The following is a 115,343-nucleotide window of genomic DNA, read 5'->3' as shown; positions in this document are numbered from 1 at the left end:
CCGTCTGAAGGGCGAGTGGAGTGGGGGAACCAGATCAGATCTGTTGGCTTCCATAACCAATTAGAAAGTGAATCAGACTTGTCTCAAAGTATTGCTCAACTATTAGGTGTGGAAAAAAAGTTGCTCGCCCTTGAGCACATTCAGCAAGGTGATAGCTCTTGTCATTGGTTTGACATGATTGCCGATGATGAATGGGATCTTGCTGAACAATTAGCAAGGCTACTCACGCAACTGCGTTTGCCTACCGATCTCAATATCAAACTCGCGCAATTAAGTGGTGGGCAACGTGCGGTATTAAGGCTTTATGTACTACTGCAGCAAGATTATGACGCATTAGTTCTTGATGAGCCTACTAACCATTTAGATTCTGAGCATGTTGATTGGTTAGTGAAGCAATTGAAAACAATAGACAGACCGGTGCTGGTAGTAAGCCACAATATTGCGTTCCTCAATCACGTTGACAAAATACTCGAGCTGAACTCGTTAGGTATTACCTGTTATGGAGGCAACTACCAAACATTCGTAGCTCACAAAAATGAGCATCTGCAAGCGTTGCAGGACAAAGCAAAATCACTGATTAAGGAGAGAAAGGTAAAAGCAGAGAAAGCACACCAACGGCTAATCACAGCTCAAAAACTCGCGACAAGAGGTAAAGCGCAAAGGACGAGTGGTAGCCAGCCAAAAATACTGATGGATGGTAAAAAGCAAGGCGCACAGAATGCTAACGCCGCGATTGCCGCTCAAAGTGAACGCCAGTTCGCGGTTTTGGATCAAAAACTTCAGCAAGTGACGGATCAAATAGAACAGAATAAAGCGCAGAAATGGTACACCGGAGTGGTTCAAACGAAGGGTAAGACAGCCATCGCGTTTGACGCATTTCAGCATGCTAATGTGCTTGGTGTACCGATTCGTGCGACGGTGCTTACCAGCGAGCATGCGTGGCTAAAAGGTCGTAATGGCTCGGGTAAGTCGACCATTTTAAAGCGAGTACTCGCTGTTAGCCAAAACTCAAGTGATGTGACTGATGGGCTTCGAGTCAATACGCAGTGTTTTTACTTAGATCAACACTTTTCTATACTTAACGGTGATTTAGCGCTGATTGACGCTGTGTGTGAAGGGTGTAATGAGATGACAATTCCTGTTGCTCGTACTCTATTAGCTGGCATCGGTTTTAGGCGAGACAAAGTCTATGACAAAGTCGAGCAACTCAGTGGTGGCGAGAAAATGAAGCTAGCCATGTTGATTGCTTCGCACCAAAAACAGGTGGCTACCCTGTTATTGGATGAACCGGATAATCACTTGGATCTCGAAGCAAAACAACAGTTGATTGTTGCTATTAACGGCTACGCAGGGACTGTGTTAGTTGTCAGTCATGATATGGGATTCATAGAGCAGTTAAGGATAGACAAAGTCATTGCCCTAACTGACTGACGAAAAAGAGAGGCTCAATCGAGCCTCTCTTTTTTAGTTGTAACCTTGATTGTCGAGCACCCTAACGAGTCCTTTCACACAGCGATAGATGACCCAAACGGATGTCCCGACAAGTATTAAGTAGCCAATGCCAAACAGCGGCATGGAGAAGATACCCACGACCGTCAAAATAATGGAGACCCAAAATGTCTGTACTGCGTTTTCGAGGTGATCAGCCAACGGACTACCTGCTGAGGAACTGCGCTTAAGCATGGCCCAGATACCGCCAACGAGATAGAAAATGCCAGTGAAACTTCCTAAAAGTAAACAGGCGTAAGCGACAATGGCGTTAGTTTTAGTTTGTTGATCTTGTTCGGATAGCATAATCGTTCCCCTGTAATGACTTGATTTAACTATAGTACTTAAAACATGAACCAGAGATGAAACTGAAGGTTTCAAAGTAACAAAGCGGCCTTGAAAGCCGCTTTGTTGTTTACGCTGTACATGAACTTAAAGTGTGATGTTACTCGCCAGCCACCAAGTGTTTCTTGGTACGAATACTGGCAATGAACATATAGATAGCGGTTGCCATCATGGTTGCAAGTAAATAAGCCATCAAACCTTGTGTACCGTCCATAAACCAATCCGCAAGTACCGGACCAGCGACTGAGCCGATGCTGTAGCAAAACAGCATAACTTGCGTTGCAGAGACAATAAAACTCTCGTCCAATTTGTCACAGCCTAAGTTAATAGCAATCGGGTACAGGGCGAACGTCGCCATCCCAATTAAGAATAAGCTGATCGCCAGTACACTCAGGTCATCGCTGAGAATAACTAGGCCGACACCAAATACACCCAATAAACAGAACATGCCCATTAGAGGAGTGCGACCCGCTATTTTAAGTAGTGGAGGTACTAGTGTTTGTACTGCCATACCGCCAAGGATCACTAAGGCCATTAATGCACTTAAACTGCTTTGTGACACGTCGCGGTGCGTTAACTCTACAGGCATCAGACCATAGATAGATCCAAGGGTTAAGCCTGAAACAATGCAGCCGATGATTGCAGCATGGTTCAGTTTTGCAATTTGTTTGAACGATAGTGTCGCCGAGTGAGCACTCTGTGGTTGCTGTGTTGGAACGAACATCAGAACCAGAATAGCTGCACTTAGCATAGAGAGAATCGCCACAAATGGCAGACTACCCTGAACACCGATAAAACCAATCCCAAGCTGACCTAGTGCTGAGCCGCCATAGAGCGAACCCATATAGAGGCCAAGACGTTTGGCACGGCTTGATTCATCACCTACTAGCAGCCACGACTCAACGATAACGAAGACGCCCGCGACAGCAATACCTGCAACAAAGCGTGCAATCAGCCAAGCCCATGCGACAGGCATCAGTGGCAACGCAACGATCGTAGCGATAAATAGCGCTAGACAGGCAATAAATGCGATACGGTGACCGATATGCTTTACCGCCGGTTCAATAACAACAGCACCAACTAAAAGACCCGCGTAGAACACACTTGCTAGCCAACTTGCGTTGCTTGCATCAATACCGTATTCACCCAGCATAAGCGGGATCAAGCTCATCAAATAACCTGATGCGACGGCATAAAGTGATAGCGCAATAACAGGTACTTTAAAGCCAGTTTTTACTGCGAAATCAGGTGTGTTTTCCACTAGCAGAGCCTCCTAAATAGTCGTTGGAAAATCGAAACAGAATTGAGAAATTGATTAGGTTTTCGCCGCGACTATGAGGCTTGAAAGAGGAGGAGTAAAACTAAAAAAAATGACCATAACGACAACAAATATTTATCGATGTATTGGCATTAGTTATCGTTGAAGCGAAGTATAAATGTAGCTAATGTTTAATAAGCTAACATACTGTTTTTATTGAGTAGTCTAGGAAAATCTCGTTGTGAATGTTTGGCGGAAATATCAGTGCTTTATCAAAAAATTAAATCATGGAATATTATTTTCCGACACTAAAAGAGCTGTTTGGGGGTGATCCCCATATGTTGTTTAAAGAAAGCGATAAAAGCACTGTCACTTGAAAATTCCAAAGTATAAGAAACATCTAGAACACTTTGCCCCAGTGCCAATAGCTCTGTGGCTCGCTGCAACCGCCATTGTTGTCGCCAAGCTTGAAAGCTCATACCGGTTTCTTTAGCGAAAATTCGACTGACGGTTTTGCTGCTGGCCCCCACATGACGGGAAAATTCCTCTAGTGAAGGGAGGCTTTGCTCTCCGGTCAAAAAATGATTCAAGATGCCCGTGACTCTCGGATCGCTGGGGATAGGTAAGAGGTGCACCTCTGCTAACGCTAATTGAAACTCTTCCCAAAACAGCGCTGTGGTGTTGCGGGTTTGTTCGATACTAATGTCCCAAGACCAAAAGCTCATTCTATCAATCAAGGCTTTCAACAGCTCGTTTACGGTAAGGTACTGTATGGTGTCTGGGGCACTAATAAACAGGTTGGTATCAAAGTATAGCGAGCGATACTCGACGACATTATTCATGCTCGCTCGATGTTCTGTGTTTGGTGGTATCCAAGCGGCTTGAGTTGGCGGCAAAACCGAACGACATCCTTGAAGTTCGATAGTCATGCAACCTTGAGGTGCGTAGAGCAGTTGTCCTTTCTGATGCTGGTGCATGCCTGAATCATGTTTGCCCACTCTTGCTGCAATACCAATAACAGGTGCACTCAATGCGTCAGCATCGAAACGTGTCTGGTGATCAATTAGTGCCATTTGTCTTATTTTCGATGTTTTTTGTTCTTATGATGATATTAGTACAAAATCCATTAAGGCTAAACTCCTCAACATCAAATTAAGAGGAGGAATCACAATGATTCAACAAACGAAATATGGGGAAACAGCGAAACCCGCTTTGTGGTTAATGGTACTACTTATTATGTTTCCTCAAATTGTTGAAACTATCTACAGCCCGGCGCTAGGAGATATTGGGCAACATTTTGGGGTGAGTGATAGTCTCGCGGCAGCAACCATTGCAACGTATTTTTATGCATTTGCAATAGGAGTTGTAGCTTGGGGTATTCTGTCTGATGTATTAGGACGTCGAGCAAGTATGCTATTGGGTTTAACAACCTACGCTATCGGTGTTTTTACGGCCGTATTTGTGACATCGTTCGAGATGCTGTTGGTCGCTCGTGCTATTAGTGCTTTTGGCGCAGCAGCAGGCTCAGTGGTCACACAAACCATGCTGCGTGATAAATTCTCCGGTGAGGAATTAGGGAAAGTATTTTCTTTAATGGGGATGGGCATCGCCATTAGTCCGGTTGTTGGCATGTTCGTAGGCGGACAGCTCACCCAGTTAGGCGGACACACCTACGTATTTTGGGCGCTATGCCTACTGGCGGTGATACTGCTTGGTAAAAGTGCGTTACGATTGCCAGAAACAGGCTGCCAAGAGTCGCGCAAAACGTCCTTAACCCAGACTGCTAAACAGATGCTGCTTGATAAACATATCTGGGTGTCGGCACTATTGGTCGCTGGTTTTAATATCGTAGTATTCAACTATTACCAGATTGGCCCGTTTTTATTTCGTGAACTGGGTTTTGACGCTCAACAGTTCGGATACTCAGGTGTGGTATTGGCACTTGGAACGTTTTTAGGCAGCTCTATAAACAAACGGCTTCTCACCAAAGGTAGAACCTCGGCATCGTTAATCAAATTGGCTGTTACTTTATCTGCCTTGGGCTCTTTAGGTGTTTACATGACGCAAGACAGCCTATGGTTCTTACTGCCTATGATGGTCGTGGTTATGGCGTTTGGTGTTGGTATTCCTAACGTACTAAGTCAAGCGTTAGTGAACTACAAACAAGCGGTTGGTAGTGCGAGTGCGATTTTAGGTCTGCTGTACTACATACTGATTGCTGTTGGATTATCGGCATCAAGTGCAGTGGCTAACTTAGGGTTATCACTTGTTGCGGTCTCAATGCTTATGATCGTCACTCTATGCTTCAAAGTCCATCGTCAACTTTAATCTAGAATAAGGCCGTTTTCTTTCAACATATCGAGAAAGCGGTCTTTTACCGGATTGATAACATCGGGGTTCCAAATAACGCCAATATCCCAATGATTATCTGTCGAGGGGATCGGGAGGAAACGTATCGTGTCATCAACCAATGAGCGTGCACTTTCTGGAACAATGACAAATCCTATATTGGCTTTAACCAATGACAGCAGGGTCAAGATATCATCGGCAAATTGGCTTGGTGTGAACTGCCAATTTAGCTCTCCAGCAACCTTTGAGATCTGTTGGTGTAACCCCATTCCTCGCTCTGGTCTCAATGCTAAGTAGGGAAGAGAAGTAAGTATAGACGTCAGTGACGACTCACTATGGCTGCGGTTGACCGCTACGCAAAGTCGATCACTGGAGAGTGTGATTGAAGATAGACTGCTTTCACATGGGAGGCGTGAGTAGGCGATATGCAACTCGCCTGACAGGAGTTGCTCTGTCTGTGTCTGAGATGGGAGATCGTTAAGCGTGACATGGACATCGCTGAAACGCTGCTTGAACTCGGAGATATGTCGAGGCGCAATGTCAAAACTCGAAATACCGAAGCCAACATTAAGATAACCGGATTGCCCAGCTGCAACTTGGTTGGATAACTGATCAAACTTCTCAGCGCTCGCAATGACGCGCTTCGCTTCGGGGAGCAGGCACTCTCCAACAATGGATAATTTCGTCCCGCCTCGATTACGGTCAAATAAGGTCGCGCCAATATCACTCTCTAGCCGATATATTTTTTTCGTCAATGCTGACTGAGTGATAAACAGTGCCTCAGCAGCACTGCGATAGGTATCGCTGCGAGCCAAGGTCACGAACGCTTTTAGAAGGTCGATATTCATGATTCCAAATGGTAATCAAATTGTGGATTTAAATTCATTATACGGAATCAACAGTATTTTTTACACTGTGACTTCACTGTTAAGCTCTCATAAGGAGAAAGTATGAAGTCGGTAAAAATAGCCTCAGTTCAGTTCAATCATAAGTCGGGAGATAAATCTGCCAATTTAGCGATAATAGAGCAATTTGTGACTCGAGCCGCTGCTAACAAGGTAGATATCATCAGCTTTCCCGAAATGTGCGTTACTGGTTACTGGCATGTTTCAGCGCTTACTCGTGATGAGATTTCTGAACTCTCAGAACCTGTGCCATCGGGCGACACGAGCCAAGCACTGTTGGCACTCTCACAACGTCATAATATGAGTATTGGCGCGGGGCTGATTGAAGAGGGTGAGTGCGGTCAGTTATACAACACCTACGTGTTTGTGATGCCGAACGGTGTGGTTCAAAAGCACAGAAAGCTGCATACATTTGTCAGCCCCCATATGAGTAGTGGCGATGAGTATACGGTGTTTGACACCCCTCACGGCTGTAAGGTTGGAATCCTGATTTGTTGGGATAACAACTTGGTTGAAAACGTGAGAATCACGGCGTTAAAAGGAGCGGATATCTTAATTGCGCCCCATCAAACAGGCGGTTGCGACTCTCGAAGCCCAAATGCTATGGGGCTGATTGATCCTCAGCTTTGGCATAATCGACATCAAGATCCACAGACTATCTACAATGAAATGCAAGGTAGGAAAGGCCGTGCTTGGTTAATGCGCTGGTTGCCTGCTAGAGCTCATGATAATGGACTATTTGTAGTATTTAGTAATGGGGTTGGTGTGGACATGAATGAAGTGCGCACGGGACACGCGATGATTCTTAACCCTTATGGTGAAGTGATTACTGAGTCAAAGAGTCTTGATGACGACATGGTTGTCGCTGTACTGGACGGTCAGGAATTAGAAATGTGTACTGGCCGTCGCTGGATTCGCGGTCGCAGGCCAGAGCTATACCAAGAGCTAACCGAAAAGCAGGGAAATGAGCTCGACCCTTATCATGCGAGATTCTCGCGAGATAAGATCTGAACTTGTTCTAAACACTAAATTGAATAATATTTCGAGAATTGGTCGTCTTTTTTGATTTTGCTTCGTCTTATTAAGAGAGTTAAAACAGAACAGTTGAGAAATATGTTTCAGATTAAACCTGCCACCTTGGCTATTGATGGTCAAACGACAGTTATTGGTGCTTCAGAAAAGAACTTAGTCGAATTAGCGAGCAGAGTAGGGGTAAGGATCCCCGCTCCATGTTTGAAAAATAAACGCAAGCATGGTTGCTGTAAAGCGTGTTTGGTTGAAGTGGATGGCCAGCAAACTTATGCTTGTTCAAGTAAGCCTAAGTCGAATACAGAAGTGATAGTTAAGCGTCGAGACCTCGACCAAATCCGAAAAGCGTCGCTGCAAAATTTCAAGCAGCAAGTGAAGTCGGGTGATACGTCATCATGCGGTTGTAGCTGTTAGTCAGCTACAATCTCAGTTAATTGTTAAGAAGCGGCGGCTTTAAGTTTGCCGATTACGCTAAATACAGCCACAACAATGAGGCCTGCGATGATACCGATAACGCCGTTGAGCAGAGCTGGGATAATGGCTTGAGCAACGGATAGGTTGGGAATATCCATGATGATAGGTTCAATAAGATGGTGAATGGCGGGTACGTTATGGACAACAATACCTCCGCCCACTAAGAACATAGCCGCAGTACCAACGATAGTGAGCGTGCGCATCAGTTTAGGGGCAAAGGCAATCAATCCTCTACCAATGCTGGATAATAGTCCTTTTCCTTGAGACTTTCGTTCTAAGTAAAAACCTAAATCGTCGAGTTTAACAATACCCGCAACCAGTCCATATACTCCAATAGTCATTACAACGGCAATCAGACTAACCACCATGATTTGGATACTGGTGGACTGTCCTTGGACCGTCCCTAAAGCAATAACTATAATCTCCGCTGATAGGATAAAGTCAGTGCGAATCGCGCCGGCAATTTTCTTTTTCTCGTATTCCTCAACGGAGTCACCACCAAGATCCGGTGTGGTTTGATCATCAGTGTGTTCTTTGCTGTGGAACAGCTTTTCCAGAATCTTCTCAGCACCTTCGTAGCAGAGAAACAGCCCCCCAAGCAGCAATAATGGATTGATCAGCCAAGGAGCAATAAAACTGATAATGAGCGCGGCGGGTACAAGAATGCATTTGTTCTTAAAGGATCCTTTCGCGACGGACCACACAACAGGGATTTCACGTTCGGCGGAAACGCCAGAAACTTGATGGGCATTAAGGGCGAGATCGTCACCCAATACCCCAGCGGTTTTCTTTGCTGCTACTTTTGAGAGCAGCGCAACATCGTCCAATACCGCAGTAATATCATCGAGAAGAGTTAATAGACTCAAACCAGCCATAAGCGTTACCTGTTTGCGAAAAAGTCGTCATGCCTGTAAGCAAATGTAACACTAATTAGGACTTTAACAAGCTAGCAAGCAAATGTCGGTGTTCAACCAGATAAGTCTTACAGTTTCACAAAGTTAGTGGCGAACTTGTAACCTTCCCATCGATGCTTCACATTGGAGTACTCGAAAATTTCGCCATTATCGAGGTAAACAATCTGTTCTACATTGACTAAAGGTTCGCCTAGTTTTATGTCTAACTCAGTGGCATAAAACTCATTCGCTTTGACGACCGTGATTTCCATCGTTGAACTGTGGATCTTGAGACCTAGTGTGTCTGTGATATAGCTATAAATAGAATCTTGGGCATGTTCACGCTTTAAACCTTGAATGACATTAATAGGCATATAAGTCTCCTCAACCGCACCCGGTATGTCATCAATGATGCGTACCCGCGTTGTTTTGTACAACATATCTTCAATGTCGCAGTTCAATCTCTCTGCTAAGAAGGTGTCTGCAGGGACGACGGAGAACTCCAGTACTTTTGTGGTTAGGGTTTGACCACTGTCTTGCACATTGGCTTTGGTGCCGTAAAGATGCTTATAACCGGAGTTACCAAGAGGACGTTTCACATACGAGCCAGACCCTCGTTTTCTCACCACTAAACCGTCGGTGACAAGAATATCGAGTGCTTTCTTTATGGTGAGCTCGCTGCATCCGAATTCTACTGCTAACTCACTACCACCAGGTAATTTTTGGTTAGTTGTGTACTGTCCAGAGAGAATCCTCTCCTTGATCGCCTGATAGATATCAGAATACTTAGCTTTGGTGGTGGACATAGTGAATAGATTCTCGCAACATGATAAACATTCTTCATACTAAGCCAAAAAAACCACCAGTTAAAACAATATGGTTATATTTATTAAATTATATTGTTATTGATCGAGTTTTCTTCTTGCCTCTTATTTGTTTGTCTTTCCGCCAATGATTATCACTGGTTACACCATTGAGCTAAAAATCCGTATTTCTTTGCGTTATAACAATAAAAATGCAATTAGCTATGAAAATGATATTGATTCCCATTTGATCGTAAGTGATAATGATTCTGTTTAATATAACCATAAAATATATAAGGAAAACGGAATGAGTCAGTCTATGAGTTTCATCAAGCGTGTCGCGCTGACACTAACGGCCAGCTTCGCCATGGTTGCGAACGCAAGTGCAGTAACTATTCAGCACTTCAAAGGCACAGCAGAGTTTGATGAAACCCCTAAGCGAGTAGTGGTGTTAGGTAATGGTAGCTTAGATGTTCTAGACCGTTTAGGTGTACAACCAGTTGGTGCTCCACATTCATTGCTTCCAGACTATTTAGCGCAGTACAAAGCGTCGACGGGGAATACAGGTTCAGTAAGCGAGCCTGATTTTGAAGCTATCTTCACGTTGAAACCTGATGTGATTATCGCTGAAAACCGCATGCTTCGCGTTTACGATGACTTAAATAAAATTGCGCCAACAGTGATGTTTTATGTTGATAACGGTGAGTATTGGCAAGATACGCAAGCAAACTGGCGTATGCTTGGCAAACTGTTTGATAAAGAAGCGGAAGCAGAAAAGTTAATCGCAGAGACTCAAGCTCAATTTGATAAAGCAGCTGAGGCGGTTTCCAAGCAAGATTTGGACGCACTTATGTTGATGAACAATGGCAACAACGTAGCGATGTTCAACAAAGGTAGCCGTTTTTCTATCGTATTTGATGATTTTGGTTTTGGTGAATCGACTAGTCAAAATGTAGCGCCGATCCAAGGGTCTCACGGTAACTTGATCTCATTTGAATATGTGGCTGATGCAAAGCCTGAAGTTATTTTCATTTTAGACCGTGAACAAGCCATTGGTCGCAGTGTGGGTAAAGCGAAAGAGTTATTTAACAACCCTCTAGTGAACTCAACGCCTGCGGCGCAAAATAAAAAAATCGTCTATATCAATCCAAATGCTTGGTATATCTCAGGTGGTGGTGTAACCGCTACACAGACCATGATTGCTGATATCGATAAAGCTCTGAACTAATTAAAGTATTCAAAAAGTCTCTCTTAGTTCTCTAGGAGAGACTTTTCTAATTCTTGTTGTTAATTACTGGCCATCACATTCTCAATGACCATCCATAAATACATTCTTGCATGCACATTACTGGTCGCATTAGCGGTTAGTTCCCTCGTACTCGGTGCTGCTCACGTGTCCATTGCGGACTTGTTCCGTGGCGATGAACATGCTTATTCCATCTATGTTGTCAGTCGAGTTCCGCGACTACTAGCAATAATTCTGGCTGGTGCTGGTCTTAGCGTTGCGGGTCTTATCATGCAACAGATCGTGCAAAACCGTTTCGCTTCTCCATCAACGACAGGCACTATCGATTGCGCTCTTTTAGGCTACGTTGCTGGGCTCATCTTTTTGGGTGGTGCCAGTCAGTGGATGCATCTTGGTGTTATCTTCTTTTTTGCCGTTGCAGGCACATTGATCTTTGTGAAATTCTTGCAACGATTGCAATTCAAGAATGCGGTTCTTGTACCTCTTATCGGAATTATGTATGGCAATGTGATATCCGCACTGACAACCTTTATTGCCTATAAGCACGACCTAGTGCAGACCATGTCTTCTTGGACGGTGGCTAACTTTGCGAGTGTGCTGCAAGGGAATTACGAAATCCTGTATCTTGCGGTTCCAGCATGCGTACTTGCGTATTTATATGCACGTCAGTTTAGCGCGGCTAGTGTCGGTGAGAGCTTCGCTAAGAATATAGGTCTCGATTACCAAAAAATCGTTTTCATTGGCGTTATTTTGGTGGCGGTGAGCTCATCAACAGTGGTAATGATTGTTGGTGTGATTCCATTCTTAGGGCTGATCGTACCGAACATTGTCTCTCTATTTATGGGGGACAATATGAAGCGCATTCTACCATGGACGGCGTATTGGGGCGTTATTCTGGTTCTCGCCTGTGACATCTTAGGTCGCTTAATTATTTTCCCTTATGAAATGCCAATCTCGATGATCATCAGTATTTTCGGTGGTGCTGTGTTTATTTATCTGGTGTTGAGAGATAAAGCCAATGCGTGATTCGTTGAAAGTAACTCTACTTATCGCAGGTTGTTTGGCGATCATTGCGTGGTTTATTGGACAGGGGCTGACAGCGGATAACTACCAGTTTTTCTTGTCTCGTCGTATTCCTAAAGTATTGGCCATTATTCTGGCGGCCGTTGCGATTTCAGCATCGTCTTTGGTATTCCAAACCATTACCAATAACCGCATTTTAACGCCATCCATACTCGGGTTTGATAGCTTGTATCTTATGGTACAGGTGCTAATGGTGGTTATTCTAGGCAGTACAAGCTTTTGGGTTATCCATGCGATGAGCAACTTTATGTTGTCCACTGCAGTGATGATTGGTTTTTCACTGTTGTTGTTCCATTTCTATTTCAAACGCCAGGATAGCAATGTGTTTACCTTATTGCTCATTGGTATTGTCTGCGGAAGTTTGTTCAGCAGCGTCACAGGTTTCTTGACGATGTTGGTTGATCCAAATGAGTTTGCTTCCATCCAGAGTTCTATGTTCGCGAGCTTTAATAACGTCAACGCTAAGCTGGTGTACTGGAGTTTGATTCCACTGTCTCTCTGTTTGGCGATTCTGTTCTACTATGCTCCGAAATTGGATGTGTTGTGGTTAGGCATTGATAATGCGACCAGTTTGGGTGTTAACACCAAACAGCTTACTCAGCGGATTATGATCTTGATTACTATTATGATCGCGATTTCAACGGCGCTGGTGGGTCCTGTCCTGTTCTTCGGACTTATTACAGTGAGTCTGACCCGAGAAATGTTCAATCACTATCAGCATCGCTTTCTTATTATCGCGAGCAGTTTACTCGCGGTATTACTGTTAGTTAGCGGTCAATGGTTCGTAGAAAAAGTTCTCGCATTCGAAACCACGATCAGCGTGATTATTAACCTCGTAGGTGGTTCTTACTTCCTGTTCTTACTACTAAGAAACAGAATTAATTAAGGGTAATGAAGTGATTAAGTTAACAGGTCTAAGTAAAAAGTACGGGAAGACATTTGTTGTTAAGGATGCCGATGCACTATTTCCTAAAGGTGAAGTGACGTCAATTATTGGCCCAAATGGTGCCGGTAAAAGTACTCTATTGTCTATGGCAAGTCGCCTCACGGAGAGTGATGCGGGTGAAGTTGTGATTGGAAACAAGTTGCTCGCTCAGTGGGACACCAAAGAACTGGCTAAACACTTAGCGGTACTGCGCCAATCAAACAACATCAACATGCGCTTCACGATCCGAGAGTTGGTCTCTTTTGGTCGCTTTCCACATTCTCAAGGTCGACTAACCGATGAAGATAATAAAATTATCGATAAAGCACTAGGGCATCTAGGTATTGAAGAGATCCAAAATAAATACCTCGACCAACTCAGTGGCGGTCAGCGTCAAATGGCGTTTATCGCTATGGTTGTCGCTCAGGACACAGACTACGTGTTCCTTGATGAACCGTTAAACAATTTAGATATTAAACACTCTGTAGAGATCATGCATACGCTGCGCAGACTGGCTCATGAATTCAACAAAGCTGTAGTTATTGTGATTCATGATATCAACTTTGCATCCTGTTACTCGGACAACATTGTGGCGATGAAAAAAGGGCAGGTGGTTAAATCGGGTAAAGTCGAAGAAGTAGTGCAGCAAGAGATCATGGAATCCATCTACGAGATCCCATTTGATATCCGCGACGTAGATGGTCGTCGAGTGTGTTTGTACTTCAATAGTTGATCGAGCACGATGTAAAATCTTACCGTGTTAACGAAATACAAGAATTCAAAGCGTCCCATTTGGGGCGCTTTTTAGTATTCACAATATGGACTGCCTAGTGCATTGACGCGGAATTATGCAGCGCTCACAAAATTACCACGATGATAGCAATTAAATTAACTAGGTTAATTTAATTGCTATAGAATGTGTCAATAGAAACAATTTGGAGAGAACCCTATGAATTATGCTCCGTCTGTCGGTGTCAAATTTAATGAGGACGGCACCGTTCGCCGATTCCCCGGCAACACCTTCCTTTGTCACGTTGATAAAACCAGCCCGGTATACCAAGAAGTGTTATGGGCACAGCAGCAGTTAAAAGCGATGAAGTGCGCGACTAACTATGCCTTCTTGCCAGAAGCTAGTATGCATATGACGGTTATTGAAGGTCTGTGCGATCAGATTCGAGAGACGACACACTGGAGCTCAAAGTTGGCCGAAGATGTGAATATTGAATCGGCAACAGAAAGTTTCCAAGCTTGGTTACAAGAGGCTGCTGCGACACCTAACTTCCAAATGAAGTTTGATTACGTGTACAACAGTCGCGCGGGCGGAACTGTATTAAGGCTTAAGCCTGCGAACGACGAAACTAAGTCTGCACTTAAAGTATGTCGTGATAATTTGAGTGAACTGACAGGTATTCGTCACCCAACGCATGATGAGTACCACTTCCATATTACGCTAAGTTACAAGGTTATTAATCTTGACGAAAAGCAACAAGCCGAATTGGAGCAAACTTGCCAGCGTATTGAAGAAAGGCTCAATCAGTCTTTTGGAGTGCTTACTCATGGCGCGGTGGAGTTCTGTGTCTTTGAGGACATGTTTGAGTTCAAACCAGTAAAACTGTTGTCGTTGGAAAAGTAACTTACTGACATATAATAAAAAACGGAGTCTATCGACTCCGTTTTTTCATCCCACCTTAACTCAATTAAAGACCTTGCCTAGAATTTCGCCAAGTGCTCGATAAGACAAATGCGTTTGCCCAATAACAAAGTTGTCATTCATCGCTTCCTGGCGGTACTCTGCATCAAATAGATATTGTTTGGTTTGCTCAGCAGCCAGTGACAATTGTTCATCAGATATCGTGGCTAAGCCTTGTGAATCCCACGAATGGTTCTCTCCAAGATCGATGATATTGAAGTTGAACTGCGCAATATCGGTTTCATAAACAGGATAGCGATAAACGACTTGTGGTACTTTAGCCACTAACCCTTCTAAGAACTGATTACCCCAACCTTCAAGCCAGCTCGGGTAGGTAACAATATCCGCATGAACATAAGCGTCCCAGAGGGAATAGCATTTTTCGCCATTTATTTCACAGCGACTGTGTTCGATATAATCATTGATAAACAGCATCTGCACATTGTTTTGATCTGCTTTTTGCTTCAGCTTATCAAAGTACTCTTGTTCTTCGTTCATACCTGCTAGAACAAGGACAATTCGACTCTCTTTAGTGATGGTTTTGTCGTTGTAAAGTGCTTGTCCAACCCAGTTTGGCAGTTGCCGATTGAGCTTCGCAATAAGGTCAATCGCCAGTTCAATACCTTTGCGTGCAACGATTCGAGTGGCTTGTAGAAAGACGATGTCGTTATCGGTTAGTCCGATTTTCTGTTTCAAGTCTCGGTTATAGTCGTCAAGGCACCAATGACTGTTGTCGAAATCAAACACATTGGGGACGACGGTGGCATGCTTGCCAGTTTTGTTCTTGAGTGACTCAAAAGCAATCTGATTGATTACGCAGTGTTGGTCGGCGTCGCGACGTGGAGGAAAGTATTCGTCTAATATGTCTTGGATTTCTGGGTACACGGGTTTAGCGAATTTCTCGCGTTCCCAGTGGAAATCGTGATGGTGATTGACAACTTTAACATGAGTGTTGCGAATGGCTTTCTCCAATCCAATTGCGGCAGCGAGGCTGTGCCCGACTGCGAAGATATTATTAGGAACGATAATATCTATTTCAAGGTCTCGAATGATAGCTGTTACTGCGTGCTCAATATCATCAGCTTGAGTGTAAATAGCAGTGAGTAGGTCATCTGAGCTAGTGAAAAACTTAGGCTCAATAAAAGCGTCGTGAGTAATTTTAGCGTTCAATTCATCTTCATAACGAAGTGCTTCGACACAAGAAGCATTAACATTTCCAGCACTGCCTGCCAGATAGAAAACCTGGTGACCCTGCTGCTCTAATGCCCACTTCCATTTATCCATTTCTAGCGAAACACCGTCGGTTTCGCCAACACGATAGTGCGTTAGTAGTATTCTCATGCGTTATTGAGTTCCAAGATGACCGTTGAATACAAGTTGAGGCCTTGAGGATCGTTTCCTGGAGCGTTCCTACCTCCGGCCGCAACGCGGTTAAGTAAATCCATTGTTGGTGCTTCAGTGGTGCTTGTTTTTGCGGCGTATACCTTCATCGCTGAGCCACCGTCGATGGAAATCGCGTTAATGACAGATTCACCATCGAAGAAGTCGATATCGGGTTGTGATAAACGCTGAACAAGGTTGGCAACGTCAACAATGTTGGCGCCAATACTCATCTCGTGTCGACCATCAAACAGCAGGTAACCGATGTGGTTTTCAGTTTCGATAAATAGACCAGAAGGTTCTCGGATGAGCGCATCAAAATTGTTGGTTTCTTTTCCTGAACGCGATAGAGGAGAATCGGTGTTGGCGACAGCATCTAGTGCGGCTTCTGCTTGCATTGCGGATACTGTAGGACCAGTTGGAACCAACGATTGTCCGTTAATAACAGAAGGAACTAGACCACCTAAAATCTGTTTATAGTCGCAAAGGTCAATCTCGTTTGCGACAGGGATAACCTTAACCGCTTGTCCGACTTGAGGTGTCTCAGAGAACAGCGATTCAAAATATCCCTCCTCAATGGATATTAGCGTTCCGAAAGAAGGAAGAGGGCATGTGCCATTCCATATCGCGACAACCTCTTCGAATGGCTTAACGCCGTCGCCTTGATTAGCTAGAAACAGGTTCACTCTTCCTTCTAATTCAAGCATTGGAGAGAACTCAACTAGGTCGCCTTGGTGCTTCATCGGAAACTTCACATTAAACAGAGCGACATCGTGCTGTGAAAGTGACTCTAGCGACGGGTTAAAGCAATCAACATCAAAGTTTGTTCCGCCAATAGTGACGTTAAATTGGCGAAAAGTCAGAGATGGAACGATCTGCACATTGCCTGCACGATCTATGGCAACAGCTGCATCATGGGCGCTTGGGAAACCGGCAGTTTCAACCTTGCCATTTTCATCTGAGAAATAGTAGAAACCTAGGTATGACAGCACTTCTGGCAGTTGATGGTCTGGGTTTGGAAAGCGGCGTCTGTGTGACCAAATATGGTCTCCGATATTAAGCTCTTTGGTCATAAAGTAGCCAAGGTTACCAATCAACCCATCCAGATTGTTTTCTGATTCAAGTCGATCTCTCAGGTCCTCTAGCTTATTGCCCTTGAAGTGATAGCCAATGCGCGCTTTATCGATGTCTGCTTGTGGTGCTAACACTATAGAAACGGATGTAGAACACAGTGAACGAGGCTCGCTAATTAGCTCGTAATCCGAGGCGCTAGGAAGTTGCGCAGCGTCAAGCTGCGGCATTGCAAAATGCGCTCTTTTTACCTTTAAAGATGGCTTTTCATGTTTCAACTGTTGGTATCGTTGTGCCAGTCCTTGTTCAAAGGCGGGCTCAACACAACCATGTAAAGGGTTGCCTTTCGGGCCATGTTTAATTTCGTAGCCAGGCACCACTGATGGGTTGAAGTAACGATTTGGCTCGATATCAATAGGCTCCCAACATTGGGAATTCATGCTTGTGACGTTGTTAGAGACTCGCTCTGGAAAACATTTGGTGTTCATGGTTGTTGTTCTTATTTCGTGCTAGTTGTTTTAGTAAGCGAGGTTGTATAGAGGTAGCATAGCCGCACCTGTGGCTGCAATTTTGTCACCGGAAATGGCCGCCGGAACAATGTTAGGCATGGCTTCATCAGGTTCGAGATACTGTTGAATGGATGCAATGGCAGCAAGGTGTAGTTCTTCGACTAATTGTGGTGGTAACAAACCGCCAATGATGATCTCGTTTGGATCGCAAATAGAGCGAATAGCTTGCAGCGCAGACGTTAGTTGCAACTGAGCATTACTTTTCCATTCGACCACTTTTTCCGGTTTCTTTTCTAACAAAGTCGCAAGCGTATCGGCTCGGTGAGCGCTAGGCTCCGATAGCCCTAGTTTTTCATACAGACAAGACAGAGAAGGACGATTGTCACGCTCAGGAAACAGCTTACCAATGCGACCCGCATTGCCTCGTGCACCGCGATATACTTCGCCTTCAAAGAAGTGGCCGCCACCAATACCATAACCAAGATATAGATAGAAAAAGTTCGCACCAGTACTTCGGCGGGAGCGCACAGATTCACCCAATGCTGCGGCTATACCGTCGTTCTCAATCCAGCATGGCAAATTGAATTTAGCTTCTACCGCGGCTTTGATGTCGATTTGCTCCCAGGCTTTTAAGTGAGGAGGCATGGTGAGGGTGTTAGACTCTTTGTTGAAGTTGCAACTGGTCGTAACGCCAACTCCAATTAGCTTAGAAAACTCGCTACCAAAGGCAACAGAAGTGACATCGATAAGACTAGATAGTTCTTCAAGTGCGCTTTGAGGGTCTGAATAGATGCCTTGAATGGCTTTAGAGAAAATAGCTTCTCCTTCAAGGTCTACCAATTCAATGCTGATTTTTTCCAGCTCTATGTTTACCCCTAAGCTATAGGCTGCTTGAGGGTTAATACCTAGCTCAATACCAGGTTGACCTCTGCCCCCCTGTTGCTTACCAGTGACGACAATAAGACCTTCATCAAGCATCTTCTTGGTGATCTTTGTAATGGCCGCAGGCGTTAAACCACTGGTCTCAGCAAGGGCTGCTCGTGTGGTTGGTGCTTGTTGACGGATCAATGCAAGAATTGAACGCTGTGTGTCTGTTCCGAAATCTATCAATGGTGTTTCCTTAACTGAAAATCTCTTTCTATTTGATTTGAAAGCTAAATCAATGACATACATTGACACATTTAACCTTCAAACCAAATAGGCCCGGCCAAAGACCGGGCAAAAATGTTACATAAGTACGTTTTGAACAAATGCTTTCTTGGCTTCCGTTGCGTACTCTGATGTAAAGAACTCAGAGCTGTACTTACGCTGTGCGTTGTCGATAAGTGCGTTGGAGTCATCAGCATCTGGGTGCTGCGGTGCTGCACCAAACGTTGCGTTTAAGCTCGTTTGTGCTTGTGCCGACGTAATCCAGTGGATGAATACCGCAGCCGCTGCTTTGTTCTTAGCATTTTTCGGCATTAGGATGATGTTACCGCCACCTGGCATACCAAACTCTGGAATATAGAACTTGATACGTTTAGTGATCGCCCCTTTTTTCTGTAGACCTGCTAGATGATCTTCCCAAGCTGGTGCCATAGAGATTTCGCCATCATTGATGCGCGTTAAGCTGTCCGCATTTGAAGCGGTAATAACGATGTTGTCTTGATTACCTTCAAACCACTCCCACGTTTTTGACCAAGTAGGAATTACAGACTTGTCCATTTCATTTTGGAAGTAGACATCGTTGTTGCCTGATGCGTAGTAAATTGCACGTTGAATGAAGGCATTACCTGCACCGCCTTTGTTTGGATCGTTCACACCAAACTGTTGTTTGTGTTCTTTGATCCAAGTTGTCAGGTCATCAAAAGACTGAGGCAGGTTGTTTTCATCGACTCGAGTTGGGTCATAAGCAAAACCTGTTTGGTTGCCCCAGAACGCATAGGCATAACCTTGAGTGTCGACGCCAACAAGATTAGTTCTTAACTTTTCGCTACCCGGAATAATATCGGTCAGTGGACCATAAACGACGTTGCTTTGCAGTAGCATCGGCAGTTTCACAGTATCGAGTGCCATCACATCGATGCTGCCTTGGTCGCGGCGTGCTTCAGCAAGTAGCTTATTGCGGTTACCTGATTCATTACCTTCTGGCACGCGAACTTTAATGCCGTACTCTTTCTCAAATTCTTTAAAGAATTTTCTGAATTCAGGCTGTAGATACCAGATGTAAGCGTTCACCATTTTTTCTTGTTTCGCTTGCTCGACAATTTCATCCCATGTCATGTCGTTTAGGTCATAAGCCAATGCATTGGTAGAAAGACCTGCAAGTGCAGTCATGGCTGCGGTTAGAACTAATTTTTTCATAAATCCATTCTCTTAATATCTTTATAGTTGTAGGTACAGTTAGGCTTTACCGGTAGAGTCCGCCAGATAGTTGCCTTTAAGCAAACGCTCGATAATGAGCATCAAAATTACGTTTGGAATCACAAGGATGAGTGATACCACCGCCGCGTTTGGACGGATGAAAGAGTAACCTAAGTAGGAATACAGGATGGTCGGTACGGTGACATAATCCGGTGATCCAAGAACAAAGGCGATGTTGAATTCTTCAATACTGATCACCAGACAGAAGATCAACGATGCCAATAAGCCAGGTTTTAGCATTGGCAGATACGCGTGTTTAAATGTTGTCCAAGGGCTGCCACCTAAGTCACGGCTTGCCTCAATAAGATCTTGAGGAACGCTTTTGAAACTGGCTGACAAAATACGGATAGCATAAGGCAAAGCCAGTACCGTATGGCCAATCACAATGCCAAGGTAGGCGTTAGACAAATTAAGGTTGATCAGCATCGAGCTAAAGAAGACACCGATGATCATACCCGGCATAACAAGCGGTAGAAGTGTGACAACTTCGGCCACTTTCTTGCCCGGAAAATCCTTGCGGCCTAGTGCGTAAGCCGTTGGAAGTGCGAGCAATACTGTCAAAAGAGCGACTGCTGGAGCAATCGAGTAACTGTTAGTTAGTGCTTCCACTAGACCTGAGTTTTCCCACATGTCTGTCCAACGTCCGAATGACATCACCGGTGGAAGAACATCTGGATAGCTCCATGGGTGTTCCGGGTCTACGAGTGACCAGATGAGCGCCATAATAAATGGCACACCTAACCAGAAGAAGTTGACCGCAAGAAACAGTCCAATAGCGATTTTGTTGATCAGTTTGCCATTTGCCGTTCTTATTTTCGGCAGTTTGCGGCGTGGTGCTTTTGCTGTTGAGGCGAGTGCAGTCATTATTTCAGCTTCCCTTTCTTAGTGGCTAGTGGGGCAGTCAGTAGAGAGATAGCCAGTGAGGCGATTACAGCGGTCACCATGATGATGACGGCCACAACAGCACCTTTGTTCCATTCCATAAACTCTGTTGAGGTAATGTGCATTAACATAGATAGCGAGTAAGTGTTCTTAGGACCCGCAATCGAGTAGAACGAGTAGTCACCTAGAGCACCGATGAAAATTAGAATCAAAGATACTTGCAGGGCTGGTATAGATAGTGGGAACACGATGCCAGTGAAGCGACGCCATGCGTTTGCGCCAAGATCTGAGGCGGCATCGAGAACATCATTTCGAATTGAGTTCACCGCACCCGCAAGTAGAATCATTGCAAACGGCAGCTGTTTCCAGATTTGAAGAATAATAACTCCCCAACCGAAGTTGTCGTTTTGCATACGAATCGGTTTTTCAGTAATGCCAAGCCACATCAAGCCTTGGTTAACCACACCATGGTACGAAATCACGTTAACCAACAAGAAAGCGGCAACCAAGCCTGGAATGAACATAGGAGCGCGCAATAGACCTGTAATCGTGGTTGAACCGGTAAAGGGCTTACGTAGCCAGAGCACAAGCGGGTAGGCCAGAGACACCGCGCCAAGAGCGCCAATGACTGATACTTTAATAGAGTAAATCAGTGACTTGTGAAGTGTTGGGTCAGCAAGTGCATCACGCCAAAATTCAGTGGAGAAGCCACTCTCTCCCATCATGTTATGAAAACCAAAGCTCTGGGCAACCACCATGTAAAACGTTGAACCCATCAAAAGTAAGATGGTGCCTACGCCAGGCAATAGCATGAGCCAGGTTTTCCAGTGGGTGCGTAGACTAGTCATGCGGCACCTCTTCAAGGAACCTAATACCAGTTTTAGGCAAACTGAATGTTAACTGGTTATCTTGGAACTTAGGCTGTTTTGGTAATTGAATACGCATTTCTAGTGGAACTTCATTAAGTGATTCCACTAGAAGGTCGGTGACATTACCCATGAAAGCCATTTGATTGACGCGCACTTGGAAGCGGTTGATATCGCTATCTTCAGCTAAGCGAGCGTCTTCTGGTCGCCAACAAACAAAAATATTGTCTGACTTTGGTGGTTCATCAGATTCAACGATGAAATCACCAATTTCTGTTGTGACCGAGTAAGTGTTGGCTTGCTCTGTCTTGTTTACTTGTGCAGGTAGAATGTTAGCGGCACCAATAAAGTCAGCAACAAAGCGATTTGCTGGACGATAGTAGATGTCTTCCGGGGTACCAATCTGTTCGATACGGCCACGATTAAGCACAACGATCTTGTCTGACATGGCTAGTGCTTCTGCCTGATCGTGTGTCACGTAGATAGCAGTAAGATTGTAGCGTTTTTGAAGTTCGCGGATCTCAAAACGAACCGACTCTCTTAATTTCGCATCTAGGTTAGATAATGGCTCGTCGAATAGGATTACAGCAGGTCGAGTCACCATCGCGCGAGCAAGTGCGACGCGTTGTTGTTGTCCACCTGACAATTCGCTTGGCATTTTATGAGAATGTTCACCCAGATCGACCTGTGCGACGGCTTCTTGAACGCGCTCAATCTGTTCTGCTTTTGCTACGCCTTTTTGGTTCAAACCGAAGGCAATGTTGTGCTCAACGCTCAAGTGAGGGAAAAGCGCGTAAGATTGAAAACACATAGAGGTATTGCGCTTTTCTGGAGAAACATTAGTGATGTTTTCATCGCCAATTAGAATCTCACCAGAATCGGGAGTGTGGAAACCACCGATCATTTTTAACAACGTTGTTTTGCCGCAGCCAGAAGGCCCAAGAAGAGTAACCATCTCTCCCTCTTCCGCCACAAAGCTAATGTCTTTAGATGCGACAAAATCATCAAAATTTTTACAGATATTTTTTAGTTCTAATCGGGACATTGAGTTGCATTCCGTTTCAGTAGAAGTTTGCACAGATTTGGAGTCTAGCGCTTCATTATTGCAATTATATTAACTAAGTTAATTTAATTGATCTGTGAAAGTGGTCACGTGATAAGCGTTATTGACGGATTTACTGATGAAAAAGGTTGGATAGTGTGATCTGACGCATGTAAATAGTCAGCTTATATTAATCTAGTTAATTTAATTGAGATTTTTTTGAGGAAGAGAAAAGAGAGAGGGAGTGGTCACTCCCTCTCTGAAGGCTAGCTAAGCAGATCGAGAATCTGCTGAGTTTTTGAGGACATTAATTCGGTATTGTGTCGTGACTCTACGTTCAGTCGCACCACTGGTTCAGTATTAGAGGTACGTAAGTTGAATCGCCAGTCATTAAACTCCATGCTGAGACCATCGGTATAATCGACAACAAGGGCATCGTGTTCAAAAGTTTGTTGAACGCGCTTGATGGCAGCTTTTGGATCTTGCAGTTTGGCGTTGATTTCGCCCGAAGATGGGAACGCGACAATACGATCGGCAACCAACTTAGAGAGCGGCTGCTGCTTCACACAAAGAAGCTCACTGACAAGCAGCCAAGGAATCATTCCACTGTCACAGTAGGCAAAGTCTTTGAAGTAATGGTGCGCACTCATTTCGCCGCCATACACTGCATCTTCCAAACGCATACGCTCTTTGATGAAAGCATGTCCCGTTTTAGACATTATCGGAGTACCGCGATTCTCTGTGACGATGTCGATGGTATTCCAAGTTAAACGAGGATCGTGGATGATTCGAGCATTTGGATTCTTCTGCAAGAACGCTTCTGCTAATAGACCCACAATGTAGTAGCCCTCAATGAACTCACCTTGCTCGTCAAACAAGAAGCAACGGTCAAAGTCACCATCCCATGCAATACCCATATCAGCACCGTTTTTTACAACTGCTTCAGAAGTGGCGGCACGGTTTTCCGGTAGTAGTGGATTAGGAATACCATTTGGGAAACTAGAGTCAGGTTGGTGATGAACTTTGATAAATTCGATGGCAATGCCCAACTTGGCGAATTTTGCTTCCAGATCGTCAATAACATGACCTGCAGCACCATTGCCTGAATTTACTACCAGCTTAAGTGGCTTGATGTTGTTCGGCGTAATGTAGCTAAGCAAATGCTCGGTGTATTCATCAAGGTTAGACAGTTTTTTGTATTGTCCAACTTGAGCAATTGACTCAAAGTCATTTTGTTCAGCGAGCTGTTTAATGTCGTTCAAACCAGTATCACCACTGATTGGCTTACCGTTATCTCGAACCAGTTTCATCCCATTGTAGTTAATAGGATTGTGGCTTGCGGTGACTTCGATTCCGCCATCTACGTCCAGTGACTGGGTCGCAAAGTAAATCTCTTCTGTACCTGTCATACCGATATCAACAACATCGGAACCTGCATCCATAATGCCACGCGCCAAGGCAAGTTTAAGACTTTCTGATGTCTCACGAACATCGCCACCCACAACTACGGTTTTAGGTTTTAGAAATTGCGCATATGCTCTGCCAATGCGGTAGGCGATATCCTCGTTGAGTTCGTCTCCCAACTTGCCGCGAATGTCATAAGCTTTAAAACAGCTAAGTGCTTTCATGACTAGACCTTATCCTTGAAAAATGTCCGAAAGCATCGCTTTTAATGCGCCATAAGACAAGTGCTTTTCGCCAATGTCATAGTTTTGTTGCATACCGGATGATCTCAATTCAGCATCAAACAGATACTCAAGTGTTGAATTGACGGCGCCGTTTAACGTTTCTGGAGCGATGACAGCGAGTCCAGATTCATCCACTTGATGGTCATTGCCAAGGTCGATAATGTTAAATTGGTAATCGGCGATATCTAAGTCAAATACAGGATAGCGATACACTACCATAGGGACTTTAGCGACAAGTCCTTCTAGAAATTGATTTCCCCAACCTTCTAGCAAACTAGGGTAGGTGATGATGTCTGCGTGTGAGTAGACGTCCCACAAAGAATAGACTTTTTGCCCTTCTTTCTCACCGCGAGAATGACCTACCCAATCATTGATAAACAGTAATTCCACGTTGCAGGCCTTGGCTTTATTCTTCAATAAGTCAAGATAACTGTCTTCTTCACACATTCCTGCAAACATAAGGATTAAGTGACTGTCTGCACTAAATATTTCTCCGTTATAGAGCGTTTTTCCAACGAGCTCTTCACGCTGTCTGCTCATTGCATCAATCAAGTCAATTGCCAGTTCGATGCCTTTTCTTGCAACAATACGTGTTGCTTGCAGAAACAGGATATCATTTGCGCCGACACCGAATCGTGCTCGCAGATCTTGATTGTATTCATCAACTTTCCAATCACTGCCCTGAAAATCGAACACATTGGGTACCACCGTAGATTCGATGTCGCGGCGTTTTTGAAGTTCTGTTTGCGCGATACGGTTGATCACACAGTGCTCAACCAGTGGGTGTTTAGGAGGAAACAGGGTGTTGAGCAGTTGCTGAATGCCTGGAGACGTTGGGTTTGAGTATTTAACACGTTCCCAATGAAAATCGTGATGATGGCAAATAACACGAGTCTGCGTGGCTTCGACCGCTTTCATAATACCGAGTGCGGCTGGTAGGTGATAGCCAAGTGACAGCATGTTATTTGGGACAATAATGTCAATATCTCGTTGGTCGATAACCTTGATGATACCTGCGGCAATGTCATTGGCTCGATGTTCAATGGCGTCTAACAAAACCGATTCTGATGCGTAATCATCGCGGCTCACATAAGCGTTGTGAATGATTTTTTCGTTGAATGGCTCTAAATAATGTAACTCTGGCACGAGATCAGCGTCTGTACTGCCTGAACTCCCTGCTAGATAGAAAACCTTATGTCCCAAGCTCTCCAGAGCCCATTTCCATTTGTCCATCTCAAGAGATACGCCATCAGTTTCGCCTACACGAAAGTGGGCAAGGAGGATATTCATGTTTCACTTTCCCTATAATTTCTGAATGTGGTTGGACGTAATTTAGAGGATTATATAAACGGATATAATGATAGTTTTACAAATTAGTGATCGAATTCACGATAATCCAAAACCGGTTTTGGTTATTTAAAAAAATGAGACTTGGCTCAATTAATAATCAATAAAGCCTGTTTAGACTAGGTGTAAGTCGCAATTATCAAGTGGTTAATTTAAAAGCCACTATTTTTTGGAAAAGTATCAAAACCGGTTTTGGTTGTTTGATTTGTAATAATGGATATCAACATGGCTCAGGAACAGACGGCTAACTCTCAAGTTAAAAAAGACCTGCAACAAATCTTGGCAGGTGTGTATTCGCCAGCTCAACTTAATGAACTCATCCCCAACCTCCTCAATGTTATTGCGAATCAGCCTGAGTATGTGGGCAAAAAGCAATGGGTAGATCAAAACGACATCATGCTGATTACGTATGGTGATTCAATCAAAAAACAAGGAGAAGCACCTCTTCATACCCTAAGAGAGTTCTTAAACGATAATACTGCGGATGTGCTCTCTGCGGTGCATATTCTCCCGTGTTATCCCTATACCTCAGACGACGGATTTTCTGTCGTTGATTATTGGAAAATCAACCCAGAATTGGGTGATTGGCAAGATGTTCAATCATTGTCGAACAACTATGACCTAATGTTTGATGGGGTGATCAACCATATTTCAAAATCCAGTGATTGGTTTCAAGGGTATTTAAAAGGGGAAACGCAGTATCGAGAGTTTTTCACCGAAGCTAATCCAAACCGAGACTACAGTTCAGTTACACGCCCTAGAGCATTACCATTACTGACGACTTTTGAAACCGCAAACGGTACAAAACATATCTGGACTACGTTCAGCGAAGATCAAATTGACCTTAATTTCCGTTGTCCTGAAGTGTTTCAGAAAATTGCCGAGCTACTGCTGTTTTATGCTCAGCAAGGAGCCTCTTTTATTCGTCTTGATGCGATTGGATTTATGTGGAAAGAGTTGGATACCCCTTGTATTCATCAGCCCCAAACTCATGCCATTGTTCAGGCGCTGCGAGCATTAATGAGTGCCGTCGCTCCTCACGTTAAATTGATCACTGAAACCAATGTACCGCATAACGACAATATTAGTTATTTCGGCAATGGTGAGAATGAAGCTCATTTGGTGTACCAGTTCCCGCTACCGCCATTAACACTGCATACATTGCAAACTGGCAACAGTGAAAAGATTGTTGAATGGATGTCGAGCTTAGAGCCGTGTTCGGAACAGACCACATTCTTCAACTTTTTAGCCTCTCATGATGGCATTGGTGTGCGTCCTGTAGAAGGTATCTTAAACAAAGAGCAAGTCGACCATTTACTATCGGTAGTGCAGACCAATGGTGGCCGCGTTTCATACAAAGATAACGGTGACGGTACACAAAGCCCTTATGAGCTGAATATCAACTATTTCGATGCCATCCGTGATGCGAATTCGGATGACCAAACTAACCTAGATCGCTTTATGGCGGCCCAGTCCATTCTCATTTCGATGGCGGGGGTTCCTGGAATATATGTACACAGTCTATTGGGGTCGGGAAACGATATAGAAGGATTGGAACGTCTGGGGTATAACCGCGCGATTAACCGTGAAAAGCTCGAACGTACCGAAGTGGAATCTGAGTTGGCTAATCCAGAATCTCGTCGTGCCCAAGTGCTATCTCGCTTTAAACACATTCTGGGTATTCGTAAGCAACAGAGAGCATTTGCTCCTAGCGCAAGTCAGCGTGTAGTGGCAACCAGTGAGCAATTGGTCACTTTTGTGCGTGATGAGCAAGTATTGGTGGCTATTAATATTTCAAATCAAGCGGTTGAGCTAGATACCAATGCAGTGCTTAAAGGAGTCTCTCACGATTTGATTTCTGGTAACGACTTAAGTGGTGTTGTTACTGTACAACCATATCAAGTGATGTGGTTAGCTAAGTAGAAAATAGAGCCAGCCTGGCGACTCATAAATTACATGAATCCTAAATCGTAAAGGATATAACGATGAAACTAAAAACTCTGACCCTTGGACTTGCTGTATCTGGTTTAGGCTTATCCAGCCTTGCACAAGCGACTACAGTTGAGTATTGGACAACACAAACCCAATCAGACCGCCTTCAGACGATAGAAGTGATGGCTGATGTGTTCGAAGCATTGAACCCAGGTATCGATGTAAAAGTAGTGGCAGTAGATGAAAATGACATGCCAAAGCAGATTGCTGCAGCTGCCGCATCGAATACGCTCCCAGATATGATTGAAGTAGGCTCTAACCTGTCATTAGCGTTTGCTGAGCAAGGTATTGTTGATTTAGACGCCACGACCGCAACGATAGAAGCAGTTGGTAAAGACCGTTTTTATAAAGGTTCATTGAAGTTGGTAGAAGACCCAGACAACAATAAATTTGTTGCTCTACCATATCGAGGTTGGGTTCAAGGTATTTGGTATCGTGCAGACTGGTTTGAAGAAGCGGGTTTAGAGCCACCGACAACATGGGAAAACATTCAAAAAGCGGCGAAGTACTTTAATAAGCCTCAGGAAAACCAATACGGCATCTTAATTGGCACTAAAGCGGATAGCTATGCTGAGCAAGTTTATACGCAGTTTGCCCTATCAAACGATGCAGGTCAGTTTGATAAAGACGGCAACCTAATATTCAACTCTGAAGCGCAAAAAGAAGTTTTAGACTTTTATAAAGATCTTTCAAAGTACACACCTCCGGGTCCACAAACATGGCGCGCACGTGACTACTATTTGCAAGGCAAGCTAGCGATGTTCTTCTACTCCACGTATATCATGGATGACATTGCACTCGCCGAAGCTGCGGCAAGTTCATTGAGTAACGAGAACTTCAAAGATCTTAAAGGCGCGACATTCGATCCTAATCTAGCGAAGAACACGCGTTTAGCTCCAGCAATCACTCATACTTCAGCTTCTACATTTGGTACCTTGGTTGGTTTCTCTATCATGAAGAACGATAACAAGGATGAAGTGGAAGCGACTAAAGCGTTCATTGAATACATGAACGAGAAAGATCAGGTTGTTGCATACTCTCATATGGCACCTGGTGGCCACCTTCCTATGCTTCGAGACATCGCTGAAACTGATGAATTCCTTAATGATCCAAAAGGCATTTTTGCTAACTATGGTAAAGAGTCCATTAAGGAGATCATTGCCGGTTTTGAGAACATCAAGAACTTCTCCATTGTAGACGGTAAGGCGTTCCCTGAATCTGGTGAAATCTTCTCGAAACAAATCATTCCACGCATGATCTATAGCTCTGTGATTGAAGGACAAGACACGCAAAAATCGTTGGATTGGGCTGAAAACGAGATGCAGCAGCTTATCAAAAACTAACTCTGCATAGCGAAAGACGTCGCTGGCTAACCAGCGGCGCACCTTCACTAAGAACCTTTACGGGGCAGCATGGTGCGCTGCCTCAGATTAACAAGGAATTACCATGACACCATTAGAGAGAGCAGAAGCGCGGTTCGGGTGGAAGCTTGTCGCTCCGACCATTGGCATTATTGGGCTTTTGATACTCTATCCAATCGTTTTTAATGTTTACCTAAGCTTCTTTGATGTAAAGCTGAACGGTGACAAAACTTTTGTCGGGATTGCCAACTACGCTCGCTTACTGGCAAATCCAGACTATTACTCATCAATTGCAACAACCGGTATTTACCTATTTGGCACTGTTGCTGGCACTACGTTGTTAGGACTCGCAGTCGCATTATTGATGCGTAATCCGTTCCGAGGTCGTGGCCTAGTGAGTGCCGCTATCCTTATGCCATATTTTGCGCCGGTTATTTCCGTTGTGTTTGGTTGGCAATTTCTTTTTGACCCTGTCAACGGTGTCTTTAACTGGTTAATGGTTGATGTACTGCATATCTGGAATCAACGAACCAACCTCATTGGTGAGCCGGGTTCGGCTGTTTGGGTCGTTATTATCTTTGATGTTTGGAAGCATTTCCCAATTGCATATCTATTGATCCTATCCAAGTTGACGTCGATTCCTAAAGATCAATACGAAGCGGCGGCGATTGACGGTTATGGACCAATTGGACGTTTCTTCCATGTGACGCTGCCAGAGATTTATTTCGTATTGGCAACGGTAGTGATTCTACGTTTGATTTGGAACCTGAACCGCTTTGAAGACGTGTTCCTTTTAGCGCCCAATGTTCAAACTCTTCCAGTATTTACGTACTACCAAGCCTTCACCGGGGTCATTGATCAAGGGCTTGCTGCTGCAACCTCCGTGATTCAGTTCAGCGTCTTGTGTGTGCTGATTTGGTTCTATGTTAAGAAAATTCTTAAGTGGTAATTCATTATGTTAGGAAAACCAACAATTAAAGGACGTATTGGATTTGCGTTAGCAATTTTCTTACTGGTGAGCTTCTGCTTACTTCCATTTGCGCAAATTCTGTCGACTTCACTAAAACATCAGTTTGACTGGGGCAACCCGTCATTGATTCCGCAGGTCGTTAATCTCGACGCCTATAAGGAATTATTAGGTTTAACTGAGCAAAAACAGGTAGAGATACCGGCAGCAATACAAAAGATTCTTGAGAACCCTAAGCTGCCTCAAGATAAGAAAGACGCCATTATGGCGAAATACGCCAGTAACTCTGATGTGTTTCCCTTTGGCCGGTTTATGCTGAATAGTTTCGCCATATCTGCGGGAGCGGCTACGGTGTCACTCATATTCGCAGTCATGGGGGCTTATTCCATTTCGCGCCTGCGATTTACTGGGCAGGTAATTGTTCAGCGCTCGGTGCTCTTCGTTTATATGGTGGGCGGCGTACTGTTGATGGTACCGCTGTATCAAATGGCGGTAAACGTCGGGTTAGCGACCAGTATGTGGGGTAGTCTGTTCTGTCTCTTCGCCATCTATATTGTGCAAACATTGCCAGTCGCGCTGTATATGCTGGGTAACTACTTCCGCACGATTCCTTTTGCGTTAGAAGAGGCGGCGATGATGGATGGTTACTCGCGCAAAGAAGCAATATGGAAGGTGGTATTGCCGCTATCGGTACCTATGCTCGCAACCGTATTTATGTACTGCTTTATTATCGGCTGGAATGAATACCTGTTTGCGTCTGTATTCTTAAAACAATTCAAAGAGTTCTACACATTGCCACTCGCGCTACAAGAGCTATTTGTATCGAAAAATGCGATTTGGGATCGAATCATGGCAGCGTCCATGTTAACTCTGGCTCCAGTCGTAGTGTGTTTCTTGTTTGCTATGCGTCATATGGATGGTGGCAAAACTGATGGTGGTGTGAAAGGTTAATAATTATGGCTTCTATTTCATTAAAAAATATTGTTAAAAACTACGGTGACACCAAGGTTGTAAAAAACATCAGTCTTGATATCGAAGATGGCGAATTTGTGGTGCTAGTTGGCCCATCGGGTTGTGGTAAATCGACGACGTTACGCATGATTGCAGGTCTTGAGCAGGCGACATCAGGTGAGATCTCCATTGGTGACCGAGTGGTTAACGATGTCGAACCACAACATCGTAATATCGCAATGGTGTTCCAAAACTACGCACTGTATCCGCACAAAACCGTTGAAGAGAACATCGTGTTTGCTCTACGCCGCTTAAAGATGGAAGAGTCGGAGATCCAGCGCCGGTTGGAAGATGTTGCCAAAATGCTCAAGCTGGAAGATTATCTCAAGAGAAAGCCTGCTGATCTTTCTGGTGGCCAGCGCCAACGTGTTGCTATGGGTCGTGCAATTGTACGTGATGCTGACTGTTTCTTGTTTGATGAACCTTTGTCAAATCTGGACGCCAAACTGCGTAACCACATGCGCACCGAGATTGCGCAAATCCATAACCGATTTGGCCGCACCAGTGTTTATGTTACCCACGACCAAGTCGAGGCAATGACGCTAGCGGATAAAGTGGTGGTATTGCGCGATGGTATTATTGAGCAAGTCGGCTCTCCGATGGAGATTTTCCTCAATCCAGTTAATATTTTCGTTGCGACCTTTATTGGCTCTCCGTCAATGAACATTATGGACGGTACACTGTACAACGACTATCTGGAACTAGGAGGATATCAACTGCCTAGAAAGCTGCTGACCGGAGTTCATTTTGATGAGGCAGTACCGGCGGAGGGACTTGCTGTAAAAGTGGGCATTCGTCCAGACTTTTTCAATGACAAGGAGTTCTTTGGGGAGAGTGACACAACCTTTAACTTCGATAACATCAACATCGACCTAGTTGAACCGATGGGGTTTGATAAAGAAGTGTTGTTTAAGTTGGGAGAAGAGAACGTGAAAGCACGCTTGGACCTTCGTTCAGAAGTAACACGCGGCCAAAAAATGGACTTGCTCGTCGACTTATCTCGTGTCCTTCTGTTTGATGTGAAAACAGAGCAACGCCTTTAATTGCTAATCCCCTTCATAGGTTTGTGAAGGGGATTTTTTATGGATGCCAATATGTCTCTATTGCCGAAAATCTGTGAATATCTCAACGTTAATAATCAGTTTTCTTTATTAAAAGGCTCTGATCTTTCAAGTCAGCTTTGTCACGCGTGGTTCATTAGCCAGCAGCTTGACCATGTTGAATATCATGTTGCCTGTGAACTTCTTACCATAAATAAACACCATCCTGTCTTGGAGTTTTTAGATGCGTTTGTACCGGACGCTGAAGCCGAGCTTTCACATAACTATGATGAGTTACCCAAAGGCGATAATCCTCTGTGGCAACTATTCAGCCCCGAAGCTATAGTGGCTAAATCGACACCCGAAAAGGTAAGAGAGGATATTCACCGCAATCGAACTCTGCATAATATGACCAAGTCGTCACAGGCGATTACAGATGTCGCTGAACAGGTCTTGTTCACGAGCAATGTGTTATTGGGTGTGCCACTCCGAGGGGATGATGTTAGCCACTTAACTTTGGGGGAGTGCTTCCATCAAACCTTACAGCAGGCTCAAAACCAGCAGCAACAGTATTGGTACGATCATCCAATTCCTGTTGGTATCTCTGCCGAAGAGAATGAGATCCTTTACGGTTTAAAGCACCTTGATAAAGCGTTGTCTGGGGAAGTAGACCGAGGCAACCTTGCACCAGACGCTAAGGCAACTATCGTGCTCTCATGCTCGGTGACACACCCTGCGCTGGCCGACATTGCGAAGCAGTATGTCGAGTTTGAGATCAACACGCACCTTAACCTCAAACACCTCAATGTAGCCGTTTTTGGTGAAAGTGAATGTCTTGAGGTGCTGCGTCATGCATTTCCAGAGGCGAGTGATGATCTTAAAGGTGTATTTGGAGTAAACGGGGCATATGGAAGACACTATAGCTTCCTCAAAGCTGTTGCGCCTTTGTGGCAAAAAGCAGTGAACCCAGAGCTCAAAGCCACATTCAAAATTGACCTTGACCAAGTGTTCGACCAAACCATGCTCATCAACGAAACGGGCAAATCTGCGTTTGAACACTTTTTGGATTCTAATTGGGGCGCTAGTGCAGTTGATAACAATGGTCACAAAGTCAAACTGGGCATGATTGCTGGTGGACTGGTCAATGAATGCGATGCTCACTTGGGTCTGTTTACCCCTGATGTGACGTTGCCGACGGGCAGTGATTATGCCATGTTTGAGCAACTGTTCTGTGCTCGTTGGGGGCAGGCTATATCCACTCAAGAAGAAGTCATCAGCCAGAGAGATGACATCCAGCGTGTGCATGTCACTGGCGGAACCAACGGAATCTTGATCGACGCACTGTATGAGTTCCAACCTTATACGCCAACGTTTATCCATCGAGCTGAAGACCAGGCATTTATATTGTCTGCCTTAGCTAACCCAATCGATGATCATTACCTTGCGTACAGTCATCAACCCGGGCTGATTATGCGCCACGATAAAGAAGCGTTTGCGGGACGAGTCATGGAAGTATCGGAGGCTGGAAAGGTGCTCGGTGATATCGAACGAGTGCTGTTATTTAGTGGCTACGCTAAACAGCATCCATTAGGAATTGAAGCGCTAAAAGAAAAACTGTATCCATTTACCGGTACGTTTGTCTCGAAAACGCCAATCGCACTTGCACTGCTGAGGTTTATGTTAGAAGGTTGCTATCGAAACAAAGATTACTTAGATGATGGTGCACACCGCTTGGTTAACTGCTTGAATTATTGTAAAAATGATTTAGAGAATGAGGTCATCTCCAATCAAAAAGGTTGGCAAGAGTACTATTCACAACTGAAGGACGGAGTGTTGACGCCACAAGCAGTTACCTCCGTCGGTCGTTGTCAGTTATTGGTCAGTGAGTGCTAAGGATATTATGTCGATAAAAAAACTAGCAGAACATTTAGGGCTCTCTAAATCTACCGTTTCGCGGGCGTTAAATGGATACAACGATGTAAACCCAGAGACTCGACAAAAGGTGTTGGCTGCGGCAAAGGAGATAGGCTATAAACCTAACCCAACAGCGAAGCGTCTCGCATCTGGTAAATCAAGAAACGTTGGTATCATTCTACCGGCGAACTCGCGGATGTTCGTTTCACCCGCCTTCTCAAAAGTATTGGCGGGAGCTTCAGCATTTCTTGCTCGTCATGATTACCAACTGATCGTAACAACGATTGCTGATTGCCAAGATGAGAATAAGGTCTACTCAGATTTCATTGAAAGTGGCCTGATCGATGGGCTTTTTATTGTTCGTACACGCAGCAATGATGAACGTATTGCCATGCTAAAACAAAAGCAGTTTCCTTATATCTGTCATGGTTACGATATCGGCTTTGAGGAAGATTGCTTTGTCGACGTTGACAATGAACATGCCTTTTATCAAATGACAAAACGTCAGCTAGAGCATGGACATACGCGTATTGCTTTCCTAGACGCGCCTATTGAATTGACGCTCTCTCAAGCTCGTAAGCGAGGGTATGTTAAAGCTATGGAAGAGGCCGGTCTATGTGCGGATGACCGTTTATTGCTCAACGGTGAACTGAACGAAGAAGATGCGATCAAGATGGCAAAAGAGGTATTGTCATTAGCTCATCGCCCAACGGCGATCTTGTGTGCTGATGACACCATGGCGTTAGGTACTATAGCTGCTTGTGAGGAGCTTGGTTATCAGCCTGGTGTCGATATTGCGATTGCCGGCTATGGTGACTATGAGCACAGTCGTTACAGTAAACCTTCCATCACAACCTTGCATTACGATACGCATAGTGTGGGCGAAGAAATGGCCAAACTGATGCTTAATCGTTTGGAGAACAAGGGTTTTGAGATTCAAAACTGGTTCGAAGCGGAAATTGTGTCTCGTCAATCTGACAAAATCACAAACAAGTCATTAACCTAATCCAAACTGGGCAGCCTACAGCTTAAACAATGGTAGGCTGCCTCATTAATGCTACGATTGTTTGCATGTTTTACCATCGGCTGAGAATTCACCTCTACCTATTCCTCGCTAGTCTTTACCATCCGCTCTAACCTGATGCTTGTTATGACCGACAATCATGGATCGCAAGCAATGAACTTAATCGTCAACGTGCACAAAGGTGTTCGCAAACTCGGCTTTGAGTGGGCTACTCGTCAAGCATGGAAGTGTGGAATGAAAGCCAACTTGGTGAATCGAGTGATTGGTGTTGCTCGTGGGCAAGTGGTGTGCGTGATAGATGGCGCACGAGCCGAACTCTCTACCGAGTTGAATAACCCTCACCACCATGAAGAGAAGCAAGGGCGATATGTGTTTGTTGGTGGAGTAGTGTGGGAGCCAAACGACCTGCTAGCTCCAGCTTTCCCGGAATTTATGTTTATGCATGTTCGCAACTTAGGCAGTAAGCATAAATACATGACCGACGACGAGCTATTCTTCAATTTGGCTTAACCAATGATCGCCTTGTTTATTAAGTGCTTGATTGGATCTCTAGCGGTTTTGCTTATTGCGATTCTTTCGAAAAGTAAAAGTTTCTATATCGCTGGGTTAGTGCCACTATTTCCTAGCTTTGCGCTTATCGCTCATTACATCGTGGGTACTGAGCGCAATATGGAAGCGCTTCGTATGACGGCACTGTTTGGAATCTATTCATTACTCCCGTATGCCGCCTATCTATTGGCTGTGTACTATTTCAGCTACTTCTTAACTCTAAGTGGGACCTTAGTTTCCGCTGTTATGGTATGGGTTCTTTTCGCAACCATTTTATTGGGAGTGTGGAACAGAACCATGGTGATTGCGACTTAATTCAGATGGTCTTTAGTCATAGGGGTAGTGTACGCTTTAGACAGCTTTTTTCCTCAGATTGGTAGATGGTTGAATAATTCGTAGGAGGAGTGTTGAAGATATGCACCCATGGAATCAAACAGTAAAAGCAGTATTAGAACCATTGGCAAACGCTGAAAACGCCAGCTTTATGAAAGCCTACATGCGTGACCAGTATACCTTCTACGGTATTCAGTCTACACCACGAAGAGCAGCTTTAAAGACGTTATTTACCAAGAGCCAACTTCCTTCCTTGGGTGAGCTTTCAGGTGTGATTGATGAGTTATGGTTGCAGCCCGAGCGAGAGTTCCAAATGGTCGCAGTTGACTTGCTTATCAAACTCAAAACTCAATTACCGTTAGCGATGTTAAAGGACTTAGAGCACTGGTTAACCACGAAGTCATGGTGGGACACTGTCGATATGCTAGCAACACATATTTTGGCGAGTTATTTTGTTCGCTTTCCCGAAGAAACTGCGCAAGTCATAGGGAATTGGCGGCAGTCGGAAAATATCTGGTTGCGACGTTCAACGCTCCTCTATCAGTTAAAATTCAAGCAAAACACCGATAGAGCTTTGCTTTTTGAATTGATCCGAGAAAACCAATCAGATAAAGAGTTCTTCATCCAAAAGGCAATAGGTTGGGCATTACGAGAATATTCAAAAACCGATGCAGAATCTGTCGTGCAATTTATAGAAACAGAACGAATTGAAGGGATAGCGAAGCGAGAAGGGCTGAAGTGGTTAAAGAGTAAGCAGATTATTCGAACACTTTAACCACTCCATATGCTACAGAAACGTTTAGGTACGTTTTAAGTACTGTTGTTTCGTCATGCCATAAAACAACTTAGAGTCAAAACCTTGCGTGGTTTTGTAGTAATCAGCATGCTCGCCCTCTCTGACATAGCCACACTTTTCTAACGTTTTATATGAGCCAACATTTGAACCATAACAGTCAGCACAGACTTTATGACTGTTAAGTTCATTGAACGCTAACTCAGTCATAAGTTGACATGCACGAGTAGCAATACCTTGTCCCCAAGCGAGCCTTGGAAGCTGATAACCTACCTCGCGGTTGCCCTCTAAGAACATAACTTGGGTGATGGCAGTCATCCCCATGTATTGTCCTTGATGGTCTCGAATGACAAACGTTGGGTTATCGGGCCAGCGCTGCTCTTTGAGTGCTTTTTCAGTATCTTCAACAATGGGAGCAAAAAATCCCTGGTATAAGGCTTGGTCTGCTGGGGCAAAAAATAGGTATTGATTTACTTCTTCGTCATCAAACATCTTGAAGATATCGACGAGATCCTTTTGTTGGATCAATTGTATAGATAGCGTTTCATTAAATGGTACTGACTCGCCGTGTTTTAATTTTGAATATGACATTGTTTACCTCGTTATTTGCGGGCCATGTTAATGAATTCTTCCAAAGATGAATTGTACTTTTGCGACAAATTACGTCTCAAAGTCACCATAGATGTCTATAGTAAGGTCGCGTTGACTCAGGTAGCGATTAGGTGTTCGTTTGATCTGCTGTTTGAGTTGTTTTATGAGGTGCGATTGGTCGCTAAAACCAAATCGTTGAGAGAATGCAGCCCAATCCAAAGGCCCTGGTTCTTGGTATAATGCGAGCACCATCTGTTCCAGCTTTAGCATTGATTGGTATTTCTTAATACTGAGCCCCATAACCTGGCGAAAGTGCCGCTCAAGCGTGCGCCGAGTGCTATTGCAATCTTGCGCCAGTTGTTCGACATTTAGCTCGCTGGCTTCATCACTACTTAGTTGGTTAGCGATAACGGAGAGAGCCTTAGAAACTAATGAATGGGCTTTGTCTTGTTGATAGCTTAATCCTAAACATTCAAGCTGCTTTTCTATACAACCGACGACTTCTTGTTGAGATATACAGTCGAGTAACGACGCCTGAAATGACTTGTCAAAGCGTAAGGTTAACCAATCGTACCATCCACATTGATTTAGTATCTCAGAGGATTGTGGATTGAGTAAATAAAGTGCATCAGGTTGAAAGGTGATGCCAATGCGTTTTAATGGAGCAACATCATCCATTAGCAACAAGTGTTCGGAGGCCGAGAGTAAATGACTACCTTGCCCACTCATTACCTGTTCGCCATTGTCATAATGGTAACGCTGCTCCGGTGGCGTAAATAGCAGGTGAGCCCTCGGGTTCGGGATCAATTGTGGAGGCGAACTAATTACCTCGTTAGGTTTAACCTCTAGATACCAAACTTGATGAATTAACCATTCGTACCCTTCAAGGGACTGCTTCCAAGTGATCATTGATACCGTATTGTTGATTTAGGGGCTTTGGGTTAATTGTAATTTAATTTGTGGGTAGCTGGTATGAGTGTGTGTTAGCCGCTATCACGAAAAAAAACTACCAAGACAGGCGCTTCTCACAGGTTGAAGGGTTCAGAAGGCACGAAAAGGAGGTAAGCTCGGTAGACGACAAGTCGATCGAGAGCTTCACAAAAAAACTACCAATTGAGATTCACCAATTGGTCAAGCATCCGTGATACTGCCAAGTTAACCAATGTGTCGACAAGACCAGTTATTCGAGTGGCGAAAAAATCTAAGCTGTCTGCGTTTCGTTGAGAAGGTCAGTTTTACTTACACTATAAATTGCGCGTTCGTTGTTCATTCTTGGCTAGAATAACGTCGAATCTGCGTACTTCAGTTGTCATATGGTCAACTATAAATAGCAAAATTTGCTGCATTTCCAATAAGATCCAAGGAGTGAAGTTCGAATGGTGATGCGAGTATTGCTTAGAGTATTAGCTTTATAAAGTGTTTTTATTTAGATATTTAATATGAAGTCAATCTCATATTAAGCAATATAAATATTATTTGATTCTGCGCACATTGATGGGTGGGTAATATGTAATCATGCTCATAATGTAGGCAGGTCGATAATGTGATGGGTTTAATCATTGGAAGTGGGCTAGCGCTTGCTTATCAAAGTGCACACTATGCGCTTTGGTTTGTACTGACAGCCTGGTGCGCTCTCATACTCGCAAACCATCATTGCACCTCATTATGGGGGCGTCTTAAGTTGTGGTTTACCGCAGGGGTTAGCTTTTACGGTACGTCCTTATGGTGGGTAAGAGGCTACCTCCGTAGTGAATACACAGAAGCGACTTGGATACAGTATGGATTGTGGCCTTTCTTAATTTCTATATTGGCGGTGAGTTTCCTACTGCCTCCATTAATCACCCATCTCCTGTCGGCCAAGCGAACGCTTTTTGTCCTCCCTTTCGTTCTGGCCTTGCTTGATATGGCAAGAGAGCATACAGACTTTTCCTTCGCATGGCTCAACCCTGGGCTGCTTCTGTTGGATGTTGGGTTCTCAGGTTGGCTCAGCACCATTGGCACCTTTGGCGGCGCTTTTCTGGTTTACAGCATCGCTAGTCTTAGTGCTTTTGCAATCATGCGATTACAGCAATCTGATATTATTCTGCTTCTTATCCCTCCTGTTGTGTCATTCACTCTGTGGGTGGGAAACTCATTGTTGACGGCTTCAGGCACAGAGTCTGAGACGATATCAGTGCGCCTCATTCACGGCGACTTTTCCGATGAAGAGAAGCGCTCTAAAGGGCGAGTAATTGCTCGAGTGGAGCAGTTTACGGCCTTATCACTGGGCACTGACGCACCATCGTTGGTGATTTGGCCAGAGTCGACGTTGTCGGTTGCCTACCAAGATGTAGATAAGTGGATAGCGCCATCTTTTGAAACACTCTCAAGTTCGGGTACAACAGCACTCTACGGCGGTCTGTATCGAAATGGCCAGCATCTTCACAATGTCATTTTTCAAAGCCGCGATGCAAAACCTATCTATTATAAGCGATATCCAGTGCCTTTTGGCGAAGCTCGTCCACCATGGTTTCGCCAACTCCTTCAATCCGTCCCGTTATCTCGAGGCCAAGACGTAGTGTCAGGGTTTAACTCATCGGCTCTCTTCTCTATTGGGGACAGCGCAATCGCCCTTGCGATATGTTATGACGCCTTTCAGTCCGATGTGTTTTTACGTTCCTTACGCGATAAACCAAGCGGTGTTTTGGTGCTGCTTGGTGATGTGGCTTGGACACATGCCCTATGGGTAAAACGATTTTTACTGAGGCTTGCCCAAGTACGCGCAGCCGAAATGGGTAAACCTCTCCTTTATTCCACGAATCAGGGGTTTACGGCATTCATTGATTCTCAAGGACGAGTGGTCGCGAACAAGACGCCTAAGGCGCACACTGCTTCACTCGATGTTGATGTTCCTATTTCGTTATCTCAGACGAGATACACCACTTGGGGTAGCGAATGGTTAGGGTGGCTTTTCCTTGGCGTCATCATGATGACGCTATTGGTCCCTCGCCAATGTTTTGCGCAAACGCGCTTTATTTTTAAATCAGAATGAAGGAAATCAATTATGAACCCTCGTTGGTTAGGTGCTGGCATCGGACTCGGTGTGGCCCTCGTCGTGGGAGTGGGGCTTTTTCAAGACTCTACTCCGCTATCACAACAAAGAATTGGCAAACCGGTTAATACGGCCTCTTCTCATATGTCACAGCCACCACTTGATTGGCATGATACGCCAAATAACGACAATTCTCAGGCTCAAACTCAGCGTTATGACTCTGAGAACGAGCGTCGACAAGCGTTGGCCATCGCAGAGCTAAATGCCTTTAATGATGACATTGCACAAAGCCTTGCTGAGCTCAATAGAGAAACTCAGGAAGCGTTGTCACAAGGTGAGTCACCTTCACTGATGTTGGCCAGAGCCAGCCAAATTCTAACCGACTTGGAAGAAGAAGGTGTCCTATTGGCGTACGACCCAACGTTGCAAATCCCAGAAAAACGCAGTGACGCACAAGTGGCATTAGAGCAAAAGGTGGAGCGTATCGAGACCAACTTAATTGACATTGAGCAGCGGTTTGACCGCCTAAGTCAATAAGGAGGATGCCATGAAAGGATTATTGCTAGGAATGGCTTTAACTGGGCTTGGCACACCGGCAATGGTGTTAGGCGATGCCGTTGGTGAGCTCACTGGCGAGGCCAGCGCGACTCAAGGGCGAGCCAGTTATCAGATGCACTTTCCTGTCCCAGAAGGCGTGAATGATATGACGCCACATTTGGGGCTTCGCTACACCCAAGGCTCTGGAAATGGACCGCTTGGACTCGGTGTACAGCTCACTGGACTGTCGAGCATCACCCGCTGTGCACAAACCCAAAAAGACGATGGGCAACAAGGTGGAGTGCATCTCGATAATACGGATGTCTATTGCTTGGATGGTGAACGGCTGTTCCTGACTTCTGGACAACGTGGTCGTGCGGGAAGTGAATATCGGCTGTCGACGACCCCACAAACCAAAGTTGTCGCAGTGGGCAGTGAATCGTCTGGGCCGTCTTCTTGGCGAGTCTATTCGGCCGATGGGCTTGTCTCTGATTATGGCGAACAAACGAGTGCTCGCACACAAGCCCAAGGTCATACTCTAGAGTGGAAACTCTCCAAGCAATCGGACCGCTTTACTAACGCGATCACGTACCGCTATCGTCAAGACCAAGGTTTTACTTATCTGGAGTCGATTCGTTATGCCGATGTCGCTATCGAGATGGACTATGATACTCGCCCTGACGTCCTGACATCCTATCAGTTTGGTCACTCTCGAACTTTAGCCCAAAAACTCAATACCATCCGTATTGAGCGTAAGGGTCAATCGGTTCGCTCCATACCGCTTCGTTATGAGACTATCGACTCTGCCGCGCAACCTTATACCAGGCTTGTTTCGGTGAAAACCTGTGGAAGTGATGGCGATTGTTTACCGACTCACAGTTTTGAGTGGGAGAGCAACCCGTATGCGCATGTCGAGCCGCTGCAAAGCACACTGGTTAGCAACACCGATTTTAAAGGATTCATTGCCGGAGATATCAATCAAAATGGTCGTCAAGATATGTGTTATCTCGACAATGGACTATGGTGTAAAGAAAACACCGGCCCGGGGCAATTTGGCGCAGCTAGGTTATGGAGCTCAGACTTCCAAGGGAGTGAGTGGAGTGAGCCTCAGCATCATGCGTCGCTCTCTTTCATCGACATCAACAATAGTGGCCGTTTGGATGTGTGCGCTTTTAATGAACAAGGCTTCTTCTGCGCACTAAACCAAAACAATCAACGTTTTGAGCCTGGACGTTATTGGAGCAGGAATTTCACCATTGATGAGGCGGTGCGCCTTTTGGATGTCAACAAAGATGGGCTACCGGACGTGTGCCGCATTGAAGCGTCACAAGTGGTTTGCGCGAGAAATACCAGTAACGGTCTCTCAAATGAATCTACGCTGATCACTCAAGGCTTTCCTTTAGAAAAAACTTACAAACCTCGGTCACCCTACACGAAATATGAACCCGTTAACCTTCCTTCCCCTCAATTTGTGGACATCAATGGCAATGGGTTTGTCGACCTGTGTGGCATGAAGCTAGATGGGGCATGGTATTGTGCACAAGGCACAGGAATGTCGAACGGCCTACTGGCGTTCGGTTCGGCCGTGAGATGGGCGAGTGGTCTCCCTGTGGGGCTTATTAACACGGCCAGTACCTCTCCCAGTCAATCGCAGTATGATCATGATGTCGACCAAGTGGAGCTGCTTGCTCGCACTTTCACACTAAGTGATCTCAATAGTGATGGCCTACCAGAACTCTGTTATCGACACGGCAATCGTTATGTGTGTCATCAGAATACCGGTACTACATTACAGACCGCCACAGAGCGCGCAACTCTCGATGAGAATGACTGGGCCAACAGTGTGGATGGTCGCATTTTAGAAACCTCTGTCACCTGGCATGATCGTAACCTCGATGGTTTAGCTGACATGTGTTACATCCTGGGTGAGCGGTTGATGTGCGCGTATGGCAACGGGACGACTTTCTCAGAGCCGGAGGTTGTTGCCAATATTCACCCTGATTTAGAGTTTATTACAGAAAGCAGCGCTCACGGTAACTGGGTGCGTCGATTCTTTGGTCTCACCATGACGGTTCGCTCCACTGCGGTGAATCATGCCTATGGTCCCTTTAAAGCCGGAGTTGATGCCAATGGTGATGGTTTAACTGGCGATTGCTACCGCTCCATGGACGGTCTAGCGTGTTTGTCGTATGAGTACGAACCTTTAGCAAAACTGAAATCCGTCACATCGGGTCTTGGTGTCACTACCACATTTAAGTACGGCATGACGGGTGATGTTACGGTATTTACGCCTCGAAGCTCGAAAGCCGATCGCGTGGGCCTTGCACCTAACCGAACAGTGGTGAGCCATATCACTCAAGACGATGGGCTGGGTGGCATTAACAGCACAAGCTATCACTACTCTGGTTATTACGCTGATATCGATGATGGTATTTTAGGTTTTGGGGCCATTAGTTCTGATGATGGACGTCAAACAACGCTGACGACGTTTGATTTTCATGAGGACAAGACGCCGTTTATATCGAGCATCGCTATCACAACGAGTCAGCAACGTACCTCCTACACGCACTATCAATACCAAACTCTACCATCACCCATATCAGGAAAAACATGGCCAGTGCTGCGTGAGCAGCAAAACACAACCTGGGATTTGAATGGCAATCTGCTCACACAAACCACAACCTCGTATCAAGGGTATGATGCTTATGGGTACCCAAGTGATACAACAGTGGTGACACGAGGCAGTAGTGGCCCCGAGTTTCAAGAGCAGACCGCCACCACGTATCAGCACGATGCAGTGCGCTGGCTTATCGGCAAGCCGACAAGCATCGTGGTCACTAAGTCTAATGGCAGTGACACACAATCCCGGCGCAGTGAGTTCCACTACGATACACAAACTGGCGCGCTCATTGAGCAAATCAAAGCCCCTGACCATGCTTTGGCGCTTACCCAAGCGTTTACCTACAATGCTAATGGCTTTCGTACCAGTGAACGTGTATCAGGCAGTGGCGAGTCACGCTCAAGTCAAACTCGATATGATGCCTTTGGCCGCGTAACGAAGCACACCAATGCATTAGGCCACAGTGTGACCACTGAATACGACGTACGGTGTGCACTGCCCTCAAGAATCACGGATGCCAACGGCTTAAGTGCCACCTTTGAGTACGATGCATTTTGTCGTGAAGCCAAGCGCACGGATGCGAATGGGCAGTGGGTAAAGACGGCTTACCATTGGAGTGATGGCGCCGATGCTGGCTTAGACCAATTTAACATGGTGCTTGGTGACCGAAGTGTGTTTATGGTGACCACAGAGACTTCTCAGGGGGCCAAAGGCGTGACCTACTTTGATCGATTTGGTCGAGAGGTTCGCACCAAGCAGCTTAATGCCAACAATAAATGGGTGATGGTCGACATCGCTTACGATAAGTGGGGGCAACGCATTGGTGAAACCGTTCCTTACTTTGAGGGACTGTTTGCCGGAGATGCGACCTACTGGAGGCGTAGCGAGTTTGACGTTTTGGGACGCGTAACCTTGCAACGTAAACCGACTGAAGATGGACAAATGCTGGACGCCACAACCCATTTCTCAGGGCTCACGGTGACGACCACCTTGCCAGGGGGTAGTGATAAAGTCGACACAATGAACGCGAAGGGGCAAACGGTGAGCGTCCAAGAAAATGGCACCTCGACACTGTATTACTATTATGATGCCCAAGGGCAGCTCATTAGCACGGATGCAAACGGCCTTATCACCACACTGGCGTACGATGAACTGGGGAACAAAATACAGCTCAACGACCCTGCAACGGGTAATTGGACATACGGATACAATGCATTTGGTGAACTTATCTGGCAACAAGACGCCAAAGGCCAAAAAGTCCACTTTGAGTACGATAAGCTAGGTCGAAAAGTGGCAGAAGTCCGCCCTGAGGGGCGTACTGAGTGGGCGTATGACACACAAAGTAAAGGACAGCTGGATAACACCAACAACCCAAACAGTCAGCGCCGTTATACCTATGATAGTCAAGGCCGTAAAACGTCCATGACCTTAACGCTCGATAGTAAAGATTACCTCACCCAATATCATTACGATAATCAGGGTCGTCTTGACCGTGTGACCTACCCATCAGGGCTTAATATCGACCGACGTTATGATATTAATGGAGCATTGAAACGGCTCAGTATTCCTTACTCCGATATTTGGGATGCGCAGTACATTCAGTTAGAGGAAGCGCTTCAGGCTACCGCTGAGCGTATCATTGAGCTTGAAGTGAAAGCGCATGAGCTTGAGCAAAGTGCGCTCTTCTACATTGAAGAGTCTGAGCGCTTGCGACAAGCCTCGATGCAATTGTTGTCACAGTACTCCGGTTATCAAGCGCAAGCAAACGCACTCAGCAGCGAAGCGAGTGGTCTATTTCATGCGGCGCATGTGAATGCTGTTCAAGCCCAACATTACCGAAATAAAGCTAACGCGTATTGGCACCGGTTTGGTAATACAGTTTTCACCCACTACAAGACTGAAAATGGGTACGCATACTATAAGTTCAGTCGTTGCACTAACAAGAACTGGAAAGGCAATTGCACCAGTTGGGAAAATAAAGTGGATAGAATCCCAGCTTGGATGGTACATCAAAACTTCTGTGTTCCACCGGGTGGTAAATTAGGCGGATTCTGCTATTCAGGTCCTAGCTCGTCAATTAACTTTACACAAGTCTACAATCAGTGGGCGGCACACTACCAAGCGATTGCTAATAACTACTCCGCGCAAGCGCATCAAAAGCAGTCGCAGGCCAATCATTACCAGCACCACGCAAATCAAGCGAAAGCTCAGGCAGATAAACTGTTGGCACAAGCTAACCACTATGCGTCGTTAGCTCGAAGCCAAACCGACACACTGGCTGCCATGACCGCTGAACTCGAAGACTTGGTGGAAGCGGAGAAAGCGATTCAAACCGCGCTCGATGCAAGGTTGGACGATGAAACCGACGAAATAGTATGGCTGGCGACCAGTCGCGATGTGTTCGGACGAGTATCAGGTGAGCTCTTCGGTAACGGCCTTTTGACTCGTAGAGAGCTTGACCGTGCACGTGGCACCATCAAACGCATTACTACAGGTATGGGTAATCAATACCTTCGCGACCTCCGTTATACTTTTGATGCGCGCAATAACGTGATTGAGAAGATCAGTGAGGTTCGTCGTCAAGAAGAGCGTTACCAATACGATGAGTTCGACCGTCTGATAGGTTGGCAGTACAGCGATAATGACACTGCCAGTTATGTCACTCGAGATTATCGCTATGATGTCTATGGCAACCTGACTTACAAGTCATCACAAGGCCAGTTTGATGTAAAAGAGAATGGTCAGCTTAACGGTGGTTATATGTATGATGCCAACGGCAATATGACCACTGGACGCGGTCGAACCTTATCCTGGAACTCGTTTAATAAAGCGGCCCGTGTTAACGATAATGGTTTGGTGACACTCTACGAGTACGGCAGTGAGAAAGAGCAAATCAAACGCACCACCCATGGTATCACCACCTATGTGATAAGCCCGGAGTATGAGTTGGACGTGAGTACAGACGCCAGTGGTATTAAAACCACCACCATGCGTCATCGCTTGTTCGCCGATGGTGTCGCCGTCGCTGAACACATCAAAACGCTCAAAGGCAGTGAAAAGCAAATTGATCGTACTGCGTATTTGCATCGTGATGCGCTAGGCAGTGCTGATCTTATCACTGACTCCAATGGTCAAGTTCAGCTAGAACGTGGGTATACGCCGTTTGGTGAATTAATTGCAGCGGCTGAGCTTGACGCTAATCCACTCTTTACCAATGCTGAGATGCGCGGGTTTACGGGACACCAGAGTGTGGGAGGTCAAAGTACTCTCATCAACATGAATGCCCGTTTGTATGATCCAGTGATCGGGCGCTTCTTGAGCGCCGATAGCATGGTGCCAGCCCCAGGATTATCACAAAGCTACAACCGTTACGCCTATGTGTTAAACAATCCAGTGAAATACAACGACCCTACCGGCCATTACTGGCAATTTGTGGTAGGCGCAGCTATTGCACTGTTTGCGTCGATGTTTGACAACCCCATGATATGAACAGTGGGTATGGTTATTGGGTCGATTATGATGGGCTTTGGGGCTGGAGAAATATTCTCTGGTATGGCGAGCATGGAAGCGGCCATGGCCAGTGGTGCAACGGTGTCCTTTACCTCTAATGTGATTGCTACCGGGGATATGGGGTCCGCCCTTCAAGCTGGTGTGTTAGGCGGTTTTTCTGCCTTGGCGACCTGGCAAGTGGGCCATGGTATAGGTAAGGACTGGGGTACGGGGACTCAAGCGTTAGGTCATGGTGTGGTTCAAGGTGGTTTCAATGAACTGCGAGGTGGCACCTTTCGTCAGGGCTTTATCAGTGGCACCATAGGTAAACTGGGTGGTTCGGTGGTTCATGAGAACTTCCAACAAACCCAAATCGCTCAAGTAGGTGGCATCGTTGCGGTGTCAGGGATTGCAGCTGTGGCCAGTGGGGCGAGTAGTCGTGATGCAATACTGGGTTCTGCTATAAGTGTTATCACAGTGTACCTATACAATGATATCGCTCGTATGAAAGAAATGAATAGGCGCTCCGGACCAACAACTTTAAGGGAAATTAGAGGGGGAATTTCAAATATCAGTAACACTACAGATGGTATAGCTACGGCTTGTCTTATGGTAGCAAATATACCTTGTGCTACAGTGTTTGGTGCAACGTCGTTAGTCTCATCGGGCACTGCATTGCTCATAGATGTAGAACTTGATGATGCGAATTTGGTCGAGGGTGTGAGTTACATGAATAGTGTGGTTTCCGGGGTACTTTTGCCTAAATATGCAGTCGAAGCGTTACCTAATAAGTTTGAATTACCAACTCTAATAATCATGGATTCTTATGGTAAGTTTACAGGATTTATGTTCTCTGAAGCGGCAAACAATTATGAGGGAACTAATGATTAAAGTTAAGGCGATATACCAGAAAGCAGCTTTACAAGCAGTAAGCGTAATGTCTATCCCATTTGGGATCCTATATTACGAAAAAAGAGAATTGTACTTATTGATAATTGCAGTGCTTTTATCAATAGGATTATTTCAGGCGCATGTATTAAGTTTGGCTAAAAGAAATTTAGTTTATCTAGGCCGATTAATCTCAATCTTGATTGTGACGTTTATTTTTGGATGGATGGTATCTCCTTCTGTCGTAGCGATACCATCCAGTTTAATGATGGGGTGGCTATCATGGAATGGATTAAAAGAGTTAGAAGCTAATAATTGATTTAGAAAAACTCCGGTACAATTAAAATACATTAGCACCGATGCTCAAAAACTACAGTTAGAGATAAAGGAGCCAAATCATCTATTTTGGCTCTATTTCAAGGAAGTTAAATGAAAACTATCATTGTTTTGATAACCGCCACCTTTGCTCTGTTCGGTTGAGGTGGTGGGGATAGTGTTGGCATTACATCGCCAACACTTAGACTTGAAAGCTTACTGGTAGGTAACATCAAAGAAGTCGAAACGATTTAGAACCACTGAACTAAACCGTTTCTATCAGGTTAGAAAAACTATTATCTCGTATCGTGAGCTTATCTAAAGATTAACGAAAACTTGGGATAATCGCTGGTATCCCTGGTAGAAGACCAACCAACGCCATCACACTACTTAGTACTATAAACATAACTCCAGGCAATACCCATCTGCTCATTTTACTCAGCTCACCGCTACGTTCTTTACAACCGACTAAGCCTAAGTTATCTAACAACATAGTGAGAGACCAGCCAAACGCTGGGTTAACTAGTGCGGAAGAAAAGACAACGATAGCCGCTGATTGTGTGGTTTTCCCTTCGCGCGTCATTTCCATTCCTGCTTCTAGCAATGGAACAAATACTCCAACAACTAACGCAACACAAAGTACAGGTTGCCATATAGCTAAGTCCATAGGGTAGCCCCAAACAGCCGCTATGATACAGAACAGTGCTGTCAGCAAGGCGCCGGCAGGAATAGGGCGTTTAGCTATAGCGGCTGGCACGATATAAGTGCCCCATGAAGAAGTAAAATTTGTACCACCAAGCAGAGAGCCGAATGTTTGACGAATTGAAGCCGTAGTCATTGTATCGTCAATGTTCATATGTACTTTTTCTGTACGTTCTGGATAGCTGATTTTTTGAAACACTTGATGCCCTAAAAAATCTGGCGACCACATGGCCACTGCTAAAATAGCAAAGGGCAGTACCACCATGAAATGTTCAATTGTGGGTAAGCCGAGCATCCAGCCAGTATTCTCTCCCCACCAATACATAGGGTTCATATTGGGTAACCCAGGCTCGGTTTGAAAAGAAAACGGAGCGCCCATGGCAAAAGCTAACGAACCACCTAACAAGCAACTAAGAGGAACGGCTAGCCAACGCTTGCGAAAATGTTCCAACAAAGCATACAAAATAATAGTGCAAAAGATCACGACAAATGCAATATGACTCATGCCTATTCCCTCAGCCCAAGCGAACAGTTTTTTAACTTGAGAAACGGTTCCAACAAAGCCAAGGTAGAGTAATAGACCACCACAAACGCCTTTACTAGTGAGACTTGCTAGCATGCTGCCGCCTTTACTGATGGCTAAGATTAAGCCAAAAGCGCCAATCAGCAACCCAAAAGCCATGGGATGCCCGCCTGCTGCGACGACAATAGGAATTAAAGGGATTAGTGGACCGTGTGTGCCTGCGAGATTAGCAGTCGGTAATAAGAATCCTGAGAAAAGAATAATGAAAACAGATGCAATGAGTAATTCATAACGAACATTTTCCAAAACAAAGCCTTCATTTAGCCCAAGCGCTCCGGCAAAGGTGGCTGCAATGGCGCCCACCATAACCACTTTACCAATGGTCGCCGCCATAGCTGGGATGGTATCTTCGAGCTCAAATCGATAATCCTTAAACGGCAGATTGGCACGCCAGCGTTTGGGTGCCATGATTTGTAATTCATGCTCTAAATATTGTTCTCGGCTATCAAACTTCGATCTTGGTTTATGCTGTTGTTCATAAGTTAGTTCATCCTCGTTGACCTGAGGCTTATCTGTTCGTATGTGCACGGACTCTATAGTACTGCTCATTTTGATTCCTTTCGCTCACACTCTAAGGTGTGTTTTCCAACCAACGTTATTTATTCACTGTACGAAGACTACGCGAGTAGTTGTCTATATATCTTCTGCGACAAAGACTCGAGGACTCTTTTTATGACGCCTGAAAATCAGTTGTTAGTACCTTATACCAATCGAAAAAAAACAAATAGTCTCAGACAGTTAGACATTAGTCGTAGAGTGCGGCTGCCAGTATTAGTTTTGTTGCGGAGTTTTATGGAACTGAATCAGGAAATTACGAACTGGCTGATTACATTAGGTAAGCACCGTAATTCCATGCCGAAATCTTGCTTAAAAACTAACTGAGGTGGAGCATATGGTTCAGCGGGGGCTTGTAGTTAGATTCCTGCCTCTGCAGGAATGACTTAACCCTAAAGAAGTTGTGTAGCTGCGTTCTTAAGGGAACACAGGTTTTGGTATGAACATTGAGCTCGAAATAGGACAAGAGATTTACAGAAATCTTATGCCCTACTTGAAGCGTTTCGAGTGACTTCGAAGGAGTATGAGTTTGTTGTAGATTCCCTACACATTAAAAGACATTCGTAAAACTCTTAACAGGCATTTGTTGAGACACAACAAGCACTTTGCCATCGGTATAATAATCGTGACTGTCGTTTTTTGCTGTCACAGTAGCAAGCTTAAGATTCTCAGCATTCCACTGAGCGTTTAGTCGAAATACATTCTGCTTGAGCTTGTCACGCTCGGAGTCGACGTCAGGAGCCACGCTGTGCAAGATGGTGATAATACCGCCATATGGTGTGATTGTTAGGCCGTTATCATAGCTAAGTGCTCCTACCCATACAGTTTCTCTGGTTTGCTTGTCTATACCTGCATTCCACCATCGAATATGCGAGCGTTTAGTTAGCGTTCCCGGTAATTGAAACGCAAGGTCTTGTGGCTGCCCGTTCCACATCAAATCGGAGACCGGTGGTGTTTTAGTTTTCAGCAAATTGACGTAGTCGGAGAATTCAAGTTCGCTGCGAGAGAATGTTTTATTTTCAATCCACCCTAGCTGCTTCATTAGGTTCTTGGGAGTTTCACCCAAATAGAGCACGTTTACTGCTTGAGCTGAGTAAATCGACGATTGCCCCGCGAAAACCTTAAAGTTGAGTCCTTTGACATCAACCACTTTATTTTGAGTGTCGGTAGTGGTGGTGAGGACGGTATCGTCGCTGAACCAAAAAAAGTGCGAGTAGTTGAGTGCTAACATGCCTACTAGCAAAAAGCTGCTCGCTTTCAGCCAAGCATAACGCCACTGCTTTTTAAGACCAAAATAGAATAGAGCTAAGGACGCTAAACTTAGTCCTAACGTGTATTTGTGTTCTGAGATGAAGGTCGCCATCTCACCTAACACTGGCACATTGTCCACACCAGCGGCTAACAGGTAGCCCCAAACAACAAATTGCCCCACACCCAACAATAAACCTATCAAGGCATACAGAGAAAATTTACGCCAACGAATATGGTTGGTCCCTGCCATAAATGGCACAACCCAAGCGATAGGGCCTAGTAGCCTTGCAAAGGCAATCACCCAGAATGAATTGCGGTTCATAAGAAGGCGACATCGAGCTAGCGGTCTGCGTATTTTTGGTTGCCAGCGAAGGAGCTTCTTTTGTGCGCTAAAACCGTAATGACGACCAATGAAGAAGCTCAGTTGATCACCGAGTAAGCCGCCAATTAGTACCGCGATAACAGCGAGATATCCACCGCTATAAAGTTGATATCCCGCGGCAATCATAAAGGGTTCTCCCGGAACCACGAGGTTAGGGCCAATGACTGCGTCAAAGAAAGAGCCGAGAAACAGTCCCAATGTCTCAAACATAACGATTCCTTACGTCCTTAGTTTTTGTCGTTTTGATTGGATTTGTATGATTGGTTACTGCTGTTGGTAGTGACCGAACTTGTATTCCATCTCGTTGTTGCGCATTTCGCCAAAGAAAAATCGGCGAACATTGGCTTTGAAATAAGTGAATCCCATTTTGAAGAAGCCATCTTGCTCAAGGCGGCGTGGGTCAAACTGGAAACTCAGCGGTAAGAATCTAAAGCGCCATGTCTTAGCGGCTTTTTTGACGTAGTTACAGTCTTCGCATAGCACGATACTTTCATCAAATCCGCCAATTTCCTCATGAGCACGTTTGGTAGAGAAAATACATGCACCCACGGCGGTTGGGAAAAAGAACTGTGTGGTAAATAACCCTGCATTGAAGAGTCCGTAACCTGCTTTGTAGGCGGGAGCAAGCTTACGCGAACCCATATAAATGCCCGCAACTTCAAGCTTCTCTTCTTCAAGCTTGGTCATTGCTTTCTCTATAAAGTCTTTGTCTAAGCGGACATCAGCATCTAAGAATAATAGTCGTTCATGTTTGGCTAACTTAGCGCCGGTATTGCGTCCTAAGCTGACACCACGTGTTTCCATTGTGTGAACAGTCAGTTCAGGAAGGGCTGGACGATATTTTTCGGCCACTTCACAAGTGCGGTCATCACTGTTGGAGTCAACGACAATCACCTCGAAGTTTTGGTAGGTTTGACAGCTTAAGTCACTGAGTAGACGAGCGATTCTTTTCTCTTCGTTAAGAGTGATAATAACAATGCTTAGTGGTTTCATAATCCAGTCCCTTTGTTCATCAGGTGTTTGTTGATGATTGGATTATGAAGTGGCTGTGCTTAACCTTTGATGAGAAGGCAATTCATATTCGGTTAATTTTCAGAGGAATAGTTGGAATTTTCCTGTTATCTGTCCTTTTTTTCTTTTTTATGTTTCGTTTGGGTTCGTTGTAAAAAATGGAAGAACTCATAAAAAAGGGCTTTTATAAGACCTAAGGAAGTGAGAGAGATTTTACCTCATCCAACACCCATGGGTTTGCTATCGCCCCTTTGTTTTTCACGTGCTGCCCATGAAGTGTTTGTTTCACCGCTAACTCCACCAATTTGCCTGATTTGGTGCGTGGTACTTCACTAATGGTATAAATTTCAGAAGGAACATGGCGAGGGGAGCAATGTGCTTTTAAACGTTGTTTAATCTGTTGTTTAAGGTTGTCGTCTAATGTCTCAGTATCTTTGAGTTGCACAAACAACACCACGGTTTCGTTCCCATCTCGGTTTCTACCAACGGCAATTGAATCGATCACCTGCGCAAGTTGATTCACTTGCTGATAGATTTCAGCTGTGCCGATCCTTACGCCCCCTGGATTAAGAGTAGCGTCACTTCGACCAAAAAAGGTCATACCGCCAGTAGGACTTTGCATTACATCGTCGCCATGATTCCAAGCACCTGGGAATTCAGCCCAATACGCATTGTGATAGCGTTCGCCCTTATCGCTCCAAAAACCGATAGGCTGATTGGGAAAACTGTTGCGACATACCAGTTCTCCACGCTGTTCAATTACGCTCTTACCTTGTTCATTGAATACTTTTACATCCAGCCCTAGTCCCGGTGCTTGGCATTCTCCTCTGTAGACTGGGGACACAGGGTTACCCAAGACAAAACAGCCACAAATATCGGTTCCCCCTGATATAGAAGCCAGATGCAAGTCTGGTTTTATCGCGTCATAGACGAAATCAAACTGTTGCGGATAAAGTACGGAGCCTGTTGAACACAGCGTTTTGAGTCGTGGTAAAGCGAAGTGTTCGTTGGGTTGATAATGGAGCTTTTGTAAAGTCTCGAGGTACTTTGCAGATGTACCAAACAGAGTGACCTCAGCTTTATGAGCGAGTTGCCAAAGGGTGTTTACTTTGGGATAGACAGGGCTGCCATCAAATATCACCAATGTTGCCCCCGATGCCAAGGCAGAGACTTGCCAGTTCCACATCATCCAACCACAAGTGGTGTAATAGAACACGCGGTCTTGGGGCTTGATATCACAATGGAGTTGATGCTCTTTCAAGTGGTTGATAGTAGTACCACCGACAGAATGCACAATACATTTGGGTTTGCCTGTTGTCCCCGAAGAGTAGAGAACGAACAAAGGTGCATTAAACTTAACGCGATGGAAGGTGACTGGCATAGGCGAAAAACGCTGTGCTAGGGAGTCCCAATCCACGGCATTTTCCATTTGGGCATCGTGCTGGTCAGAATAGCGAATCAGGCAAGCTTGGTTAATCGAAGGCAGAGCGTCGATAAGGCTTTGGTTTTTCTCAATCATTCCGAAAGCCTTGCCATTGAAATGGTAACCGTCGCAACAGAATAGGATTTTAGGTTCAACTTGCCCAAACCGTTCGATGACACTGTCCACGCCGAAATCGGGAGAGGTGGAAGTCCATATCGCACCTAAACTGGTTGCTGCGAGCATGGCGATAACTGTATGAGGAATATGTGGCAAATAGCCCGCTACGACATCGCCTTCAGCAATACCCAACTCAATAAGCCATTGTTGGACGATGGAGACCTGCTCAATTAACTGCTGCCAAGTAAGGTGAGACGACTGATGATTTTCGTTCTGAAAGTAAATAGCAAGTTCAGAAGGGTGAGCTTTGCCGTAAGCTAGGAGATTTTCGGCATAATTTAATGTCGCATTGGGGAACCAGAGCGTGTCTCTAGCGACGACAGGTTTGTCCCATTTTGGCGAACCTAACTGGCAACTCGGCGCATGCCTGTCTCCAACTACACCACAATAATCCCATACTTCATTCCAAAAGGACTCTGGCTGGCCGATGGACCACTGATGCAAATGAGCATAATCACTAAAGCTGAGCCCTTGTTGTTCCAGTACTTGCATAAAGGCTTTGAGATGAGAACCCTCGACTCGCTCGGGAGAAGGCGACCAGAGTGGGATGTGATCCATGTCGTTATTTGGCATGCGCTTCCTTTGTACTTAATGCGATGAATTGTGATTAAGTTTTGGTGCGAATCCTCAATACGTCAAATTGAGGGAGCTGAAAACAATATATTGATAAGTCGAAAGAATTCGTTCAAATGTAAATAAATTGTTACACCGCGATGCGCATTAGAGTCTGATTGAATTATTGTCAGCAAATTTCTCCGCACATAGGCTTAATGTAACAAAGTTGTTAATGGTGACGAGATGACTCAGTACGTATCAAAACCTGTGAACGAGCTCGGTTTTGTGGAGTGGAGCAGCGAGGAAGATCAGATATGGCATGACTTGGTTGTTCGACAGCTCGATTTGGTGAAAGAGAGAGCGTGTAAGGAGTATTTGCACGGCCTAGATTTGTTAGATCTACCCCTTGATCGTGTTCCGCAGCTACCTGAAATTAACCGAGTGCTACATAGAGAAACGGGGTGGCAAGTGGAACCAGTACCGGCGCTTATTGATTTTGACCGATTTTTCGCGTTATTGGCCGACCGCAAGTTTCCTATTGCGACGTTTTTGCGGTCGAGAGAAGAGTTTGACTACTTACAAGAGCCCGACTTCTTTCATGAGGTATTTGGTCATTGTGCCATGTTGACCAATCCGCAATTTGCCGAATTTACTCGAATCTACGGCAAGCTAGGCAGTGATGCTGACGCCAAACAGCGAGTATATTTGGCTCGACTGTACTGGTTTACCGTTGAGTTTGGTTTAGTGGAACAAAACGGTCTAACTAAAATTTACGGCGGTGGAATTCTTTCTTCACCGGGAGAAACTCTCTATGCGTTAGATGATGAACGAGCACTGCGCCAAGCTTTCGACTTGGATACCGTGTTAAGAACTCCGTACCGCATTGATATCATGCAGCCGACCTACTTTGTACTGGACGATATTGACCAACTATACCAACTACGATCGGGCGGTCTCACCGAATACGTTAATCGAGCGATGAACGCTGGATTGTTGCCACCACTATTTGAACCAAAGGATAAGACTCATGCTTAATGAACTGCGCTGTGAAGCGTGTAGTAGCGATGCACTGGCATTAACGAAGGAAGAACAGCAACAACTACTGACAGAACTGAACGGCTGGAGCATTATCGAGAGAGATGGGATTCCTCAGTTAGAAAAACAGTTTAGTTTTAAGAACTTTAAGTTGGCTTGGGCCTTTTCTAATAAGATTGCTGAGCTAGCAGAAGATGAGTTTCATCACCCTGCAATTCTTTTGGAGTGGGGGAAGGTAACCGTGACTTGGTGGAGCCACTCAATAAAAGGATTACACCAAAACGATTTTATCTGCGCGGCTAAATGTGATTCGCTGTCGCACTCATAATCCCATCGAATGAATCTAGTGTAGAAGGTATGTTGTGATGCATACCTTCTTGTTCTTATTGCTGCTCTTCACACAAACACAGAAAAAGATGAGGTTTCCTTACAGTTTCTCTAGCTGAAATTACGTACAATAATCAAAGCAGAAGAATATAAATCAAGGGAAGCTATGTTCAAGCGCAGTATTAAATGGATTCTACCATTCGCGATTTTAGGTGTGGCCGCTGGTGGCTTTATGCTAGTGGAGCAAACGGCTCCAGAAATTGAAGACCAAAAACAAGTCGATACCGTCCCAAGAGTTAAAACCCAAATCCTAAAAGCCGAAAATCATCAGGTGCAAATCTCAAGTTTTGGTGAGGTAGTGCCACTTGAGCGCACTGCGTTATCAACACAAGTTTCCGGTGAAGTTACCAGTTGGCATCCGAACTTTGTGGCAGGCGGCGTGGTAAAACGCGGCGAAATTCTTTTCACCATCGAAAAAGATAACTATCAAGCAGCGGTGCTGCAAGCCCAAGCACAACTCGCGCAGGCGCAAGCGGCCTTAATTGAAGAGCGTGCTAAGGCGAAAGTTGCCGAAAGACAGGCAAAGAAAATCAAAGATACCCAAGTCTCGGACCTCTATCTGCGTATTCCTCAAGTGCTAAGCGCTGAGGCCAGCGTTAAATCGGCGCAGGCTGCATTGCGCAGAGCCAATCGTGATCTTGCCAACTGTGAAGTTGAAGCGCCTTATGATGCGTTGGTGGTCTCCAGAAGCATCGGTGTTGGTCAGTACATTACTTCAGGCGCACAAGTTGCAGAGCTGAATAACATTGAATCAGCAGAGGTGATGGTACCCATTGCAGGCTTCGATGCGCCTTTCTTACCTGACAATATTGTAGGAGTGAAAGCCGACGTCATTTCTAAAGGTCGCACTAACTCGGTTCGAGATGGTGTGATTATGCGAGATCTAGGAGTGGTAGACAGTGCTACGCGTATGGCAAACCTAGTGATTCGAATCAAGGACCCTTATGCGCTGACAACGGATGCCAAACCATTACCTTTTGGTTCATATGTTGAAGTGGTCTTCAACGGTAAACAGATCCCAAACCTGTTTAAAGTGCCGCAAGAGTTGGTCACTGATGAGCGAGTCTGGGTTGTCGATCAAGAAGACAAGCTCGTCCCTAAAAGTGTCCATGTTTTGCGTGAAGAGCAGGCAAACTTCTTTATCGATTCTGGTGTGAAAACAGGCGATGAGCTGGTATTAACTGTGCCCGAGTTCCCGCAAATTGGAATGTCGGTGATTCGCTCGAATAGTAATTCAGAGGTATTGGTGAACCAAGGAGAAGCCAGTGAGTAAGTCCACTCAACGCGGCATTATCGCCCTTTTTGCCAATAACTCGGTAGCCGCCAACCTTTTGATGGCGTTTATCTTGATCATGGGAACCGTCAGCTACTTTCTGATTCAGCGCCAGATGTTCCCAAATTTTGAAATCAACTACATTAATGTGACAGCGTCTTACCCAGGGGTTTCTGCTCAGGAAATAGAAGAGACGATCCTAATCAAAGTGGAAGAGTCTCTGAAAGATGTCACCGAGATTAAAAAAGCGGTGACTGACGCTTATCGAGGTGGCGGTGCGGTAACTTTGGAAATTGATACCAAGGCAAACCTTATGGAAGTACTGGATAAGGTAAAGCAGCGAGTCGATGCCATAGCTAGTTTCCCCAAGGCGATGGAGCCGATTAAGGTCACGCAGATAGAGTTTAAGCAAGACGTTATTGGTATGGTGCTGTCAGGCAATACGTCGTTATCAGAGCTGAAAACCATTGCGAAGCAGGTAGAGAAAGAACTATTACAGCTTAATGACGTTTCTTTGGTTGAAGTCAGCTCTCCACCCGATGAAATCGGTATTGAAATTCACCCAGATGAGCTACGAACCTATGATCTAACGCTTGACGATGTAGTCGCGGCGATTCAAAAATACTCGGCAAATTTTTCCGCAGGACAAGTCAGGACTAGTACGGGTTTAGTGTCGATTCGAATTGAGAACCAGTACTACGATGGTTTTGAATTTCGGCAGATACCCGTCAAAGTTGGCGCCAATGGCTCCAAGGTCTTATTGGGTGATATTGCCAAAATAAAAGACGAGTTTACTGAAGGGCAACACTACTTTAAGTATTCAGGTGAGAACGGTATCTATTTGACGGTTAAGGCAACCAAAACCCAAAATATGGTGCCTGTGGCCGAGACGGTGAAGCGCTTTATTGACGCAAGAAATCAAACGTTACCTCACGGTATTCAACTCAACACTTTGATGGATATGACGTTCTACTTGAATGCTCGACTGGATATGATGCTTAAGAACCTGTTGCAAGGTGCGGTTCTGGTAGCGGTTTTGCTGACTATTTTCCTGCGATTCCGCTTAGCTATGTGGGTTATGGTTGGTTTACCGGTCTGTTTCTTAGGAGCGGTTATGCTGATGCCGCTGTTTGATGTCAGTATCAATATCATCACACTGTTCGCGTTTATTATGGTGCTCGGTATTGTGGTAGATGACGCCATCGTCATAGGAGAAAGTGTCTACACCGAGGTTGAAAAAGAAGGTGGAGGGGTCACTAATGTCGTGCGTGGCGCTCAGCGTGTCGCAACCCCTGCAACATTTGGGGTACTGACAACTATTGCTGTGTTTGTTCCGTTCTTATTCTCGACAGGACCAGAGAAGGCTTTTTTCTATGGTCTTTCTATCGTTGTTATTTTCTGTCTGATTTTCAGCTTGATAGAGTCGAAACTCATCCTGCCAGCGCATTTGGCTCATACCAAATTTACCCCAGTCAAAGAGAACAGTTATCGTGCCCGTTTCAATCGCTCATTTTTCCGCTTTGTTAATGGGCCATACAAGCGCACCGTGTCGTGGTGTGTGGAGTGGCGTTGGTCTGTGATGGCTGGCTTTATCGCAATTTTGGTTATCAGTGCGGCAATGCTGACGTCAGGGCATGTACGTATGATCCCTAGCCCTAAAGTTCCGTCTGACTTTCCAATGATCAAAATTGAGATGAACAGCAATGCGTCCGATGAACAAACGATTGATGCCTTACTCACTCTTGAAAAAGTGGTGAGTGAGGTCGACAAGGATATAGAGCAAGAGTACGGGCAGCCTGTTATTCGCGACATGATGACGATTAACACGAGTCGCACCGAAGGCATGATCATCCTTCCTCTTGTTGATGAAGACGTGCGTCCAGTTGATGCGTTTGAGCTGTCTCGTCGTTGGCGCGAAAAAATGCCGACGATTGTTGGTCTGAAATCCATTGTTATTAACGATAATGTGGCTGGTGGCGAAGAGGGCGACGAGTTTGGTTATTTGCTGTATGGCCCTGATATGGAAGTGCTGAATGCCGCTGGACGTGAGCTGATTTCAAAGCTTCAGCTCCAGACGGGGTTGTTTGATATCAGTTCTTCGATGGATACGGGCAGTCGCGAAGTACAACTTTCGCTGAAACCTGTGGCTTATGATCTCGGACTGGATCTCGCTAATGTAGCGTCGCAGGTTGGAGGCAGCTTTTATGGTGGAGAGGCGCAGCGAGTACTTCGGAATACTGAAGAAGTCAGGGTAATGGTTCGCTACCCTAAGTTGACCCGAGAAGCGTTCTCTTCACTGCGCTATGCCTTGATTAATACCCCATCAGGCAAAAAAGTGATGTTGGGCGATGTGGTTAATATCACCAGTAAGCCGGGCATCAACCAAATACGACGAGAGAATGGTTTTAGAACGGTTTATATCTATGGTTCTATTGACGAAGCGGTGATTGAACCCGATAGAGCAGTGAAGAATATTGAAAATAATGTGCTTCCGGAACTACGCGCTCAATTCCCTGAAGTGAAAACTGAGTTGGGTGGCACCATTGAGGAACAGCAAAAGCAAAAAGCAGAGCAGATAGTGTTCTTTATCGCAGGGATGATAACGGTTTACATTCTATTGGCTGTGCCATTAAAAAGTTATGCCCAGCCGTTTATCATTATGTCTGTTATTCCGTTTAGCCTAACAGGTGCGATATGGGGGCACTATTTCTATGGCCTTGATATGAGCATGATGTCCACATTTGGTTTGATTGCGGCGGCGGGGGTTGTGATTAATGACTCGTTAGTGATGACTGATTACGTCAACCAAATCAAAGCGCGGTGTGATTGTGCGAAGCAAGCCGTGGTTGAAGCTGGCTGTGCGAGGTTTAGGGCGATAACGCTGACCTCTATCACTACGTTCTTTGGGGTGTTGCCCATCATGTTCGAGACCAGTCTTCAGGCGGCGTTTGTTAAACCTATGGCCGTTGCTTTAGGCTTTGCTGTGATGTACGCCACCGTCGTAACTCTCATTGCCGTTCCGTGCTTATATGTGATTCTTGAGGATATAGGCAAAGCTTTTAGCAAACTGAAACGAGTGTACTTTCCAGTTAAAGATAATCAAAACACAACAGCAGTATGATTGTTGTGATGGTTTTCGATTTTAATTCATTGTAATCATTAAAACTAACCTTTCCCTTTGGTGCTGTATGCCAGAGGGAAAGGGTTGATGTTTCCTACCTTACTACTTCCTCTTTTCGATTGACCTATTCGATATTTATATACTAATCACTTTGATGTACTTCTACTCAGCGATTAAAGTTCGCTCTATCAACAGGTGACAAAACACGGTTTTGCTACCGTGAACATATTAGAGGGTTGAAAATGAAGAAGACAATTATCGCGCTTACATTAGCTGCTTCAGCATCAAGTGCACTCGTTGGAACCGCCAACGCATGTTCTCGTATCACGCTTGATACGCCATATGGTGTATCTCAAGTTAGAACACTTGATTGGGGACAGAAACTTGGTACGTATGCGATTATGTCACCAGCGGGTGTTGAGGTGGCAACTAAAGCGGTTCCATCGTACAAAACCGCGGCGAAATGGACGGTGAAGTATCCGACATTGAACTTAGAAGAACGTGCCGTGTTTGTCGATACATCGGGTGAAGCTATCAACAATCAAGGTTTATCTGCTTCAACTTTATATATGTACGATTCGCAAGCATTCATCAAGGATTATAAGGACACCGGTGCACCGGCAGTTAACTGGGGTGATGCAGCAGCTTTCATGGCGCAAAACTTTAAAACGGTAGAAGAAGCGGTCGCTGCGTTTGAAGCAAATGAATTCCAGTTTGCTTGGGCCGATGGTATTCATGGTACCCAGCATGGCTTGCATATTTCGGTACAGGACAAATCTGGTGACATTGCTTTGTTTGAGCTCAATGAAGGCGGCAAAATGATGGTGCATCGCGGTTCTGTGAACGACAAACTGCGAGTAATGGCGAACGCCCCTTTGCAGCAATATCACGATGAGAATGCGACAAAAGTAGGTGACTTTAATCATGTCGAAAATGGTCATGACATCGGTTCTACCATCTCATCCCCAGAAAGAATGCTACGAGGCTTGTACAACTCTGCTCATGTTAAGTTTGACCCACAGGCTTCATGGGCACAGACAGAAGGTAAGCTCCAATCCACATTCGATTCAGGGAATCTGGTGCCCCAAGACATTATTGACCCAGCAAACGGTGAAACATATGCCAGCTGGATTCAATATACCTACAACTTCGAAAATGGCTCATTCAAGATGCGCAACTTTGATACGTACAGTGAGATTCGCATCGACCTCAATCAGCTTAACGACATCAAAACCGTATCGTGCGCTGATTTAGTAGAACAAGCTGAGCTATCAAATATCGCTACCTTCTCTACGTGTAGTTAACCCTTCTTATCACTCTGGCAATGCCTTGTGAAATCCACGGATGACCTAATTAAAGGGATTTTTGTTTAATTAGGTATAAATATGAAAAACACTATAACTGCCATGGCTCTAAGTTTGATTACTGCGGGCGTTTGGGCAAATGAAGTGACATCGACTCACCAAAAAGATGTCGCTCCAGAAGCTTCGGTTCAAGATATTAACTATGGCGACCCGACGGCTCTATTCTCAATGGTTGGGCTGTCTAGATCAAACGATCGTACTCAACTCAACAGTGTATTTGGTTGGGGACAAGGGCATATGGTCTTCGCTGATTTAGGTATCGGTGACAAGAAAGATATTGAAGGCAAGACAGATATAGATTACCGCGTTCGCTATTTTAAGGTTAACGACGGCCTAGGTTATTCCTTGGATGTCATCGGAAATCGAAATATCACGACGACGCTAGCGGGTGCTATCTACAAGATCGAACTTACCCCTAATATCTCTGTGTTTCCAATGCTTTACGGTGGCTATATGGATAGCAAGCACGACATCGCGGTAGAAGGTAAATCGTCCTTTAAAAACTCGGCGTTAGTTCAAGGCGGTCTTTATGCGATGTATGGGTTTGATGCTGGTCACTGGCTCTATGCCAACCCTAAAGCGACATACATTACTCGCGCCAAAGAATTTGTTCCACAAATAGAAATTGGCGGCGGCTATATGGTGACTGATTACGCCTCCATTGGTTTCAAAGTTGAGCATACCGCGGACAATAAAGTGAGCAAGAAAGACACGGTCAGTTGGCTACAAGCCAGCTATTACTTTTAGTTGAGGTAAACCTGTGGAAGACACACTAGACATTGTTGCCATGTGTGTCATGGATGACCGCAGTTTTATTTTGGCGTTTCTAATCGGTGCGGCCTTTATGATGTTTTGGTTTGAACTTCGTCGCTGGAGTTCAGGCAAGAATAACGCTGAATAGTGTTCTAGCGACGATTAGAACAGGAGGTGCCTTTTAATTAAGGCACCATTTTTAATGACTGCCATGAATTAGCGAACGTTGGTATTGCTTTGGAGTTAGGCCGTAAGCATTCTTAAACAGTCTTATGTAGTGAGAAATATTGTCATATCCGGCTTCATAGGCAGCATCAGTAACACTCAATTTGTTGAGACTTTGTTTTGAGGACTGCAGTCTAAGTTGAGTGAGGTATTGTTTAGGGCTTAGCTGTGTTGCTGCTTTAAATTTCTGAGAAAAACTCGACTGAGACAATCCCACTTCTTCTGCTACCTGAGCTAACGTCATCTTTAGTCCCATAGGTGAATTCATAATCCTAATCGCTTTACTGATGGGGTGAGAGCGATGGTTCGAGATGATACTTTGGCAAGTATTATTGCGCAGCAACTCAAACACCAATTCTTGTCCGGTCAGGTCGATCAGAAAGTCCATGCAGGCTTCTTGCTCTCGAAGGATCTCTTGCATTCGAGTGTGTAGTTTGTCGATTCTTTTGTTGATGGAATTGACCGCGAAACTTTGTGACTCTAATGCTGTTGGTGAATCGACTTCTAGAGTATCAGCAACACGTTGACTGACGCCTTCAATCATTTGTTCATCGAACTCATACACCAGTGCTTTGGTGTACTCAGGCATCTTCATGTAGATGTTCGAATTAGGTGGTAACAGAACAAATTGGTCACGGTTGTATTGGAAGCTCTGCGACTGATTGACACTCACCGATTTGGTGCCTTTTAAAATGGTACACAGGCGAGGAGCATCGTAAGAGCGGTACTCATCGTGAAAGTCTTTTGGAAGATCGTAATAGAGTAAGTTTAAGCTACCGGTAGATAGTGCGTACTCACGTTCTGCCACTCGACTAAAGCTGTTTAGTTTATGCATAAATAATGCGTCTTTCTGTTTTCATCGCCTGAAAGCTAATAGTAAGGAGATGGCAAGAAGGTAACATTGATCTGAGTTAGGAAAGGCGGGAGCTTTTTAAACGCAAAAATGCAGGCAATCGGTTGGCCTGCATTTTTGTGATGTTGCACGTTAAACGTGTCGAATAATTACAGCGCTGAATCTAAGATGGCTACGATTTCTTCGTGGTTTGCTTGTTTAGGGTTGGTGAAACCACAAGCGTCTTTTAGCGCGTTCTCTGCAAGTACATCGAAGTCGTCGCGTTTTACACCAAGCTGTTCAAGACCAGCCGGAATGTTCACATCTTTAGATAGCTGACGAATAGCATCAAGACCTGCATTCGCGGCTTGCTCATCAGTCATGCCATTAGTATCAACACCCATGGCGCGCGCGACGTCAGCTAAGCGTGCAGGTACTACCTTAGCGTTATACTGCTGAACGTGTGGTAGCAAGATTGCGTTACATACACCATGAGGAAGATCGTAGAAGCCACCAAGTTGGTGAGCGATAGCGTGAACATAGCCCAGTGAAGCATTGTTAAACGCCATACCTGCCATAAACTGCGCATAAGCCATGTTGTCACGTGCAGTTAGATTGTCACCGTTTTGCACCGCCTCACGAAGGTTTGCTTGCACCATTTCGATAGCTTTGATCGCAACGGCATCCGTGACTGGTGTAGCTGCGATAGACACATAAGCTTCAATCGCGTGCGTAAGTGCGTCCATCCCAGTTGCCGCTGTAAGAGACGCAGGCTTAGCCAGCATCAACTCAGGGTCGTTTACAGAGATAATTGGCGTCACATTCTTGTCTACAATTGCCATTTTGATGTGGCGAGCCTCATCTGTGATGATGCAGAAACGTGTCATTTCAGAAGCAGTGCCTGCCGTTGTATTGATTGAGATCAGCGGTAACTGAGGCTTCGCTGATACATCAACACCTTCGTAGTCTTTGATTTCTCCGCCGTTAGTCGCAAGCAATGCGATACCTTTTGCGCAATCATGAGGGGAGCCGCCACCGAATGAAATCACACAATCACACTGATTGCCTTTTAGTAGCGCTAAGCCATCGTTCACGTTCTCGATAGTTGGGTTTGGTTTAGTCTCGTCAAACACAACCGCTGCTACGTTTGCACTATCAAGCAAAGTAGTGAGTTTACTTACTGCGCCCAGCTCGTTTAAAACCTTGTCGGTAACGATAAGAGCTTTAGTAAAGCCATGTGATTTAATAGCGTTTACCGCTTCTTCAAGACAGCCGACACCCATTAGGTTTAATGATGGAATATAGAAAGCGTTAGACATGCTCTACCTCGTTCAATGTTTAATAATATTTTTGACCGCACATCTCAAGAAACAGTGGCATTACCGCGGGGGCAGTAAAGCACTCGTACTACCACTTTAGAGGTGCTTTTTATCGTTGATTGAAGAGTAACAGTAGGTTTGAATAGCAAACTAGCGCAGATTTTATAGAAATAGTCGAAATTTGATTAGCCTGAATGTTATGAGAATATTTATATTATAAATTAGTAGGTTAGCGGATTAAAAAGAAGTGCAAAGTCGGTGACTAAGCGACTCTGCACTTCGAGGGGGAGGCGGTAAGGTGATACCGCCGATTTTTCTCTGTTGAAGGTGATTCAACAAATTGAGAAAGGGTTTACATCACGAGTCCGTTATCATTGCGCTAAAGCGACTTTCATCTGTTCGGCGACTTTGTCGACCTTTCCTAGTCCTATGATGACTTGAATACCGTTCTTACCAACTGGAACAACGCCTGCGGCACCAAGTTGTTTGAGTTTTTCTTTGTCTACAATGCCAGAGTCTTTTACTGATAGGCGTAGGCGAGTAATACAATTGTCTACTTCAGTAATATTGTCACTACCACCTAGGGCTTCAATATACTGGTGAGTTAAGCCTTCGATACCTTGATCACCGTCTACCGCTGTTTCTTGCTCTGGAGCCATGTCTTCACCACGACCTGGCGTTTTTAAGTTGAATTTCAAAATAGCGAAACGGAACACGCAGTAGTAAATGGCGAAGAAAACTAAGCCTTGCACAATAAGCATATACCACTGAACAGCAAGCGGGTTTTGACTAGACAGGACTAGGTCGACAAAACCGGCGGAGAAACCAAATCCTGCGATCCACTGCATACTTGCAGCAATATATAGTGAAATACCAGTCAGTACGGCGTGAAGTAAGTACAGACCTGGAGCTAAGAACATAAAGCTAAACTCTAGTGGCTCAGTAATTCCTGTAAAGAAAGAGGCCATCGCAGCAGCAAGCATGATAGAAAACACGGCTGATTTGTTCTTTTTATCTGCACAGTGGTAAATCGCCAATGCTGCACCAGGAAGACCAAACATCATGATTGGGAAGAAGCCTGCTTGATACATGCCAGTCACACCAACCGTAGCTGTTCCGTTAGCAATAGACTGAGCACCGCCTAAGAAGTTAGGAATGTCATTAATGCCAACGACATCAAACCAGAAAACAGGGTACAGGGCGTGGTGCATGCCAACGGTCAACATTAATCGGTTAAAGAAGCCAAATAGACCTGCTCCTAATGCACCCATAGATTGAAGTTTAACGCCGAACACGATAAGAGCGTCATACACTACAGGCCAGACATATAGAAGCACGAAGGCTAACAGCATACCCGAAATAGAAGTCAGAATAGGGACTAGGCGCTTTCCACTGAAGAATGCCAGCGCTTTAGGTAGCGTTACACCTGAGTAGCGATTGTAGATTTCAGCAGAGACTATACCGACAATAATACCAACAAATTGGTTGGAGATTTTGCCAAAGGCTGCTGGAACTTCGTCAGCACTAATACCTTTAAGTTGCTGCACGGTTTCTGGAGAAAGAAGAGTTGTCAGTACTAAGAAGCAGATAAAACCAGACAATGCAGCAGAGCCATTCTTGTCCTTGCTTAAACCAAATGCAACACCAACGGCAAACAACACTGCCATGTTATCGATGATTGCACCGCCGGACTTAATTAAAAACGCAGCAAGGGTACTGTCTGCTCCCCAACCTGTTGGATCCAACCAATATCCAACCCCCATTAAAATCGCAGCGGCAGGCAGGGTGGCCACTGGAACCATTAATGCCTTACCTACTTTTTGCATATAGCCGAGTATGTTCATTCAAACCTCTTTGTGTTTATTATCCACGGAACTTGCGCCCTGTACTTGCTTGCAACGACAGGGTGTTTATTCGTTTTCTAGTTGCTATTTGAAACTTATTTATCGATGCGAACAAACTAATTTTCGGGTACTATGGATTAAAATTTTTAATAAGTAGAGGCCGTGTTATGGCGAATGAACAAACCTTATTGAGGAATCTGCATACCTTCCATGTCGCAGCAAAAGTACTGAGTTTTACCCTTGCAGCGAAGGAATTGCACTTGACTCAGGGTGCGGTGAGCCATCGAATTAAGGTGCTTGAGAAGTCGCTTGGTTTTAATCTATTCACCCGAGGAACAAGGAAACTGGGGCTTACAGAGGAGGGCGAACGGTTTCATCAAACGCTTTCAAAATCGTTGTACTCCATTTTTGGTGAGATCGAAGAAATTAAATCGACGGATATGAGTGGGGAGATCACGATAGCCAGTTCGCCAAATTTTGCCTCGTCTTGGTTAGTACCAAGACTCAAAGATTTTAATCAGCGCTACCCCAACTTTAATGTAAATATTCTTGTCCACGAAGAGCAACAGAACTTCGAGAACGACCAAGTTGATATCGCGTTTTACTATGGCGATGACAAACCAAAGGACTGCTTCGTTAAACCTCTCTTTGGTGAGCGCTATATTCCTATTTGTTCGCCTGAATACGCTCAACGACTTAAGCTCTTTGAACGTGGCCTAGATGGACTGAAAGAGGTCAATCTTATACATGCATTAGGGTCAAATGTCTGGGAGCGCTGGATTAAATATCACGACTATGATCTCAATATCTTTAGACACTTTTATTGTGTTGGGCATCGAGGGTTAGATCTGACCGGAGCCCTGAACTCACTTGGCTTAGCGATGGGGAGGTATTATTTTGTTAAAGACTATATTGAGAGAGGCGAGTTGGTTTGCCCTTACCCTTCAATGAGCACTAGCCAAACTTATGATTTGGTATGTCTAAATGGTCATGAAGAAAGACCAAAAATCCGGACATTTATTCATTGGATCGATAGCCAACTATAGTGTTGGCTATCGGAACGAAAATTTAGAATGGATGATCAACCATAATCCAGAAGTTAGTGCTTTCTGGAGACTTAGCTAAATCGGCACGAACGACCAATCCGGCCATCAATGCACGAACTGATGCGCCGCCATCGTACTTGAGATCGGTAAGAAGTTCGTTCGCCGTGTAGGCAGAACCTACGCGACCTACCTCAACAAAGCCTACAAGTTGGATCCAGTCTACTCTCAAGAAATTCAACCAAGAGATATCTTTAATAGGGTTATAGGCCAACGTATAACGATATTCTGCAGAGCCATAAATCACGGCTTTGTCGTGGAATCGGTTATTGTCGTAGCCACGCATACGAGTAAAGCCACCTAAAGTTGCCCCCTCATTATAAGGTGCATTTCCGGTTATAGACTGAGTGCCATTAGGGTTATCCGTTACTTCCCAAGTAGGTGAATAACCGGTCCAGAAGTTCATCGCGATAATTCGTTGTGATGCCCAATCCGACTTGCCGAGCGAAAAGTATTTGCTCATATCAAGTTCGTTGAACGACCACTGCTTTTTAGACTCAAACCAGCCCCAATCGTGAGAAGTTGCGATGTATTGTCGGCTACCGTAGGAAGGGTTGGGGGCAAAGTCGGTATTATCGTAGAGTATGCCAAACTCCATCGCATGAATCGCGCCGTCGACGTCCCCTTGTTGAAACTCAAAAGATTGGTATCGATTAAATTGGCGAGCTACAAAGATAGTTGAGCCGCTGATCAACGGATTCCACTCTTTACCTCCGGAAGGCTCTGAGACTAACAAACCGTTGCGGATCTGATAGTCAACGAGTCCTTTGTCTCTGGTTACACCAATAGGAAGTACATACTCCATCTTGATATCAAACCAGTTAGATGCGCCATCCGCTTCCAAATAATCTAGATTAGATGAGCCATTGCTACCGGGACGAGGTGGGGTGTAATAGGCATTACCTGAAGTATAAGCACGTTGTTTTGGGTAATACCCAAACATGCCGTATGCACTCAAGAACACGCGTTCGGTTCCTGGAATCATGTAGTTCCAAACACCTCCAGCTAGTGCATAACTGGTTTCACCTCCAAAGACAGTGCCACCTATGGTCATCTGGTCTTGGTAGATACCTTTTATCATGCCGCCAACACCGACATTAAGCCCCATGGTCTCTGTACTAAATAGGTAAGGCAGTACCATGGATTCTCTAATTCTGTCTGGCGTTTCCTGTCGGTCAATACGCGACTTGACGTTAGTTGGTGTCGCTCCTTGCGCCACCACTGCAGTGAGTGAGCACGATATAGCAGCGATGACACTTATAATACGGCGATATGTCATACGAGTTAGACTTCCTTGTGAGATTTTTCATTCTTATTATGGTGTAACGATAAATAGCCTAACGTTATTTTAGGAGATAGAAAACACTAAGTGGTTATTTTGGCGGCTTTTTAACAATGGTTTTGTAAATTTAGTGGTTATACGTGCAAATATAGAAAACCCAAGCCGTGGCTTGGGTTATAGAGTCGCGAGTGAAGATTACTACATACGCGCCTTTAAATATTCCAAAGCCCCAACCACAGACGCTACTTGAGCATCGTTACACTCTTGTGAGGTGACTTTTGGACTGTCTGGATAAACTTCAGTTGTGGTTGAGTACTCACAATCCGTCATGCCGGTGCAAAGGCTGAGCTTTTTCAGTGGGTAATTGATGACGCCATTCTGAACGACTTTAGAACCGATAATATTGCCATTTTGGTCTGGCGGGGCAATATGAGTCACTTTTTCTACATGTTGGATAATCGTCGCTTGAAATTCATCTGCGGGATTCTCGGTATTGCCGACAAGATAGAAACCGTCAGGAACATTGTCCTCGATGTAGTCGAGACCATCGCGTGCCGCTAGTGCTGGTCGAAACTCGCTTTCATCTGTATCCGTTGTTTCATGTAAATCGATATGTGCCCAAACAGTGGTATCTAACGATGCAACCATCGCCATGAGGTTCGCAGACTCTTCTGCTGGTGAATCTGTATAGAAAGAGCGATTAGGGTCGACAGCATTCGGGTTCCAACGATTGATCGTTTCATAACCCCAAGGACTGACACATGGTGCGATAACGATGTTGAACAGAGACTCGTAGTGAGAGGCGTTTTCTCTGGCGAACTGAAGCGCACCGTGGACGCCAGAAGTCTCATAACCATGAACACCACCAGTAACAAGAACCGTTGGCTTCTGTGAATCCCAAGATTTGGTTTTTAATACGAAGAGTGGGAATCGATCAACATCATATGAAAGCGCACCATATTGCTCAATATTGAAGGTATCTTTTAGCGCTGCGATCTTTGGGAGTACATCTTCGCTGTACAGACGCTTAACAGTAGTCGATTCGCGCCATTGGATAACGTTTTCCTCAGTCCATTTCTGTCCTGGGGTACCGATAGGGTAGTGAAACTGGTTTTTCATGGTTTCCATTCTCGATATTGTTTGTGCTGCAAGAATAGCTTTGCAAGGTTTAACGTGCAACGAGCATGGTGTGAAGATTGTGACAAATCATTTTCGGACCACTGAGCTAGCGGTCCAAACGGCTCGTTTGATCGCGTTTAATCGCGGTTTGCTTGTTCAATCGCTGACATGAGTTTGTCAGAAATCAGGGCTTTTTGATTGGTGGTGAAATCAAACATGACGATCGTCGCTGTCCCCGTCGTGGTGACTTTGCCAAGCTTCTTGCTGACCACTTGATATTCCATCTTAAAGCGGTCTTGTTGTACCTCATTAATTCGAGAGCCGACAAGTAATGTATCGGGGTAGGTGACAGGCAGTTTATAGCGGCAATAGGTTTCCCCAAGTACTGGGCCTATATTCGTGACTGCCATGTCTTCCATTAGATTAATGTGACTGAAGTAGTCGAGTCGCGCGGTTTCAAAGTATCGAAAATACACTGCGTTATTGACGTGATTAAGTGCATCCATTTCGCCCCAAGCGACAGGGATCTCTGTAACGACAGAGTAGTCCTTAAGTAACGATTCCATATTGTTATCCCTTATTAAGTTTGTGCATTTACTCTATTTTGGAATTAACAATAATGCAACATTAACGGTGCGAAGTTGAGTACCCCGTTTGGGGGTTTATTCAATAGGTAGGGTTGAGAGGCATTTTCGGCACAAACACAGATCGGATTTTTCGATAGAAGACGTATCGCGCTTGTCCAGTTCAAAACACCAACAGGTATCGTGGCCCGCAGAGATGTCACAATAGGCGGCTTCTCCACATTTGGGGCAAACGTGTGTAGTTGCAGAACCTGCTAACTGCTCCATTTTGTCATCGCGTTCTTCTTCTTCCATTAAACGCCATGCAGACAATTCGTCCATGGTACGAAAGCAACCAGAACAAATGCCACCTTCGTTTTTACAGGCGGCTTTACAGGGAGTGGCGATAGCAATAGTTTTAGTCATAGATTTAAATCAATAGGTTGCACAGTTTGTTCTAGAGCGTTAGAATTAAATGGTAATAATTATCATTTGCAAAAATAAATGACGACACTCTTTTTAATTATTGGCGTGATGTTTATTCTCGCCTTAGCTCGCAAGCTTGCATTCTCCAACATAGCGCTCGCTTTGTTAAGTGGATATTTAGTGTTGTGGCTCTATTTGGATAACTCCACCCTAACGGCAATCTGTTTGCTGCTGTTTGCACTGTCGCCAATTTTGGTGCGAGTAAAAAGCCGCAATATTAGTTTTATCTTGTTCATTCAAGCTTTAATTTTGCCAGTTGCGATTCATTTTGGGATGACGTCGCTGCCGATTCAGTAACGTTCCCTAATCAATAAAAAAGGCTCCCATTGAGAATGGGAGCCTTGACGATAAGTACATCAGTAAAAATTACTTCACTTGCCAGTTGACCGTTTCTCCGCCACGGATAGGTACAACAATGTCATTACCGAATGGCATGGTTTCTGGCACGTTCCATTCAGATTTCTCTAGCGTGATAGTATCTGTGTTACGTGGTAGTCCATAGAAGTCTGGGCCGTTGTGGCTTGCGAATGCCTCTAAATTCTCTAGCTTGCCTTCTTGCTCGAATACTTCTGCGTATAACTCTACTGCTGCGTGAGCAGTGTATGAGCCAGCACAGCCACAAGCGGCTTCTTTTTTGCCTTTAGCGTGTGGTGCAGAGTCAGTACCTATGAAGAACTTCTTACTTCCGCTAGTTGCCGCTTCTACTAATGCTTGTTGATGCGTACCGCGTTTTAGAATTGGTAGGCAGTAGAAGTGTGGCTTGATACCGCCAACGAGCATATGGTTGCGGTTATACATCAAGTGGTGTGCGGTAATTGTTGCTGCTACGTTGTCGTTGGCATTTTTAACAAACTGAGCTGCATCGGCTGTCGTAATATGCTCAAGAACAATCTTAAGGTTAGGGAAGTCGTTAACGATTGGAGCCAGTACCGTATCGAGGAACTCTTTTTCACGGTCGAAGATGTCAACGTCGTGAGTAGTCACTTCACCGTGAACCAAAAGTAGCATTCCAACTTCTTCCATTGTCTCTAATACAGAGTAGATGTTCTTTGCTGAAGTCACGCCAGAATCTGAGTTCGTTGTTGCACCTGCTGGGTACAGTTTTGCCGCTACCACACCTGCCGATTTGGCTTTACGAATTTCTTCTTGAGAGGTGTTGTCGGTTAGGTACAGCGCCATAAGAGGCTCAAACTGCTCAGATGGTTTTTCGGCCATGATGCGCGCTTTATACGCAAGTGCCATTTCAGTGTCAGTGACAGGTGGGATAGTGTTAGGCATGATCAATGCGCGGCCGTTGTAGCGACTGATGTCACGAACGGTATCTTTTAGTACTTCGCCATCGCGAAGGTGAACGTGCCAGTCGTCAGGACGAGTAATAGTCAATGTAGTCATTTGGGCTCCCACCAAGTTAGATTCTTCTTGAAACGGAGCCTAAACGGCCGCGAAAAATGTGAATGCAATCGCTTACGTTTAGGCGACAGGATGATAGAGGAAAACGACTTAGATTTCACTATGTTTCTGGGACAATGTGCAAAAAGGCGTTAACATTGTGCTCTGCAAATGGACATAACAACAAAAAGGGCTCAGTCGTGGCAAAATCTACTCTGCTTTCCCAAATCAATATCTATCCAGTTAAGTCAGTTGGAGGTATTTCTCTTTCCTCTTCATGGGTTGAAAAACAAGGGCTTTGTTTTGACCGTCGTTTTATGGTGGCATTGGCCGATGGTTCAATGGTGACCGCACGCAAATACCCTAACATGGTAAAAGTGTCATCCAGCCTTCTACCGACAGGTATTATCTTCACTTACCCTGGACTGCCTCCTTTAAAGCTGCAATACAGTACATTTAAAATGCAGGATACGACCGCTACAGTATGGGCAGACAGTTTTTCTGCTTACACGACAACAGATGAAGCGGATGATTGGTTCAGTGAAGTATTGAATCAAAGGGTTGAGCTACTTTTCACTGGCGAGCAATCAAACCGGGTAAGAGAAAAACTGGGTCATAATGTGAGCTTTGCAGACGGCTATCCTTTACTTATCATTAGCTCCGGTTCACTAGCGGAATTGAATAAGCGAAGCAGTGAAGTACATAGTATGGAGCAATTCAGAACCAACTTAGTGGTTGACTCGGACGAGCCATTTATCGAGGACTCATGGAAGAGAATTAAGATCGGTGATGTAGAGTTTGAAGCTGTAAAGCCATGTGAGCGTTGCATTCTGACAACAGTTGATGTCGAAAAAGCGGAATTCAGAGCCAGCAAAGAACCGCTAACGACCTTCTCACGCTTCCGTGCCAATGAACGCGGTGGCGTGTTCTTTGGTCAAAACCTTGTGGCAAAGAATGAGGGTATGATTCGCACTGGTGATGCTATCGAAGTACTGGAATACAAAGACAAAGAGCACTACGAGGATCTGGATGCGAATAAACAAGAATTTGTTTGTGTCGAGCGAGAGCATGTCGCGAGGAATTTTGAAACTTTTTGGTTAGAACCTCAGAAAGGTGCAATGCCAAGCTACAAAGCAGGCCAGCATTTACCGATAGAACTCAATATGGATGGTAAAGCGGTCAAGCGCTTGTATACCTTATCATCAAGTCCAAGTCGTCCTGGGCGCTTAGCGATATCGGTGAAACGAGTTGATGGTGGAGAAGTATCGAATTGGCTGTTTGATCATTTTCAAGTAGGTGACACCTTGATTGCCGATAAGCCTAACGGTTCATTCCATATTGCCAACTCTGAACATGAGCCGCTGTTATTATTATCTGCAGGAAGTGGCGTAACTCCGATGATGTCGATGCTGCGCGACCTTACCGACCAAAACGATATACGAGATGTGGTGTTCTACCATCAATGTTCGACTTACGCTGATATCCCATTTGCGAATGAGTTGAAAAACCTAGAGAAGCAAAATAAAAATCTCACGGTGATATTGGCACTGACGCAACCATCAGAGGATTGGCAGGGATTAAAAGGACGTTTTAGTTTGTCCCATCTAAAACAAATTGCCGACCTTACTGAGAGACAAGTCTTCGTTTGTGGACCTGACGGCTTTATGCAAAAAGCAAAGAACTTGATGTTGAAGAAAGGACTACCTGAAGATCACTACCACCAAGAGGCTTTTGGGGTCGCTACTGCAACGGAACAAGTGGTCAAAACCGTACAAATTAGTTTAGATGGTACGGTGTTTGAGGGGGACAATCAGCAAACGATTCTAGAGCAAGCAGAAAAAGCCGGTCTTGCAGTTGCTCACAGTTGCCGCGCGGGGTTTTGTGGCGCGTGTAAGGTTACGGTAGAGTCGGGCTTAGTTCATCAGCCTGATGTACCGGCGATTCAAGACAGTGAAATTGCAGAAGGAAAGGTTTTAGCTTGTTGTGCAGTACCACAGACAGATGTGGATATTGTCAGTTAAATAGGGAATTGCGAGGCTGTTTGGTGCCAGTGTCCAACTGGCACCGACTTTCTATTTATTGCCTACTTTGAAGCACTCACTATACGTTGATGCAACGAATCTTTTAGTACCGCTCTATTGTGTTTCAGTTGATGCATTTCGGTATCTTCGATAGGAGAACCGTTCAGTTCTAACACACGAATTTCTTTATCCAGCGCGTTGTAGTTTTTCGTGTCAGCTGCAAAGCCTTCATCGCTTGCCGCAAGGGCATGAATAACGTCTTGATGCTCTGGAAATTCCTTCAGAAGAGAGTGATCTTCGCCTAACATAGCAACCCCTTTTATTGGTGAACAATAGTTTTCGCTTGGGCATTCGCACAAGTGACTCTGGGTGCCAACGGCACTTGTGATCACTAGTGCTGTTATAACAATGGCACATCTTTAAGCTGATTAAAAGTTGAGCGATGGCAAGATCTGATTTCAGAGAGGTAAATCACAGGGTTAAAAAAAGCCAGCAAATAATTGCTGGCTCTATGAAGGAAATCAACTTAGTCGTAGATCGTTGGGATTGGCTCGCGTTTATGTTGTGTTGCTTTATAAATGGCAACGAGGCGATCACTGACTTCTTGAGATACAGGCTTACCTTCGAGGAAATCGTCAATCTGATCATAAGTCAGGTTGAGCGCATCTTCGTCCGCTTTTTGAGGTGCGAGTTCTTCCAGATCTGCAGTCGGTGTTTTCTTAACGAGTTGCTCTGGCGCGCCAAGGGTATCTGCTACTTCACGAACTTGGCGTTTGCTCAGGCCAAATAACGGGGCAAGGTCACAAGCACCGTCACCAAATTTGGTGTAGAAACCAGTAATGTTTTCTGCCGAGTGGTCCGTACCTAGCACTAACCCTCCCACGTATCCCGCGATTTCATACTGAGCAACCATGCGAGCACGAGCTTTTACGTTACCTTTTACAAAGTCGACCTTTGCGCTGTCTTCTGGTAGTAGACCTGTGCCTTCTAGAGCTATATGTGAAGCGGCGTGCAAACCGTCAACGCCCGCTTTAATGTTCACAGAAACAGAATGAGTTGGTTCAATGAAAGACAAGGCTAGTTGTGCTTCGTCTTCATCTTTTTGTTCACCATAAGGTAGGCGAACAGCGATAAACTGATAGTCGCTAGAATTACTTTCTTCATTCAGTTCATTCACTGCAAGTTGAGCAAGGCGACCACAAGTTGTTGAGTCAACACCACCACTGATACCCAGGACGATAGATTTGCAGCCAGATTGCTGAAGTTTTGACTTGATAAAAGCAACGCGGCGTTCAATCTCAAAGCGTGGGTCAATAGACGGAAGCACGCGCATTTCGTCTCGAATTAGTTGTTCCATGTGGGATCCCTTTTCCTGCAAGCAAAAAATATTTTCTCGTATGATACCTACGAAAATCGCTGAAAAAAAGTTACAGTTAGGGTCAATCTATGCAGAGAGACGATTTATTGAGATACATATGACAAAAATAGCGATATTTGGTAGCGCTTTTAATCCTCCTAGCTTTGGGCATAAGAGTGTTATTCAATCTCTGAATCATTTTGACAAAGTACTATTAGTTCCTAGTATCTCTCATGCATGGGGGAAAAGTATGCTCGATTACAGCATACGTTGTCAGTTAGTGGACATGTTTATCTCTGACATTGGACAAGCCAATGTTGAACGTTCCAACATTGAAGAGTCTCTTTACGAACCAGGAACCTCTGTGACAACTTTTGCTGTATTGGAGGCGTTAGAAAAAAGATACCCAGAAGCTGAACTAACTTTTGTTGTTGGTCCCGACAATTTCTTCAGCTTTAGCAAGTTTTATAAAGCGCAAGATATTGTTGAGCGGTGGTCCATTCTCGCTTGCCCTGAAAAAGTGAAGATCCGCTCGACGACGATACGATATAGTTTGTCACAAGGTTTGAATGTAGATCACTTAACGACGCTTAGCGTCGCTCAACATTTGGTCGCACATAAGCTATATTGATAAAGATTATAACAAGGACGAAAAATAAAAATGAAAGCAAGGTGGAGTTGTATTGCTTTAGTAGTAGTGGTGAATAGTCCTCTCGCATTCGCATTTTGTGAGAGCAATACGAACAAATCTGTTGTTTTAAAAGCGACGGAGGAAGAGTCGTTTTGCTCGCTTATTTCTAAACCCTTCAACTATATTGGCAACCAAGTTATTACGCTTGGTGGTTTAATAGAAGACGAACCTCCTATCAACTCTCTACAAGATTCTTATTGGGATCAATGGCTTCTTACGCAAGAATCCGAACCTGTGCTAACAGGTAACATAGAAAATAGTTTTGTTGGTATTGGTTTATGGGTACCTGAGGAAATCGCTCGTCATAAAGACGAAATGTCGATGCAAGAATGGCTGATGGCACAAGGGCTTCATTTCGGCGTTGGCTTTGGTGAAAAAGGTAAAGAACCACGTTTACGCTTGGACTACCGTTGGCATCAAGACTACCAAGGCGATATGATGATGCAGGTGGAAGTGCCGTTTTAGTATCTAAGAAGGTAACTCTCTTCATTACTATCCAATCTCTTTAAAGCAGATTACTTCAGTAATCTGCTTCCTACATAAGTACTAATTCTCTCTAAAAAATACCCATATTAAATAATCACTTATTGAATCGTGAGAAAAATAATATTTATTAATCTATTTATATGTAAGAAATAACTTGCTTACGTGAGAATATTTGCTAAATAATAGATGTAGGAAAAATATAAGGTGTGTAAGAAATGAAGTATTTGTCATTATTTTTGCTTTTAACCTCTACATCTGTACTATCAGAAAGTATGTTAAATAAGCCAGTTAACGAGGTTTCGAAGGTGAACAGCAACCCTGTTAGTGGCCAAATTACCTTTAAAGGAAAGATCATGCAGGAACCTTGTGCGTTAAATGTAAGGGATTTCTCAACCAAGATACAAAAGAAAACAAATAACTGTGTTGAGTATACAGCCGAAAAAATCGAAGTATTTAATGAGAGAACAGTCGAAAGTGCTTCTGTTCTAATCGTCAGCTACATCTGATAAATAGAGCTACTACTTAAATATTGAAGTCAATTGAGTGATGTTGATCTCTGTTTTGGATTAATAATAATTAACACCGAATAATAGGATGGTTTGTTATTTTCTTGTGTTTAAGCTTGGATATGTAAGTCGTTTCGATTTACATTGAATCTTAAATATGAGGTAAGTATGAAAAACTACATATTAGTATTTGGTAGTTTAGTAAGTTCGTCTTTAGTTTATGGGCTTGAAATTGAATCAGTAACAAGAGGGGATGAGTTTACTACTGTAGGATTTCCTATTATTGCGTCAGATAATTCAGACTTAATCTTTCATTATAAAGAAGATGGTAGTGTTAATGACTATGTTTGGATGGTCGATGATAAAATCATATCGAAGGGAGTGGCTTATACTCCAAGTGAGAGTGATACAAATAAAGACATAAAACTCTGTTTAATTGAAAAAGGTGATTTTAACTGTTCAAATACATTAAAGATAATTGCTAAATTTGGTAATAACGACGCTCAGCTTCGAAACAGCAGAGCACCTAATACTGATATTAATGATTACTGGGAGGTGAATAATACGATAACCAATGAAGAGATTATCAATGACGAAGATACCTCTGTAAAAATCAAATTAAGTGTGGATTACATTGGAGCAGCAAGTATAGATGAATTACCATCTGGCTCTCCATATGTCACAGATCTATTTTATACACTGAAGTCTGATACTACAGTACTTCAGTCAACCTCTCGTTTGCCAGGTTTTACTCATAATACCTCCAATCAATCCACAAGTTATAACACAACAATCTCACAGTTGAACCTTTCATCGGTACCTTTGGTTAGTCTTTGCACTTTTGGCTTATCCTCACATGGGGCGAGTCCTACAATCGAACCTTCGTCTTGCAGCACTAGACTCGTAACAGAAAGACCGGAAAACCTTGGTAATTGGGTACAGCCGCCAACAAAAGAGCAATTCACTCTGTTGTTCCCTGGCCAGAGCTATCTGCAGGAAACCGTCGGCAGTAAAACGTATGTAGCATCACCACGTTTGACCAATACAGGTATCAACCTTGTTGAAAGCTACTGTAAATACATTTCGCCACGCGCCACTCCACCAACAAGTAGTGAGCTTAAGTCTTTAGCTCAAAACACATCGATATTTGATGATAGCTGGCCTGGAATGACCAACTATTGGACCAATACTACAACGACTAATGGTCCGTTTACCTTTGCTGGAATTACTTGGGCTGAAACAGTATCTATCTCAGGCACGAATACAACCCAAATTGCCCCAAGCGAAGTCTACAACGGATATCTAAGTTGTATTGTTAAAGATGAGTCTAAATAAAAGCTTTATGTCTCATTTAAAAGAGCTTTGGAAATAATAAAACCAAAATTGGAGTTAATGATGAATAAAACATCGTTATTGTTCCTCTTGGGTGCAATTGGCCCTTTAGGAAGCGCTTACGCAATGTCAGTTGATATTGAAAGTAAAGTTGAAGACAGTGAAATATTGTTAGGTAGAATAAATAATGAGCTTGCAACAAACTATGTCGGCGATAAGCTCATTGAACTTAAATGGGTGACGAAAGAAGGAAAAACGATTTCCACTAAACCTTATTTAATTCCCAACAGTTCGATGAAAGATATACGTTTTTGTGTGTCAAGTGAACAGACAGCAACCTGTTCGACATCATGGTCGACCAGCCATGCGTTAAGGTCAGCTTCGTCGCCTAAGTTCACTGTGGGAAATGCCGCTAATCTAACAGTGCGCGTACTCGATAATGATTCGTTAAAATATGAGGAACCTGCTACCTCGATTAGTAACTTCGACATTATTAGTGGAAGGTTTGGTTTTCACTACACCGAACAACTCGATCAACATGGTCATGTGGTAATGAATATGATCAGCTACAGCCAACCTTCAATTTTCCTCACGCTGCCGTCTATTGAGTCTAATATGAAGACCATTAAAGCGTGTTCGGTCGGTGGTTTCTATTTAGATGAGCCGACTTACATTGAATCATGCACACCAAGTTATGAAATTGATAGTTCTCCAGTAGAACCGGAGCCTGAAGAATCTGTTCTATGCTTGTATCAGCACCCCAACTATAAGGGCAACAAGAAGTGCTTTGATGAAGAAGAGATAAACCATTCTAAGGACATGACCTCGCCGAAGTTTCCACACTTAATGGCAAATTATGGATTGGTAGACTCGAGCAGCCTTACTATCAAATCAGGGTACCGAGCAACGGTCGGTAATTTTTCTGGCCATAACTCAACGATTAACGACACATGGAATAAATCCGCTACTTACCTAGGTAATACAGTTGGGGATAAGGGTAAACACGTTTTTCTTGAGAGAGATGACACTTATGGTTGTTTCTTTCAGCACCATGCATTGCATTATGGTGAATTCGAACGGGCAATCAGCCAGTGTGTAGAAGTTGGAGAGAAAATCGAGCAACTTACCCCGCTGAAATCTGGACTTCAGCGTACGCTCTCTACCATCACAATGCATCCGGGTCTTACCATTACTTTATATTCTGACCTTGGTGGTAACAGTAAGCTCGGAACTTACAACCAAGCACGATTTTGGACTGGCTCTGGCTATCCAAATGATCGCGCCAAGTCGTTTAGTATTTCCGTAGATAAAAACTACAGTTTTTACCTAGTCAACGGTAATACGCTGTTACGCAGTCTCGAAAACAGTAGCCTGGCTTTAAAAAACCTCATCACTGAGAAGGGCGATCTACACCTGGTCACGTCTGATGGGCATTGGACTAGAAACTTTGTACTTCCTGAGGGCGTTCAAGAATTCACCCGTTTGAAGTTTGAGCGTAAATCTACATACCACTTTAATGTGGTTAATGGTGATACAACTTACACACCTAAACGTGGTGAAACCTTAGTCGTTACCTATATCAATAATCAGTGGGTGTTAAGTGGTGATAAAAGCGATAGCGAGGTTACTTGGAGTTCGGTTTTAGGCGTAAAAAGTAACAACGCAGCTACGCAGTCAGTTTCCTCTTCGAAAGTGCTATATATTCGAGCGGGAGCTGCCATTGATGCCATAGGAACCTCTCGTAGTAACCTTCATGGTGGCTCAGGTGGCGGCTTGTATCAAGTTAGCCTAACGGGTCTAAAATCGGTTACGGCGACAAGAGGTGATTTTCGATGGGGTGGCCGTCAGTTAGTTGCTCTAACATTTCACTATCAGAATGGTAGTCAAAAGTTGATCGGTTCTAAGCGCTATGCGACTAATCGTACAGAGCAAAGTGCGGCTGTGCCTGCGGGGCAGGAGGTCAAAGGTTTGAACGTTTGGTCCAATGGTTGGTTGGTAAGTGGTTTACAACTCAAGTTTGGGGATTGATTCAAGATTTACCTAGCTTAAACATTTAAAAGGTTCCTATTAAGGAGCCTTTTATTTAGTAATACTAAGCGTACGATATGATTTAGTGAAGGAAAATGCCGGCATTCAGGTGGGAAAAATCTTACTTAAAGATAATTGCACAGAATATATAATAGACATGTATTCTTAGACCAGAAGCGATTGACAATCAATGAAATTAATTAAATTCGTACTATTTTCGTTGTCGTTATTTTTTTCTTACTATACTTATGCACTAAATAGTGGTGAATGTACATACTCTAATCAAAAACTAACATACTCAGGGGTTAACCTTCCTAGTTCAAATGACGTGTATAAAGATGGTGAGGTTTTGGGGCAACTTATATTGTCAACCAACTATTCTTGTAAGACAAACTCGATAACAAATAATAGTGTGGTACTCCAAGTTGGAACTAGAGGAGCAGGAAACAGTCACATAAGTGCTAAGCGGTATAACAGTAATGTTGCTGGGATTGTTCTTGAGGCAAAATTCACAGTAGCACAGGCGGCAAGCTTTAGTAATGAGGTTATATTCAAACAGTTCAAAAAGCCGCAATATTCTAACAATCAAAATGTAAGTGGAACGTTCAACCAACCATTATTTGATGTCATTAAATCTGGTGAAATAAGCAGTGCTACATCGGTAACACTAAATCTTCAAAATCCATTTAGGTTAGTCAGTTTTATCTACAATACGGCGACAACTGGTGGCGTCTACTTTAGTCCAACCAATGTTCCAGATACCGCTCCCATTCCAGTTTATAATGCATCATGCAGTGTGACACATCCTACAAACGTTCAAGTCCCCGCTCTGGTTAAAGGTATTAGAGATGAAGTAAGCAGTTACTTTAACATAGTCCTCAATTGTGTCGATAAATCCGTCATGCAAAATAACGTGCAGCTAACTGTCACTCCAGTAAATATGACGAACGTAACAATGACTGGAGACAAGACGACATTGGTTTTTAATGACCGCAATCAGATGGTTTTAATGAACATCTTTAATAGTGTTAATAGTACAGAAGCGATGATGCAATTTTCAACTATGTACCCATTCAGTAACAGTAGTCAGGGAAGTAGCTTTACAATCCCTATGCGAGCAAAGTTCCAATTAGGTTCTTCATCAGGTTATGGAAATTTTAGTTTTCAGACTCAGGTTGCTGTTAGGTATAACTAATTATCCTTCTGCCTACATTGAAGTAAGAATAATCGTACTTTGAAGTGTTGATTTCGAATATATAATGGCATGCGTTTTATAGAACTGAGCATGACATTTAATGAACCTATCTAGATTTTTAATTCTACTGTTGGTCTTCGCTAGCAAAGCAGTCTTAGCCTTAAATAGCGGCGAGTGCACTTTTACAAATCAAAAGCTAACATACTCCGGTGTTAACCTACCTAGTTCGAATGAAGTCTATAAAGATGGCGAGGTGTTAGGTCAATTAATCCTTTCGACGAATTACTCCTGCAAAACTCAAAGTTTTACTAACAATGGCGTGGTACTACAGGTTGGTACCCGAGGGGCAGCTGGAAGCTATATTGGAGAAAAGAAGTTTCGAAGTAATGTAGAAGGTATCGTATTAGAAGGCACTTTTATGGTTGGAGGTGTTGCAGGTGTTAATAACGAAATAATCTTTAATCAGTTCAAAAAACCAACATATGGAAACAACCAAAATATCAGTGGCACGTTCAATCAACCAATGTTCAACGTCATTAAGTCTGGTGAGATTCAGAACGCCAGTTCAGTAACACTAAATCTTGCTACTCAATATAACCTAGCAAGTTTTATTTATAATACCGGTGGTAGTGCATATGTTAGCCCATCTAGTGTCCCTAACTCTCAACAAATCCCGGTATATAATGCTTCTTGCAATGTTACCCATCCAACTAACGTCGAAGTCCCTGCGTTAGTAAAAGGTGTGAGGGATGAAGTTAGTAGCTACTTCAACATAGCGTTAAACTGTGCAGATAAGTCTGTGATGCAAAATAACGTTCAGTTAACTGTTACTCCAGTCAATATGACTAATGTGTCTTTAAGCTTGGACAAAAGTTCACTTCTATATAATGGTAACGGTCAGATCGTATTAATGAACATTTTCAATAATCTGGGTTCGGAATCGCAGATGTTGTTCTCTACAATGTACGAGTTTAGTAACGATGCTCAAGGAAACAGCTTCACTATTCCAATGCGTGCTAAATTCCAATTGGGATCGTCATCGGGATACGGGAATTTTAGCTTTCAAACGCAAATTACGGTTAGATATAACTAGTTTCTTCTTTCTTACATCAACAGTCACGGATAGTGATTGTTGATGGTCTTTAGAGCTTCAATCATCACATCTTCTGTCATTATGATCCTTAGGCTACATCGAATTTAATTCTCATATTACGTCTGGCTTATACTATCCTCTAAAACAATCAACGATATTATTGGCTGATAGCGGTAATTGACGTGAAGACATTTGGAATCCAACATCATAGGAGAAATTAAAAGCCTACTATCAAGCAGGCTTTTAACGTTACGTATGAATAGAGGTAGTGAAGAGTGTACTAATTATCTTTGGTTGTTTCGAAATACGAGAACTGTACCAATGGTTGGCCAAGTTTATCTTGATCTTTAAATGAAGACTTAATATCCATCCTTTGTTTATCAATACCATTTTCGGTATAAAAAACACGCAATCTTTCTACTCTTCTTTGCCCCAACCATTTATTATAAGCCGCGGTTCCGCCTAACGAGTGCTTGTTGACAATTCGAATACTCATATCTGGGTGTTGGTGAAGATACTGGATACTTTCTTTAAGCACTTTTTCATTGCTTATATAGCTTGAGTTTACTTTGAACACATGTGTTGCTTCGACAATGGCTCTTTCTGGTGGGAGCGTTGATTGTACTGCCACTTTCTCAGATGTTTGCTGTATTACAGCAGGTCGGGGATCTAGAGGTCTAGCGCGAGTTGGCTCTGGTCCAGGAATTGCCCAAGTAATGCCCAATATAAATTCTGGAAGAACTTTGACATCCGATTCTTTTTTGATAACCGCAGATACACCGCCAAACAGTGCCACATCGCTGTCTAAATGATGTTTAATAACACTGGAAAAGCCGGTTCTAAATGGATGCGTTTCATCTTCATATTGAATGAATGGTCCGTATAGTAGGGCAGTGCCAGAATCGAGTTGTGAGCGACCAAACAAGGAGATTCGAGCTAACAGGTGTTTGTTATCGAGTTGTGTGTTGTTATAACCAAGACGTGATTCAACTACCAAGTCTGGTGTTATGTTTACTCCATATATGATGTTAGGAGAAAAATAATCATTAGTAGGCTGATAGCCCGCGGCAAACCCAAGATAGTCGTTCTCGTCATTGATGGGAGAAACGGTATCGGGAGCAGTCCATGCTCCCGCAGAGAGTGTTAAACAGATACTAAAAGTTAACAGTTTGAATTTCACTTAAACCACCATAATCATTGATAATGCCGTATTCCAAGGACATATTTTTAATGTCCATTCCCTTAGGTACCGCATACTTTTGTTGACCAAAAGGTGGCGTCATTTTGAACCTATCATCGAGTATTTTAGATACACTGCCATTAATGACCTTTAGGTGACCAAGGCTTAGGTAATAAGGGGTATTGTTCGTTGATTGAAGGTATTTTTTCCCGTCTTCTTCAATGATGTTCCAAGACAGCTGTTTAGCTGCATCAAGAAGCCCGGTCATATCCAATTGGTCGGGACGAACGATGACCTTGATCCGAGTTCTGACGGCAATATTTAGCTGGTTCTGGTCAGTTTCCGCTTTCTTAGGGATCTCTTGTACCGAAAGGAAGAAAATGCTCTCTCTATCTTTGGCTAGTTTGTTTTCAATCGGTAGAATTCTCACAAAACCTTGTTCATTAGCGCCTAGCTTAAAGATAGGTGGCGTAAGTACTAGCGGCAGGTCCCGAGTGTTGCCATCGCTATCCTCAATCCAAGATTGCACCAGATATTCACTTGCAGAATCATTGATGATGTCAACTTGATGTTCTTTGGTTGTTGTAATTATCTCCCTAGTATTAATAGGGCGCACTCCCGCGTGCGCTTCAATAATTGGAAATAGACTAACAACAATGACTAATAACGATCTCAATAACATATTTGTACCTAATTACAGCTTCGCTCAACGATGTCCTGCAAACTTTTAGAGTCAGGACTTACACTGATTGAAAATTCACAAAGACCAGAACCAACAACAAAAGTTGCTGATTGGTCAGGTTTAATCCCTGACAGATAAACAATATTGTCAGTACCAACAAATGACATCTCATCTGATTGGTTATCGAGTGAAACAACAGGTTCTCCAAATAGGTTTGCGTCTGTATTAAGTTTCACCAGTACACGTTTACCTACACGAGCTTTCAGATCTATAAGGACCGTAGAGCCTCGTCTTGGAACGTAGTTTTTGCTGAACTCCACTAATTGAACGTCTGAGTTCTCTTCTGCATTGATGTAGACTTTATTAGAGCCGTAATCATTTGAGTAAGGAATAACAGCAATACCGTCCTTGTTTGTCCTGAGTGTTGGGTTGTGATTAACAATCAGATTCTCCGCATCATCCACCTTTACAACTGCGGTGGTTTCCCCTAGATACTGAGCTGCAACAATTCCCCCGTCATAGATGAGTAAACCACCGTTGGCGCTGAGACTCCCTGACGTTGTCTCTCCATTAGACTCGACATTTGCAGAAAACTGACCGTAAGGTGTCGAGTTTCTTACCATGGCCGAGACGGAAGTATTGCCAGTTTTTGTATCATTTGAGGTTTGACTGACTGTCGTGCTGTAGTCGTAATTTCCGGTTCTACCGTTGTACGACAACTGATTATTAAGTGCACCAGTGTTTTGCTCGTGTGTTGATGAGAACACCACACTAGAGTCGTTGTTTTCTCCAAATGGTAACGATAGAGATAAACCAATTCTCTTATCACTACTCACACCATAATTGGTTTGCACAGTGTCACTAATCGTGTAATTCATACCAACGGAAACACGACCAAGATTAAAATTCAAAGATGAGTACAGTGATGTGCCACTCAAGGATGAATTGTGGTAGGTGTCATACTTATATGATAAGTACAATGTTGCTTCACTAATGGGTTGGTTCACCGATACCTCAAATCGGTTACGCAGTCCAAGTCGAGTCTGTTCATTACTGTCCATGTCACTTGCTGTAGAGACAAACTCTTCGAAGCTTAGAAAATCGGGCGATCGGTATTGATAACCAACCAACTGTAAACTGGTTGCTGAACGGTAGAATTGTTTCGCATACAAGCTCTTTAAGATAAATCCGCTGTGTTGTTGGTTATCCTCAAAACTCGTATAACGTGTTGCGCCACTTTCAAAAGACATAGCTCCAAATTGGCCTAAGTCATAGGTCACGCCCAGTTCGCCGTAATAATATTGCTCGGAAAGTAATGATGAGAATTTAGGCGTAATCACGCCCAGTCCATACTCTAGACCGCCTGTTAATACCGCTGGCTGAACAGAAGAGTTCGAATTACGGTATTGACCTGCTGAGACGGAGTAATTAAAGCTGCCCTCACGAAGTAGGGATGGTAGCTTAGTAAATGGAATAGTTCTGCGTCGAATTTGACCGTTACTTTCTTCGATGACGAGCTCTAAATCGGCACCTGTACTTGAAACGTCAAGATCATCAATTTCAAACTCACCAGGTGGCACAACGCGACTGTATAGTACGAGTCCGTTTTGGAGCACGGTAACTTTGGCCGAACTTAAGGCGACATCTTTAAGAACGGGAACGTAATTATTCCAGTGAGATTTATACATTCCGGTTGCTTTAGCAAGACTAAGGCCCGTTAGTGGTAGTGAGCCGTTAATTGCGGAGATGTTGCTTGAACGAATTTCACCGAAATTGGCTCTAGAAGTAATGCTATCTATATCTCTATATACAAAGAAATCACTCAAGTTCGAGCTAAATGCATCGCCATTCTTATAGAGGTTACCGCCGCCTTTGAGTCGCCACATGCCAAATGTTGCCAACCCTTGAACACCGAGGTAGCCATTAACGGCGGATGAATTGCTTGTTCCGCTAATATAAGAGTTGTAATTCAGCTTAACGCTGTTGACACCCTGATCCCATTTAGATGGAGGTGTCTTCAATTTACCGTCTTTCTTCTCGATGTTAATGTCGGGTACAGTAAGCACGAGCAGCGATCGTGAAGAAATATAGTTAGCCGTCGCCATCGGGCTGATGTCTGTGACGGTATAGCAGCTTTTTCCAACTTCCGGCAGTTTAATATTTAAATCCAGCAGTTGAATTTTCGAAAGACAAGGTTGGATATCGTTGGCAGCAGATTGTTTGAACTCGACAAGCATACGTTGAGAACTAAGCCCATTGAGCTCAACATCGATCATGTGCTCACCAGGTGCAATAGCTTGTTCAAACCAGCGTGTATCAAGTTTTTCACCAGAAATATCGCTATTCATAAAGCTCAAGTCGAAGTCTGAACCGAATACTTGATATGAAAACAATAGTGGGATGAAGCTTAAAAATTGATGATTCTTCATGCTGTACCGACAGAAATCAGGGAGTCAGCTCCGAAGAGGAACTGACTCCGGGTGGTATGCGAACGCGTAAGCTTTAGTTGTATTCGATGGTGTAGTTTGCGACTGAAGTTACGGTACCTGCAGTAGGTGCAGAGCCACTTACATTGACATAAGCTGCGTTGAAATTGAGGATGTAAGATTCTGCAGTTTCTGCACTTGTTGGAAGCGTTGTTTCGTCAGCTTTATTGCTACCACCGTTAATGTCGATGATGCTAACGCCATCTTCCTTGAGTAGTTGGATACCCACACCACCAGCAGGAGTAGTGCTAGCTGTGTTTTTTAGTACGTATTGGTTTGCTGGATCACCAACACCGGAAAAAGCAACACGCATTTTTTCAGCTGTGGTTGATTGGCTCTTACAATCGGTTAGCGTGATGGTAAATGCTGTCATACCAGCTAAGTCACCTTTAGTTGTGCCAATACTTCCTGTAGTAATGCTCGGTAGTGTCACGTTTAGATTAGTAGATGCGCTACCACCACCGGTTGCACCACCAGTAACGGTACATGAAGCAGCAGTTACTTTACCGTTGAAAGTAATAGTGCCATCAGCTGCGTAAGAACCTGCACTAACTAGTAATATGCTGCTAGCTAAAACACTTTTAATCAGAACACTTTTTTTCATTCGATATATCCTTTTGGAATTTGAAATTTACAATAATACCTAATAACACTGATATAGTTTTCTGCCTCCCATAACAAAGGCATGTTCTATTTTACTTAACGGTTTAAAGATATTAATGAGAATTGACGTGTCTGGGTGTAGTATTATTCTCACACAGGTGTCAGATAACTGTGTGCAGTGTTTTTTGGGGATGTATAATTGATTGAAACTCGGAGAGTTTACTTTAGAATAGATAAGAAATAGTTTGGTTTATATCAGAGAGTTTTTTACCAATAGCTTCCTTTTGGACACACGCTAAAGAAAATTCAATGACGTCACTCTTATACTACTCATAAATACTATCAAACAAGCTACAAGTGGCAGGAGGAGACTTAAGAATCTGTGATATGCTGTCATAAAAAATATTGGTTAACATTTCATTCTGTTGAGCATGATGGTAGAGGCCAATAATTATACCTCTTGTAGGAAGTTGCCATAATATATATGGTGAACGGTAATAGTCGGCGATGATTTTTGGTACTATAAAACACAGCTTCTGTTGGTTAACTAATTTCATCGCAGTACTTAAATTATCTACGACGAAAGAATGTTTTATTGGAATACCATTCTTTTCTGCTATATCGAAAAAGTTGGACTCAACATCATTCCAGTCTTTGAGTCGAAGAAACATAAATTCACGTTCTTGTGATAGTTGCTCCAAAGGTTTGTTAGTATCTTCTTGAGGACAAATCACAACCAGTTTAGTTGCAGTAATGCGCTTGTATCGGATTTTTCCCGGGTGGTAAACAAGATTCAAGTGAATGCCAAAATCTATTTTCTCATCTTGAAGGTGTTGATTTGTTTGAGAATCCCATGTCATTAGTTCGATTTTTGCACTGGGGAATTGTTTTGACAACTGCAGTGATATCTCGTCACCATATAGCTCCATTAGTATGTGTGTAATAGCTACTTTTATAGGTTTACGATAATTTTCATTTGAAATAGTATTTCTAGACGTTAAAGTGTGACGTATGTCACTTAGCATTTGCTCTATCTCGGGAGCAATATTTTTGACATATTCGGTAGGAAGCATCCGATTATTCGAGCGTACAAAAAGAGGATCATCTAATTGCTCTCTGAGCTTAGAAATATCCTTACTCACAGAACTCGTCGTTTTACCAAGCTTTCGCCCCGCCTCGGATAAACTCTGCGTGTAATATACTTCAAGTAGCGTATATAGTAACTGAAGGTTTTCCACCTGTTTCATAGGTTAAGAGTTCTCAAATAATAAAACATAGTGTTATGTAGTATATTTCGTACTTGACGAGTCATCCAGTCTTACATCGAAATTTAGCACAACAAGATAAGATTAAGGAATATTATTTCTTGTAGGCGTTATGTAATGCGAAAGCCATGCGGTTCATTTAAGACTATAGCTTTTATAGCTGTCTGTCTTATCCCATCATTAGGATATGCATTTGGTGATTTTTCTTTAACTATAGATGATAAACCTAGTGATAGCGGACTCAGCCAATCAAATTACATTCGCTTCTTGGGGCAAGACTTTCTTAGTCTAAGGTCCTCACTCCGGGAGGAAGTAAGAATGTACCTACTTATTACACTGGGTTTAGCAATTTCGGCACTATCAGTATTGGTATTCTCGGTAAGAAATCGTTCGAAATTAGACACTGGCCGTAATGAAATACCGTCTTGGACGGAAAATATTATTTCCCAGCTTCCTAGCTTAATATTCCTAGAAAGTGACAAAGGTTTAGAGGGGTGTAACTGCCCTTACTATGATTCATGTCTAAAGTCTGGTGGTTGTGGCATTCACCAACAGATAGATGGACAGGAAGACAGTATTCACAATCTTAAAAATGCCCAATATAAAAAACGATGTGAATTTGGTTTTATCGACAAAATCCGCGTGACTAAGCGGACGATACCAAACAGTGAAAAAATGCTGACGGTAGTTGACGATGTTACCTCTGAGTACCAGCAGCGCTCGGCACTTGAAAAAGCACACTGGCTTGCAGAGCAAGCTGTGCAAAGTCGTGAGCGTTTTCTGGCGACAATGAGTCATGAGCTAAGAACGCCAATAGCATCAATGATTGGTTTATTGGAATTGTTGTCTTATGAAAATCGAAACATTGCTGATGACTATAAGCTCAAAAGCCTTATGTCCTCGGCAAAGAACTTACAATTATTGGTTAACGATATTCTTGACTACAGTAAGTTAGATAGCCAAGGCATTTCTTTAGTCGAGGAGTTTGTTTCATATACTGATCTTCTTGGGGACTTGGTTCGATTGCATGAAGCTTCAGCGAGAGAAAGGGGTCTTGTATTTGAAACTCAATGGGATAGTAGTGAGATCGAATTTATCCTAACGGATGCCTTAAGGCTTAGCCAGATAGTCAACAACGTCCTTTCTAATGCAGTTAAGTTTACAGAACAAGGAAAGATAAAAGTAACGGTACGAGCTACTAAACAGAACATCAGTATTATCGTTGATGATACGGGTATCGGGATCAGTCCAGATAAATTGGAATCGATATTCGACCCATTTCGTCAGGCCGATGATTCAATTGAGCGAAAATATGGCGGCACAGGTCTTGGTTTAGCGATCGTTAAAAAGCTCACCACGTTGATGTCAGGCTATATCTCGATTAATTCAACAGAGGGTGAGGGCACGAGTGTCATGATCTCTTTGCCACTGAAAAGTTACGAGTATAAGAAAACGAAAATATGCTTTAACTACACAGGACAAAATACCCATATTAGTAACTGGTTCTCTTCATGCGAAGAAAAAGATAAATGCATAAAAATAATCGACTCTATCGATGAATTGAAGAGTAAAGATGACAGAGACAGCTACATCCTGATCAATGACAAACGTTTAGGAATGGGATTCAACGAAAAGTACGGAATCTGGGAAATTAGTACTGAACCTTTCTATCCAGATCTGTTTTACAAGTGTAAAGAGAAAATCGGTACCAAAAATCGAGGCTTTACTAGTGGTGGTGTCAACAACTTGGCAGGGCTAAAGGTATTAATAGCGGAAGATAATCCTATTAACCAATATATGTTGAGTGAGCAAATGGACCTGTTGGGCATTAATGCGGTGATTGTGTCAGATGGCCTTGAGGCAAAAAAGGAGTTGCAAGTAAATGGAGAGCACTACGATATGTTGATTACGGATGTCCACATGCCGAAGATGGATGGAATATCGTTAGTTAGATGGGTGAGAGAGAATTTATCGTCATTCAAGTACAAGCCTATCGTTGGCTGTACTGCGGAGCATTCGAAGTCGTTGCGCAGAAAAATGCTCGATTTTGATGACATTATTTTAAAGCCTTTCGAAGTTAAAAGGCTATTCGAAGTAATATCAAGTAACAAGGCGAAGTACAAAACTTCATCTGGGAAGAACCAGAAAATATCCAGTTATATGTCCACGTTATCTGATGATAAAAGAAAACGTTTGGTCCAAGTATTTAGAGAAACAATGACCAACGACTTATATCTTCTAAAGTCGGCAGTTGATGAAGAGATAATTAGAAAAATCGCTCATAAAATAAAGGGTGGAGCTAACTCAATAGGGGAGTTTGAAGTGGGCGATGTGGCAGGGCAATTAGAGAGTCAGTGTTTAGAATCGAGAAATATTGAGGAGATTCTTGAGGGTAAAAAGGTCTTGATCGAGGTTCTATCAAATAAATTGAGAGAAGTTGGAAGTAGTAATGTATAACAGCGTTTTGTTGATTGACGATAGTAACATCGATAGAGAAGTAACCAGCGTTTATTTAAACGATCTAGGAGCCGACACGATACAGCACGCAGCAAATGGAGAAGTTGCGTCTAGAATCTTAGCAACCGAGACATTTGAACTGATCATTTGTGATGTCGATATGCCTGTTTGTGATGGCCTAGACTTCATAAAAAGACTGGCTTCGATTGATAAATCTGTCCCGATTTTGATGATCAGCTCTATTGCTCAAGGTTTTTCTCAATCGGTGGTACTAATGGCGAATCAGTTAGGGTTTAAGCATGTAAACTTTCTACAGAAGCCATTTTGTATTGATACGTTAGAAGAGACTCTGCAGTCACTGATGTTGAGCGAAAGTATCCGGCCTAATGGACTTGATGACGACTTTCAACTGCATGAGTTACTTACGGCGTTATACCGAAACCAGATAGTGAATTACTACCAAAAAAAGGTTGCGCTGGATTCACAACAAGTCGTTGGTTATGAGGTGCTTTCTCGTTTCGAGCATCCTATACAAGGCACGATACCCGCGGCACGATTCTTAACGGATGACCTACCAACAAGTTTCTATTGCCAACTCTTTTTACTCAGTTTGGAGAAGGCGATTCGTTACTGGAAATCAAATAATGTCGATGTGACGTTTTCTATTAATGCACCGCCGGATATTTTCTCTAATCCAGGAATGGTGAGCTCCATCATTGATTTAGTCGAATCGTTTGGTTTTGATTTTAACAAAATCATTATCGAAATTACGGAAGGGAGAAGTTACTTGTTAGATAGTGCATTTCTATACGCATTCAACAAGTTATCTCTAGTGGGTGTGAAGTTCTCAATCGATGATTTTGGTGACGACCATGCGACTTTTAGAAAGCTAGCGAATCTTTCGTTTCATGAGCTAAAGATATCTAGGCAGCTTTTGTTGGCAGGAAATGAAAATGAAAAAACGTACGCGTTGATAAAAAATATAGTCTCAGTTTGTCGAGAACTGAATATCCAAACGGTGGCAGAAGGAGTAGAAAATCATGACCTGCTTCAATTAGCCCAAGAGCTAAGGTTTGATATATGTCAGGGTTTTTTGTTGGGTAAACCAAGCCCAAAAGTATAGAGGTTTAATGAATGAATATTTTGATCGTTGATGATCATCCGCTAGTGTGTGCGGCGCTCGAAAATGTAATTGAAGAGAACTTTGAAAATGTTGTTGTTGAACAAGCGTTTAATGCCAAAAAAGCGTTGTCTTTTTTGGCTGAGAATAAGATTGATATCCTCGTATTAGATATTGAGTTGGGTGATGATGATGGTTTCGATTTACTTCACAAAGCAAAACGGTTTGGCTTTGATGGTAAAGTCATTGTTATTTCGAGTAAAGATGAAAAATTGTGTTCTGATTTAGCAGTCAGTGCAGGAGCTTCCGGTTACTTGGACAAAAAAGAAAGTGTTTCTAGAGTTGCTGATGCGATTAAAGCAGTAAATAGTGGTTACACCTATTTTCGCCAAATTAATACGGCCACTTCTCACGGCAACGGAACAATCAAGCTATCTACTCGTGAGAGTGCTGTGCTTCGACTGTTATTGGATGGACATACAAACAAAGAAATTGCTCGAAGGATGAACATTAGTGAGAAGACGGTTAGTACTTACAAACGTCGAATTCTGGACAAATACGATGTGCGTTCTGTGTTTATGCTAGTCAAAAACTCGAGCTATATCTTAAAGTGATTTCTTTTTAGGAAAACTAGCTTTTCCCCGCAGTGAAACAAATTTAAATACTATGGCGCCTCGGTAATGGATTACTCAAGTTAATTAATCTACGAGGTAGTCATGTTACAAGAAAATTCTATCAACTTTATTGTTGTCGAACCCCAACCATTATTACGTCAGTCATTAACCGAGCTTATTACCAATCAGTCATTCGCAGGTAACATCTATAGTCTTCGAGATTATTCTGATGTTCATACCATCACTCAAACTAAATCGGTGCACTGTATCCTGTTTGATCCAATGAGTGACCTATCTGCTGCGTCTGAGTTGATGACCTTTCTGTCAGAATCACGACCTCATATTTATACCATTGCTTATAGTATGAATACGTCTATGTCTTACATGCGACTATTTAACACTATGGGGATTATGGGCGTCGTATCTCGTCTAGACTCAATCGAAACCCTAGAAGCTTGTCTAATGGCTGCGGCCAATGGCTATGCATTTAAAAAACATCAGAACCATGAGCAAGTTAATGAAGTTCAACTCTCAGACCGAGAATTAACAGTACTTAAATTACTTACTGAAGGCCATAGAAATAAAGAGGTAGCTCGTCGACTGAATATCAGTGATAAAACTGTCTCAACCTATAAAAAGCGAGTGTTAGAGAAATTTGACGTATCCAATATCATGGATCTTGTACCGAAAGTGAATGCTTGTGAGAGCTTTCTTACAGCGAGGTAGCATAACTCCTATGATATGCATATCGACTATTAGCTATCATAAAACCAAGATAAAAATGGTAGCTAATAGTCAGCTTAAGGTTATATTTCGGTGAAATGTGAACATGTGTGTGATTTGAGTTCTTGCACTGGGTGTGAGCAACTAAATAAGCTTCAAATGTATTTAGGGCTGAAACTAAAAATTGATGAGGAAAAAGTCGTTGAGATGAACTCCCTCACCAATATGTCGATGCTTACAGTTCGTACTTTATGTGTTTTTTCTCGTTATGGAGAAAACCACATAGTTTCGAAATACAACATCAAAGACTATGTTTGGCAACGTCCGGTGACGGATAATAACTTAACGCATACGATTCACAAATGCCGTAATGTTCTAAGGGAGTCCAAAACCGAGTTTGACGTCGTTAATATTCGCGGTTTTGGTTACTGTCTTATGAACATAAATTTTGTGGGTGGTAATATCGGTTAGTCTAGTTCGGTATTGCCTAGTAGACTTAGAGAAAGCAGCTGCAATTGTTCTCTATTTCCTGCAAAAAGATTGTCACAGATGACGTCTAACTTTGTACCTGACAATCGTTGTTTGCGAGCTTCTCTCACCAATAGCACAAGTGATAACTCACCAGAAATACTATCGGTCTTAGGCTGCCATTTGCTTATCGCCAAGCATTCTGGCGTTTGAGCGAGCTTAGGTTGCAGTTCAATAATCTCACGTCGCACGACTTGCAGTAAGTCTTTAACGGTCGCTAAATCGCTTTCATGAAGTAGTTTATCTAGCAGTGCTTTAGAAAGTGGGCTCAAATGAACCTTGCCAGCTTTCTTAGGAAACTGATCTGCAAGTCTTACCGATAATTTAACCAAGCTTAGCTGACTGTTTGGAAGGATGGTTAAGCTCATCAAACACTCGATAGGTAGCCAAAAAGCATCACCGGTGTTAAAGACATATTCATTTTTTCCAAGCTTCAACAATACCTTTCCACTTTCAACTCTGAACAGCTGATTATGTAGTGTCTTTTTACGAGATGTAATGGTCAGCAAGTCGTAGCTGATGGATTGAAAGTCTATGGCGTGGTTCATGATGATCTTTGGTAGTTAAACTGCGCGTAGATTACCGTGAGTGAATCCCAAATCCAACCAAAGATCGCACTTTTATGTGCGCTGTGCTGAACAATCATGCAAAAGTGTGGTCTGACCTTAACAAAAATAGACTTAAGTTAGCTGCGGTCTCTATACACTAAGCGTAGAATAGTGCAGCTTTTAATTTGATGTAACAAACATGACAACACAAAACGACCCATATATTGATATTCGTCCGTACAACGACGAAGAGATTCCTGCAGCGATTGATCGTTTGATTAATGATGCAGAGTTTATAGATGCAATTTTGCAACATCGCTTTTCAAATCATGCCCCTTGGTTCAAAGCTCTTATGAGCCCAATGGTAAAAGTGTACTTAAAGTTCAAGTGGGCGAAACTGGATAGCGTTGAAGCTATTCAATTAGAGGTAAAAAAATACCTAGAGCAAACCTTGGATACGACAACGAAAGGCGTGGTGTACAAAGGTCTCGACAAACTAGACAAAAATACGTCGTATCTATTTGTCTCCAATCACCGAGACATTGCGATGGATCCGGCTCTAGTCAACTATGGTCTGCATGAAGGGAACCATAGAACAGTTCGTATCGCGATTGGTGACAACCTGTTGAAGAAGCCTTGCGCTACAGAACTGATGCGTCTAAACAAGAGCTTTATTGTAAAGCGCTCCTTGAAAGGCCCTCGTGAAATGATGAAGGCGTTGGGTACTTTGTCGTCATACATTAAGCACTCACTGGACACAGGCAATTCCATTTGGATCGCCCAAAAAGAAGGCCGAGCAAAAGATGGTAACGATTTTACTGATCCGGCTATTCTTAAAATGTTCCACGTAGAAGGGCGTAAGCAAAAGATACCTTTTGCTGAGTACATCCGTTCTTTAAAGATTGTTCCTGTTTCGATTTCGTATGAAAACGATCCATGTGACATCGCGAAAGCTAACGAGCTTTACGAGAAAGCGACGCATGGTAACTACGAGAAAGGAGAATTTGAAGATATCGAGAGTATCGTTCAAGGTATTGTAGGCCGTAAAGATAGTGTTCACGTTGTGTTTGGTGACGTAATCGATCAAGATTTTGATACGCCAGAAGCGCTTGCAGAAGAGATTGATCGTCAGATTCACGAAAACTACACACTGTTTCCAATCAATAAGTTGGCTGCAGGTTTGGAAGATGAGTTTATCACTGGAACGACTCGCGCGACGCTTCAAGATAAATTGGATGCTTTACCAGAGGGTGCTCACCCGTTCTTAATTGATAGCTATGCGAACCCGGTAAAAAACATCATTAAAGAGCGCGAGAAACTCTCCGCTTAATTTTTGCGGTAGGGCACGAGCTCAAAGTTAAAAAAACCAGTCGTATTGACTGGTTTTTTTGTTTTTAGAAAAGGCAAGCGGCTAATTGACGCTTAGTGTCTTGAATCGATCGATAAAATTGGAAATTTGTTCCAACCAAAGTTAATGGTGAGAGAAGTGGTTTTGTTCGGACTAACTGATTCATGGAAGTCTTCAGCAAATATACGTTCGCCATTAGCCAAGATAGCAACTAACTGTGTTTGATTGATAGTACGTTTGGCTGAGGACGTATTGGTAACAGTAATGACCGCCCACCGCTCGCCTGACTCGCTGCTCATGAGAACATAGTTATTGACAGAGAAGTCACTGCGATTAGGTTGGATGTTATCGTTATTTGGAAACGCCAACTCGGAATAGTGGATCGATGGCTGATCGATACTTAATGTCTCATACTCCATCGACCTAACTGGTGAGGTTAAGGCGATGCTTAATAGTAGGAGTAGGGGTCGAAACATATAACAAATGTCCTTTCACTTTAGATATTGTTTTCTTAGGGAATCGATCATTAAGAGTACAGACTGCTCTCACCTTCTGGACGAGTCTTAAACCGTTTGTGCAGCCACATCCAGCCGGGAATATCGCGCTCAATCATTCCTTCTAGTTCCTTGTTTAGTACCTTGGCTGCAGTTTCAGGGTCACGTCTTGGAATTTGCTCACTCAAATCCTCGCCAATATGCAACGTATAATGATTGTCTTGTACGACAGTAACCCCTGAAATTACGGCACAGTTTGTGGCATCAATGAGGACGCTAGGGCCAGCGGTTACAGCTGCTTGCTTCACGGCGAAAAACGGTGCAAATACTGAGTTGTGATGACCATAATCATGGTCTGGTAAATACCAGAGTCGGCATCCCTTTTTAAGCGCTCTAAGCATGGTTCTAACATCTGTTCGGTCAATCATTTGATGGCCACTTCGGGTGCGACCTCGATGTTGGACGAACTCGTAAACTAGGTTTGAATGAGGTCGATAAACGCCAAAACCTTGAGCAAACTGACCGAATATTGAAGCGGTCATTTCTAGATTTAGGTGATGGCTGCACACTACCAAGGTTCCTCGCCCCGCCGCCTCTTGTTCTAAAAGGACTTCCCTGTCGACAACGGAAGAGATTCTGCGTAGTCGCCATTCAGGCCAAAACCAAGCCATACCAGTTTCAAACAGTGCGATGCCAGTGCGTTTAAAGGTGTTTCTCAGTATTAAATCGCGTTGTTGAGCTGTGTAATGAGGAAAACAAAGTGCTAGATTTTGGGCGGCAACTTGGGACCGTTTCTTGAGTATTTTCATCGCCAATAATCCAGTTCCAGTGCCTAATCCGCGCAAAAAGGAGTAAGGAAGGACGTTGACGATGAAAGCGAGAAATCCAAAGGCGCACCAGATTCCCCAGTATTTAGGGGCTAGCATTCGCACTGAAAATAACGGTCTTGGTACAATATTCATAGTTTGAGTATTCGCGTTTAGTTGCCAATGATCCCTATTGGTAATTTGGGCAATCTATAATGAATATAAAATCGAGCAGTTCAGTGAAGAAATGACTCGGAGAAGCATTGAATACCGTCAGTACTACTAATATTTCTTGATGAGAGCGCGTTCCATTGATTGGTAGTTACTATTCTCTATATTGAATGTTTAATACTGACTGGTTATGAAATTATAAAGATCTATCGATTGACTTGATGTCACGTAACGTAGTGATTTGTCGGAGGTTGTCTATAATCAAATCAAGTTTGTACATTTAGGTGACCTAATGAACTACCCAGAAGCGTTACCCCATGGTGAATTGACTCAGGTACTAGAAAATATTTATTTAGTCACAGGGTCTGTTTCCATGAAAGCGCCACACCCTAAATGGGGACCGTTTAATCTCGTCTTTAGTCGAAATATGATTGTGATTAGACAAGGAGGAGACCTTATTTTAATAAACTCGGTGAGATTGAGTGACAAAGGCATCGCTGAGTTAGATGAGTTGGGCGACGTCAAACACGTTATTCGATTGGCGGCCTTCCATGGTTTTGATGACCCTTTTTACAAAGAAACGTTTGGAGCAACCTTATGGTCAGTGGATGCGCCTTATATACGAGGGTTTTTAAGTGAAGAAAGTGCAGAATACTATCGTGCTGATCGAATTCTAAAATCGAGTGATGATCTTCCTATTCATGATGCGTCCTACCATGAGTTTTCCACCAGTACCCCAAAGGAAGGCTTGATTTTGCTGCAAAGGGGGAAAGGCATTTTGGTATCTGGCGACAGTATGCAGAATTGGTCCCGACCTGATGAATATTTCAATTGGTTTGCAAAGTGGATGATGCCCAAAATGGGTTTCATTTCTTCAAGTAACTTTGGCCCTGGATGGCTGAAAATGGCTAAACCAACGACTAAAGAGCTAATGGAGAAGGCGATGTTGAACTATGATGCTTTGCTACCAGCACATGGCTTTCCAATTATAGAAGACGCTCGAGAAGGATTTGTTTCAGCCGCTAAACGGCTACAGGATTGAATCAAAGCTATTAATATATGCTAACAATTGATTGAATCGGTGTCTTATGATGAGACGTAGCGCACAATAAAGTAGGCTGCCCTCCTTTTGACTTGGGGTCCGCTATGCACAGCAAATATCCATACATTGTTGCATTGAGTATATTGACACTGGCAGGTTGCAGTTCTTCCATTCCTCCAGAAGAGCGTCAAGCGGCCCGCGAAGAGATTAATGCCACATCAGATATACTGATCAACCAGCTCAGTGAACGTTACCCTGACTTACCTGAGCAACTTGCTTATGCTGATGGTTATGCTGCTGTCTCTATGTCTAACGTAAAGATCCCAGTTTTAGGTGGTGGTACAGGAGTTGGTGCAATCTATGACCAACGAGATGGCTCAGTCACCTATATCGACGTTAATCGATACGAAGTGGGGGCAGGCCTTTCACTGGGCACGACTCAAGCGTTGGCCATCTTCAATGATGCTTCAACATTAAAGGAATATCGTAGTGGATCTTGGGAACCTTCAGTCGGAGCAGAGTGGTTTTTAGGTGAAGATGGCCAGTTTAGCAGTATGAGTTTAGCTGGTAGAGACGAAGACGTACCTATCTATCTTATTTCTAGTTCAGGTGGCGGCGCTGTCGGTAGTGCCAAAGTTGTGTCGGTTTCGGTCAACTATGACCTAACAGAGACAGGGCTTGGGGAAAATCGAGTACCAAATAAAGAGCCTGTTCCTACCAGCGATGTACCACCTAAAAAGTGGGACCGAGCACTACCTTTCTATGCTCAGAATGTTATTGATAAAGGATTTAGCTTGCCTAAGCCATTTGGTATTAGTGTGATTTATGCCGATACATTCCAACAAATGCAGCTTAATGATTTAGAAGTAGGCTTTCGAGGTTCTAACAAAGTACCGATTGACTTCGTGTCGTTTGATAACAATACCAGCCATACACAAACTCCACAGTTAAAGTTAGATGCTTGGGTATTCCCGTTTATGAATGTCTTTGCAACAGTTGGTAAAATCAGTGGTGAAGCCGATATTCAATTTACTATTGATGGGAACGACTTTATCAATCAAGCAGGTATAGATTGTTCCAAGCTGGTGAATAAGCCAATCTGTAACAGGGTAGAAGACAAGGCACTTACAGTGCCCGTAGTCGCCGATCTAAGTGGTACCAACTACACCGTTGGTACTATCCTAGCTTCAGGATGGAAAGACTACTTCTTTACGGTGCCAATTTCGGCCTCTTATGCGGATATGCGTCGTAGTGATGCTGAAGGATTTGTTCTTAATATTTCCCCTCGTGTTGGTAAGCAAATTCCACTTAAAGGCACTCAATCCATTGCCATTTATGCTGGGGCAACTTATCTGGATAGCCGTTTGACCATTTCAGGCTCACAACCTATCCCAGGAACCAGTGAGTCTATTGATTACAAGGTCGAGCAAGAGAATATTGATAAGTGGTTAGGGCTAGTGGGTGCCAACTATAACTTCAATCGAGATTGGTCTATTTCTATGGAGTATGGACAGAATGGAAGTAAAAAGCGTCAGTTTGTTTCGAGTCTAACCCGACGCTTTTAATTGAGGTCTGCCCATCCAATGAGATGGCGACAATTGAGCCGGATAGGATTAGATAAACTAATCGACAATCCATAAAATTATTTGTAATTAAATTACTTAAAACATTTGACCTTCGTCACGAAATGAGTAAAATTCGCTCTGTCTTTTGAAATGTTATTACATAAGGTAGAGAAAATGAACGCAGCACTTCTATCAACATTGGACACTGAGAAAACTACAGAAGTAGAAAAAGCATCAAAATCTTCAACTTCTACTCTAGGTGAGATCGCAACTATCCTAACTATGTATCTTGCGACTTCAGCTGTAGTTTTGTTACTTAGCCTAACTTGGGTTATGTAACCAGCCTTTCAAGGATTTGAAAAGTAAGCGATACTCCCTAAAGCAGTTCATGTGAGTATCGCCTAAGTCCCCCCTTCTTTAAGAGCTACGGCTCAACCACAACGTACTTACCATTGCTCACCGCAAGAAACCAATTTCCTCTCGAAACAAAGTACTGTTGTCCTCTTTTATTTACTGCTGTCGCCCCTTCAGGGAGCTTTTTCACCATTTGTCCTAGTCGATAACGTCTCTTTGGTGGCTTCTCTACGATAATGTATTTGTGCTTCTCTTTTTTGTAGTAGTGACCATCAATCAACGCATAGGTAACGCCTGCGATGGCTAGCATAACGGCGGAGTCCGGCAATCTATGTGGCTCATAGTGGTGTACAATGTGAACTTCTTTCTTATGATGTTTGTGCTTTTTCCACGGTTTGTCGAAGTGTTTATGCCAAGGATCAGCAAAGGTAGGGGAGGACAAAACGCTCAAGAATAAGATGAGTAATAGCGCTTTTTGGGAGAATTTTTTGTTCATGAATGACCTAAGAGATGTGTGTTCTCAGGTCATTGTCTATGTATTCACGATTGTCGAGTTAACGGCCTGTCAGCAGCTGGTAGGTTTTACATGAAGCGACAATAAGTTAGCTTACTTAAATAGTTATCATGAATGCGTTAAGTCTGGATGTGATTGGTAGTATTGATACAACGCATCAATATCAGGGCTACACATTACGGACATAACTTGCTTTAGTGTATCTAGAGGCCAGTTCCACCACTGCATCTCAAGCAATTTATTGATCTGATCTTCGCTGAAACGTTTTTTGATCACCGTATTATGTCCAACCACAATGGCATAGGGCTCTACGTCTTTGGTGATAACCGAACGAGCGCCAATGACAGCGCCATCGCCGATTTTGACACCAGGCATAATCATCGCTTCACTGCCAATCCACACATCGTTGCCAATGACGGTATCGCCCGCTTTCTGAAAGCCATCTTTGACATCTGCACCGAAGGTTTCTTGTGAGAATGGGAAGGTAGAAATCCAATCAAGTCGATGCCCTTGGTTGCCCGCGAGCATAAACGTTGCCCCTGACGCAAAAGAGCAAAACTTACCGATGATCAGTTTATCAATATCGGTATAAGCACCGCTTTCCCAAAATTCTCTCGTGGGTTTATCGCCCAGTAGGTAGCGCACGGCAATGTCTTCGAAGCTCTTGCCGTGGTAAAAGCCAGAGTAATAGGAGTAGTCGCCAACCTGAATATTAGGGTTAGTAACCTTGTCTTTGATGACTTCACCTTGAAGCCAGTTAGGAAATGTATTCATGTCTTTCGTTCTTTTTGGTAATGACTCACAAAATCTAGCACGACCTTTAGTCGCTTCCAATGAGCTTGTTGTCGAAGTTTGTATTGCCCACTAAGTTACTTATAACAGTAGACGTAATGAAAGGTGAAAATATGAAGGGATTTCATATTAGACAAATGAATTTGGAAGAGGTGCAGTTAGCGGTGGATTGGGCGGCGAAAGAAGGCTGGAACCCAGGGCTCAATGATGCGCAGCAGTACTTCCTTGCTGATCCGTCCGGCTTCTTGTTAGGGAGTTTAGACGGTGAGCCGATAGCGTGTATCTCAGTGATCAAATATGACCATAGCTTTGGGTTCTTGGGGGTTTATATCGTCAAACCAGAGTATCGGGGGAAAGGATATGGAATACAAATTTGGCGTAAAGGTATGGCTTATTTAGAGGGTTGCAATGTTGCTTTGGATGGCGTCGTAGACCAACAGGACAACTACAAGCGCTCTGGATTTGTCTTGTCACACCGTAATATTCGCTATCAAAGCCTGACCGCATCATCGCCATATAATCAAGAGACTATCAAGCCTTTGCGTAGTGTAAGTTTGGATTTAGCTCAACATTACTTGCTCCCCTTTTTCCCGTCACATCGAGAGGCGTTCTATCAATCATGGCTGTTTCAACCAAACAGTGTGGCTTTGTATGCTGGTACACCTTCTGATATTAAAGGTATTGGGGTTATTCGGCCTTGCAAAGACGGGTATAAAATAGGACCGTTATTTGCTGACTCAATGAGTATTGCAAACATGCTCTATACTGGACTTACCTCGAGTGTTAATCCAGAACAGCCGGTTTTTCTAGATGTCCCTGAAACCAACAAAGCAGCACTAGAGTTGGCATCAAATCATCAAATGACCGCCTGTTTTGAGACGGCGCGCATGTATACCAAGGGCAGTCCTGATATTGCACTTGGTAGAACCTTTGGTGTGACTTCTTTTGAAATTGGTTAGCTGCCTGAAAGCGCATGTTAAGCGGTGGGTCGTACTTCGCTATCAGTCAGATTGTTGACCCATCGATGGCTGAAAACACGCCAAGTAGCGGGGAAAGCTTTGACGATCTCTTCTGATGTCATCATTAACAATACTACCGGAAACGACCAGTCAAAGAACATCGCACCCAAAGCGGTGAGAGGAACTGCCCAGACCCACTGACAAACAAAGTCCATATTCATACAGAATTTGTTGTCTCCGCCGCTACGCAAAATCCCCACAATCAAGGTGATGTTGATGCTGCGCATCAAGATACTCAACGCGACAATTGGGAAGCTTAGTGTCATCAAGTCGATAACGTCTAACGATAGCGCTCCATAGAGTTGCAATATGGAAGTTTGCATTATCAGTAATAGTACGCCGAGCACGGCGCCCAGAAGAATGGCGGATTTGAATGCCCAGCGTGCGTAAATGGTGCTGAGTCCAAACTGATTCGCACCCAAACTGTTGCCAATCATAATACCCACAGCGCTAGACAAACCATGAGCCACAGAAAGTCCAATAGACTCTAACGGCGTAATCACAGCCATAGTCGCCAGTTCGGTTTCGCCCATGCGGCCAAGAATCAAGTGGAAGGTAAAGATCCCCGCGCACCAAATAAAGGTTCCGACAACAATAGGGTAGGTAATCGCGAAAAACTTACCAACCAGCACCGGTTTAAAGGCATTGGATATATGCTCAAGGCGAATGGCAAGCACTGGGTATCGATAATAGATAATCGTGATGACGGCAATAAGACGAATACTACGCGCGATCACACTGCCAATGCCTGCGCCAAGTAAACCAAGTTCTGGGGCACCAAAGTGGCCGAAGATGAGTACGTAGTTCAACGTAACGTTCAGGCCAATCTCCATGATGGACAAATAAAGATTGATGTGCGTTTGTCCAATGGAGCGCAGTGCCGTATCCGTGGCAATGGCTAATCCTGATAGCAGGGTTGCGATGCCCAGTAGCTGTATATATTGGCTAGAGAGTGTAAGTACTTCGCGACTTGGATTAAACAGTTGAGGCAGTAACTGCGGCGTAAAAAAGCAGATAGAGAAGCAAAGAAAGGCAAATATTTGGGTCACAATAGTGCCTAATGCAAGGTTGTTCTTTAGGCCATGCTCATCTTGTGCGCCCCAATATTGAGCAAGTAAAATCCCCATTCCGGAGCTTAATCCCCAGATAAAAACGATAGAAACCCAAAATATCCTCGCACCAATACCTGCAGCAGCGACTTCCTGAGTACCTAATTGACTGATCATTAAACTATCAACAAACCCCAAGCTGCTCATCAGTAAGCTTTGCAAAGCGATAGGCACGCCGAGCACCAAAACACGTTTGATAAATTCGCTAAAGGTTTGTTGTTGCATCGCTTTCTCCCTGCTGTCTGTCTTATTAAATTAATAAGAATCAACATGGTATGCAATCAGTTACCTTAGATGAGATGTCGAGTTAGTCGCAATTTTTCTTATATGGAAGCGTTAACCAAGGAGGCTTTTTCTAGCTTGAGGCTAAAGAACAAAGACAGGTGATAAATATTGCGAGAGATATCGCTAACTTGGTGAAATTCTACCTATGATTGCACCAATATGCAGCGCACCAGAATGAGTATTAAGCTTCAATCTGGAGTTGGTTGAGATAAAAGCTTTAATATTCAGTTGGTTGAGGTTATGTAATTATTCTTATCATATCTGGCATTCTTCTTGAAATATGAAAGTTAGACATAACTATTCATAATAAGGAGATATCCAACATGAACATGACGTTCAAACTTAAACTTGCTGCAGTGAGTGCTTCAATGGCGCTTGTATCGGGTATAGCAGTGGCTGAGGAAGAAACGATTAAAGTCGGAGTATTGCACTCCTTATCTGGCACCATGGCCATCAGTGAAACCACGCTAAAAGATACCATCTTAATGCTGGTGGAAGAGCAAAATAAAAAGGGCGGTTTACTCGGGAAGCAGCTAGAAGCTGTGGTTGTCGATCCAGCTTCCAACTGGCCATTGTTTGCGGAGAAAGCTCGCGAATTAGTGGAAAAAGAAAAAGTAGATGTGGTGTTTGGTGGGTGGACATCGGTCTCTCGTAAGTCGATGTTGCCCGTTTTTGAAGAGTTAAACAGCATCTTATTTTATCCAGTGCAGTACGAAGGCGAAGAGTCTTCGAAGAATGTGTTCTACACTGGTGCCGCGCCGAACCAGCAAGCCGTTCCTGCCGTTGACTACCTGATGACCGAACTGGACGTCGAGCGTTGGGTGCTGGCAGGGACGGACTATGTTTATCCGCGCACGACGAATAAGATCTTAGAAGCTTACTTAAAAGACAAAGGCGTCAGTGAGAAAGACATCATGATCAGTTACACGCCATTTGGTCATTCTGATTGGCAGTCGATTGTTTCAGACATTAAGAAGTTTGGCTCTGAGGGTAAAAAAACGGCGGTGGTTTCTACGATTAATGGCGATGCGAATGTCCCCTTTTATAAAGAGTTAGGCGCGCAAGGTGTCTCTTCGGAGGACATTCCCGTAGTCGCATTCTCAGTGGGTGAAGAAGAGCTATCTGGGATGGATACGTCGGCGTTAGTCGGGCATCTGGCAGCCTGGAACTACTTTATGAGTGTCGACACGCAGGCAAATGAAGAATTTGTAGAAACTTGGCAGAAGTTTATCGCGAGTGACAAACGAGTGACGAATGACCCAATGGAAGCACACTACATTGGTTTCAATATGTGGACTCAAGCGGTAACCAATGCGGGTACGACGGATGCAGAACAAGTTCAAGATGCGCTAATTGGTGTTTCGGTGCCGAATCTGTCTGGGGGCTACTCGACTATGCTACCTAATCACCACATTACCAAACCTGTTTTGATCGGTGAGATTCAAGACGACGGGCAATTTGATATCGTTTGGGAAACTACGGGCTTAGTGGCTGGTGATGCATGGTCAAACTTCTTGCCAGAATCTGCAAAGCTCTATTCTAGTTGGTCTAAACCATTTTCTTGTGGTGCGTTCAACGTCGAAACTGGTAAGTGCTCAGGAAGCGCAAACTAGTTGCTAGACGGTATGGTGCTTTCACGGTTTCTCGTGAAAGCACCTTTTAGATCTTGTCCTCAATGTATTTCAAGAGAGGGCAACGCAAAGGACGCATTTCATGAAAAACATAACTCAATTATTGAAAGTGGTCGTGCTCTTAATTTTGAGTACGAATGTCGCGTTGGCAAACGTAAGTGACCGAGAGTCTTTCTCAAAAGTGCTCATAGGAAAAAGCACCCCTCAAAAACAAGCGGCGATGTCTTGGCTCGTGGACCACGAACCCAGCGACGTCGCTAAATCTGTGTTAACCGCTTGGCTACATGGCAATCTGTATTATTTCAATGACAAATCGAGTGACCAATACCAACAATTATTTCTATCAAGCGATATCCGCAATGCGGCTCAAGTCGTCAGTGCATGGAGCGATACTACTCTCGATGTCGAGTCTTCTCGTCAGTTCAAAAAAATTCGAGTAAACAACAAGCTACGAAGTTTAATTCGTCTAGAAATTGCCTCACTCGGATTGGATCATGCCGATGCGACGATTCGTTTAAATGCAGTAACGGCATTAGTGGGGCAAACCGACGATGCAGTTATCTCCCGTCTTAAACAAAGAGCCAGTATTGAAACGGAGCAAGAGATTGCAAGCCTGTTGCGTCTCGCACTATCCATTGATGAAGCTCTAACAGGCAACACCACTGAGCAGCGGATTGCCGCCATTGATGTTCTATCTGACTACAAACAATCGGTAGTGTTATCAACGCTTAATCAAGTGCTGAAAACGGAGACTGACGAACTCGTGCGCAGTGCAGCAGAGCGCGCATTAGACCGCTATCAACAGAGTCAAAAATTCTACTCAGGGGTTGAGACGGTATTTTTCGGGCTCAGCTTAGGCTCGGTTTTGGTACTTGCTGGGATCGGGTTAGCCATCACCTTTGGTGTAATGGGGGTGATTAATATGGCGCATGGTGAGCTGATTATGATTGGCGCGTACACCACCTATGTCATGCAGCAGTTAATGCCAAACCAAATTGGTCTAGCGCTGATTCTTTCTATCCCTATGGCGTTTATTGTCTCTGGACTAGTAGGTATTGCCATTGAGCGAAGCGTCATTCGTCATCTTTACGGTCGACCACTAGAAACCTTGTTAGCGACTTTCGGGATCAGTTTGATCCTGCAGCAAGCTGTGCGCTCCATTTTCTCTCCACTTAATCGCTCAGTGAGCACACCTGATTGGATGTCAGGTGCGCTGCAAGTCAACCCAATGTTGTCACTTACCTATAACCGTCTTTACATCATTTTGTTCTGCATCATGGTGTTTATCGGCTTGGTGATGGTGCTTAAGAAAACCCCACTGGGTTTGCAGGTTCGGGCCGTATCACAAAATAGAGCTATGGCGAGAGCAATGGGCATTCGCTCCGAGAGAGTGGATGCCTTGACGTTCGGGCTAGGGTCTGGAGTAGCAGGAGTGGCAGGAGTGGCGTTATCCCAGCTCACCAATGTGGGCCCGAATATGGGACAAGCCTACATCATAGACTCGTTTATGGTGGTGGTGTTCGGTGGCGTTGGTAACTTGTGGGGAACGCTCGTTGCGGGATTAAGCCTTGGCCTATTCAATAAGATCCTTGAACCTTGGGCTGGGGCGGTATTGGCCAAAATCTTGGTATTGGTATTCATCATTTTGTTCATTCAAAAACGTCCACGTGGTTTATTTCCACAGCGCGGGCGAGCGGCTGAAGGTTAAGGATAACTGACACTATGCAATCTAAATCTTTTGTTCTATCGGCATTAAGGGGAGATAGGGGTGGTCAGCTTACCATTCTGGCTCTCCTAGTTGCTGTTGTTGTCGTGCCACTGGCGAACACCTTGTTGCCAGTAGGTCACCCACTTCATGTTGAAACCTTCACCATTTCACTTATGGGCAAGTATCTCAGTTACGCCATGTTGGCACTCGCTGTGGATTTAGTCTGGGGTTATCTAGGGATTTTGAGTCTTGGACACGGGGCTTTTTTTGCTTTAGGTGGTTATGCCATGGGCATGTACTTGATGCGTCAAATTGGTGATCGGGGTGTCTATGGTAATCCTATTTTACCGGACTTTATGGTGTTTCTAGACTGGCAAGCTCTCCCTTGGTTTTGGCAGGGCTTTGACCAATTCTGGTTTGCTTGTTTGATGGTAGTGTTGGTGCCTGGTGCTTTGGCTTACGTATTTGGATATCTCGCTTTCCGCTCTCGTGTGTCGGGCGTGTATTTATCCATAATGACTCAGGCTTTGACCTACGCATTAATGCTGGCTTTTTTCCGTAACGAGATGGGATTTGGTGGCAACAATGGCCTCACTGACTTTAAAGACATCTTGGGCTTTAGCTTACAGCAAGACGCCACCAAAATTGCGCTATTTATGATTACTGGCATCGCTTTGGTGGCGAGTTATGTGGTCTGTCGAACCATCATTAGTAGCCGATTGGGGCGTGTTTCGATGGCGATTCGTGATACTGAGTCACGAACTCGATTTATGGGCTATGACGTAGATGGTATCAAACTATGGATCTTTGTGTTATCGGCAGTCATAGCAGGTATTGCGGGCGCTTTATATGTCCCACAGGTCGGTATCATTAACCCAGGTGAGTTTGCACCTCTCAACTCCATTGAAGTGGTTGTCTGGGTTGCCCTTGGCGGTCGCGCTACATTATTCGGTGCCATTGTAGGGGCATTGGTGATCAACTATGCAAAGAGTTGGTTTACGGTCGAGTTTCCAGAAGTGTGGTTGTTTGCGTTGGGTGGGTTGTTTGTCCTCTCAACGATGTATTTCCCTAAGGGGTTGATTGGCTTCTTCTCCGACAAAGTTCAACAAATCCGCAAAAAGGCATCTAACCCGAAAACTAAGGCAGAGGAGGTCACAGTATGACGACGCTGCATCGAGCCCAACAACTGAAAAGCTCAGTTCAAGAATTGACTCGTCGAGACGAAGTGTTCTCTTTTTTAAAACCGGATCATCACCCCCTAATTGATACTCGTCATAACGTCCTTTTGTATGTGGAAGGGGTCAACAAAAGCTTTGACGGGTTTAAGGCCATCAACGATCTCAACCTATATATCAAAGAGGGGGAGTTACGTTGCATCATTGGTCCCAATGGTGCGGGAAAAACTACCATGATGGACATCATTACGGGCAAAACGAAGCCAGACACAGGGCAAGTCTGGTTAGGTTCTAATATTAACCTGTTAAAAATGAACGAGTCTGAAATTGCCAATGCGGGTGTTGGTAGAAAGTTCCAAAAACCGACCGTTATTGAATGTCTAACCGTTTGGCAGAACTTAGAGTTGGCTATGTCCGGCGTTCGTGGGGTTTGGGGGACGTTTGTTGCCAAACTGTCTGGCGAACAAAAGGACAAGCTAGAGTCAGTATTGACGCTGATTCATTTGCAAGATCATGCCACGTTGACGGCTGGCAAATTATCACATGGACAAAAGCAATGGTTAGAGATCGGTATGTTGCTGATGCAAAACCCCAAGTTGTTGCTGGTGGATGAGCCTGTAGCAGGTATGACTCATCAAGAAATGGACCGCACCTCAGAGCTATTGAATTCGCTGACGGGTAAACACTCAGTGGTCGTGGTAGAGCATGATATGGATTTTGTTCGCTCTATTGCCAGTCACGTCACCGTGCTCCATCAAGGACATGTCTTGGCGCAAGGAACCATGGATCAAGTGCAATCTCATCCAGAAGTAAAACAAGTGTATTTAGGGGAATAACATGTTGCAGATCCAGTCATTGAACCAGTTTTATGGTGAAAGTCATACCTTGTGGGATTTGGACATGTCGATTCCGAAGGGTAAGTGCACCGTACTGATGGGACGAAATGGCGTGGGCAAAACCACGCTACTTCAGTGTGTTATGGGGCTTGTGAAAGTCTCAAGCGGAGATATTCAATTAAACGGAGAGTCGCTACTTAAGCATGACGCAGAATCTCGACCTCGTATGGGTATTGGATACGTTCCTCAAGGTCGACAGATATTTCCCATGTTGACCGTTCAAGAAAACCTCGAAGTTGGTCTGCCGATTCGTGACAAAGGCGATAGACGCATTCCTGAATTTATCTTCGATTTATTCCCAGTCTTGAAAGAGATGTTACATCGTCGCGGTGGCGATTTGTCGGGCGGTCAGCAGCAACAGCTAGCTATTGGTAGAGCTTTGGTCGTTAATCCAAAACTGTTGATTCTCGATGAACCTACCGAAGGCATACAGCCCAATATCGTCCAGGAGATTGGTGACATCATTAGAATGTTGAATGAAAAGCTTGGCCTAACAGTATTGCTGGTGGAGCAAAAACTGCCTTTTGCCAGAAAAGTAGGAGACCAATTCTGCATTCTGGATCGTGGCAGGCAAGTTGCGGCGGGTGAGATGTCGACCCTAGACGATGCGTTAATTAAGGAGTACCTCACAGTATGAGTTCACCAGCGACAAATCAACAAACAATAGACGCCAATCGAAGTAGTGCGGTTCAGGGTCAGCTTGGACAAGTAATAGATGCTCACACTCAATTCGGTTGGAAAGCGAGTCTCGACTTAACCTTTATTGATCGCGGCGATAAAACGGTATTAAAACACCGCTCTCAACAAGGTCCACTCGCTATTCAGCGCCCTCTGTATCCAGAGGGCAACCCTTGCCATACCTACTTGCTCCATCCTCCCGGAGGAGTCGTTGGTGGAGATACTCTACAGATCAGTGTGCATGCTATTCAAGGTGCCAAATCACTTATTACCACCCCGGGTGCGACTAAGTTTTATCGTTCGGAATCTAAATACGCCAGGCAGAAGCAAACATTGCATGTTGCCAGCGGCTCTCGGTTGGAGTGGCTACCGCAAGAGAACATCTTTTTTCCTGATGCACATGTTCGCCTTGATACCGAAATCCATTTGGAGCGTGGTGCACAGTTTTTGGGCTGGGAAATGCACTGTTTTGGGCGGCCTGCACTAAATGAGGGATTTAGCTCAGGTCATTTGCTCGGAAAAACAGAGGTTTACCTTGATAATCAGTTGCTACTGACTGAAGGTTTGAATGTTCGCGGGGATGATAACTTACTGAAAAGCAAGGGTTTATTGAATTATCAAATGATGGGGGCCGTTTACATTTCAGTTGATGATGAGGATTTTTACCAATTGGTACAGACCTTGCTCAATAACATGCAACAAGAACACAAAGAAGGCGCAGTGTTGATTGCTGCGAGCCAGTTAGAAAATTTACTGGTTATTCGTGCCTTAGGAAACTGGAGCGAAGTGATCTTGGCGTGCTTCGAAAAGATCTGGCAGTTGGTTCGCCAGCATTGGACTGGTGACTGTCCTGAGCCTCCAAGAATCTGGGCAACTTGATCGAAATTCAATATTCACAACATAAGGTTATTAAATGGAATTAACCCCAAGAGAGAAGGACAAACTGCTGATTTTTTGCGCCGGGATGTTGGCAAAACAGCGTAAAGAGAAAGGGCTAAAGCTTAATTATCCTGAATCGGTAGCGTTTATTTCAAGTGCCATTTTAGAAGGGGCACGTGAAGGAAAAACGGTCTCAGAACTAATGGATTTCGGACGCACTTTACTCACATCTGACCAAGTTATGGAAGGGGTACCTTCGATGATTCCTGATGTGCAAGTTGAAGCCACGTTCCCCGATGGGACTAAGCTTGTCACTGTCCACGAACCAATTGTTTAGCGGGGGAGTTATGGCAGCGTCGACAGCAAAGTACTCGGGCTTTGTCCCGGGACAAATTGAAACCGCAAAAGGCGATATTAAGCTCAATGCAGGGCGAGATACAGTAACGGTGACCGTTGAAAACCTTGGTGACCGTCCGATTCAGATAGGCTCTCACTACCATTTCTACGAAGTTAACAATGCACTCAGCTTTGATCGTGAAGTGACGCGAGGATTTCGTTTAAACATTGCCGCCGGTACAGCAACGCGTTTTGAGCCCGGACAATCACGTACAGTGGAGCTGGTTGCCTTTGCGGGTAAACGCGAAGTCTACGGATTTCAAGGTAAGGTCATGGGCAGTTTATAAGACGCCTAACTCAAAACAACAAGGAAGAATAATGGCGAGTATTTCTAGGCAAGCCTATGCAGAGATGTTTGGTCCTACGGTGGGTGACCGAGTTCGTTTAGCGGATACTGATCTTTGGTTAGAAGTTGAAAAAGATCTCACGGTATACGGTGATGAAGTTAAGTTTGGCGGTGGCAAAGTCATTCGTGATGGCATGGGGCAAAGTCAATTGCCTAGCAGTCAAACGCCAGATCTCGTTATCACAAACGCGCTGATCCTCGACTATTGGGGAATCGTTAAAGCCGATGTGGCGGTGAAAAACGGCCGTATCGCAGCGATTGGTAAAGCGGGGAATCCCGATATTCAACCCGGTGTCGATATTATTGTTGGCCCCGGAACCGAAGTGTTGGCAGGAGAAGGCTCAATCCTTACCGCTGGAGGCATTGATTCACATATCCACTTTATCTGTCCGCAACAAATCGAAGAAGCGCTTGCATCTGGTGTTACTACCATGATCGGTGGTGGTACCGGGCCGAATACTGGTACTAACGCGACAACTTGTACTCCGGGCCCTTGGAATATGCATCGTATGTTGGAGTCCCTCGACCAATTCCCAATGAATTTTGGTTTGCTAGGGAAAGGCAATGCCAGTCAGCCAGAGGCATTACGTGAGCAGGTAGCCGCAGGTGCGGTTGGTTTAAAATTGCATGAAGACTGGGGAACCACACCTGCTTCTATTGATACTTGTTTGACCGTCGCGGATGAGATGGACGTGCAAGTGGCGATTCACACCGACACATTGAATGAATCGGGCTTTGTTGAATCGACGTTGGGGGCAATTGGTGACCGAGTTATTCATACCTATCACACAGAAGGGGCGGGTGGTGGTCATGCGCCAGATATCATTAAGGCGGCAGGGGAGTCTAACGTGTTGCCTTCTTCTACCAATCCAACCAGACCTTATACCGTAAATACGGTGGATGAACATCTGGACATGTTGATGGTGTGCCATCACCTTTCTCCTTCGATCGCAGAAGATGTTGCTTTCGCTGAGTCGCGTATCCGCCGCGAAACGATTGCCGCGGAAGACATTCTTCACGATCTTGGGGCGTTCTCTATGATCGCCTCAGATTCACAAGCGATGGGACGAGTTGGCGAGGTGATTACTCGCACATGGCAGACCGCGCATAAGATGAAAGTACAACGTGGCAGTTTGCCGCAAGACTCAAGCTATAGCGATAACTTCCGACTGAAACGTTATATCGCCAAATACACCATTAACCCTGCTATTACCCATGGTATGGCTCATGAAATTGGTTCAATTGAAGTAGGGAAGTTGGCTGATTTGGTACTTTGGAAACCGGCTTTCTTTGGCGTAAAACCAAGTGTCATTCTTAAAGGTGGCATGATTGCTATGGCGCCAATGGGAGACCCTAACGCCTCGATTCCTACCCCTCAACCTGTTCACTATCGTTCGATGTTTGGTAGCTATGGAAAGGCTTCTCAGCACACGTCGATGTTGTTTGTATCTCAAGCGGCACAAAACGCTGGAATAGCTGAGGAACTCGGATTGGACAGCCTCATCGGTGTTGCTAAACAGTGTCGCACTATCAGTAAGGCTGACATGAAGCTGAATGATTGGCAGCCAAATATTGAAGTGGACTCCCAGACTTATCAAGTCCGAGCGGATGGCGAATTGTTGGTCTGTGAACCAGCGGATGTACTGCCAATGGCGCAGCGCTACTTCTTATTTTAATTAAAACAGACAGTTAAGCATTGAGGACAATACAGTGATAGAGCTAGTAGAAATTACCCAACAACCCACGACTCGGCCTCATGCCTTCTTGAGTTTGCCGATTGACAGTCGAATCAAGAGCCGTTTGAAAGTGATTCTCGATGATGGTCGTGATGCAGGGCTGTTTTTGCCCAGAGGCCATATTCTGCGCGGTGGTGAGCAATTAAAAAGCCGCTGCGGCTTAGTCATAGAAGTTAAAGCTGCGCCGGAAAAGGTCTCTTCCATCTATTGTAGTGACCTACATCTGCTAACCCGCGTTGCTTATCACCTAGGCAATCGACATGTACCGCTACAAGTCGAGTTTGGTTGGGTTCGTTACCAACATGATCATGTGCTGGATGAAATGGTCGAAGGGTTAGGCGCCACCGTTTCAGTAGAGCTTGCTCCGTTCGAGCCGGAAGGTGGGGCATACGGCGGCAAGAGTGGCGGTCATCACCATCATCACTAATTAATATCTATTAAGCCCAATAACAAGAAAAGGAATATTCAATGAAATCAAAGTTCGCCAAATCAGTGTTCAAGACAACAACAGCGCTGTCATTTTTAACCCCAGCGTTTGCTTTTGCTCATCCAGGTCACGACTCAATGGCATTCACTAGCGGTTTGCTGCACCCCATCACAGGTGTTGATCACCTTATTA

103 protein-coding genes (2 of these 103 running past the window's edge) are annotated in these 115,343 nt (G+C 44.1%); 61 read left to right on the top strand and 42 right to left on the bottom strand.

The window, feature by feature from the left end:
- Positions 1-1,431, top strand: the 3' portion of a protein-coding gene (locus JKJ11_RS21815; protein WP_252039183.1) for an ATP-binding cassette domain-containing protein. The gene continues 162 nt to the left of window position 1, outside the view; 1,431 of the gene's 1,593 nt are visible here — the last part of the coding sequence; the start codon falls outside the window, past its left edge; the stop codon is at positions 1,429-1,431.
- 33 nt (positions 1,432-1,464) lie between these two features.
- Here the strand turns inward: JKJ11_RS21815 and JKJ11_RS21810 are convergent, their stop codons facing one another.
- The 3 genes from JKJ11_RS21810 to JKJ11_RS21800 all read right to left on the bottom strand — a co-directional run bounded on the left by JKJ11_RS21810 (position 1,465) and on the right by JKJ11_RS21800 (position 4,164).
- The gene (locus JKJ11_RS21810; RefSeq protein ID WP_062456033.1) at positions 1,465-1,794 is read right to left on the bottom strand and encodes a DUF4870 family protein; all 330 of its coding nucleotides are present in this window, start codon (positions 1,792-1,794) and stop codon (positions 1,465-1,467) included.
- A 139-nt stretch (positions 1,795-1,933) separates the two neighbouring features.
- On the bottom strand, positions 1,934-3,094 hold the full coding sequence (locus tag JKJ11_RS21805) for an MFS transporter (RefSeq protein ID WP_124941439.1): 1,161 nt from the start codon (positions 3,092-3,094) through the stop codon (positions 1,934-1,936).
- A 305-nt stretch (positions 3,095-3,399) separates the two neighbouring features.
- Positions 3,400-4,164, bottom strand: coding sequence for an AraC family transcriptional regulator (locus JKJ11_RS21800; protein WP_031493562.1), 765 nt, complete (start codon positions 4,162-4,164; stop codon positions 3,400-3,402).
- 97 nt (positions 4,165-4,261) lie between these two features.
- Between JKJ11_RS21800 and JKJ11_RS21795 the strand changes: the two genes are divergently transcribed.
- Complete coding sequence (locus JKJ11_RS21795; RefSeq protein ID WP_252039181.1) at positions 4,262-5,419, top strand: multidrug effflux MFS transporter; 1,158 nt, start codon at positions 4,262-4,264, stop codon at positions 5,417-5,419.
- On the opposite strand, the gene JKJ11_RS21790 is transcribed toward JKJ11_RS21795, so the two are convergent.
- A complete protein-coding gene (locus JKJ11_RS21790) occupies positions 5,416-6,288 on the bottom strand; it encodes a LysR family transcriptional regulator (protein ID WP_252039179.1) in 873 nt (290 codons plus the stop codon). The genes JKJ11_RS21795 and JKJ11_RS21790 overlap by 4 nt on opposite strands.
- Before the next feature lie 102 nt (positions 6,289-6,390).
- Between JKJ11_RS21790 and JKJ11_RS21785 the strand changes: the two genes are divergently transcribed.
- Both JKJ11_RS21785 and JKJ11_RS21780 read left to right on the top strand, forming a co-directional pair.
- A complete protein-coding gene (locus JKJ11_RS21785; protein WP_124941435.1) occupies positions 6,391-7,356 on the top strand; it encodes a nitrilase family protein in 966 nt (321 codons plus the stop codon).
- A 102-nt stretch (positions 7,357-7,458) separates the two neighbouring features.
- A complete protein-coding gene (locus JKJ11_RS21780; RefSeq protein WP_124941434.1) occupies positions 7,459-7,788 on the top strand; it encodes a 2Fe-2S iron-sulfur cluster-binding protein in 330 nt (109 codons plus the stop codon).
- 23 nt (positions 7,789-7,811) lie between these two features.
- On the opposite strand, the gene JKJ11_RS21775 is transcribed toward JKJ11_RS21780, so the two are convergent.
- Positions 7,812-8,723, bottom strand: coding sequence for a DUF808 domain-containing protein (locus tag JKJ11_RS21775; protein ID WP_006070427.1), 912 nt, complete (start codon positions 8,721-8,723; stop codon positions 7,812-7,814).
- 107 nt (positions 8,724-8,830) lie between these two features.
- On the bottom strand, positions 8,831-9,547 hold the full coding sequence (locus tag JKJ11_RS21770; protein WP_006070428.1) for a GntR family transcriptional regulator: 717 nt from the start codon (positions 9,545-9,547) through the stop codon (positions 8,831-8,833).
- A 304-nt stretch (positions 9,548-9,851) separates the two neighbouring features.
- Between JKJ11_RS21770 and JKJ11_RS21765 the strand changes: the two genes are divergently transcribed.
- From JKJ11_RS21765 to JKJ11_RS21745, 5 genes are all read left to right on the top strand, one after another.
- Positions 9,852-10,772 carry a siderophore ABC transporter substrate-binding protein gene (locus JKJ11_RS21765; protein ID WP_006070429.1) on the top strand — a complete coding sequence of 307 codons (921 nt, stop codon included), beginning with the start codon at positions 9,852-9,854 and terminating at the stop codon, positions 10,770-10,772.
- 84 nt (positions 10,773-10,856) lie between these two features.
- Positions 10,857-11,816, top strand: coding sequence for an ABC transporter permease (locus JKJ11_RS21760; RefSeq protein WP_006070430.1), 960 nt, complete (start codon positions 10,857-10,859; stop codon positions 11,814-11,816).
- Positions 11,809-12,759 carry an iron chelate uptake ABC transporter family permease subunit gene (locus JKJ11_RS21755; RefSeq protein ID WP_038227327.1) on the top strand — a complete coding sequence of 317 codons (951 nt, stop codon included), beginning with the start codon at positions 11,809-11,811 and terminating at the stop codon, positions 12,757-12,759. Before JKJ11_RS21760 ends, JKJ11_RS21755 begins: the two co-directional genes overlap by 8 nt.
- 10 nt (positions 12,760-12,769) lie before the next feature.
- The gene (locus JKJ11_RS21750; RefSeq protein WP_006070432.1) at positions 12,770-13,531 is read left to right on the top strand and encodes an iron ABC transporter ATP-binding protein; all 762 of its coding nucleotides are present in this window, start codon (positions 12,770-12,772) and stop codon (positions 13,529-13,531) included.
- Between the two features lie 216 nt (positions 13,532-13,747).
- Positions 13,748-14,431, top strand: a complete 684-nt coding sequence (locus JKJ11_RS21745; RefSeq protein WP_006070433.1) for a DUF1868 domain-containing protein — start codon at positions 13,748-13,750, stop codon at positions 14,429-14,431.
- A gap of 60 nt (positions 14,432-14,491) precedes the next feature.
- Here the strand turns inward: JKJ11_RS21745 and JKJ11_RS21740 are convergent, their stop codons facing one another.
- From JKJ11_RS21740 to JKJ11_RS21700, 9 genes are all read right to left on the bottom strand, one after another.
- Positions 14,492-15,829 carry a glycosyltransferase family 4 protein gene (locus tag JKJ11_RS21740; protein ID WP_252039177.1) on the bottom strand — a complete coding sequence of 446 codons (1,338 nt, stop codon included), beginning with the start codon at positions 15,827-15,829 and terminating at the stop codon, positions 14,492-14,494.
- Positions 15,826-17,427: a hypothetical protein gene (locus JKJ11_RS21735; protein WP_252039175.1), complete on the bottom strand. Its 1,602-nt coding sequence runs from the start codon at positions 17,425-17,427 to the stop codon at positions 15,826-15,828. Before JKJ11_RS21735 ends, JKJ11_RS21740 begins: the two co-directional genes overlap by 4 nt.
- 30 nt (positions 17,428-17,457) lie before the next feature.
- Positions 17,458-18,558 carry an ROK family transcriptional regulator gene (locus JKJ11_RS21730; RefSeq protein ID WP_124941431.1) on the bottom strand — a complete coding sequence of 367 codons (1,101 nt, stop codon included), beginning with the start codon at positions 18,556-18,558 and terminating at the stop codon, positions 17,458-17,460.
- A gap of 117 nt (positions 18,559-18,675) precedes the next feature.
- Positions 18,676-19,791: an extracellular solute-binding protein gene (locus JKJ11_RS21725; RefSeq protein WP_252039174.1), complete on the bottom strand. Its 1,116-nt coding sequence runs from the start codon at positions 19,789-19,791 to the stop codon at positions 18,676-18,678.
- A 39-nt stretch (positions 19,792-19,830) separates the two neighbouring features.
- Positions 19,831-20,715: an ABC transporter permease gene (locus JKJ11_RS21720; RefSeq protein WP_006070810.1), complete on the bottom strand. Its 885-nt coding sequence runs from the start codon at positions 20,713-20,715 to the stop codon at positions 19,831-19,833.
- Complete coding sequence (locus JKJ11_RS21715) at positions 20,715-21,581, bottom strand: ABC transporter permease (RefSeq protein WP_038227318.1); 867 nt, start codon at positions 21,579-21,581, stop codon at positions 20,715-20,717. Before JKJ11_RS21715 ends, JKJ11_RS21720 begins: the two co-directional genes overlap by 1 nt.
- Positions 21,574-22,644, bottom strand: coding sequence for an ABC transporter ATP-binding protein (locus tag JKJ11_RS21710; RefSeq protein WP_006070814.1), 1,071 nt, complete (start codon positions 22,642-22,644; stop codon positions 21,574-21,576). The genes JKJ11_RS21715 and JKJ11_RS21710 overlap by 8 nt, the downstream gene beginning before the upstream one ends.
- Positions 22,645-22,907: 263 nt before the next feature.
- Positions 22,908-24,269, bottom strand: a complete 1,362-nt coding sequence (locus tag JKJ11_RS21705) for a phosphohexomutase domain-containing protein (protein ID WP_252039172.1) — start codon at positions 24,267-24,269, stop codon at positions 22,908-22,910.
- A gap of 9 nt (positions 24,270-24,278) precedes the next feature.
- On the bottom strand, positions 24,279-25,619 hold the full coding sequence (locus tag JKJ11_RS21700) for a glycosyltransferase family 4 protein (RefSeq protein ID WP_252039171.1): 1,341 nt from the start codon (positions 25,617-25,619) through the stop codon (positions 24,279-24,281).
- 282 nt (positions 25,620-25,901) lie between these two features.
- Between JKJ11_RS21700 and JKJ11_RS21695 the strand changes: the two genes are divergently transcribed.
- The 10 genes from JKJ11_RS21695 to JKJ11_RS21650 all read left to right on the top strand — a co-directional run bounded on the left by JKJ11_RS21695 (position 25,902) and on the right by JKJ11_RS21650 (position 36,642).
- Positions 25,902-27,599 (top strand): alpha-amylase family glycosyl hydrolase, encoded by a 1,698-nt coding sequence (locus tag JKJ11_RS21695; protein WP_252039169.1) that lies wholly within the window; start codon positions 25,902-25,904, stop codon positions 27,597-27,599.
- 62 nt (positions 27,600-27,661) lie between these two features.
- Entirely contained in the window at positions 27,662-29,011 is a 1,350-nt protein-coding gene (locus JKJ11_RS21690; RefSeq protein WP_252039168.1) for an ABC transporter substrate-binding protein, read from the top strand.
- 103 nt (positions 29,012-29,114) lie between these two features.
- Positions 29,115-29,978: a carbohydrate ABC transporter permease gene (locus JKJ11_RS21685; RefSeq protein ID WP_006070822.1), complete on the top strand. Its 864-nt coding sequence runs from the start codon at positions 29,115-29,117 to the stop codon at positions 29,976-29,978.
- Between the two features lie 6 nt (positions 29,979-29,984).
- Entirely contained in the window at positions 29,985-30,947 is a 963-nt protein-coding gene (locus JKJ11_RS21680; protein WP_006070823.1) for a carbohydrate ABC transporter permease, read from the top strand.
- Between the two features lie 5 nt (positions 30,948-30,952).
- The gene (locus tag JKJ11_RS21675) at positions 30,953-32,050 is read left to right on the top strand and encodes an ABC transporter ATP-binding protein (RefSeq protein WP_038227313.1); all 1,098 of its coding nucleotides are present in this window, start codon (positions 30,953-30,955) and stop codon (positions 32,048-32,050) included.
- A gap of 39 nt (positions 32,051-32,089) precedes the next feature.
- Entirely contained in the window at positions 32,090-33,940 is a 1,851-nt protein-coding gene (locus tag JKJ11_RS21670) for a hypothetical protein (protein WP_252039166.1), read from the top strand.
- Between the two features lie 7 nt (positions 33,941-33,947).
- Positions 33,948-34,967, top strand: coding sequence for a LacI family DNA-binding transcriptional regulator (locus JKJ11_RS21665; protein ID WP_006070828.1), 1,020 nt, complete (start codon positions 33,948-33,950; stop codon positions 34,965-34,967).
- A 171-nt stretch (positions 34,968-35,138) separates the two neighbouring features.
- Positions 35,139-35,495 (top strand): hypothetical protein, encoded by a 357-nt coding sequence (locus tag JKJ11_RS21660; protein WP_006070829.1) that lies wholly within the window; start codon positions 35,139-35,141, stop codon positions 35,493-35,495.
- A gap of 3 nt (positions 35,496-35,498) precedes the next feature.
- Positions 35,499-35,849, top strand: coding sequence for a GlpM family protein (locus JKJ11_RS21655; RefSeq protein WP_006070831.1), 351 nt, complete (start codon positions 35,499-35,501; stop codon positions 35,847-35,849).
- Positions 35,850-35,949: 100 nt separating this feature from the next.
- The gene (locus JKJ11_RS21650) at positions 35,950-36,642 is read left to right on the top strand and encodes a DNA alkylation repair protein (protein WP_252039164.1); all 693 of its coding nucleotides are present in this window, start codon (positions 35,950-35,952) and stop codon (positions 36,640-36,642) included.
- Between the two features lie 24 nt (positions 36,643-36,666).
- Here the strand turns inward: JKJ11_RS21650 and JKJ11_RS21645 are convergent, their stop codons facing one another.
- Positions 36,667-37,251, bottom strand: coding sequence for a GNAT family N-acetyltransferase (locus tag JKJ11_RS21645; RefSeq protein WP_252039163.1), 585 nt, complete (start codon positions 37,249-37,251; stop codon positions 36,667-36,669).
- Positions 37,252-37,320: 69 nt separating this feature from the next.
- The gene (locus tag JKJ11_RS21640) at positions 37,321-38,160 is read right to left on the bottom strand and encodes a helix-turn-helix domain-containing protein (protein WP_252039161.1); all 840 of its coding nucleotides are present in this window, start codon (positions 38,158-38,160) and stop codon (positions 37,321-37,323) included.
- 637 nt (positions 38,161-38,797) lie between these two features.
- Here JKJ11_RS21640 and lnt point away from each other — a divergent pair.
- From lnt to JKJ11_RS21610, 5 genes are read left to right on the top strand one after another with little or no spacing between them, the layout of a single operon-like run.
- Positions 38,798-40,282 carry an apolipoprotein N-acyltransferase gene (gene lnt / locus JKJ11_RS21630; protein WP_252039160.1) on the top strand — a complete coding sequence of 495 codons (1,485 nt, stop codon included), beginning with the start codon at positions 38,798-38,800 and terminating at the stop codon, positions 40,280-40,282.
- 12 nt (positions 40,283-40,294) lie between these two features.
- Positions 40,295-40,819 (top strand): DUF2613 domain-containing protein, encoded by a 525-nt coding sequence (locus tag JKJ11_RS21625; protein WP_006070860.1) that lies wholly within the window; start codon positions 40,295-40,297, stop codon positions 40,817-40,819.
- Positions 40,820-40,829: 10 nt separating this feature from the next.
- On the top strand, positions 40,830-46,928 hold the full coding sequence (locus tag JKJ11_RS21620) for an RHS repeat-associated core domain-containing protein (RefSeq protein ID WP_252039158.1): 6,099 nt from the start codon (positions 40,830-40,832) through the stop codon (positions 46,926-46,928).
- Between the two features lie 9 nt (positions 46,929-46,937).
- Positions 46,938-47,819 (top strand): hypothetical protein, encoded by an 882-nt coding sequence (locus tag JKJ11_RS21615; RefSeq protein ID WP_252039157.1) that lies wholly within the window; start codon positions 46,938-46,940, stop codon positions 47,817-47,819.
- Positions 47,812-48,135: a hypothetical protein gene (locus tag JKJ11_RS21610; RefSeq protein ID WP_198559165.1), complete on the top strand. Its 324-nt coding sequence runs from the start codon at positions 47,812-47,814 to the stop codon at positions 48,133-48,135. Before JKJ11_RS21615 ends, JKJ11_RS21610 begins: the two co-directional genes overlap by 8 nt.
- A 321-nt stretch (positions 48,136-48,456) precedes the next feature.
- Here the strand turns inward: JKJ11_RS21610 and JKJ11_RS21605 are convergent, their stop codons facing one another.
- The 4 genes from JKJ11_RS21605 to JKJ11_RS21590 all read right to left on the bottom strand — a co-directional run bounded on the left by JKJ11_RS21605 (position 48,457) and on the right by JKJ11_RS21590 (position 54,788).
- A complete protein-coding gene (locus JKJ11_RS21605) occupies positions 48,457-49,965 on the bottom strand; it encodes a DUF3360 domain-containing protein (RefSeq protein ID WP_252039156.1) in 1,509 nt (502 codons plus the stop codon).
- Positions 49,966-50,521: 556 nt separating this feature from the next.
- The gene (locus tag JKJ11_RS21600; RefSeq protein ID WP_252039155.1) at positions 50,522-51,814 is read right to left on the bottom strand and encodes an LssY C-terminal domain-containing protein; all 1,293 of its coding nucleotides are present in this window, start codon (positions 51,812-51,814) and stop codon (positions 50,522-50,524) included.
- A 54-nt stretch (positions 51,815-51,868) separates the two neighbouring features.
- Positions 51,869-52,597, bottom strand: a complete 729-nt coding sequence (locus tag JKJ11_RS21595) for a glycosyltransferase family 2 protein (protein ID WP_038227235.1) — start codon at positions 52,595-52,597, stop codon at positions 51,869-51,871.
- 211 nt (positions 52,598-52,808) lie between these two features.
- Positions 52,809-54,788: an acetoacetate--CoA ligase gene (locus JKJ11_RS21590; RefSeq protein ID WP_252039154.1), complete on the bottom strand. Its 1,980-nt coding sequence runs from the start codon at positions 54,786-54,788 to the stop codon at positions 52,809-52,811.
- 225 nt (positions 54,789-55,013) lie between these two features.
- On the opposite strand from JKJ11_RS21590, the gene phhA reads away from it, so the two are divergent.
- From phhA to JKJ11_RS21555, 7 genes are all read left to right on the top strand, one after another.
- Positions 55,014-55,805 (top strand): phenylalanine 4-monooxygenase, encoded by a 792-nt coding sequence (phhA, locus tag JKJ11_RS21585; RefSeq protein ID WP_252039153.1) that lies wholly within the window; start codon positions 55,014-55,016, stop codon positions 55,803-55,805.
- Positions 55,798-56,133 carry a 4a-hydroxytetrahydrobiopterin dehydratase gene (locus JKJ11_RS21580; RefSeq protein WP_006070894.1) on the top strand — a complete coding sequence of 112 codons (336 nt, stop codon included), beginning with the start codon at positions 55,798-55,800 and terminating at the stop codon, positions 56,131-56,133. The genes phhA and JKJ11_RS21580 overlap by 8 nt, the downstream gene beginning before the upstream one ends.
- Before the next feature lie 165 nt (positions 56,134-56,298).
- Positions 56,299-57,465: an efflux RND transporter periplasmic adaptor subunit gene (locus tag JKJ11_RS21575; RefSeq protein WP_038227226.1), complete on the top strand. Its 1,167-nt coding sequence runs from the start codon at positions 56,299-56,301 to the stop codon at positions 57,463-57,465.
- The gene (locus JKJ11_RS21570) at positions 57,458-60,586 is read left to right on the top strand and encodes an efflux RND transporter permease subunit (protein WP_198559161.1); all 3,129 of its coding nucleotides are present in this window, start codon (positions 57,458-57,460) and stop codon (positions 60,584-60,586) included. Before JKJ11_RS21575 ends, JKJ11_RS21570 begins: the two co-directional genes overlap by 8 nt.
- A gap of 242 nt (positions 60,587-60,828) precedes the next feature.
- Positions 60,829-61,890, top strand: a complete 1,062-nt coding sequence (locus tag JKJ11_RS21565) for a linear amide C-N hydrolase (protein WP_252039152.1) — start codon at positions 60,829-60,831, stop codon at positions 61,888-61,890.
- An 81-nt stretch (positions 61,891-61,971) separates the two neighbouring features.
- Positions 61,972-62,697: a hypothetical protein gene (locus tag JKJ11_RS21560; protein WP_164491480.1), complete on the top strand. Its 726-nt coding sequence runs from the start codon at positions 61,972-61,974 to the stop codon at positions 62,695-62,697.
- A 13-nt stretch (positions 62,698-62,710) separates the two neighbouring features.
- Complete coding sequence (locus JKJ11_RS21555; RefSeq protein ID WP_006070900.1) at positions 62,711-62,851, top strand: hypothetical protein; 141 nt, start codon at positions 62,711-62,713, stop codon at positions 62,849-62,851.
- 51 nt (positions 62,852-62,902) lie between these two features.
- Here the strand turns inward: JKJ11_RS21555 and JKJ11_RS21550 are convergent, their stop codons facing one another.
- The 3 genes from JKJ11_RS21550 to nagE all read right to left on the bottom strand — a co-directional run bounded on the left by JKJ11_RS21550 (position 62,903) and on the right by nagE (position 66,923).
- Complete coding sequence (locus JKJ11_RS21550; protein ID WP_252039151.1) at positions 62,903-63,763, bottom strand: helix-turn-helix transcriptional regulator; 861 nt, start codon at positions 63,761-63,763, stop codon at positions 62,903-62,905.
- Positions 63,764-63,930: 167 nt separating this feature from the next.
- Positions 63,931-65,079, bottom strand: a complete 1,149-nt coding sequence (gene yiaY, locus JKJ11_RS21545; protein ID WP_006070903.1) for an L-threonine dehydrogenase — start codon at positions 65,077-65,079, stop codon at positions 63,931-63,933.
- A gap of 371 nt (positions 65,080-65,450) precedes the next feature.
- Entirely contained in the window at positions 65,451-66,923 is a 1,473-nt protein-coding gene (gene nagE / locus JKJ11_RS21540) for an N-acetylglucosamine-specific PTS transporter subunit IIBC (protein ID WP_252039149.1), read from the bottom strand.
- Positions 66,924-67,090: 167 nt separating this feature from the next.
- On the opposite strand from nagE, the gene JKJ11_RS21535 reads away from it, so the two are divergent.
- Positions 67,091-67,969 carry a LysR substrate-binding domain-containing protein gene (locus tag JKJ11_RS21535; protein ID WP_096441940.1) on the top strand — a complete coding sequence of 293 codons (879 nt, stop codon included), beginning with the start codon at positions 67,091-67,093 and terminating at the stop codon, positions 67,967-67,969.
- Positions 67,970-67,991: 22 nt separating this feature from the next.
- Here JKJ11_RS21535 and JKJ11_RS21530 read toward each other — a convergent pair whose 3' ends face one another.
- The 4 genes from JKJ11_RS21530 to JKJ11_RS21515 all read right to left on the bottom strand — a co-directional run bounded on the left by JKJ11_RS21530 (position 67,992) and on the right by JKJ11_RS21515 (position 71,398).
- Positions 67,992-69,305, bottom strand: a complete 1,314-nt coding sequence (locus JKJ11_RS21530; protein ID WP_252039148.1) for a BamA/TamA family outer membrane protein — start codon at positions 69,303-69,305, stop codon at positions 67,992-67,994.
- 201 nt (positions 69,306-69,506) lie between these two features.
- Positions 69,507-70,427 (bottom strand): M14 family metallopeptidase, encoded by a 921-nt coding sequence (locus JKJ11_RS21525; RefSeq protein ID WP_038222200.1) that lies wholly within the window; start codon positions 70,425-70,427, stop codon positions 69,507-69,509.
- Positions 70,428-70,564: 137 nt separating this feature from the next.
- Positions 70,565-70,993, bottom strand: a complete 429-nt coding sequence (locus JKJ11_RS21520; protein ID WP_252039146.1) for an acyl-CoA thioesterase — start codon at positions 70,991-70,993, stop codon at positions 70,565-70,567.
- Positions 70,994-71,089: 96 nt separating this feature from the next.
- Complete coding sequence (locus JKJ11_RS21515; protein ID WP_031495200.1) at positions 71,090-71,398, bottom strand: DUF1289 domain-containing protein; 309 nt, start codon at positions 71,396-71,398, stop codon at positions 71,090-71,092.
- A 96-nt stretch (positions 71,399-71,494) separates the two neighbouring features.
- Between JKJ11_RS21515 and JKJ11_RS21510 the strand changes: the two genes are divergently transcribed.
- A complete protein-coding gene (locus JKJ11_RS21510; RefSeq protein ID WP_006070915.1) occupies positions 71,495-71,773 on the top strand; it encodes a hypothetical protein in 279 nt (92 codons plus the stop codon).
- 69 nt (positions 71,774-71,842) lie between these two features.
- Here JKJ11_RS21510 and pyrC read toward each other — a convergent pair whose 3' ends face one another.
- Positions 71,843-72,868, bottom strand: a complete 1,026-nt coding sequence (pyrC, locus tag JKJ11_RS21505; RefSeq protein ID WP_006070917.1) for a dihydroorotase — start codon at positions 72,866-72,868, stop codon at positions 71,843-71,845.
- 134 nt (positions 72,869-73,002) lie between these two features.
- Between pyrC and JKJ11_RS21500 the strand changes: the two genes are divergently transcribed.
- Positions 73,003-74,886, top strand: coding sequence for an MOSC N-terminal beta barrel domain-containing protein (locus JKJ11_RS21500; protein WP_503061269.1), 1,884 nt, complete (start codon positions 73,003-73,005; stop codon positions 74,884-74,886).
- 62 nt (positions 74,887-74,948) lie between these two features.
- On the opposite strand, the gene JKJ11_RS21495 is transcribed toward JKJ11_RS21500, so the two are convergent.
- Together JKJ11_RS21495 and nadE are read right to left on the bottom strand one after the other, a co-directional pair.
- Complete coding sequence (locus tag JKJ11_RS21495) at positions 74,949-75,194, bottom strand: HP1242/YdcH family protein (protein ID WP_006070919.1); 246 nt, start codon at positions 75,192-75,194, stop codon at positions 74,949-74,951.
- Positions 75,195-75,412: 218 nt separating this feature from the next.
- Positions 75,413-76,243, bottom strand: coding sequence for an NAD(+) synthase (nadE, locus tag JKJ11_RS21490; protein WP_006070921.1), 831 nt, complete (start codon positions 76,241-76,243; stop codon positions 75,413-75,415).
- A gap of 118 nt (positions 76,244-76,361) precedes the next feature.
- Between nadE and JKJ11_RS21485 the strand changes: the two genes are divergently transcribed.
- The 6 genes from JKJ11_RS21485 (at position 76,362) to JKJ11_RS21460 (ending at position 83,574) form a co-directional block, all read left to right on the top strand.
- Positions 76,362-76,874: a nicotinate-nicotinamide nucleotide adenylyltransferase gene (locus JKJ11_RS21485; protein ID WP_038222203.1), complete on the top strand. Its 513-nt coding sequence runs from the start codon at positions 76,362-76,364 to the stop codon at positions 76,872-76,874.
- A gap of 30 nt (positions 76,875-76,904) precedes the next feature.
- On the top strand, positions 76,905-77,399 hold the full coding sequence (locus tag JKJ11_RS21480; protein ID WP_006070923.1) for a hypothetical protein: 495 nt from the start codon (positions 76,905-76,907) through the stop codon (positions 77,397-77,399).
- A gap of 695 nt (positions 77,400-78,094) precedes the next feature.
- Positions 78,095-79,261: a hypothetical protein gene (locus JKJ11_RS21475; RefSeq protein ID WP_252039145.1), complete on the top strand. Its 1,167-nt coding sequence runs from the start codon at positions 78,095-78,097 to the stop codon at positions 79,259-79,261.
- 57 nt (positions 79,262-79,318) lie between these two features.
- A complete protein-coding gene (locus tag JKJ11_RS21470) occupies positions 79,319-81,286 on the top strand; it encodes a beta-prism lectin domain-containing protein (RefSeq protein ID WP_252039989.1) in 1,968 nt (655 codons plus the stop codon).
- A gap of 190 nt (positions 81,287-81,476) precedes the next feature.
- Positions 81,477-82,481: a hypothetical protein gene (locus JKJ11_RS21465; protein ID WP_252039988.1), complete on the top strand. Its 1,005-nt coding sequence runs from the start codon at positions 81,477-81,479 to the stop codon at positions 82,479-82,481.
- A gap of 253 nt (positions 82,482-82,734) precedes the next feature.
- The gene (locus JKJ11_RS21460) at positions 82,735-83,574 is read left to right on the top strand and encodes a hypothetical protein (RefSeq protein ID WP_236111733.1); all 840 of its coding nucleotides are present in this window, start codon (positions 82,735-82,737) and stop codon (positions 83,572-83,574) included.
- A 280-nt stretch (positions 83,575-83,854) separates the two neighbouring features.
- Here JKJ11_RS21460 and JKJ11_RS21455 read toward each other — a convergent pair whose 3' ends face one another.
- The 5 genes from JKJ11_RS21455 to JKJ11_RS21435 all read right to left on the bottom strand — a co-directional run bounded on the left by JKJ11_RS21455 (position 83,855) and on the right by JKJ11_RS21435 (position 89,772).
- Positions 83,855-84,754 (bottom strand): OmpA family protein, encoded by a 900-nt coding sequence (locus JKJ11_RS21455; RefSeq protein WP_252039987.1) that lies wholly within the window; start codon positions 84,752-84,754, stop codon positions 83,855-83,857.
- Positions 84,729-85,436, bottom strand: coding sequence for a fimbrial biogenesis chaperone (locus JKJ11_RS21450; RefSeq protein WP_031496453.1), 708 nt, complete (start codon positions 85,434-85,436; stop codon positions 84,729-84,731). Before JKJ11_RS21450 ends, JKJ11_RS21455 begins: the two co-directional genes overlap by 26 nt.
- Before the next feature lie 8 nt (positions 85,437-85,444).
- Complete coding sequence (locus JKJ11_RS21445; protein ID WP_252039986.1) at positions 85,445-87,865, bottom strand: fimbria/pilus outer membrane usher protein; 2,421 nt, start codon at positions 87,863-87,865, stop codon at positions 85,445-85,447.
- A gap of 73 nt (positions 87,866-87,938) precedes the next feature.
- On the bottom strand, positions 87,939-88,526 hold the full coding sequence (locus JKJ11_RS21440) for a fimbrial protein (protein WP_006070936.1): 588 nt from the start codon (positions 88,524-88,526) through the stop codon (positions 87,939-87,941).
- A gap of 325 nt (positions 88,527-88,851) precedes the next feature.
- Positions 88,852-89,772, bottom strand: coding sequence for a LysR family transcriptional regulator (locus JKJ11_RS21435; RefSeq protein ID WP_236111729.1), 921 nt, complete (start codon positions 89,770-89,772; stop codon positions 88,852-88,854).
- Between the two features lie 336 nt (positions 89,773-90,108).
- On the opposite strand from JKJ11_RS21435, the gene JKJ11_RS21430 reads away from it, so the two are divergent.
- From JKJ11_RS21430 to JKJ11_RS21410, 5 genes are all read left to right on the top strand, one after another.
- Positions 90,109-92,247: an ATP-binding protein gene (locus JKJ11_RS21430; RefSeq protein ID WP_110165279.1), complete on the top strand. Its 2,139-nt coding sequence runs from the start codon at positions 90,109-90,111 to the stop codon at positions 92,245-92,247.
- A complete protein-coding gene (locus JKJ11_RS21425; RefSeq protein WP_006070941.1) occupies positions 92,240-93,370 on the top strand; it encodes an EAL domain-containing response regulator in 1,131 nt (376 codons plus the stop codon). The genes JKJ11_RS21430 and JKJ11_RS21425 overlap by 8 nt, the downstream gene beginning before the upstream one ends.
- Before the next feature lie 11 nt (positions 93,371-93,381).
- Positions 93,382-93,981, top strand: coding sequence for a response regulator transcription factor (locus tag JKJ11_RS21420; RefSeq protein ID WP_006070942.1), 600 nt, complete (start codon positions 93,382-93,384; stop codon positions 93,979-93,981).
- A gap of 102 nt (positions 93,982-94,083) precedes the next feature.
- Positions 94,084-94,707 (top strand): response regulator transcription factor, encoded by a 624-nt coding sequence (locus JKJ11_RS21415; RefSeq protein WP_006070943.1) that lies wholly within the window; start codon positions 94,084-94,086, stop codon positions 94,705-94,707.
- Between the two features lie 156 nt (positions 94,708-94,863).
- Positions 94,864-95,175, top strand: a complete 312-nt coding sequence (locus JKJ11_RS21410; RefSeq protein ID WP_006070946.1) for a winged helix-turn-helix domain-containing protein — start codon at positions 94,864-94,866, stop codon at positions 95,173-95,175.
- Here the strand turns inward: JKJ11_RS21410 and JKJ11_RS21405 are convergent.
- Positions 95,172-95,780, bottom strand: coding sequence for an AraC family transcriptional regulator (locus tag JKJ11_RS21405; RefSeq protein ID WP_252039985.1), 609 nt, complete (start codon positions 95,778-95,780; stop codon positions 95,172-95,174). The two genes, JKJ11_RS21410 and JKJ11_RS21405, sit on opposite strands and share 4 nt — an antisense overlap.
- A 199-nt stretch (positions 95,781-95,979) precedes the next feature.
- Here JKJ11_RS21405 and JKJ11_RS21400 point away from each other — a divergent pair, with 199 nt between their 5' ends.
- Entirely contained in the window at positions 95,980-97,110 is a 1,131-nt protein-coding gene (locus JKJ11_RS21400) for a 1-acyl-sn-glycerol-3-phosphate acyltransferase (RefSeq protein ID WP_006070949.1), read from the top strand.
- A gap of 92 nt (positions 97,111-97,202) precedes the next feature.
- On the opposite strand, the gene JKJ11_RS21395 is transcribed toward JKJ11_RS21400, so the two are convergent.
- Together JKJ11_RS21395 and lpxL are read right to left on the bottom strand one after the other, a co-directional pair.
- Positions 97,203-97,604, bottom strand: coding sequence for a hypothetical protein (locus tag JKJ11_RS21395; RefSeq protein WP_252039984.1), 402 nt, complete (start codon positions 97,602-97,604; stop codon positions 97,203-97,205).
- A gap of 50 nt (positions 97,605-97,654) precedes the next feature.
- A complete protein-coding gene (gene lpxL / locus JKJ11_RS21390) occupies positions 97,655-98,584 on the bottom strand; it encodes an LpxL/LpxP family Kdo(2)-lipid IV(A) lauroyl/palmitoleoyl acyltransferase (RefSeq protein ID WP_171392340.1) in 930 nt (309 codons plus the stop codon).
- A gap of 307 nt (positions 98,585-98,891) precedes the next feature.
- Here lpxL and JKJ11_RS21385 point away from each other — a divergent pair, with 307 nt between their 5' ends.
- The 3 genes from JKJ11_RS21385 (at position 98,892) to JKJ11_RS21375 (ending at position 101,545) form a co-directional block, all read left to right on the top strand.
- Positions 98,892-99,641 (top strand): hypothetical protein, encoded by a 750-nt coding sequence (locus tag JKJ11_RS21385; protein ID WP_252039983.1) that lies wholly within the window; start codon positions 98,892-98,894, stop codon positions 99,639-99,641.
- A 104-nt stretch (positions 99,642-99,745) separates the two neighbouring features.
- Positions 99,746-101,206 carry a hypothetical protein gene (locus tag JKJ11_RS21380; RefSeq protein WP_252039982.1) on the top strand — a complete coding sequence of 487 codons (1,461 nt, stop codon included), beginning with the start codon at positions 99,746-99,748 and terminating at the stop codon, positions 101,204-101,206.
- Positions 101,207-101,380: 174 nt separating this feature from the next.
- Positions 101,381-101,545 (top strand): hypothetical protein, encoded by a 165-nt coding sequence (locus JKJ11_RS21375; protein WP_156020246.1) that lies wholly within the window; start codon positions 101,381-101,383, stop codon positions 101,543-101,545.
- A gap of 85 nt (positions 101,546-101,630) precedes the next feature.
- On the opposite strand, the gene JKJ11_RS21370 is transcribed toward JKJ11_RS21375, so the two are convergent.
- Both JKJ11_RS21370 and JKJ11_RS21365 read right to left on the bottom strand, forming a co-directional pair.
- Positions 101,631-102,056: a DUF6515 family protein gene (locus tag JKJ11_RS21370; RefSeq protein WP_236111722.1), complete on the bottom strand. Its 426-nt coding sequence runs from the start codon at positions 102,054-102,056 to the stop codon at positions 101,631-101,633.
- Positions 102,057-102,182: 126 nt separating this feature from the next.
- Positions 102,183-102,848, bottom strand: coding sequence for a CatB-related O-acetyltransferase (locus tag JKJ11_RS21365; protein ID WP_006074648.1), 666 nt, complete (start codon positions 102,846-102,848; stop codon positions 102,183-102,185).
- A gap of 131 nt (positions 102,849-102,979) precedes the next feature.
- Between JKJ11_RS21365 and JKJ11_RS21360 the strand changes: the two genes are divergently transcribed.
- A complete protein-coding gene (locus tag JKJ11_RS21360; protein ID WP_252039981.1) occupies positions 102,980-103,825 on the top strand; it encodes a GNAT family N-acetyltransferase in 846 nt (281 codons plus the stop codon).
- 17 nt (positions 103,826-103,842) lie between these two features.
- Here the strand turns inward: JKJ11_RS21360 and JKJ11_RS21355 are convergent, their stop codons facing one another.
- Positions 103,843-105,219 carry an MATE family efflux transporter gene (locus tag JKJ11_RS21355; RefSeq protein ID WP_252039980.1) on the bottom strand — a complete coding sequence of 459 codons (1,377 nt, stop codon included), beginning with the start codon at positions 105,217-105,219 and terminating at the stop codon, positions 103,843-103,845.
- A gap of 383 nt (positions 105,220-105,602) precedes the next feature.
- On the opposite strand from JKJ11_RS21355, the gene urtA reads away from it, so the two are divergent.
- The 11 genes from urtA to JKJ11_RS21300 form a co-directional block, all read left to right on the top strand.
- Positions 105,603-106,892: an urea ABC transporter substrate-binding protein gene (urtA, locus tag JKJ11_RS21350; RefSeq protein ID WP_088878837.1), complete on the top strand. Its 1,290-nt coding sequence runs from the start codon at positions 105,603-105,605 to the stop codon at positions 106,890-106,892.
- Between the two features lie 100 nt (positions 106,893-106,992).
- Positions 106,993-108,618 (top strand): urea ABC transporter permease subunit UrtB, encoded by a 1,626-nt coding sequence (urtB, locus tag JKJ11_RS21345; RefSeq protein WP_252039979.1) that lies wholly within the window; start codon positions 106,993-106,995, stop codon positions 108,616-108,618.
- 14 nt (positions 108,619-108,632) lie between these two features.
- On the top strand, positions 108,633-109,781 hold the full coding sequence (urtC, locus tag JKJ11_RS21340) for an urea ABC transporter permease subunit UrtC (protein ID WP_252039978.1): 1,149 nt from the start codon (positions 108,633-108,635) through the stop codon (positions 109,779-109,781).
- Positions 109,778-110,629, top strand: coding sequence for an urea ABC transporter ATP-binding protein UrtD (urtD, locus tag JKJ11_RS21335; protein ID WP_252039977.1), 852 nt, complete (start codon positions 109,778-109,780; stop codon positions 110,627-110,629). The genes urtC and urtD overlap by 4 nt, the downstream gene beginning before the upstream one ends.
- 1 nt (position 110,630) lies before the next feature.
- Positions 110,631-111,326 (top strand): urea ABC transporter ATP-binding subunit UrtE, encoded by a 696-nt coding sequence (gene urtE / locus JKJ11_RS21330; protein WP_006074656.1) that lies wholly within the window; start codon positions 110,631-110,633, stop codon positions 111,324-111,326.
- Positions 111,323-112,246 (top strand): urease accessory protein UreD, encoded by a 924-nt coding sequence (locus JKJ11_RS21325; RefSeq protein WP_252039976.1) that lies wholly within the window; start codon positions 111,323-111,325, stop codon positions 112,244-112,246. The genes urtE and JKJ11_RS21325 overlap by 4 nt, the downstream gene beginning before the upstream one ends.
- Positions 112,247-112,280: 34 nt before the next feature.
- Positions 112,281-112,583, top strand: a complete 303-nt coding sequence (gene ureA, locus JKJ11_RS21320) for an urease subunit gamma (RefSeq protein ID WP_006074658.1) — start codon at positions 112,281-112,283, stop codon at positions 112,581-112,583.
- Positions 112,584-112,593: 10 nt separating this feature from the next.
- Positions 112,594-112,929 (top strand): urease subunit beta, encoded by a 336-nt coding sequence (locus JKJ11_RS21315; RefSeq protein WP_006074659.1) that lies wholly within the window; start codon positions 112,594-112,596, stop codon positions 112,927-112,929.
- A 31-nt stretch (positions 112,930-112,960) separates the two neighbouring features.
- Complete coding sequence (gene ureC, locus JKJ11_RS21310) at positions 112,961-114,664, top strand: urease subunit alpha (RefSeq protein WP_006074660.1); 1,704 nt, start codon at positions 112,961-112,963, stop codon at positions 114,662-114,664.
- A gap of 34 nt (positions 114,665-114,698) precedes the next feature.
- Positions 114,699-115,151 (top strand): urease accessory protein UreE, encoded by a 453-nt coding sequence (gene ureE, locus JKJ11_RS21305; protein WP_006074661.1) that lies wholly within the window; start codon positions 114,699-114,701, stop codon positions 115,149-115,151.
- 41 nt (positions 115,152-115,192) lie between these two features.
- A protein-coding gene (locus JKJ11_RS21300) for a HupE/UreJ family protein (RefSeq protein ID WP_252039975.1) crosses the window boundary here: on the top strand, positions 115,193-115,343 show its 5' portion. Its footprint extends 431 nt past the window's final position; the window shows 151 of its 582 coding nt (coding positions 1-151); it begins with the start codon at positions 115,193-115,195; its stop codon lies off the right edge, out of view.

This window comes from Vibrio sp. SCSIO 43133 (assembly GCF_023716845.1).
Classification (GTDB): Bacteria; Pseudomonadota; Gammaproteobacteria; order Enterobacterales; family Vibrionaceae; genus Vibrio; species Vibrio mediterranei.
This window is presented reverse-complemented; position numbering and strand designations above follow the sequence as displayed.

Coding starts and splice junctions, on each gene's coding strand:
- JKJ11_RS21810 (WP_062456033.1), bottom strand. CDS start 1,794: ATGCTATCCGAACAAGATCAACAAACTAAAACTAACGCCATTGTCGCT.
- JKJ11_RS21800 (WP_031493562.1), bottom strand. CDS start 4,164: ATGGCACTAATTGATCACCAGACACGTTTCGATGCTGACGCATTGAGT.
- JKJ11_RS21795 (WP_252039181.1), top strand. CDS start 4,262: ATGATTCAACAAACGAAATATGGGGAAACAGCGAAACCCGCTTTGTGG.
- JKJ11_RS21790 (WP_252039179.1), bottom strand. CDS start 6,288: ATGAATATCGACCTTCTAAAAGCGTTCGTGACCTTGGCTCGCAGCGAT.
- JKJ11_RS21785 (WP_124941435.1), top strand. CDS start 6,391: ATGAAGTCGGTAAAAATAGCCTCAGTTCAGTTCAATCATAAGTCGGGA.
- JKJ11_RS21780 (WP_124941434.1), top strand. CDS start 7,459: ATGTTTCAGATTAAACCTGCCACCTTGGCTATTGATGGTCAAACGACA.
- JKJ11_RS21775 (WP_006070427.1), bottom strand. CDS start 8,723: ATGGCTGGTTTGAGTCTATTAACTCTTCTCGATGATATTACTGCGGTA.
- JKJ11_RS21770 (WP_006070428.1), bottom strand. CDS start 9,547: ATGTCCACCACCAAAGCTAAGTATTCTGATATCTATCAGGCGATCAAG.
- JKJ11_RS21765 (WP_006070429.1), top strand. CDS start 9,852: ATGAGTCAGTCTATGAGTTTCATCAAGCGTGTCGCGCTGACACTAACG.
- JKJ11_RS21760 (WP_006070430.1), top strand. CDS start 10,857: ATGACCATCCATAAATACATTCTTGCATGCACATTACTGGTCGCATTA.
- JKJ11_RS21755 (WP_038227327.1), top strand. CDS start 11,809: ATGCGTGATTCGTTGAAAGTAACTCTACTTATCGCAGGTTGTTTGGCG.
- JKJ11_RS21745 (WP_006070433.1), top strand. CDS start 13,748: ATGAATTATGCTCCGTCTGTCGGTGTCAAATTTAATGAGGACGGCACC.
- JKJ11_RS21740 (WP_252039177.1), bottom strand. CDS start 15,829: ATGAGAATACTACTAACGCACTATCGTGTTGGCGAAACCGACGGTGTT.
- JKJ11_RS21735 (WP_252039175.1), bottom strand. CDS start 17,427: ATGAACACCAAATGTTTTCCAGAGCGAGTCTCTAACAACGTCACAAGC.
- JKJ11_RS21725 (WP_252039174.1), bottom strand. CDS start 19,791: ATGAAAAAATTAGTTCTAACCGCAGCCATGACTGCACTTGCAGGTCTT.
- JKJ11_RS21720 (WP_006070810.1), bottom strand. CDS start 20,715: ATGACTGCACTCGCCTCAACAGCAAAAGCACCACGCCGCAAACTGCCG.
- JKJ11_RS21715 (WP_038227318.1), bottom strand. CDS start 21,581: ATGACTAGTCTACGCACCCACTGGAAAACCTGGCTCATGCTATTGCCT.
- JKJ11_RS21710 (WP_006070814.1), bottom strand. CDS start 22,644: ATGTCCCGATTAGAACTAAAAAATATCTGTAAAAATTTTGATGATTTT.
- JKJ11_RS21705 (WP_252039172.1), bottom strand. CDS start 24,269: ATGAAAGCACTTAGCTGTTTTAAAGCTTATGACATTCGCGGCAAGTTG.
- JKJ11_RS21700 (WP_252039171.1), bottom strand. CDS start 25,619: ATGAATATCCTCCTTGCCCACTTTCGTGTAGGCGAAACTGATGGCGTA.
- JKJ11_RS21695 (WP_252039169.1), top strand. CDS start 25,902: ATGGCTCAGGAACAGACGGCTAACTCTCAAGTTAAAAAAGACCTGCAA.
- JKJ11_RS21690 (WP_252039168.1), top strand. CDS start 27,662: ATGAAACTAAAAACTCTGACCCTTGGACTTGCTGTATCTGGTTTAGGC.
- JKJ11_RS21685 (WP_006070822.1), top strand. CDS start 29,115: ATGACACCATTAGAGAGAGCAGAAGCGCGGTTCGGGTGGAAGCTTGTC.
- JKJ11_RS21680 (WP_006070823.1), top strand. CDS start 29,985: ATGTTAGGAAAACCAACAATTAAAGGACGTATTGGATTTGCGTTAGCA.
- JKJ11_RS21675 (WP_038227313.1), top strand. CDS start 30,953: ATGGCTTCTATTTCATTAAAAAATATTGTTAAAAACTACGGTGACACC.
- JKJ11_RS21670 (WP_252039166.1), top strand. CDS start 32,090: ATGGATGCCAATATGTCTCTATTGCCGAAAATCTGTGAATATCTCAAC.
- JKJ11_RS21665 (WP_006070828.1), top strand. CDS start 33,948: ATGTCGATAAAAAAACTAGCAGAACATTTAGGGCTCTCTAAATCTACC.
- JKJ11_RS21660 (WP_006070829.1), top strand. CDS start 35,139: ATGAACTTAATCGTCAACGTGCACAAAGGTGTTCGCAAACTCGGCTTT.
- JKJ11_RS21655 (WP_006070831.1), top strand. CDS start 35,499: ATGATCGCCTTGTTTATTAAGTGCTTGATTGGATCTCTAGCGGTTTTG.
- JKJ11_RS21650 (WP_252039164.1), top strand. CDS start 35,950: ATGCACCCATGGAATCAAACAGTAAAAGCAGTATTAGAACCATTGGCA.
- JKJ11_RS21645 (WP_252039163.1), bottom strand. CDS start 37,251: ATGTCATATTCAAAATTAAAACACGGCGAGTCAGTACCATTTAATGAA.
- JKJ11_RS21640 (WP_252039161.1), bottom strand. CDS start 38,160: ATGATCACTTGGAAGCAGTCCCTTGAAGGGTACGAATGGTTAATTCAT.
- lnt (WP_252039160.1), top strand. CDS start 38,798: ATGGGTTTAATCATTGGAAGTGGGCTAGCGCTTGCTTATCAAAGTGCA.
- JKJ11_RS21625 (WP_006070860.1), top strand. CDS start 40,295: ATGAACCCTCGTTGGTTAGGTGCTGGCATCGGACTCGGTGTGGCCCTC.
- JKJ11_RS21620 (WP_252039158.1), top strand. CDS start 40,830: ATGAAAGGATTATTGCTAGGAATGGCTTTAACTGGGCTTGGCACACCG.
- JKJ11_RS21615 (WP_252039157.1), top strand. CDS start 46,938: ATGGTTATTGGGTCGATTATGATGGGCTTTGGGGCTGGAGAAATATTC.
- JKJ11_RS21610 (WP_198559165.1), top strand. CDS start 47,812: ATGATTAAAGTTAAGGCGATATACCAGAAAGCAGCTTTACAAGCAGTA.
- JKJ11_RS21605 (WP_252039156.1), bottom strand. CDS start 49,965: ATGAGCAGTACTATAGAGTCCGTGCACATACGAACAGATAAGCCTCAG.
- JKJ11_RS21600 (WP_252039155.1), bottom strand. CDS start 51,814: ATGTTTGAGACATTGGGACTGTTTCTCGGCTCTTTCTTTGACGCAGTC.
- JKJ11_RS21595 (WP_038227235.1), bottom strand. CDS start 52,597: ATGAAACCACTAAGCATTGTTATTATCACTCTTAACGAAGAGAAAAGA.
- JKJ11_RS21590 (WP_252039154.1), bottom strand. CDS start 54,788: ATGCCAAATAACGACATGGATCACATCCCACTCTGGTCGCCTTCTCCC.
- phhA (WP_252039153.1), top strand. CDS start 55,014: ATGACTCAGTACGTATCAAAACCTGTGAACGAGCTCGGTTTTGTGGAG.
- JKJ11_RS21580 (WP_006070894.1), top strand. CDS start 55,798: ATGCTTAATGAACTGCGCTGTGAAGCGTGTAGTAGCGATGCACTGGCA.
- JKJ11_RS21575 (WP_038227226.1), top strand. CDS start 56,299: ATGTTCAAGCGCAGTATTAAATGGATTCTACCATTCGCGATTTTAGGT.
- JKJ11_RS21565 (WP_252039152.1), top strand. CDS start 60,829: ATGAAGAAGACAATTATCGCGCTTACATTAGCTGCTTCAGCATCAAGT.
- JKJ11_RS21560 (WP_164491480.1), top strand. CDS start 61,972: ATGAAAAACACTATAACTGCCATGGCTCTAAGTTTGATTACTGCGGGC.
- JKJ11_RS21550 (WP_252039151.1), bottom strand. CDS start 63,763: ATGCATAAACTAAACAGCTTTAGTCGAGTGGCAGAACGTGAGTACGCA.
- yiaY (WP_006070903.1), bottom strand. CDS start 65,079: ATGTCTAACGCTTTCTATATTCCATCATTAAACCTAATGGGTGTCGGC.
- nagE (WP_252039149.1), bottom strand. CDS start 66,923: ATGAACATACTCGGCTATATGCAAAAAGTAGGTAAGGCATTAATGGTT.
- JKJ11_RS21535 (WP_096441940.1), top strand. CDS start 67,091: ATGGCGAATGAACAAACCTTATTGAGGAATCTGCATACCTTCCATGTC.
- JKJ11_RS21530 (WP_252039148.1), bottom strand. CDS start 69,305: ATGACATATCGCCGTATTATAAGTGTCATCGCTGCTATATCGTGCTCA.
- JKJ11_RS21525 (WP_038222200.1), bottom strand. CDS start 70,427: ATGAAAAACCAGTTTCACTACCCTATCGGTACCCCAGGACAGAAATGG.
- JKJ11_RS21520 (WP_252039146.1), bottom strand. CDS start 70,993: ATGGAATCGTTACTTAAGGACTACTCTGTCGTTACAGAGATCCCTGTC.
- JKJ11_RS21510 (WP_006070915.1), top strand. CDS start 71,495: ATGACGACACTCTTTTTAATTATTGGCGTGATGTTTATTCTCGCCTTA.
- pyrC (WP_006070917.1), bottom strand. CDS start 72,868: ATGACTACATTGACTATTACTCGTCCTGACGACTGGCACGTTCACCTT.
- JKJ11_RS21500 (WP_503061269.1), top strand. CDS start 73,003: ATGTGCAAAAAGGCGTTAACATTGTGCTCTGCAAATGGACATAACAAC.
- JKJ11_RS21495 (WP_006070919.1), bottom strand. CDS start 75,194: ATGTTAGGCGAAGATCACTCTCTTCTGAAGGAATTTCCAGAGCATCAA.
- nadE (WP_006070921.1), bottom strand. CDS start 76,243: ATGGAACAACTAATTCGAGACGAAATGCGCGTGCTTCCGTCTATTGAC.
- JKJ11_RS21485 (WP_038222203.1), top strand. CDS start 76,362: ATGACAAAAATAGCGATATTTGGTAGCGCTTTTAATCCTCCTAGCTTT.
- JKJ11_RS21480 (WP_006070923.1), top strand. CDS start 76,905: ATGAAAGCAAGGTGGAGTTGTATTGCTTTAGTAGTAGTGGTGAATAGT.
- JKJ11_RS21475 (WP_252039145.1), top strand. CDS start 78,095: ATGAAAAACTACATATTAGTATTTGGTAGTTTAGTAAGTTCGTCTTTA.
- JKJ11_RS21470 (WP_252039989.1), top strand. CDS start 79,319: ATGATGAATAAAACATCGTTATTGTTCCTCTTGGGTGCAATTGGCCCT.
- JKJ11_RS21465 (WP_252039988.1), top strand. CDS start 81,477: ATGAAATTAATTAAATTCGTACTATTTTCGTTGTCGTTATTTTTTTCT.
- JKJ11_RS21450 (WP_031496453.1), bottom strand. CDS start 85,436: ATGTTATTGAGATCGTTATTAGTCATTGTTGTTAGTCTATTTCCAATT.
- JKJ11_RS21445 (WP_252039986.1), bottom strand. CDS start 87,865: ATGAAGAATCATCAATTTTTAAGCTTCATCCCACTATTGTTTTCATAT.
- JKJ11_RS21440 (WP_006070936.1), bottom strand. CDS start 88,526: ATGAAAAAAAGTGTTCTGATTAAAAGTGTTTTAGCTAGCAGCATATTA.
- JKJ11_RS21435 (WP_236111729.1), bottom strand. CDS start 89,772: ATGAAACAGGTGGAAAACCTTCAGTTACTATATACGCTACTTGAAGTA.
- JKJ11_RS21430 (WP_110165279.1), top strand. CDS start 90,109: ATGTACCTACTTATTACACTGGGTTTAGCAATTTCGGCACTATCAGTA.
- JKJ11_RS21425 (WP_006070941.1), top strand. CDS start 92,240: ATGTATAACAGCGTTTTGTTGATTGACGATAGTAACATCGATAGAGAA.
- JKJ11_RS21420 (WP_006070942.1), top strand. CDS start 93,382: ATGAATATTTTGATCGTTGATGATCATCCGCTAGTGTGTGCGGCGCTC.
- JKJ11_RS21415 (WP_006070943.1), top strand. CDS start 94,084: ATGTTACAAGAAAATTCTATCAACTTTATTGTTGTCGAACCCCAACCA.
- JKJ11_RS21410 (WP_006070946.1), top strand. CDS start 94,864: ATGTATTTAGGGCTGAAACTAAAAATTGATGAGGAAAAAGTCGTTGAG.
- JKJ11_RS21405 (WP_252039985.1), bottom strand. CDS start 95,780: ATGAACCACGCCATAGACTTTCAATCCATCAGCTACGACTTGCTGACC.
- JKJ11_RS21400 (WP_006070949.1), top strand. CDS start 95,980: ATGACAACACAAAACGACCCATATATTGATATTCGTCCGTACAACGAC.
- JKJ11_RS21395 (WP_252039984.1), bottom strand. CDS start 97,604: ATGTTTCGACCCCTACTCCTACTATTAAGCATCGCCTTAACCTCACCA.
- lpxL (WP_171392340.1), bottom strand. CDS start 98,584: ATGAATATTGTACCAAGACCGTTATTTTCAGTGCGAATGCTAGCCCCT.
- JKJ11_RS21385 (WP_252039983.1), top strand. CDS start 98,892: ATGAACTACCCAGAAGCGTTACCCCATGGTGAATTGACTCAGGTACTA.
- JKJ11_RS21380 (WP_252039982.1), top strand. CDS start 99,746: ATGCACAGCAAATATCCATACATTGTTGCATTGAGTATATTGACACTG.
- JKJ11_RS21375 (WP_156020246.1), top strand. CDS start 101,381: ATGAACGCAGCACTTCTATCAACATTGGACACTGAGAAAACTACAGAA.
- JKJ11_RS21370 (WP_236111722.1), bottom strand. CDS start 102,056: ATGAACAAAAAATTCTCCCAAAAAGCGCTATTACTCATCTTATTCTTG.
- JKJ11_RS21365 (WP_006074648.1), bottom strand. CDS start 102,848: ATGAATACATTTCCTAACTGGCTTCAAGGTGAAGTCATCAAAGACAAG.
- JKJ11_RS21360 (WP_252039981.1), top strand. CDS start 102,980: ATGAAGGGATTTCATATTAGACAAATGAATTTGGAAGAGGTGCAGTTA.
- JKJ11_RS21355 (WP_252039980.1), bottom strand. CDS start 105,219: ATGCAACAACAAACCTTTAGCGAATTTATCAAACGTGTTTTGGTGCTC.
- urtA (WP_088878837.1), top strand. CDS start 105,603: ATGAACATGACGTTCAAACTTAAACTTGCTGCAGTGAGTGCTTCAATG.
- urtB (WP_252039979.1), top strand. CDS start 106,993: ATGAAAAACATAACTCAATTATTGAAAGTGGTCGTGCTCTTAATTTTG.
- urtC (WP_252039978.1), top strand. CDS start 108,633: ATGCAATCTAAATCTTTTGTTCTATCGGCATTAAGGGGAGATAGGGGT.
- urtD (WP_252039977.1), top strand. CDS start 109,778: ATGACGACGCTGCATCGAGCCCAACAACTGAAAAGCTCAGTTCAAGAA.
- urtE (WP_006074656.1), top strand. CDS start 110,631: ATGTTGCAGATCCAGTCATTGAACCAGTTTTATGGTGAAAGTCATACC.
- JKJ11_RS21325 (WP_252039976.1), top strand. CDS start 111,323: ATGAGTTCACCAGCGACAAATCAACAAACAATAGACGCCAATCGAAGT.
- ureA (WP_006074658.1), top strand. CDS start 112,281: ATGGAATTAACCCCAAGAGAGAAGGACAAACTGCTGATTTTTTGCGCC.
- JKJ11_RS21315 (WP_006074659.1), top strand. CDS start 112,594: ATGGCAGCGTCGACAGCAAAGTACTCGGGCTTTGTCCCGGGACAAATT.
- ureC (WP_006074660.1), top strand. CDS start 112,961: ATGGCGAGTATTTCTAGGCAAGCCTATGCAGAGATGTTTGGTCCTACG.